Origin of the sequence: Pseudomonas sp. GD03944 (genome assembly GCF_029839275.1) — a bacterium.
Lineage (GTDB): Bacteria > Pseudomonadota > Gammaproteobacteria > Pseudomonadales > Pseudomonadaceae > Aquipseudomonas.
Map to the genome: position 1 here is coordinate 57,672 of NZ_JAOCAH010000013.1, position 93,348 is coordinate 151,019.

The 93,348-nt window shown below is 65.3% G+C and carries 69 protein-coding genes (1 of these 69 cut by a window edge); 35 read left to right on the forward strand and 34 right to left on the reverse strand.

The genetic code is table 11. The annotated features are described in order from the left end of the window. Window positions 1-309, reverse strand: the beginning of a protein-coding gene (locus N5C28_RS18760) for a PAS domain-containing protein (protein ID WP_279824663.1). It extends 2,367 nt beyond the left edge of the window; only the first 309 of its 2,676 coding nucleotides appear in the window; its start codon is at window positions 307-309; its stop codon lies beyond the left edge, outside the window. Between the two features lie 3 nt (window positions 310-312). After that, window positions 313-756, reverse strand: a complete 444-nt coding sequence (locus N5C28_RS18765) for a pilus assembly protein (RefSeq protein WP_279824664.1) — start codon at window positions 754-756, stop codon at window positions 313-315. A 96-nt stretch (window positions 757-852) separates the two neighbouring features. Here N5C28_RS18765 and N5C28_RS18770 point away from each other — a divergent pair, with 96 nt between their 5' ends. Both N5C28_RS18770 and N5C28_RS18775 read left to right on the forward strand, forming a co-directional pair. Next, complete coding sequence (locus N5C28_RS18770) at window positions 853-1,329, forward strand: prepilin peptidase (protein ID WP_279824665.1); 477 nt, start codon at window positions 853-855, stop codon at window positions 1,327-1,329. Window positions 1,330-1,473: 144 nt separating this feature from the next. Further along, window positions 1,474-2,250, forward strand: coding sequence for a response regulator transcription factor (locus N5C28_RS18775; RefSeq protein WP_279824667.1), 777 nt, complete (start codon window positions 1,474-1,476; stop codon window positions 2,248-2,250). A gap of 5 nt (window positions 2,251-2,255) precedes the next feature. Here N5C28_RS18775 and N5C28_RS18780 read toward each other — a convergent pair whose 3' ends face one another. The 9 genes from N5C28_RS18780 to cpaB are packed head-to-tail and all read right to left on the reverse strand — an operon-like array spanning window position 2,256 to window position 11,337. After that, entirely contained in the window at window positions 2,256-3,980 is a 1,725-nt protein-coding gene (locus N5C28_RS18780; protein WP_279824669.1) for a TadG family pilus assembly protein, read from the reverse strand. Window positions 3,981-4,003: 23 nt separating this feature from the next. Then, window positions 4,004-4,261 carry a DUF3613 domain-containing protein gene (locus N5C28_RS18785; protein ID WP_279824671.1) on the reverse strand — a complete coding sequence of 86 codons (258 nt, stop codon included), beginning with the start codon at window positions 4,259-4,261 and terminating at the stop codon, window positions 4,004-4,006. A 3-nt stretch (window positions 4,262-4,264) separates the two neighbouring features. Next, window positions 4,265-4,975 carry a tetratricopeptide repeat protein gene (locus N5C28_RS18790; protein ID WP_279824673.1) on the reverse strand — a complete coding sequence of 237 codons (711 nt, stop codon included), beginning with the start codon at window positions 4,973-4,975 and terminating at the stop codon, window positions 4,265-4,267. Beyond that, window positions 4,972-5,868 carry a type II secretion system F family protein gene (locus N5C28_RS18795; protein ID WP_279824674.1) on the reverse strand — a complete coding sequence of 299 codons (897 nt, stop codon included), beginning with the start codon at window positions 5,866-5,868 and terminating at the stop codon, window positions 4,972-4,974. The genes N5C28_RS18790 and N5C28_RS18795 overlap by 4 nt, the downstream gene beginning before the upstream one ends. Before the next feature lie 2 nt (window positions 5,869-5,870). Next, window positions 5,871-6,752 carry a type II secretion system F family protein gene (locus tag N5C28_RS18800; RefSeq protein ID WP_279824675.1) on the reverse strand — a complete coding sequence of 294 codons (882 nt, stop codon included), beginning with the start codon at window positions 6,750-6,752 and terminating at the stop codon, window positions 5,871-5,873. Then, window positions 6,749-8,020 carry a CpaF family protein gene (locus N5C28_RS18805; RefSeq protein ID WP_279824676.1) on the reverse strand — a complete coding sequence of 424 codons (1,272 nt, stop codon included), beginning with the start codon at window positions 8,018-8,020 and terminating at the stop codon, window positions 6,749-6,751. Before N5C28_RS18805 ends, N5C28_RS18800 begins: the two co-directional genes overlap by 4 nt. After that, window positions 8,010-9,200, reverse strand: coding sequence for a pilus assembly protein (locus N5C28_RS18810; RefSeq protein ID WP_279824677.1), 1,191 nt, complete (start codon window positions 9,198-9,200; stop codon window positions 8,010-8,012). The genes N5C28_RS18805 and N5C28_RS18810 overlap by 11 nt, the downstream gene beginning before the upstream one ends. Then, complete coding sequence (locus tag N5C28_RS18815) at window positions 9,197-10,411, reverse strand: type II and III secretion system protein family protein (protein ID WP_279824678.1); 1,215 nt, start codon at window positions 10,409-10,411, stop codon at window positions 9,197-9,199. Before N5C28_RS18815 ends, N5C28_RS18810 begins: the two co-directional genes overlap by 4 nt. Before the next feature lie 20 nt (window positions 10,412-10,431). Then, window positions 10,432-11,337, reverse strand: coding sequence for a Flp pilus assembly protein CpaB (cpaB, locus tag N5C28_RS18820; protein WP_279824679.1), 906 nt, complete (start codon window positions 11,335-11,337; stop codon window positions 10,432-10,434). 318 nt (window positions 11,338-11,655) lie between these two features. Here cpaB and N5C28_RS18825 point away from each other — a divergent pair, with 318 nt between their 5' ends. Both N5C28_RS18825 and N5C28_RS18830 read left to right on the forward strand, forming a co-directional pair. Then, window positions 11,656-11,856 (forward strand): Flp family type IVb pilin, encoded by a 201-nt coding sequence (locus tag N5C28_RS18825; RefSeq protein ID WP_279824681.1) that lies wholly within the window; start codon window positions 11,656-11,658, stop codon window positions 11,854-11,856. Between the two features lie 70 nt (window positions 11,857-11,926). Next, window positions 11,927-12,337 (forward strand): response regulator, encoded by a 411-nt coding sequence (locus N5C28_RS18830; protein WP_279824682.1) that lies wholly within the window; start codon window positions 11,927-11,929, stop codon window positions 12,335-12,337. Between the two features lie 115 nt (window positions 12,338-12,452). On the opposite strand, the gene N5C28_RS18835 is transcribed toward N5C28_RS18830, so the two are convergent. Next, on the reverse strand, window positions 12,453-14,132 hold the full coding sequence (locus N5C28_RS18835; protein WP_279824683.1) for a POTRA domain-containing protein: 1,680 nt from the start codon (window positions 14,130-14,132) through the stop codon (window positions 12,453-12,455). A 93-nt stretch (window positions 14,133-14,225) separates the two neighbouring features. After that, complete coding sequence (locus N5C28_RS18840; protein WP_279824685.1) at window positions 14,226-15,773, reverse strand: collagen-like triple helix repeat-containing protein; 1,548 nt, start codon at window positions 15,771-15,773, stop codon at window positions 14,226-14,228. Between the two features lie 330 nt (window positions 15,774-16,103). Between N5C28_RS18840 and N5C28_RS18845 the strand changes: the two genes are divergently transcribed. Continuing rightward, window positions 16,104-16,553 carry a DMT family transporter gene (locus tag N5C28_RS18845; RefSeq protein ID WP_279824687.1) on the forward strand — a complete coding sequence of 150 codons (450 nt, stop codon included), beginning with the start codon at window positions 16,104-16,106 and terminating at the stop codon, window positions 16,551-16,553. Window positions 16,554-16,604: 51 nt separating this feature from the next. On the opposite strand, the gene N5C28_RS18850 is transcribed toward N5C28_RS18845, so the two are convergent. After that, window positions 16,605-17,543 carry an SdiA-regulated domain-containing protein gene (locus tag N5C28_RS18850; RefSeq protein ID WP_279824689.1) on the reverse strand — a complete coding sequence of 313 codons (939 nt, stop codon included), beginning with the start codon at window positions 17,541-17,543 and terminating at the stop codon, window positions 16,605-16,607. 249 nt (window positions 17,544-17,792) lie between these two features. On the opposite strand from N5C28_RS18850, the gene N5C28_RS18855 reads away from it, so the two are divergent. Then, window positions 17,793-18,914: a GGDEF domain-containing protein gene (locus N5C28_RS18855; protein ID WP_279824691.1), complete on the forward strand. Its 1,122-nt coding sequence runs from the start codon at window positions 17,793-17,795 to the stop codon at window positions 18,912-18,914. Here N5C28_RS18855 and N5C28_RS18860 read toward each other — a convergent pair whose 3' ends face one another. Then, window positions 18,915-20,846 (reverse strand): methyl-accepting chemotaxis protein, encoded by a 1,932-nt coding sequence (locus N5C28_RS18860; RefSeq protein ID WP_279824693.1) that lies wholly within the window; start codon window positions 20,844-20,846, stop codon window positions 18,915-18,917. Window positions 20,847-21,144: 298 nt separating this feature from the next. Between N5C28_RS18860 and N5C28_RS18865 the strand changes: the two genes are divergently transcribed. Further along, window positions 21,145-21,798 (forward strand): response regulator transcription factor, encoded by a 654-nt coding sequence (locus tag N5C28_RS18865; RefSeq protein WP_279824695.1) that lies wholly within the window; start codon window positions 21,145-21,147, stop codon window positions 21,796-21,798. A gap of 3 nt (window positions 21,799-21,801) precedes the next feature. Here N5C28_RS18865 and N5C28_RS18870 read toward each other — a convergent pair whose 3' ends face one another. After that, entirely contained in the window at window positions 21,802-23,433 is a 1,632-nt protein-coding gene (locus N5C28_RS18870) for a hybrid sensor histidine kinase/response regulator (RefSeq protein ID WP_279824696.1), read from the reverse strand. 196 nt (window positions 23,434-23,629) lie between these two features. Here N5C28_RS18870 and N5C28_RS18875 point away from each other — a divergent pair, with 196 nt between their 5' ends. Next, window positions 23,630-24,001 (forward strand): hypothetical protein, encoded by a 372-nt coding sequence (locus tag N5C28_RS18875; RefSeq protein ID WP_279824697.1) that lies wholly within the window; start codon window positions 23,630-23,632, stop codon window positions 23,999-24,001. Between the two features lie 336 nt (window positions 24,002-24,337). On the opposite strand, the gene N5C28_RS18880 is transcribed toward N5C28_RS18875, so the two are convergent. Then, window positions 24,338-24,646, reverse strand: a complete 309-nt coding sequence (locus N5C28_RS18880) for a DUF3077 domain-containing protein (RefSeq protein WP_279824698.1) — start codon at window positions 24,644-24,646, stop codon at window positions 24,338-24,340. A 403-nt stretch (window positions 24,647-25,049) separates the two neighbouring features. On the opposite strand from N5C28_RS18880, the gene N5C28_RS18885 reads away from it, so the two are divergent. The 3 genes from N5C28_RS18885 (at window position 25,050) to N5C28_RS18895 (ending at window position 27,918) form a co-directional block, all read left to right on the forward strand. Continuing rightward, a complete protein-coding gene (locus tag N5C28_RS18885) occupies window positions 25,050-26,480 on the forward strand; it encodes a hypothetical protein (RefSeq protein ID WP_279824699.1) in 1,431 nt (476 codons plus the stop codon). A 78-nt stretch (window positions 26,481-26,558) separates the two neighbouring features. Next, window positions 26,559-27,386, forward strand: a complete 828-nt coding sequence (locus N5C28_RS18890; protein WP_279824700.1) for a hypothetical protein — start codon at window positions 26,559-26,561, stop codon at window positions 27,384-27,386. Window positions 27,387-27,453: 67 nt separating this feature from the next. Beyond that, window positions 27,454-27,918 (forward strand): hypothetical protein, encoded by a 465-nt coding sequence (locus N5C28_RS18895; RefSeq protein ID WP_279824701.1) that lies wholly within the window; start codon window positions 27,454-27,456, stop codon window positions 27,916-27,918. A 60-nt stretch (window positions 27,919-27,978) separates the two neighbouring features. Here N5C28_RS18895 and N5C28_RS18900 read toward each other — a convergent pair whose 3' ends face one another. The 9 genes from N5C28_RS18900 to pbpC form a co-directional block, all read right to left on the reverse strand. Beyond that, window positions 27,979-28,596, reverse strand: a complete 618-nt coding sequence (locus tag N5C28_RS18900; RefSeq protein WP_279824702.1) for a DUF6862 domain-containing protein — start codon at window positions 28,594-28,596, stop codon at window positions 27,979-27,981. 370 nt (window positions 28,597-28,966) lie between these two features. Next, window positions 28,967-29,221, reverse strand: coding sequence for a hypothetical protein (locus N5C28_RS18905; protein WP_279824703.1), 255 nt, complete (start codon window positions 29,219-29,221; stop codon window positions 28,967-28,969). A 366-nt stretch (window positions 29,222-29,587) separates the two neighbouring features. Next, window positions 29,588-30,253 carry a hypothetical protein gene (locus N5C28_RS18910; RefSeq protein WP_279824704.1) on the reverse strand — a complete coding sequence of 222 codons (666 nt, stop codon included), beginning with the start codon at window positions 30,251-30,253 and terminating at the stop codon, window positions 29,588-29,590. Window positions 30,254-30,632: 379 nt separating this feature from the next. Then, window positions 30,633-30,905: a hypothetical protein gene (locus N5C28_RS18915; RefSeq protein WP_279824706.1), complete on the reverse strand. Its 273-nt coding sequence runs from the start codon at window positions 30,903-30,905 to the stop codon at window positions 30,633-30,635. A 358-nt stretch (window positions 30,906-31,263) separates the two neighbouring features. Beyond that, entirely contained in the window at window positions 31,264-31,758 is a 495-nt protein-coding gene (locus N5C28_RS18920; RefSeq protein ID WP_279824708.1) for a transposase, read from the reverse strand. A 224-nt stretch (window positions 31,759-31,982) separates the two neighbouring features. Then, window positions 31,983-32,384 (reverse strand): hypothetical protein, encoded by a 402-nt coding sequence (locus N5C28_RS18925; protein WP_279824710.1) that lies wholly within the window; start codon window positions 32,382-32,384, stop codon window positions 31,983-31,985. 3 nt (window positions 32,385-32,387) lie between these two features. Next, window positions 32,388-42,038 carry a DUF637 domain-containing protein gene (locus tag N5C28_RS18930; RefSeq protein ID WP_279824712.1) on the reverse strand — a complete coding sequence of 3,217 codons (9,651 nt, stop codon included), beginning with the start codon at window positions 42,036-42,038 and terminating at the stop codon, window positions 32,388-32,390. Between the two features lie 25 nt (window positions 42,039-42,063). Then, window positions 42,064-43,761 carry a ShlB/FhaC/HecB family hemolysin secretion/activation protein gene (locus N5C28_RS18935; RefSeq protein ID WP_279824713.1) on the reverse strand — a complete coding sequence of 566 codons (1,698 nt, stop codon included), beginning with the start codon at window positions 43,759-43,761 and terminating at the stop codon, window positions 42,064-42,066. A 222-nt stretch (window positions 43,762-43,983) separates the two neighbouring features. Then, window positions 43,984-46,308, reverse strand: a complete 2,325-nt coding sequence (pbpC, locus tag N5C28_RS18940; protein WP_279824715.1) for a peptidoglycan glycosyltransferase PbpC — start codon at window positions 46,306-46,308, stop codon at window positions 43,984-43,986. Window positions 46,309-46,470: 162 nt separating this feature from the next. Here pbpC and N5C28_RS18945 point away from each other — a divergent pair, with 162 nt between their 5' ends. Then, on the forward strand, window positions 46,471-46,764 hold the full coding sequence (locus tag N5C28_RS18945) for a hypothetical protein (RefSeq protein ID WP_279824716.1): 294 nt from the start codon (window positions 46,471-46,473) through the stop codon (window positions 46,762-46,764). A gap of 16 nt (window positions 46,765-46,780) precedes the next feature. Here the strand turns inward: N5C28_RS18945 and N5C28_RS18950 are convergent, their stop codons facing one another. Then, window positions 46,781-51,691, reverse strand: coding sequence for an alpha-2-macroglobulin (locus N5C28_RS18950; protein WP_279824718.1), 4,911 nt, complete (start codon window positions 51,689-51,691; stop codon window positions 46,781-46,783). 193 nt (window positions 51,692-51,884) lie between these two features. Here N5C28_RS18950 and N5C28_RS18955 point away from each other — a divergent pair, with 193 nt between their 5' ends. Further along, window positions 51,885-53,246, forward strand: a complete 1,362-nt coding sequence (locus tag N5C28_RS18955) for an MATE family efflux transporter (RefSeq protein WP_279824719.1) — start codon at window positions 51,885-51,887, stop codon at window positions 53,244-53,246. A 62-nt stretch (window positions 53,247-53,308) separates the two neighbouring features. Beyond that, window positions 53,309-53,764 carry a DUF2214 family protein gene (locus N5C28_RS18960; protein ID WP_279824721.1) on the forward strand — a complete coding sequence of 152 codons (456 nt, stop codon included), beginning with the start codon at window positions 53,309-53,311 and terminating at the stop codon, window positions 53,762-53,764. Between the two features lie 551 nt (window positions 53,765-54,315). Here N5C28_RS18960 and speA read toward each other — a convergent pair. From speA to N5C28_RS18980, 4 genes are all read right to left on the reverse strand, one after another. After that, entirely contained in the window at window positions 54,316-56,229 is a 1,914-nt protein-coding gene (gene speA, locus N5C28_RS18965; protein ID WP_279824724.1) for an arginine decarboxylase, read from the reverse strand. Between the two features lie 216 nt (window positions 56,230-56,445). Continuing rightward, window positions 56,446-56,817 carry a translation initiation factor Sui1 gene (locus N5C28_RS18970; protein ID WP_279824725.1) on the reverse strand — a complete coding sequence of 124 codons (372 nt, stop codon included), beginning with the start codon at window positions 56,815-56,817 and terminating at the stop codon, window positions 56,446-56,448. Between the two features lie 324 nt (window positions 56,818-57,141). Beyond that, entirely contained in the window at window positions 57,142-57,684 is a 543-nt protein-coding gene (locus N5C28_RS18975) for an NUDIX hydrolase (RefSeq protein WP_279824762.1), read from the reverse strand. Next, complete coding sequence (locus N5C28_RS18980) at window positions 57,681-58,745, reverse strand: DUF2333 family protein (RefSeq protein WP_279824726.1); 1,065 nt, start codon at window positions 58,743-58,745, stop codon at window positions 57,681-57,683. Before N5C28_RS18980 ends, N5C28_RS18975 begins: the two co-directional genes overlap by 4 nt. A 261-nt stretch (window positions 58,746-59,006) precedes the next feature. Between N5C28_RS18980 and N5C28_RS18985 the strand changes: the two genes are divergently transcribed. The 12 genes from N5C28_RS18985 (at window position 59,007) to purD (ending at window position 74,216) form a co-directional block, all read left to right on the forward strand. After that, complete coding sequence (locus N5C28_RS18985) at window positions 59,007-60,623, forward strand: PleD family two-component system response regulator (protein ID WP_279824727.1); 1,617 nt, start codon at window positions 59,007-59,009, stop codon at window positions 60,621-60,623. A 129-nt stretch (window positions 60,624-60,752) separates the two neighbouring features. Beyond that, entirely contained in the window at window positions 60,753-62,717 is a 1,965-nt protein-coding gene (locus N5C28_RS18990) for a methyl-accepting chemotaxis protein (RefSeq protein ID WP_279824729.1), read from the forward strand. A gap of 191 nt (window positions 62,718-62,908) precedes the next feature. After that, the gene (locus tag N5C28_RS18995; RefSeq protein ID WP_279824730.1) at window positions 62,909-64,666 is read left to right on the forward strand and encodes a protein-disulfide reductase DsbD; all 1,758 of its coding nucleotides are present in this window, start codon (window positions 62,909-62,911) and stop codon (window positions 64,664-64,666) included. A 110-nt stretch (window positions 64,667-64,776) separates the two neighbouring features. Beyond that, entirely contained in the window at window positions 64,777-65,220 is a 444-nt protein-coding gene (gene aroQ, locus N5C28_RS19000; RefSeq protein WP_279824731.1) for a type II 3-dehydroquinate dehydratase, read from the forward strand. A gap of 22 nt (window positions 65,221-65,242) precedes the next feature. Beyond that, complete coding sequence (gene accB / locus N5C28_RS19005; RefSeq protein ID WP_279824733.1) at window positions 65,243-65,701, forward strand: acetyl-CoA carboxylase biotin carboxyl carrier protein; 459 nt, start codon at window positions 65,243-65,245, stop codon at window positions 65,699-65,701. Between the two features lie 17 nt (window positions 65,702-65,718). Then, window positions 65,719-67,074 carry an acetyl-CoA carboxylase biotin carboxylase subunit gene (accC, locus tag N5C28_RS19010; protein ID WP_279824735.1) on the forward strand — a complete coding sequence of 452 codons (1,356 nt, stop codon included), beginning with the start codon at window positions 65,719-65,721 and terminating at the stop codon, window positions 67,072-67,074. A gap of 174 nt (window positions 67,075-67,248) precedes the next feature. Then, window positions 67,249-68,127 (forward strand): 50S ribosomal protein L11 methyltransferase, encoded by an 879-nt coding sequence (prmA, locus tag N5C28_RS19015; RefSeq protein ID WP_279824737.1) that lies wholly within the window; start codon window positions 67,249-67,251, stop codon window positions 68,125-68,127. Between the two features lie 70 nt (window positions 68,128-68,197). Beyond that, complete coding sequence (locus tag N5C28_RS19020; protein WP_279824738.1) at window positions 68,198-69,565, forward strand: DUF3426 domain-containing protein; 1,368 nt, start codon at window positions 68,198-68,200, stop codon at window positions 69,563-69,565. A gap of 180 nt (window positions 69,566-69,745) precedes the next feature. Continuing rightward, window positions 69,746-70,744: a tRNA dihydrouridine synthase DusB gene (gene dusB, locus N5C28_RS19025; protein ID WP_279824740.1), complete on the forward strand. Its 999-nt coding sequence runs from the start codon at window positions 69,746-69,748 to the stop codon at window positions 70,742-70,744. After that, window positions 70,741-71,061 (forward strand): DNA-binding transcriptional regulator Fis, encoded by a 321-nt coding sequence (gene fis / locus N5C28_RS19030; RefSeq protein WP_279824742.1) that lies wholly within the window; start codon window positions 70,741-70,743, stop codon window positions 71,059-71,061. Before dusB ends, fis begins: the two co-directional genes overlap by 4 nt. Before the next feature lie 75 nt (window positions 71,062-71,136). After that, the gene (gene purH, locus N5C28_RS19035; RefSeq protein ID WP_279824743.1) at window positions 71,137-72,744 is read left to right on the forward strand and encodes a bifunctional phosphoribosylaminoimidazolecarboxamide formyltransferase/IMP cyclohydrolase; all 1,608 of its coding nucleotides are present in this window, start codon (window positions 71,137-71,139) and stop codon (window positions 72,742-72,744) included. Between the two features lie 179 nt (window positions 72,745-72,923). Beyond that, complete coding sequence (gene purD, locus N5C28_RS19040; RefSeq protein ID WP_279824744.1) at window positions 72,924-74,216, forward strand: phosphoribosylamine--glycine ligase; 1,293 nt, start codon at window positions 72,924-72,926, stop codon at window positions 74,214-74,216. A gap of 364 nt (window positions 74,217-74,580) precedes the next feature. Here the strand turns inward: purD and N5C28_RS19045 are convergent, their stop codons facing one another. Continuing rightward, window positions 74,581-76,212, reverse strand: coding sequence for an MFS transporter (locus N5C28_RS19045; protein ID WP_279824745.1), 1,632 nt, complete (start codon window positions 76,210-76,212; stop codon window positions 74,581-74,583). Window positions 76,213-76,780: 568 nt separating this feature from the next. On the opposite strand from N5C28_RS19045, the gene N5C28_RS19050 reads away from it, so the two are divergent. Further along, window positions 76,781-79,540: a hybrid sensor histidine kinase/response regulator gene (locus N5C28_RS19050; protein ID WP_279824746.1), complete on the forward strand. Its 2,760-nt coding sequence runs from the start codon at window positions 76,781-76,783 to the stop codon at window positions 79,538-79,540. Between the two features lie 6 nt (window positions 79,541-79,546). Here the strand turns inward: N5C28_RS19050 and N5C28_RS19055 are convergent, their stop codons facing one another. Further along, window positions 79,547-80,632 carry an exo-alpha-sialidase gene (locus N5C28_RS19055; RefSeq protein ID WP_279824747.1) on the reverse strand — a complete coding sequence of 362 codons (1,086 nt, stop codon included), beginning with the start codon at window positions 80,630-80,632 and terminating at the stop codon, window positions 79,547-79,549. 21 nt (window positions 80,633-80,653) lie between these two features. Next, window positions 80,654-80,923 (reverse strand): MoaD/ThiS family protein, encoded by a 270-nt coding sequence (locus tag N5C28_RS19060; RefSeq protein ID WP_279824748.1) that lies wholly within the window; start codon window positions 80,921-80,923, stop codon window positions 80,654-80,656. A gap of 211 nt (window positions 80,924-81,134) precedes the next feature. Between N5C28_RS19060 and N5C28_RS19065 the strand changes: the two genes are divergently transcribed. The 8 genes from N5C28_RS19065 (at window position 81,135) to urtD (ending at window position 93,313) form a co-directional block, all read left to right on the forward strand. Then, complete coding sequence (locus tag N5C28_RS19065) at window positions 81,135-81,731, forward strand: MarC family protein (protein ID WP_279824749.1); 597 nt, start codon at window positions 81,135-81,137, stop codon at window positions 81,729-81,731. A gap of 317 nt (window positions 81,732-82,048) precedes the next feature. Then, window positions 82,049-83,854, forward strand: coding sequence for an allophanate hydrolase (gene atzF / locus N5C28_RS19070; RefSeq protein WP_279824750.1), 1,806 nt, complete (start codon window positions 82,049-82,051; stop codon window positions 83,852-83,854). Window positions 83,855-83,951: 97 nt separating this feature from the next. Next, a complete protein-coding gene (gene uca, locus N5C28_RS19075; RefSeq protein ID WP_279824751.1) occupies window positions 83,952-87,581 on the forward strand; it encodes an urea carboxylase in 3,630 nt (1,209 codons plus the stop codon). A 10-nt stretch (window positions 87,582-87,591) separates the two neighbouring features. Beyond that, entirely contained in the window at window positions 87,592-88,326 is a 735-nt protein-coding gene (locus N5C28_RS19080) for a GntR family transcriptional regulator (protein ID WP_279824752.1), read from the forward strand. 78 nt (window positions 88,327-88,404) lie between these two features. Further along, window positions 88,405-89,670 carry an urea ABC transporter substrate-binding protein gene (gene urtA, locus N5C28_RS19085; RefSeq protein WP_279824753.1) on the forward strand — a complete coding sequence of 422 codons (1,266 nt, stop codon included), beginning with the start codon at window positions 88,405-88,407 and terminating at the stop codon, window positions 89,668-89,670. Between the two features lie 144 nt (window positions 89,671-89,814). Further along, window positions 89,815-91,386: an urea ABC transporter permease subunit UrtB gene (gene urtB / locus N5C28_RS19090; RefSeq protein ID WP_279824754.1), complete on the forward strand. Its 1,572-nt coding sequence runs from the start codon at window positions 89,815-89,817 to the stop codon at window positions 91,384-91,386. Then, on the forward strand, window positions 91,386-92,477 hold the full coding sequence (urtC, locus tag N5C28_RS19095) for an urea ABC transporter permease subunit UrtC (RefSeq protein ID WP_279824756.1): 1,092 nt from the start codon (window positions 91,386-91,388) through the stop codon (window positions 92,475-92,477). The genes urtB and urtC overlap by 1 nt, the downstream gene beginning before the upstream one ends. Next, window positions 92,474-93,313: an urea ABC transporter ATP-binding protein UrtD gene (gene urtD / locus N5C28_RS19100; RefSeq protein WP_279824757.1), complete on the forward strand. Its 840-nt coding sequence runs from the start codon at window positions 92,474-92,476 to the stop codon at window positions 93,311-93,313. The genes urtC and urtD overlap by 4 nt, the downstream gene beginning before the upstream one ends. Window positions 93,314-93,348: the final 35 nt, after the last annotated feature.

Consider the following 93,348-nt stretch of genomic DNA (forward strand, 5'->3'; position numbering starts at 1 on the left):
CAGCCAGCCCCGGGTCGCCAGCAGGTTGCGCTGGTCGCCGTAGAAATCCAGGTCGAGGCTGTGCCCCAGCCAGTCGTTCAGGTCGCGCGGTACCTGGGCCGCGCTGGATGGCGCCAGATAATCCCGCAACGGGCTGGCTTCGGCATGCCGCGCCAGGCGTGGCGCCAGGGGTCCTGCCAGGTGCAGCACCCGCCCACTGTCGTCCAGCAGGATGGCCAGGCCGCCAGGCGGTGCCTCGGGCAACGGTTGCGGCATTTCCGGGGTGACGGTTTCCTCGACGGGCTTTTCAGCAGAACGGAACCAGGTCATGGGTCAGTCACCCAACCGGATGCTGGCGGTGGCTTCCAGCACGTTCGGCAGGCGCGGGATCTCGCCAATGCCCGGGAACACCAGGAACGGCACCAGGGGAAACTGCCGGTAGGGGTAGCTGATGCGCACGGTGAAGATGCCATTGGCCGCCGGCGCCGGCGCGCTGATCACCACCCGGCTGCGCACGGCGGCGGGCATCCAGCTGATCTGCTGGGCCACCACGGCCTGCGCTTCCAGGCTGTAGTTGGCGGCCCCCGGCTGCAGGGCGATGGCGCGCCGCACGGCCTCGGACGAGGCATGGTTGAAGGTCTGCACCATCATCAGGGGCAAGCTGTAGCTGACCGCGCCGTAGAAAACGATGAAGAACAGCACGAAGACCATGGCGAATTCGATGGCCGCCGCCCCCTTCTGCTTTCTACCGGCATAGCCGTAGGCTCCCTTGTTCATGACCGGGTCCCTGTGTGATTCGCGCGTTCGCCGCAGGGTGTGTGCGTGGTAAAAGTACAGCCATACTCCAGCATAGAACCCTCCGAACGGACTCGCATGTACAGCCTTGCCCTTCTTGCCTGGCTCGGCCTCTGTGCCGTGCAGGACGCCCGCAATGCGCGTATTTCCAATCGCCTGACCCTGGGCGGCCTGGCCGTGGTCGCCCTGTACCTGCTGCTGGCCGGCCACACCCTGCTCGGCGCCGCCCCCACCGATGCGGCGCTGGCCACGGGCCTGGCGCTGCTGTTCGGCCTGCCAGGCTACGCCCTGGGGCGCTTCGGGGCCGGCGACGTCAAGCTGCTGCTGTTCATCGCCCTGGCCAGCACCCCCACGCACCTGCTGCTCGGCCTGATCGGTGCCGGCGTCGGCCTGGCGCTGTGGGCCGCGCTGGTACCGTTCGTCTGGCCGACACTGGCGCAACCGGTGCAAAACGCCATGCCGCGACTGGCCCCGAACCCCCGCAAAACCTACCCCTTCGCGCCCTTCCTGCTCATCGCGTTGACGCTGCCCCTACTTATGATTGGCGCGTCCTAGACCACACGAAAGTGCTATACCTTTCGTGAGACGCCAGTGCTATGTTGAATTGAGAACGCTGCTGTGGACCGGTTCAGGAAGAGCAGTATGGATACCCGGTTGGCAGTCTGAGCCCCGATAACGTTTTTCTTCGGAAGGCAGGACATGGATACCTATCAGCATCAGGTCAAGCTGCTTATCGTCGACGACGACCCGTTCATCGTCGAAGAACTGAGTGAATTCCTTTCCGCGAATGGCTACCCCTGCGTCGCCAGCCAGTCCACCGCTCATGCCCGCGAGCTGTTCGACAACGATCCGCAGATCGGCATCGTGCTGTGCGACCTGCACATGCCCGAGATGGACGGCATCAGCCTGGTCCACGAACTGGAGCGTATCGCCGGCGACGGTCGCCCCTTCGAGGCGATCATCTTCACCGGCCAGGCCGAGAGCCGCGACGTGATAGCTGCCATGCGCGCCGGGGTGGCGGACTTCTACCAGAAGCCGATCGACACCGACGAAGTGCTCATTGCCCTCAAGCGGCTCGAACAGAACCTGTCCAAGCGGCTGATGGATTACCAGCAGTTGGGGCAGCTCAACCAGAAGCTGCAGTTCCTCGCCGACTCGCTCAACGAGCTGCACCACGATGTGCACCGGATGCGCGGCAATTTCGACAAGGCCCCGGGCAACAAGGCGATGCCCCAGGAAGAGACCGTGGCGCCGCCGTTCGATCAACTGTCGCCCCGGCAACTGGAAGTGGCGCGCCTGATCGGCAAGGGCATGACCAACTACCAGATCTCCTGCGAGCTGGGCATCACCGAAAACACCGTGAAGCTCTACGTGTCCCAGGTGCTGCGCCTGACCCACATGCACAACCGCACCCAACTGGCCCTGGCCCTGTCGCCAACGGCCGGCCCCACCACCATGCGCCTCACCGCCCATTGAACCGGTCATAGCAGCAACCGTGGCGTGTCCGCCTGCACGTCGAGCAGGCGGATATCCACGAACCCCAGCTGCAGGCCGAGCAGTTGCAGCAGCGGGTCCAGGATCAGGGTGCCCAGTGAGCCCACCAGCCCGCCGATGATGCCCACCAGGGCGCTGAGGGTGGTGCAGATCGGCAGCAGCCCACACAACCCGCCGCCCAACAGGCGGATATCCAGTTTGATGCTCTGCCCCAGGCTGGTCAGCGCATTGCCCAGCCCCGCGCCAACGCCGGTGTTCTGGCGCACCGCCACGGTGGGCAGATCGGCATCGGAAATGTCGAGGAACGACGCCCTCTGCTGCTGGGCACTGACCACCTGGCTCTGCGCCGACACCGCCACGGTCACCACGCCTGCCAGCACCTTCACCGTGATGGGGTTGATGGTCGGGTTGCTGGCGCCCATGTTGCTGAAGGTCCCCAGCGACAACGAGGCGATGCCCGGCTGCGTGACAATGTGCACATCGCGCTCGGCCGACAGCAGCGAGCCGCAGTCGATACTTTCCAGCGCCGCCCAGCCCTGGGCCACGTCCAGCGCCAGGCCAAGGTCGATTTCCACCAGCCCCAGGGCATTCAGCTTGGTCAGGATCTGCACCCGCAGCTGGGCCGTGCGCACCTGAGTGCGCCAGTTGCCCTGAGGGTCTCGCCCGGGCAGGCCGATGGCGATCTGCGGCGCCTCGACGACGTACAGCCGCACACTCAGGCTGCCCAGGCCCAGCAGGCTGAGCAGGCCGGTGCCATCGAGCGAAACGTTCACCGCCTGCTGGCGGTTGGAGAGAAACGCCAGGGACGTGATCAGGTCCATCACGCTCAGGTCGGTGCGCAGCGCCTCGCGGTTCATCGCGGCCGGGCTCTGCACCTTGAGAATGTCGCCAAGCTTCACCGTGGCCGGACCAACACCCGTGCTCAGCAGCGGGTTCAGGCGACTGCGCACGGCGGCACTCAGGGTGCCGCGCCCATCCAGGGCGCCCACGGTGGCGGCGATCACCTGGCCGGCGGTGACGCTGGTCTGCAGCAGTTCATCCACCGTACCGGCCGCCAGGTTGACCCCGGCCAGGCGCAGGCGGTCGCTCACTTCCAGCAGGTTGACCATGGCCCCGGCCAGGGCCTTGTAGCTGGCCGCATCCAGGTTCAGGGTGGTGCCGAGCATGCGCCCGAGCAGGGCGTTGAGCACCACCGACTGGTTGCTGTCCAGCGCCAGCAAGCCGCTGCCCAGGGAAAAACTCGCCAGCGGCGAGCGCTGGGCCACCGCCTGGGCACGCAGGGTGACCTGCTCACCGAACAGGCCACCCAGCACCAGGCTGGCCGGTACGGTTCGCGCCACCTGCACCCGCACCGCCTGGGGCTGGGCCGGGTCGGCGTTGAACACCCGCCGCGTGCCATCAGCCGAGCGCTGCACCACCCCCAGCTGGACCTGGCTGCCACCGGAATCCAGCGGCCCGGTGAAGCCGTTGCGCTGTGCACCGGCACGGGCATGCTGCAGCGCCTGGGCGTGACTGCCGTTGCCGCACATGGCGCCGTAGCTGGACGCTTCCAGCGCCGACAGGTCCGCCACGCGCTGCAGGCGGCGCTGCTCCATGTGCAGGCGCCCGGCATCGGCCACCAGCACCAGGAACATCACCAGCAGGCCGAGCACCATGACGCTCATCACCCCGATGGCGCCGCGCTGCCTGCGGGGCAGGTAATAGCCGTCCATTCGCCAACTCCTTGCCGCCTTCCTCAGCGGCCGCCTATCTCACCGCCCTGGCTGCCGAAGAAATCCGGGATCGGGTGGTTGAAGCTTTCCAGCCAGCGCTTGTAGGCCAACTCCCGCTCGGCGGGCGTGGCCTCCTGGGATTCGGGGCTGGCCTGTTGTCCTTCGCGCTGCACCTGCAACCAGCGCTCGGTGGTGGCGCCCCGCTCGTCCACCGGCACCTCCTCGGTGGCGTGGGCGACCAGGGGCAGCAGCAGGGCCAGCACACAGCACAGGTATTTCATGGCTCAACTCCCCTGTTCGTCGGTGGGTGCCGGGGCGGCCGGCCGGGCCGCCGCCATGCCGCGCAGGTCCCGGGCGCGAGCCTCGGCGCGGCGCACCTGGTCGGCGCTGAAGCCCTGGCGCGACACCAGGTCGGCGGCCTGGTCCCACTGGTCGTTGTAGAACAGCAGGGTCAGCAGGTTGAGGGCCGACAGGCTGCTGTCCTGGTCCAGCTCCAGGGCTGTGAGAAATTCGAAGCGCGCGTCGTCGGCACGGCCCTGGCGCAGGTAGACCACGCCCAGGTCGTTGCGCATCCGGGCGTCGGTGGGCTCCATGCGTGCCGCCCGCTCCAGGCGCTCCAGGGCCTCGGCCTCGGCGCCACGGGCCAGGGCCAGTTGCCCCAGGCCATGCTCGCCGGCTGCCGCCAGGCAGGTGCCGATCAGACTCTGGTATTCGGCGCGGGCTTCCTCGCGACCCAGGCTGCGCAGCACCCGGGCCTTGCGCAGGCGCACCTGGGGCGAGTCGGAAGACAGTTTCTGCAAGTGCGCCAGGGCCGCGTGCAGGCGCCCGTCGCTGGCCATTTCCTGGGCCAGGCTCAGGGCCAGGTCCTGCTCCTGGCTCGCCTCGGCCTGACAGCTCACCGCCGACTGGTTGCGCGTGAACCAGTCCGGCGCCCCGGACTGCCCGGCACAACCGGCCAGCACGAAGCCTGCCACCACCACCGCCAGTGCTTTCATCCCATTCCCCCCAGGGCCCGGCCGATGGCGCCAAGCCCCGGTCCGGCCAGCACGATCAATAACGCGGGAAAGAGGAAGACCATCATCACCACGGCCATCTTTCCCGAGAGTTTCGAAATGTATTCCTGCAGCTGGGTCAGCCGCCGGTCGTCGAGCAGCTTCTTCAGGGCCAGCAGCGAGTTCATCGCACCGCCGCCCTGGCGAATCAGTTGCTGCAAAATGGCCAGGCAGTCGGTGAGTTCGTCCACGTCCAGCAGGATGCTCAGCTGGCGCAGCTCCTCGCCCAGCTCCAGGCCGGAATCGACGTGGCGCAGCACGGTGTCGAGTTCCTTGCTCAGCACCGGCATCAGCTCCCGGCCCTCGGCACTCAGGACGCGCAGGGCCTGCTCCACGGTCAGCCCCGCATCGAACAGGATGCGCAGCAGCGGAATGAAGGTGGACACCTCGGCCTTGAGGTTGCGCTGGCGCTGCGTCGCCACCCAGGCCAGCGCCCGCTTGGGCAACAGGTAACCGGTGCCGAACGCCAGCAGCGGCATGACCCAGGGATGCCGGGGCGGCTCGCTGAACATCGATTGCACGGTGAACGCCACCGCCACCAGCACCACCGGCAGCAGCACCTGGCTGGCGAGGAACCACGCCCGCTCGATGGGGCGCCGCCAGCCCATGCGGTTGAGCAGCGACAGCGTTTCGCTGTCCAGGTGCAGCAGGCGCCGGCTCCAGCCGCTCTCGGCGAAACGCTGCCAGTGCACCTCGCTCCAGTGTTCCTCGGCCGCCTGCTGGCCGAACAGCCGGCGGGTGACCTGGACCTTGCGCCGCTGCCCGCGCAGCAGCTCGAGCACCAGCAACGCCAGCGCGCCCAGGACCAGGGCGAAGGCAATCAGCAGCCAGCCCATGGCTACACGCTCCTCAGCATGCGCCACAGCGCGAGGCAGCCCACGGCCTGCATGGCGAAGGCGCCGATCAGCATCTTCTGTCCGCCGCTGTCCTGCCACATGCTCATCAGGTAGTCCGGGTTGGTGCCCAGGATGTAGCCCGCCATCAGCAACGGCAGCAGCGCCAGCACCACGGCGGTCAGGCGCGTCTCACCGGTCATGGCCCGCAGCTGCCGGGCGATCTGCTCGCGCTCGTGGATCACCTTGATCAGGTTGCCGAGCAGGTCGCTGGCACTGCCGCCGTAGCGGTAGTTGACCCGCACGCCGATGGCCAGGATGCGCAGTTCTTCCTGCTCGTAGAGGTCGGCGGTGTCCTGCAAGGCGTCCGGCAGGCTGACCCCCAGTTGCACGCTGCGCTGCACCCGCCCCAGGGCGCTGCACAGGGGTTCGGGCGAGGCGCCGATGGCGTTGACCACCGCATCGCCCAGGGTGCGTCCGGTCTGCAGGCTGCGCACCACCTGGTCGAGCATCTGCGGCAACTGCTGCACCATGCGCCCGACCCGCTTGCGGTAACGCCAGGCGAGAAACAGCCGCAGCGCCAGCGGCGGCAGCACCAGCATCAGCAGCAGGCCGGCCCAGCCCCCCAGCGCCAGCCCGAAAAAGATCCCCAGGCCCCAGACGCTGAGCAGCATGCCCATGCGTTCGCGCATCGCGCCCAGGCCAGCGCGCAGGAAGGTGCGCTCCACCGCCGCCATGCGTTTGGAACTGACTTCGTCCAGCTGCGGCCTGCCCAGGCGGTCCAGCACCTGCTCGGCCCGGGCCTGGCGCCAGCTGCGACGCATGATGACCATGGCCATGCCGAGCATGCCGATGCAGATCAGCCCCAGCAGCAGCGAGGCGCTCATCGCCGGGCATCCTGGCTGTGACGCAGCTTGTCGCCGGCCGGGTTGATCGCCTCGCGAACGAAATCGCCGCTCACCCGGTCCAGGCGGAACAGGGTGTTGGTGACATAGGCGTCGTCGCGCACGCCGACCAGCTCCACCACCTCGCTGACACAACGGCGGCCGCTGGGCAGGCGGGTCAGCTGGATCACCACGTCCAGCGAGGCGGCCACCATCTGCCGCAGGGTGCGCTCCGCCACCTGCCGGCCACTGAGGCCGACCAAGGTCTCCAGGCGCAGCAGCGCGTCCTGGGCACTGTTGGCGTGCACGGTGCTCATCGAGCCGTCGTGGCCGGTGTTCATCGCCTGCAGCACGTCGAGCACTTCGACGCCGCGAATCTCGCCGAGGATGATGCGGTCCGGGCGCATGCGCAGGGCGTTGCGGATCAGGTCGCTGGCGGCCACCTGGCCATGGCCCTCGGCATTCGGCGGCCGGGTTTCCAGGCGCACCACGTGGGGGTGGCCGAGCTGCAGCTCGGCGGTGTCTTCGATGGTGACGATGCGCTCCTGGCGGTCGATCAGCAGGCTCATCACGTTGAGAAAGGTGGTCTTGCCGGTGCCCGTCCCGCCGCTGACCAGGATGTTGCAGCTGCGCGACACCGCCAGCTGGATGAACTGCAGCATCGCCTCGTTGAGCGTCTGGTAGGCCAGCAGGTCGGCGCTCTGCAGCAGGTCCTTGCGGAACTTGCGCACCGAGATGCACGGCCCGTCCAGGGCGATCGGCGGGATGATGGCGTTGATCCGGCTGCCGTCGGGCATGCGCGCATCGACCATCGGCGAGGATTCGTCCAGGCGCCGGCCAAGGGGCGCCAGGATGCGCTGGATGACCCGCTGCACGTGCTGGTTGTCGATGAAACGCAGGTCGCTCTGGTGCAGCACGCCCTCGCGCTCGATGAACACGTGGTCCGGGCCGTTGACCAGGATCTCGGTCACCGACGAGTCGCGCAGGAGGATTTCCAGGGGGCCGAACCCGGTGAGTTCGTCCACCAGTTCTTCGGACAGCCGCTCCACTTCATAGCGCGACACCGCCAGGCGGTGGCGGTTGACGTACTCCACCACCCGGTCGGTGACGAACTGCGCCACCGCCGCCCGGCTGCCCTCCAAGACATTGACGCCTTCGTTGTCGATGGCATCGATGATGAACCGGTGCAGTTGCAGCTTGAGCGCCTGCCCGTCGCCGGCACCAAAGGCCTGGTAGCGGGCGGCCCCGCCAAACAGCGATTCACTTTTCATCGGCAGACCACCACAGTCGTTGCCAGCGCCGTGGCGCGGCACGTTCCTTGTCCAGCAGGCGCGAACCGAGGCTCTTGAGTTGCTGGCTCAGGCGCTCGCGGGGGGCGATTTCGAACAGGCTGCGGCCCAGGTTGCGCGCCGTCATGCGCTGCTCGGGGGCGAAGGGCAGCACCTCCAGGATCGGCAGGTCGAAGGAGCGACCCAGCGAGTCGCTGTCCGGTGCCACCTTGCGCATGTAGCGGTCCACCAGCAGCGCCGCGTGCTGCAGCTTGACCCCGCTGCTGCGCCAGCGCCCGAGCAGCTCCAGGTTGCGCTGGCAGCTCGGCACGCTCTGGTCGGTGTACCAGACCAGTTGTTCGACGTTGCTCACCAGCAGGCGCAGGGCGTCACTGTCCGGCTGGCCCGCCAGGTTGACCACGATGTGCTTGAAGTGATGGCGCATAGCGCCGAGCAACAGGTACAGCTCGGCGGCGCTGGACTGCTCCAGCGGGGCGTCCTTGTTCGACAGCGCCAGCACCCGCAGGCCGTTGGGCGCACGGCAGAACGCGCTGTCGATCAGGCTGGCGTCCAGGCGCCGCAGGTTGCGCAGGGCATCGCCGAAGTTGAACGGGGCATCCAGGCCCAGGCAGGCCAGGCCGTCGCCCTGGGGCAGGCCGAGGTCCAGCAGCAGCGTACGGTGGCCCACGTGCTCGCTGATCAGTGCCAGATGGCTGGCGATCAGGCCCACGTCACCGTCCTGCTGACGGCAGAACAGCGCAGTGAGCTTGCTCACCTGCAGCGACGGCGCGATGTGCGGCATGCGCTTGCTCAGGTGGCGCACCAGGCCGGTCACCTCGCTGGTGCGGGCGCCGTAGGCAATGAAGTCCCGGGCCCCGGCGCGCATCGCACTGAGCACCAGCTGGTTGTCGAGGCCATCGCCCAGGGCGACCACGGCCATCATCGGCTTGGCTTCGAGCACGCCCTCGATCAGCGAGCTCTGGGTCATCAGGTTGTCGCGATCGAGGCCGACGAACAGCAGGCCGGCGCCGGTCACGTCGGCCAGGGCGATCAGTTCGTCCAGCCCGCCGCGGCCGGCATTCAGTACCTGGCCCAGGGAGCTCAGCGAGGTCTGCAGCCACTCCAGGTCGGCGTTATTGCGGGTTAGCGCCAGGAAGGTCTGACTGGTCACGGGTACGGTCATTGGGACAACCCCTGCGGCTGCTCGAACGAGCCGTCCTCCATGAAGTACATGCGCGAGAAGCTCGGGTCGTAGCGGCGCAGCGACTCGCCCGGCAATTCCGGCAGGCGTGCATTGGCCGCCATCGGCTGGACCAGCCGCGGGGTGACGATCATCAGCAGTTCGCGGTCTTCGCGCTCGATCCGCGAGGAGCGGAAGAACGCGCCCAGTACCGGGATGTCACCCAGGCCGGGGAATTTATCCACCGCGGCCACGTTGCTGCTGCTGATCAGGCCGCTGATCACGAAGCTCTCGCCATCGGCCAGGGAAATGCTGGTATCGGTGCGTCGCACGTTCAGCGCCGGCACCCGGGTGCCGGCGACCTGGATACCGGCACTGAAGTCCAGCTCGCTCACTTCCGGGGCGACCTTCAGGCTGATGCGGTCGCGCCCGACGATGGTCGGGGTGAGGGTCAGGCGCACGCCGAACTCCTTGTATTCGATGCTGACGTTGTCGCTGCCGGAACTGGGCACCGGCACCGGGAATTCACCCCCGGCCAGGAAGGTCGCGCTCTGCCCGCTGAGGGCCACCAGGCTGGGGCGCGCCAGGGTGTAGGCGAAGCCGTTGTTCTCCAGCACGTTGAGAAAGCCCAGCACCTTGCTGCTGCCCCCGCCCCAGATGATGTTGAAGCCGGTGCCCGAGGTGCCGAACTCGCCTTCGACGCCACCGTCGGCGCCCACGCTGATGCCACCCAGGCTGCCCGGCGCGCCGAACACGAACAGGTTCGAACCCTGGCGCACCAGCGAGGTACTGGCCTGCTTGAGCTTGCCCCGGCTGACTTCGACGAATCGGATATCGGTCTGCACCTGGCTGGGCAGCAGCGGCTCCGTCGGCTCTGCCCCCACCAGGGCGCTGGTGGCCGGGCCCTGCACGTAGACCATGCTGCGCCGCGGTTCGGCGCTGCAGGCGGTCCAGACCATCAGGCTGGTGGCGCCGGCCTGGTTGCCCAGCAGCAGGAACGCTTCCTCGCCGTTGAGGCGCACGTCGGCGACGGCCGGATCACCCACGGCCAGACGCTGGATCGCCACCGGGTAGCGCAGCTCCTGCTGCTGGCCCTGGCCGATTTCCAGCACGCTCTGCGGCAGGGGAAGATCGGCACAGCCGGCCGGAGCCGCGTGCGCCGTTGCAACGACCAGATAACCTGCCAACAGCCCGACGGTGGTGGTGACCTTCATCCGTGGATTCCTGAGCCTGTTCAAGGGGTTTCAAGGGTGCTGGTGTTACCGCGCACGACTTCGACCTGGGGGCCACGCCGTGTGCCGGTGGAGGGGGCGACAGGGGCCGGCGCGGCGGCGGAGCGGCCTCCCAGTTGATCGAGCCGCAGCAGGTTGCGGGTGCGCTCATCGAGGCGCACCTGCTCATGCCCCGGGGCCAGGCGCTGGGCGTACTCCTCGCTGCTGCGCACCGCCAGGCGCAGGGAGCCGGCCTGGCTGGCCAGCATCAGCCGGGTGACCCAGTCTTCGGGCACCGCCAGCACCACGCTGCGCACCGAAGAGCGGCGCTCGCCCTCCGGCTCGGCGGCACTGGCCACGGCCTTGCCTTCGCGGTCCGGGCCGAGCTGCTCGCCAAAGCTCAACAGGCGCAGCGCCGGCGCCACCACCTGGGCGCTCTGGGACTGCCCGGCGCCGTCTTCGCGCATATAAAGCAGCACGTCGACGTAGTCACCGGGGGTCAGGTGGCCGCCGCTGCCGATGATCTCGTCCACGGCGATCGCCACCGCCCGCTCTGACGGCTCGATCATCTGCGCCAGGGGCCCGCCTGCGGCGAAGCTGCCTTCGCTCAGCCAGCTGCCGCCAGCCACCGGGTTCCAGGGGGTGCGCCCGACCACGTCCTCGACCTTGGCGAAGCTGCCAGCCGGCGCGGCGCGCAGGTGTTCGATCGCCAGGTCCTCGGCGGCGACCGGCTTGAAGGGCTCCAGCGTACGCACCGCCACCACCACCGGGACCCGGGGGTTCCCTGCGGTGTCGGCAGTGGCGGTCATGCCATCGGCAGGAAGGGATTCGGGGGGCGATTGGCGGCTCAACACGATGCCCCAATACCCGGCAAAGAGGGCGCCCAGTACCAGCAATCCTGCCAACGCCATGGTGATCCGGCTGTCCATCGCCTACTCCTCGTTGAAACTGACCAGGACGGTTCGGTGTATCCCCACCGCTATCAAATCGGTGCTCCCTGCCATGTCGGGAAAGTTGATATAGAGGCGTTGCACAAACTTTCGCAGTGATCGCCCGACACTTAAAACCTAGAGCACGGGTCAGGAAACTTCAAAAAACTTTATTAATTAAAACAGTTATGACCGCCTCGTTAATGTTCCTCTGATAACGGTTATAACTTTGTGATTAATCCCTTCTTACAGTTGCGCACCGGGTGGGGGTAAACAAGGATCAAGTTGTGCCTAAACCCACTACGCAAGGAGCGACTTATGTCCCTGAAGTCCTTATTCGAGCGCAGCAAACAATTCATTCAGGACGAAGCCGGCGCCTCCGGTATCGAATACGCCATCGTCGCGGCCATGGTCGCTGTCGTACTCGCCGCCTTCATGACCCCGTTGGGCGATGCCGTGGTCGGGGTGTTCTCCGATATCTGCGTGGCGCTCGGCGGTACCGGTTGCCCAACGCCCTGACCCAACCCACGCGAACCACAGGATCGACCATTCCCCATTCGGGTTAATGTTAGGGATGACAGGAGTCGCTATGAGCTCAGTTGCCCAGCGTCGTCCGACGCTGTTGCTGGTCGATGACGAGGAGGACATTCTTCTCGAGCTGGCAGAAATGCTGGAAAGCGAAGGATTCCCCTGCCACACCGCCACCTCGGTCAGCCTGGCGCTGGCCTGCCTGCAGCAGCACCCGAACGTCGCCTTGGTGATGACCGACCTGCGCATGCCGGAGGAAAGCGGGCTGCGCCTGGTGCAGCGCCTGCGTGAGCAGCCGCAGCACCGCGAACTGCCGATCATCGTTACCTCCGGCCATGCCGACATGGAAGACGTGATCGACGTGCTGCGCCTGCATGTCACCGACTTCTTCCGCAAACCCATCTACCACGAACGCCTGCTGGAAACCCTGGACAAGCTGTTCCCTCGCCCCACCGCGACATTCGCGCAGTAATCCTTCCCCCCAATGAATGCCCGGGCCATGGCCTGGGCACAGGTGTGCCTGCGGCATGGGCTGACTGAGCAAAAAAACGCCCCGGCGACCGACGCCGCCGGGGCGTGTGCAGGGCTCAGAGCTGGTAGCTGAAGCTCAGGGTCAGGCGCGGGGACCGGTTGCGGCTGTCCAGAGCCTCGTCGGACATCGGCTTGGCCGCCTCGACCGCGATGTTGTAGTAGCGGGCATCGCCGAAGCGCAGGCCCAGGGCCACAGACGACAGCTCCGCCCGGCTGACCGGCTGCTCGTTGAACCAGGTGCGGGCCGCGTCCACCACCGCGTAGGGCTGCACCAGGCGAATCCAGTTGCCCTCCACCCCGATGCTGTAGTTCAGCTCGTAGGCGGCGCCCCAGCCCTTGTCGCCGGTGGCCTGGTCGTTGGGGTAACCACGGGCGAAGTTCTGCCCGCCGAATACGGCTTGTTCCGCATCCGGCAGGTTGTCGTCGCTCCAGTACAGGGCCGCCGACATCACCCCACCCCAGCGCGGGCTGTACTGATCGCTCTGCAGGCCGGAGAGGCGCACCCGGAAGAAATCCAGGTCGTACAGGCCGTTGTCGGTGCGCGCGCCCATGCCATCGATGCCCTGGTACAGGCCACCGCTCACGATGCGCAGCCGCTCGCTGCTGCTCTGGCGCCAGTCGCTCTCCAGGCCGAACACGCGGATATCGGTCTCGTCCTCGAAGGACAGCGGGAAGCCCACCACGTCGTAACGGGTCTGATCATTGACCGCGTACAGCCGTGCGCCGGTGCTCAGCCAGTGATCGGGGGCGGCGATCCACGGGTGGCTGACGCCGATGGAGAACCGGTCGTTTTCACGCTGGCGGCGCAGCTCGATGCCGTCGCTCAGGCGCACCGGGGTGCTGGGTTCGCTGCGGTAATGGGAAGCGAACAGGCTGAGCTGGGTACCTTCGCTACCGAGGTACTGGTTGTAGTCCAGGCGGTAGTAACGCTCCTTCTCTTCGCCTGGCGGCACCAGCACGCTGACGCCGAGCTGCTCGGCCATGGCGGTGTGGGCGTTGCTGTTGAAGCTGAGCAGGGCCTGGATGTCGTCGCGGCTGCTTTCGGTCAGGCCCAGGTTGCTGGTCCAGGCCTTGCGCTGCGCCTGGGCGACCAGCCGGCTAGCACCATCGGTGGCCTCCGGCGGCGGCACCTGGGCACTCAAGGTGACCCCGGGTATGCGGCTGAGCAGGGTGGTGTAGCGGTCGAAGGTCTTGCGCGTCAGCGGCCGCTCGCCCTGGATCTTGTCCAGCAGTTGCCGCACATAGGCGGACACGCCGCCCAGCTCGCCACGCAATTCGTAATCCTTGACGTAGCCCTCCACCAGCACCACCCGCACGCGGCCGTTCTCGAAGCGCTGGGCCGGCAGGAAGGCGTAGGACAGCAGGTAACCGTCGGCCTGGTAGCGCTGGGTAATGCCGCGGGTCGCCTCGATCAGTTCGGCCAGGCTGGTGGGTCGCCCGACCATGCCCTCGTAGACCTTGGCCAGCTCCTCGAAGGGGTACACAGTGCCGCCCTCGATCTGCACGTTGCGCACCGTGACCGTGGAGCTCATCAGCAGCATCTGCTGCTGGCTCTGCTGCTGCGTGGCGGGCTGATCGGGAAGCTGGGTGGCGGGGGCCGGCGCGCGGTAGGCATCGACCGGCAGGTTCGGGGCGGGCAGGTTGCGTTCGGTTTCGTTGCTGTTGAGGTAGCTCGGCAGCTGCTGCGCCAGAGCGGACATCGGGACCAATAGACACAGCGCACAGAGTGTTCGCATGGGACGCTCCCTGGTCATACCGCAAGTGCGGCGTACGGCTTTCCAAAAGGTCGGCGCCGGATGTGATCCGGCGCCTTTTGAGACTAGCTCCCGTTACTTCTTCAAGCCACCCAGCAGGCCTCCGAGTCCGCCGCCCAGGCCACCGTTCTGGTTACCGCCGAGCAAGCCGCCGAGACCACCTTGTGCCGGGCCGGCCTGGCCGCCGTTGACCACCCCACCGAGCTGGCCCACGGTCTGGCCGACGCTGGCCACGGTGTTGCCCAGCTGGGCACCCACCGGGTTGTTGCCGGCGCTGACCTGTTGGCCGAGGCTGGTGACTGCGCCGCCCACCTGGCCCAGCAGGCCGCTGACCGGTGCGCCCAGGCCGGTGGCAGCGCCCAGTTGCTGGGTCACGCCCGACACCGCGCCAAGTACCGGGGTCACCGCCTGGCCAACCTTGCCGCCGACCGCAGCCAGCGGCGCGCCATGGCTGGTGTTGGCGATGCCGTCGCCACCGACCAGGGTGCCCAGCGATGCCACGGTATTACCTACCGCGCCGCCGTTCACGCCCAGGGCGCTGACCACGCCGTTGTTGCTGCCCTGGTCGAGGCCCTGGCCCACCGAAACCACCAGCCCGCCGGCGGTTTCCAACAAGCCGTTGACCGGTTTGCCCAGCCCGCTCTTCTCGCCGACCGGCGCGGTGGCCCCGGTGACGGCGTTGAGCACCTCGTCCAGGCCGTTGCCGTTGTTGCTGCCGTTACCGTCGCCGCCGGTGCCGACCTCGACACCCACCTGGGCCTCGACGGACACATAGCCGCCGGCACTGTCGAGAATGCCGCCCACGCCGGAAAGGGTTTTGCCGACCACCTGGCCGAGCGGGTTCTCACCGCCGCCGGTGACTTTTTCGCCCAACCCGCTGACCGCGGTGCTGGTCTTGTCCAGCAGGCCATTGACCGGATCACCCAGACCGGTGGCATGACCGATGGTGCGGGTGGTGCCTTCCACCAGGCTGACCACCGGCACCAGCACCTTGCCGCCGACCGCATCGGTCGCATTGCCCAGCGGCCCGCTGGTCGTGGCCACGCTCAGGGTGTCGCCCAGCATCGTTACCCGCTCACCCACGCCATCGACCACACCTCCGACCCGGGTAACCACCCCGCCCACCAGCGGGATCTGCTTGATCGGGTCGGTCTCGCCGAACGCTGCCACCCCTTTGCCGAGGGCGGATACACCACCGCCAAGGTCACCCGTGGCGGTGCCGACGGACGCCAGGGTGGTGCCCACGGCATTGCTGTCGGTACCCAGGGTACCCAGGCCATTGCTCACACCGGAACCCAGGCTGTTGGCCGCCCGGCCCACCGAGGACACCAGGCCGCCGGCACCGCCGGTCAGGGCCGTGCTGCCGCCCACGGGCACGTTGCTGATACCGTCACCGAGGTCGATCACGCCGTCACCGATCCCGCTGAGGGCGCCGCCGGCATCGTCCGCCACCTCGGCCGTGGCCAGGGTGCTGACACCGGCCGCACCGCCATCACCACCTGCCGAACCGGCGCTGTCGACAAAGCTCTTGGAACCGCCACCACCACTGCTGCACCCGGCAAGGGAAACGGCGGTCGCCAATGCCAATACGGTGCAGGTATGTGTCCAGGTAAATGCTTTCATGAGTGAATCCGTCCATTCTCGTGAATCAGTCGACGATGAAGTTTCAGGCCCGCTGACACCTCATCCGTGGCTTCATCAAAGAACAACCCACCCACTCGAACAACCCTGAACTTGGTATTAACCGTTTATATATCCCCCGATAAATGCGCGAATCGATTAATACTAAAGTTATAACCAGTACCCCACCTTGCAAGCGATAATTAAACAGTGAACTTTCAATCACTTTTTATATCAGCGAGTGGGTGATCGACTTATCGCCGATCCCGTTTTCCGGCAGCGCGACGCACCGTTACAGGGCATACTGTCGCGCCCCGAAAACAGGAGAACCGCATGCCCACACCGATCTGGTGGCTACTCGCCCTGCCCTTCGTCGCGGGCGCCTGCCTGCCGTTGCAGGCCGGCATCAATGGCCAGTTGTCCAAGCAGGTGTCCAGCGTGTTGTCCGCCGCGCTGATCTCATTCAGCGTGGGCACCCTTGCGCTGGTGCTCCTGGTGCTGGCGCGGGGTGAAATGCCCGGCCTGTCGGCACTCAAGGGCTTGAACTGGTGGCACTGGAGCGGCGGCCTGCTGGGGGTGATGTTCATCGCCACGGCGGCCTTCGCCGGGCCGCGGGTGGGCGCCCTGCTGTTCATGGTGCTGGTGATCGCCGGCCAGTTGAGCATGGCGCTGATGCTCGATCACTTCGGCTGGGCGGGCTTTCGCGAGGCGCCGATCAGCCTGGGCAAGATCGGTGGCCTGCTGCTGATCGTGGCGGGGATCTGGATGATTCGCCGCGGCTGATCCGGCGACGCGAGGGACGGGCCGACAGGCAGCGCCTGCCAGCCCGGGGCGTCAGTTGTGACGTTCGAAGCGGTAGAACAGGTTGGGCTCGCTGACCAGGTACAGGTTGCCCCGATCGTCGAAGGTCATGCCCTCCCCCTGCGGCACGCTGTCCTTGAGGCCGGCAAAGCCGCCGATCAGCGAGCGGAAGCTGACCATCTGGCCTTCGCGGTCCAGCTCGATCAGCAGCTTGGATTCATCGCTGAGCAGCGCCAGGTGGCCGGTGCGGTCGTCGTAGTGCACCGACGACAGGTCGGTGGCGAACACACTGTGGCGAATCCAGTCCTCGCGGTCGATGATCTCCAGGTCGAACGCGCCCTCCAGGCTGGATTTCAACCCGCGGATTTCATACAGCTTGCGCGGTGAATGCTCCTTGACCACGAACACCCGATCACCGGCCCGGTCATAGCCCACGCCTTCGAAACCCTGGTTGCCGCCCAGGTCGATACCCAAGGTCAGCGCCTGGTAGTCCTCGCGAAACAGCGCGCCGGGCTTGTCCGGCAACGGCACCACCACCAGGGCCTGCTTGCGCTCCTCGGCCAGCAACAGCATGTCGTCGCCCAGGTAGGTGACGCCCTCCACGTCGCCGAAGCCGCTGAGCGGGTAGCGCCCAAGCACCTCGCCATCCTTGCTCATGGCCAGCAGTTCTTCGGGGTTGTTGAGCACGGCCCAGAGCTGGTCGCGGCGCTCGTCGTAGGTCAGCCCGGAGAGGTTGTCGCTGACGCCCAGCACCGGTTTGGCGTCGACCGCCACGTGGTATTCCGGCAGCCACAGGCTGCGGTTTTCCCATTCGTTCTCGTGCATGGACGTGGTGACCCAGAAGTACAGGCGGTCATCCAGATGCTGGGTACGGACTTGATAGGCCAGGACCAGAAGAATCAACAACAGCGCCCATTTCCATGGGCTGATGACGGGTAGCTTTCCTAGCACCCCCTTGGCAGCGGACATCATCAACGTCTTCTCGCGTGCGTATGGGAAGGTGAGCAGTCTGACCGGCAAATGTTTCAATCCGGCGGTGCCACGCTCTCACACGCAACATCAGAAGCCCGCGCCATCAGGCGCGCGGTTTCGATCAAGCCAGGCCGGCAAAGTTCCCCAGCGGCACCGCCGTACCAACATGCGCCCAATGATGATGGCAATGTGGCACTTCTGCCGCGGCTCAAGCACTATGTAGCTGGACGCAGTTTTGTGATCACAGCCATGAGCCCAACCGAAGCCCCTCGCCAGCCCCATGCCTTCGCCCTCTGGCGCGAGGCCCAGGACACCCGGATTCGCACGCGCCTGGGTGGAATCTACTACCTGTTGGCCTGGCTGCTGACCTGGCTGTTCAGCGCGGCGCCCGGCGAACAATGGCTGCTGTGCCTGGTGGGCAGTGGCTTCTTCGCCCTGATGCTCGCCGCGCGCCTGCTGCACCGCCTGCCCGAGGACGATTCGCCCCAGGCGATGCAAGGCTGGATCGACCGCCACTGGATTCTGATATTCGTCACCGGCCTGGGCTGGGGCCTGGCCCACGCCTGGTTCCTGTCCGACTCGCTGTTCGCCGACTCCAAGCTGATCGCCACCCTCAGCACCATCGCCTTCACCACGGCCCTGGCGTTCAACTTCCCGATGCGCAAGGGCCGCGCGGTGATCGCCCTGCTCCTGCTGTACCTGCCGGGCCTGAGCGCCATGGCCCTGGACTGGGAACAGCAGCGGGTCACGCTGGTCACCCTGGCGTTCTACCTGACCTACCTGGTGCTCGCGCTCACCCGCAGCCACCGCGAGTACCGCGACACCCTCAACCTGGAAATGAAACTGCTGGAGCACCAGGAGCGGCTCGAAGTGCTGACCCGCACCGACAGCCTGACCCAACTGGGCAACCGCTACCAGTTCAACAGCCTGTTCCCGGTGATGGTCGCCAACGCCCAACGCCAGCAGCACTCGCTGTCGCTGGTGCTGCTGGACATCGACTTCTTCAAGCGGGTCAACGACGAACACGGCCACGCCTGTGGCGATGCCTGCCTGAGCGCCTTCGCCGAGCGCATGCGCCAGGTATTCCGCCGCGACAGCGACGCCCTGCTGCGCCTGGGCGGTGAGGAGTTCGGCGTGCTGATGCCCAACACCTCGCTGGAACAGGCCCACCAGTTGGCCGAGAGCTTTCGCCACGAACTGGCGCTGCAAGGCTTCGAGGTGAACGGGCTGAGCCTGCCGCTGACTGCCAGCCTGGGCGTCGGCTGCTTCGACCTGCAGCGCGACGCCTGTGCCGAGAGCTTCTTCAAGCGCGTCGACGACGCCCTTTACCTGGCCAAGAGCGCCGGCCGCAACCGCCTGGTCCAGGCTTAACTACAACCGAAAGCTGCCCATCTGCCGGGTCAGGTCATCGGCCAGGCCGCGCAGGGTCTGGCAGTCTTCCCGGCAGCCGCGCACCTCTCCGGCCGTGGCGTGAGCCAGGTCGGCGATGCCCTGGACGTTGCGGTTGATCTCCTCAGTAACCGAGGTCTGCTCCTCGGTGGCCGCCGCGACCTGGGTGTTCATGTCGTTGATCTTCTCCACCTGCCCGGTAATCGCGCCGAGCGACTGCCCGGTGCGCTGACTGGCCTCCACCCCGGTGCCGGTCGCGGCCTGGCCGGCGTGCATGGAGCTGACCGCCGTCTCCGCGCCCTGCTTGAGACGCTGGATCATCTGCTGGATTTCATCGGTGGAACTCTGGGTGCGGCTGGCCAGGGTGCGCACCTCGTCCGCCACCACCGCAAAACCACGCCCCATCTCGCCAGCCCGGGCTGCCTCGATGGCCGCGTTGAGCGCCAGCAGGTTGGTCTGCTCGGAGATGCCGCGGATCACCGCCAGCACCTGGTCGATGGACGCCACCTGCTGCGCCAGCTCGGTGACCGCCTCGGCCGCGCCGCCGATTTCCGACGACATCTTCTCGATATGGCCGATGGACTGCCCCACCACCTGACGCGCCTGCTGCGCCTCTTCCCGGGCGCTGTGCGAGGCCTGGGCGGCGCTGCTGGCGTTACGCGCGATCTCCTGCACGGTCAGCCCCATCTCGTGCACCGCGGTGGCCACCATGTCGGTCATTTCCTGCTGCTGGCCGGCGCGCCCGGCGGTGTTCTCCACCACCTGCGCCACCTGGCTGACAGCGCCGCGCAGGCGCTCGCTGGTGGCCAGCACGTCGCTGATCAGGCTGCGCTGCCCGCCAATGAACCGGTTGAAGCCCCGGGCCAGATCGCCCAGCTCGTCGGCGCGGGATTCGTCCAGGCGCCGGGTCAGGTCGCCGCCGCCCCCGCCGATTTCCACCAGCGCGGCGGTCACCTGGCGGATCGGCCGCACCAGCCCCCGCGCCAGCAACACCACCAGGCCCAGGAACAGCAACGCCACGCCAATGCCCACCAGGCTGGTCATCAGCAACGCCTGGCGCGCCTCGGCGTAGATCTCTGCCTCCGGCACCTCGCTGACCAGCAGCCAGTCGAGGCTATCCAGCTTCTGCGCCACCGCCAGGAAGGTCTCGCCCTCGCGCTCGAAGCGCACGGCCTTGCCGCCGCTGGCCAGCAGTTCGGCCGTGGGGTCGGCGCCAAACAGCTGGCTCAACTGGCCGCTGCCATTGAGGGTGGCTTGCGGGTGAATCTTCACCCCGCCCTGGCCGTCGACTAGGAACACCTGGCCGCGCTCGCCGAAGCGGAAGTCGCGGATCATCTCGGACATCGCCGCCAGGCTGAAGCCCAGGCCAGACACGCCCAGCGTCTTGCCGTCGCGCTTGATCCGCTGGTTGATGAACAGGGTCGGCAGGCGCGTGCCCTTGTCGATGTCGATCTCCAGCACGCTGTCGCGGGTGCCGTCGACCAGGGCGTAGAACCACTGGTTCTCCGGCTGGTTGCGGTTGATGGTGCGCGCCAGGCCCTCGCCCGTGGTGTAGTTGCCGCTTTCCAGCGCGGCAATGGAGGTGGTCAGCGCGCCCTGTTGCACGCGCACGCCCTCCAGGTAGCGGGCGAATTCGTCGCGCCGCGCCGGGTCTTCCCCGTCGGCCAGCCAATCCTGCACCAGGCTGTTGCCGGCGATCCCGGCGTTGGCGGTGATCGGCGCGGTCAGCACCCGCTCCAGCTCATTGCGAATGGCCAATACCTTGGCCGGAAGAGCCTCCTCCAACAGATAGCGTTCCGTCAGGCGGTTGACCACCGCCGAATAGATGCCCACCACGAGCAGGATGCTGGCCAGCAAGGCCGCCCCCATGCTCAGAATCAACTGCCACTGAATACTGCGTTGCCAGAGGCGCATGAAGGAGTCTCCCGTTTGTCGAGACAGGTCGTTTTTATTGGATACAGCATTGTGCACAATTAATGGCGATGTGACAGCCATGCCCCGTTATCGACCGATCGACGGCGTGGCTTGAGGAGCCAGACGCTCGCCCGGACGGATGGCGGCGAGGCAGAGGAACGAGGCGCCGGGCCAGCGGTCCGTAGATCAGAGCGGGTTCGATCCGCATGGCCTGCCGGGCTTCCTTGCCCCGGCGGCTGACCGACAGACTGAGAACCAGACGCTGGTATCACCCCAGAGATGACCGTAGGCTGGAGCCATGACGGAACACGCGCCCCTATCCAAACAATCGCCACACGATCGCATCATAGTGGCCGACGATCATCCGGTATTCCGCGACGGATTGAGCCGGATCGCGCAACGCGTCTTCCCCCACGCCAGCATTCTCGAAGCGGGCGACATGGACGAAGTGCTGCGCCTCGCCCAGGACGGCCCGGCGCCGAGCCTGTTCATGCTCGACCTGCTGTTTCCCGGCCAGTCGCCCCAGGCAGTGATGGCCTTGCGCCAGGCCTTCAAGCGCAGCTCGATCGTCATCGTGTCGATGGTCGACAACCGGGCGCTGATCGATGAGGTGATGGCTGCGGGTGCTGACGGTTTCATCGGCAAGGCCACCCCACCTGACGAGATCGTCGACGCTCTGCTGGCCGTGCAGGCCGGTGAATTCGTGCTGACCCTCGGCCCGGCGGGCCTGCCGGCCTTCGCCAGCGAAAGCGGCCCGCTGGACCAGCTGACACCGCGCCAGCACGAGGTGCTGCTGCAGGTGGCGCGCGGCCTGTCGAACAAGGAAATCGCCCGCGAGCTGGCCATTTCGCCCTTCACGGTGCGCATCCACGTGTCCTCGCTGCTGCGCACCCTGGATGTCAGCAGCCGCGCCGCGCTGGCGGCCCTGGCGGCCAAGGCGGGCCTGGGCTGAGCCTCAGAGCGCGGGCTGCTCCAGCCGCAGCGCCACCAGCAGCGAGCGCAACTCCGCCGGGTGCACCGGCTTAGACAGCACCGGGATCACCGCATCGTTCACCGCCGCCTGCACCCGCCCGACGTCGTGCCCGGTCAGCACCACGGCGGGAATGTCGCGCCCGCGCAGTTGCCGCACATAGGCGATGCAGTCGGCACCGGACGCCTCGGTGCCGAGGTCGAAGTCAGTGATCAGCAGGTCGAACGGGCGGGCGGCGTGCGGGATGGAGGCATAGGTTTCGACCTCGCAGCCCCATTTCTGCAACAGCGACGCCGTGGCCGTGCGCACGTTGTCATCGTCTTCGATCAAGCACACGCGCAGGCCGTCGAGCATGCGCGGCGCCAGCGGCTCGCGCTTCACCGCAGGGCTGGCAACGACGGGAGCCTGCACCGGCTGCAGGCCATCGATGGCCACCAGGGTGCCTCGCCCCTCCTCGGAGCGCATGCGGATCTCCAGGCCCATCAGGTCGCCCAGGCGCTTGACGATGGCCAGCCCCAGGCCCATGCCTTCCACATCGTTGTCGCGCACCTGGCGCACGCGGTAGAACTCCTCGAACACGCTGTCGAGGTGCCGCTTGGCAATGCCCCGGCCTTGGTCGTACAGCTCGATGCTCACGCCGCCTTCGCGCCGCCGGCAGCCGATCAACACCGGCCGCCCCGGTGCGTACTTCAGGGCATTGGAAAGCAGGTTCTGCAACATGGTGCTGAGCAGCGCCGGGTCGGCGCGCACCTGCAGCGGTGGGCAATGCAGCCGCACCTCGACCCCGGCCCAGCGCGCGGCCTCGGTGTTCTGCTGGACCAGTTGCTGCAGCAGCGTGTGCAGCGCCAGGGTTTCCAGCTGCGGCGCGACCCGGCCGCTCTCCAGCGAATACATGTCCAGGATCGAGCGGAACAGCCGCGACACGCTGTGCAGGGATTTATCGATGTTGTCGACCAGCCGCCCCTGCTCGGCGTCCAGCGTGCCGTCGCGCAGGCAGGCGGTGAACAGGCTGATGGAATGGATCGGCTGGCGCAGGTCGTGGCTGGCCTGCGCCAGGAACTGCGACTTGGCCAGGTTGGCCGCCCGCTCGGCCTCCGCGGACAGGCGCGAGCGCTTGAGCAGCGCATTCATGTAGGCCGGCACCACCACCGTGGTCAGCAGCAGCGTGACCACCAGCAACGGCTGCGCCTGCCAGTACGCGGAAATGCTCGTGGTCAGTGCCAGCGACCCCAGCGCCGCGATCGTCGCCAGCAGCAGGTAGCGCGAGCCATAGCGCAAGCCATAGCCCACCGTGACCCAGAGCAGGATGGCGTAGACCGGCAGCATCGCCTCGCCGCCAAACGCCAGGGTGACGGTGATGCAGCTGTAGTCGATGAGCACGGCGAACAGGCGCCTGCGGGGGCGATTGCCCGGGCGCCGGACGATGTCCAGCCAGAGCACCAGCGACGCCACGCAGAACAGGCTGCTGGCCGAGACGAGCAGCCAGGTGGCCTGCGCAGTGAGCATCGCCTCGTGGTAGGTCCACAGCATGTAGCCGGTGGCCAGGGGCGCGATGACCAGGCGCACCACGGCCTGGGCGCGTTCGGTGTCGTGGGGGCGAGGCGGGGTGGCGGGCATCGGGGTTCCTTGCGAATGCGCCCGGCGCCGCTGCACGGCCCCGGGCGGTTGTCGTCCGAACACACGAAACGCTATCAGCGCCGTGCACCGGGAACCCTAGTACACCCGTACTATTCCGACCCCGGGCAGCGCTCAATAGACTCCTGAGTATCGCTTCGGCACAGGGTCGAGGCCCCGTGACCGAAAGGAGTATCGAATGAACATCAAGGGAGCGCTAGGCACACTGTTCATCGCGCCACTGCTTTTGACGCTGACTGGCTGCCTGGCCCAGAACACTCAGACCCAGGGCCTGCAGAACGGCCAGACCGCCAACGACCCGTGCGCACCGAGCGCCACCAGCAGCCTGATCGCCACCGGCCGCAACCTGCTGCAGATCGGCAGCTCGCTGGTGGAAACCCAGCACAGCATCAACGGCAGCGGCGCCAGCTACGACCAACGCGTGCAGGTCGCAGAAAACGCCCAGCGTGTCGACCAGGGCAACAACGTGCTCAACAGCGTCGAACGCCTGGCCGGCAACGTCAACGGCCCCTGCCCGGCCCCGACGACCGCCGACGCCACCACGCCGTGATCGACAGCGGGGAATAAGCGCGCGAGCGGCCCTGCGGGTTCGCTGCGCGCCCCGGCGTCCGGCCAACCAATCCACCGACGCCACCTGATCGGCCGAGTCGGTATCGGCGGGTGACGCGGAGCGTCACGGGATGCATGCCCACGCAGAGCGTGGGAACGATCAGGCTGAAGAACCTTTTGAAGGCGACAGCTCCCGTGGGAGGCGCTTCAGCGGCGAGCGTTTGGCTGGCATACCCACCCTGTAGGAGCGGCCTTGGCCGCGAGCTCGGCGGCCTATGCCTCACGCCGCTCTAACCGCCGAAGAAAAGCTCGCGGACAAGTCCGCTCCTACGCGGGATCAGCGCCCCACGGGCGGGGCCTGCTGCGCCATGCCTTCGATGCAGCTGCGCAGCGTGGCCTTGGCCATTGCCACCAGGTAGGTGCAGGCGTGGCCGAGCTGTTCGTTATCCACAGGCCCCGGTTCGCTCAGGCGCAGTGTCAGGCCCTGCGCCACGTCCAGCAGGTTGTAGGCATTGTCGAGAGCATCGGCCAACGGCACTCCCGGCAGCACGGCGAACAGCGGCTGTCCGGCGGGGTTGCTGGTGTGGAACGGAATGAGGGTGGTTGCAGCGGCCGCATGGGCCGGGGGCGTGCATGAATCCTTCATGGGTGATGCTCCAAGTTCGTCCATGGAGCTGCCACAAATCGTCGCCAAACGAAATTGGGTGGCAGCCGTGCGCAGGTTGGCGAACCGGGAAACTTGGAACCCGGCAGACCCGAAGGTCTCCCACGCACGGCCACCATGACACAGCATCGCAGGCACAAAAAAAGCGCCTGCAATGGTCGTGGGGCGCCTGTGCGCCAAGTTTCCAAACGGGTCGCCAAACCCGGTCGCCGAATTGGCAGCGACCGGCGAACTATAGGCGGGCGTGGGCGCAACGGGCAAGCGCCATGGCGAAGACGCGGAGTGTGCGGCCGGCCACAGCTAGGGACACCGGAGGAAAAAACGGTCGAAGCCGCCCCTGCCGGGCCGATACAATTCGCGCCTTCGCTCAAAGGACTTTACGCGCATGGACGTTCGCACCCGCTACCCGCTTGCCCTGGGAATTTCATTGCTGGCCTTGGCACTGGCCGGCTGCAGTTCCACCCCAACGCCCAAGGAACCCACGGTCCATCCGGGTCTGGCGGTCTTCGACAACGCCATCGCCCTGCCGGCGAACCCGCACAGCATCGTGCGCGAAGGCGACCGGGTGACCTACCTGGTCACCAGCCCCGACGGTGAGCGCCTGCTCGCACGCTTCGATGCCTCCTGCACCGAGCCCGTCGGCAGCATGTACTACCCGACCGCCCGTGGCCTGGCCGCCTTCGCTGAGCGAGGGGCCGAGGAAAACAGCCTGCCGGACGCCCAGCTCCAGCAATTGCACCACAGCGCCCAATTGCAGCAGGCCTGCACCCAGCGAGCGGTGCCGGACTGGCGCGCCCTGGCGCAGGCCGACGGCGAGGACTGGCTGATGCTTGACCACAACAGCCTGCAACGGGAAAACGGCTTGCTGAGTGTCTGGGTCGGGCACAATCCGCTGCACTTCACCTTCACCCCGAACGGCGCCGCGCTCGTCGGCCATACCCGCGAGCGGCTGGTCATGGACTGCGCGCAGCAGACGCTGATGATGGCCAGCCAGTTCAACCTCATCACCAACGGCGCGGTCTACGGTGGCCGCCTGGAACCCAAGGCGACCCAGCAACCGCTGAGCGCCGCCACGCCTGACCAGCAGCGGGTGTTCAAGGCTGCCTGCCAGCCTGCCGTCGAGCTGGCCAAGCTACCAGCGGCCCAGGAGCGGCAACCACTGCCGCCCCTATTCGATACGCCCGAGGCCGAGCCAGAGGTGCTGGCGGCCATCGAGGCGCTGGCGCTGCCTGCGCCAACCCGTACGCTGCATCAGGTGAACCTTCGCTATACCGTACGGCTCTTCAACGGCATGGACGCCGAAGACCTGCCGCAGGACCACTTCCTCTCCACCGACCCCGCCTCCGGGCAATTGCTGGTGCAGACCCTGGACCCGATCACCAACCCGGCCTCCGTCCACCTCAGCTTCCAGGGCCTGTTCGACCTGGCGTCCCGCTCGCGCAACCGCAAAAGCGGCCAGGAAGAAGCGAACTCCCCGGCGTTGATCGGCCTGAGCTTCACCGGCGACTGGATAAACGTACCCGCGAGCAGCGAGATCAGTTACACCCGCACGTTCCGCAAGACGCCATCCGCCGATAGCGACGCGACCAGCAACGCCAACACCGTCACCTGCCAGGTCGGCCTCGAGCAGGCGGCCAGCCGTCTCCACCCGGCGCTCAAGGGCACGGCCAAGCCGCTCACCTGTATCCGCCTCAAGTCGCGGCTGATGACCTGGGTCGAAGAGCACTGGTACCTGAGCGACTACCGGCTGTTCATCAAGACCAGCGACAACGGCCCGATGGGGCGCTGGGACTGGCAGATCGAATCGATGGAATGACGCTCCCCGATCATGGGGCGCGTGAAGGTTTTTACAGTCAGACGACGGACCTGAACGCAGGTCGATAAGGAGATCGTGTTGAACAAATGGTTATTCGCGCCCCTGGCAGCCGTGCTGCTGAGCGCCTGCACAGGCACCGGCCAGAAGGACGCACGCACGCTGCCTGCCACGGGAAACGAGGCCGCGATCATCGGCATCTGGGCCATGATGCCCCTGCGCAATGGCGTCGCCAACGTGGTGGAGTACACCGCCGACGGCAAAAGCCGGCTGCATGCCTTCAACTGCGCCGAGCAGAAAGACCGGGACGTGGAAGTGGCCGATTACCGCTTCAGCGCAGACGGCCAGACCCTGCACCTCACCTCGCCCCAGCGCGACTTCGACCTGCAAGTGCTGACGCTCACGCCGGGGCTCATGAAACTGGCCATGAGCCTCGAAGGCCTGGACCTGCAATTCACCTACCTCAAAACCGACAAGATCGCCCCGCTGTGCGTCCTGTACGAAAAGTCGGTGGTCGATGCACGCAAGCAGTTGCCCTACCAGGCGGACGACTTCGTTCCCAACCCTGCCATCCCGGCGAACGCCAACCTGGACCGCTACGTGGGGAAATGGGCGGACGACGAGGGCGTCGTGCAGATCGAAGTCATCAAGGACGCCACCGGCAACGCCCGGCTGAACCACGACCCTTCGGAAAACTGGCGCCACCTCTACAACCAAGTGAGCTGGAGCGGGGCTGAACTGCACTACCAGAGCTTCGCCTACTCGGAAAAGCAAAGCCTGTTCACCCACCCCTACCACAAGAGCATGCACCCCTCGATCCTCACGCCCGTGGCCGACCCCGAGAAGATCCAGCACTCCTTCTTCATCGACCAAGAGCGCTTCGACTACATCCTGAATCGGGTGCGCTGAGCCGTGTACCGCCTGGGTAGACAGGTACTGCCCGGGCTGCCGAACTAGACCTTAAGGAGTGACAAGCATGCGAATCATCACCGCGGCACTGGCCGCCGCCCTGCTGACCCTGGGCGGCTGTGCGGACATGCCCACCTACAGCAACATCGGTACGGACCTGGCGACAGTCGATGAGTCCCGCTACACCGTCGTCGAAACCGACACCCACGCCGACCAGCAAGGCCGACGCTTCCTCAGCCTGGAGCCCGACCTGAACATCATCCGAATCAACGACAAGAAAGTCGGCAACATCCCGTTCTCGACCTATTACTACAAGAACGACTCGCCCCAACGCGCCGTCCTCATCCCCGGCCACTACACCATCCAGCTGGAGTACCGCCTGCCCCAGCACTTCCTGTTCGCCGACCTGGAATTCACCGGCAAACCCGGCCAGAAAATCATGGCCCGCTCGCGCTACATCGGCCTTAGCCGACTGGACATTTGGCTGGAAGACGCCGAGACGGGCGAGGTGGTGAGCAAGCGGGTGAAGTGATGGGCGCGGGTCGAAGTGCGAGTCGCCTTGGCTGAGGGGAGCGACACCCCTGAGCCCCCTTCACTGATGGCTCCCACGCTTCGCATGGGCAGAGCCCACCGTATTTTCTTTTGCACCAACCTCATCCGATTTGCTAACCAGCCCCCTCCCTGGACCGGACAAACTAGCAACTGCCAGCAAGGTTTCATCTACAAAGCCTGCCGGCGTCTGCGCCAGAATATCCCGTACGCTCTCAAACTCTCGGGATGGCGAATATTTGGTATAAGCCTCCAGATCATTTCGGATCAGCTCATCATGTAGCGCTCGCCATTCTGCACTGTCCTTGTACGGACCGTAGCTTTCCATCGCAGCAACTGCATTTGCTCGCAATGTTTTACACGTCGCACTGTCCAGTGCCCCTCGGCAGGCGAGCTTGAGCTCCGCATCTCGCTGCTTGTCGAGCAGATCGAGTTGATCACGTCGGTCGCAGGCCCGTTTAATCCCGGATTGGCATGCCTGATGGCTCTCCAAACGCTCTTCGGCTTCAGCGTGGTTCAAGTAGTTGTAACTGGTCGCACTCCCAGCCACCGCCGAAGCCACCTGCAGGCTCTGCTCATCCCCACCCTGCAGCCCAGCGGTAAAGACACCCACCAGCTGAGAGTTCATCACCAGCAGCTTCTGCCGTTGGTCATCGGCCATGTTCTGGTACTGAGCATCCAGCTCAGCGACCAGCAGTTCATGGCCGGTGCCAGATCAATTCAGATCAGTTGAAACTGGCTTACTGCACATCTTCCTTAGAGAGAACGTTTCTGACGAACTTTAGCGGCCGCTCCCTCACAATTAATCTAGACCCGAATATAGTAAGGCTTATGAATGTTTCTGACTTTAATTTTCCCGCCCATCAACTCAATCTCTGTGACTTCGATTTCCTGAGAGCCGCCAACCACCCGTGACTTATCAAGTTCTATAGCACCAAGCCTGACTAAAAAAATGTATAGAGCGTTACGCAACACCGCATCGCATTCATCACAAGTACTATTGATGAAAACTCATCAGCCATATTTAAAATCTAGGAGCTCAGCCCCGTCATTACTGTAGCAAATACTAACCACGCGACAAATGCACCAAAGCCTGAAAGCAGGTTCTGAATTACTTTCTTCCTTCTCGGCATCTCAGATTTGTAGATAGAAACATTCAACGTATACGCCGCAACGCCGAGAACCCCTCCAATTATTCCACCCACAGTAGCCAGCAAAATAGGCCAGCCGCAAAGAACGTGTGCTAGCACTGAGAGCTTCGCTTCTTTTTCACTTTCACTACTCATAAACCACCCCATCAAAAATTTACTCCACTCTAGAAATAACTAGCTAAGCCTAGACATTTAAGAATGAAACAAAAGCAATCTATTCTCGCTCTTCGGAATCATATAAATCCAGCCATACAAAATTTATTACGCCAACCACCAGCACAAAAGAAAATAGAGTACCAGCCCAGAACCGTCGATTGCGAACCATGCCTTCGGTCGCCAGGACATAATCGAACCCAAGTACAGAACTTAACCAAAGCCAGACATGATGCATATTCCATATAGCGAAACAGCATACAAATACAACAGCAATAGTTCGAAAAATGCCTGCCAAACTTCTAAAGTCAAAAAAATCATTACCTTTGTCTTTTCTCACACTCACCTTTAATCACTCTCATTTTTCAACTTATCAAAGACCAAAGGGACACCTTCCCCTACTAACGTATCGGAAAAACTTCCTATGCGTTCGGGATAAGGATTTCTCACCCCGATATTTTGCAAAAGAATTGCCTTATTCGGATCAATTATCGAAGCCCCAATTCGATATGGAAGAACTCCGGCTGCTAAATTTGACATCCCTAGACCAGCCGCGGTGCCAGCAAAACCAGCAAAAGCTCCGATAGCAGCTGCCTCGCCAATATTTTTACTTTCAGAATAAACATAATTATTAGTAGCTGCATTCGCCGCCCCCACCGAAGCGCCAAGCAATGCATTACCTAGCAATTTTCCTCCAGCTAAAGGATAAACCATCCCACCTGTTAGCCCGGCAATCACTGTCTGGCCTGGACGGTACTCGCCACCAACTATCAACTGGCCTAGCGCGTCAAAACCAGAGCTTATTCCACTCCCCATCAATACGGGGCGCACTCCGTAATTGACGAGTAGACCTGCACCGGAAATAGGCAACCCAGCCAACGATGCCACTCCTAAAGTGAAAGCCCGCTGATCAGCCGCTATTTGACTAGGGGTTCGCATATCGACCGTGTTCAAGGTGTACGAAAAACCCGCCGCGCAGGAAATGCATCTAGGGAACTCCAAAACATGCTGCATCTGCTGTGGCTCGGGCCGGATTCCTAGCGATCGGTCATCCCATGCATAGCCACTTGTGTTGTCAGCCACATAGCGGATCGCATCAACGTTCGCGTCTGGCAGTATCTGAACGAAACTCTTCCCGTCCCCACCAAAAATCCATTGCCGCCCTCGTCATAGATCCCATCTGCCGTAACCACCATGTCGGTATTAGCAAATATTCCCTCATCAGGCTTGCTGGAGCGCCTGGCTGGGTCGACGCCATCGTTAAAATAATTACGCCCGCCCTCAAAATTATTGTGACCTTGATATGCTTTCCTTGCTGCCCCATATGTATTTTGGTCGGAAGATCGTTGGGAACAGGGGAGCTTACTTACCTCCTTTGCACCAACTAGTTAAGCTAGAATAACTCTATAATTTTTTTCGCTAACCATGCCTCACTTTTGTCTAGAGATATGTAGCATCCTTCGAATGAGCCGCTTGTCAAAACAAGCCTATGCCTTGCATATTCAATAGCAACCAGAATAGAGTAAGGGCCTTGCTCACGCTTTATTTCTTCTGCATTTAGTTTTTTCAAAACAACACCAACAAACCCCTCAAAGCTTTCTTCTTCATACTCATTAAAATAGACAAAATGACCAAACTCGGAACTAGACTCAGAAAAACGATTCATGCTCACATCCCCAACCCATTATTCACGCTTGCTCTAGACGAATGGGATTTTTCGATAATTTTGCGCCACAAATCATCCCCAGAAAGACCTTGTGACGAGTATTTATTGGCGTTCTCCGAACTATGCCCTATTGGGATCGCTCTTATTCAAAAAATCTGCCATATCTCTGTTAGAGATTAACTCTCTAGCTGTAGACCTTAAATCATTCCTCATGGCAAACGCCTGTTTAGCCTGATCTTCCAGCGACAGTCCTGCATCAACTCGACTGGGAATTTCTGCCTCTTTAGACAAGTACAGGACAATAGGGAACAGACCACGTTTCTACTAGAGATCGGGCGTGACCTTGGGACGCCCAGGCTTACCTCTTGCGGCTCTCCGCCCCAACGCCGCTTCCACTTCGGCAGAAAACTTCTGGACTACCCAATGCGTAATTCCCATTTGTCGCAGCACGTATTTGATCAACCAACCCTGGGTCTAGCTGATAGCGGAACAACTCTCTATAAGCCTCAGCCCTAAGCCCTTCATCTCGACTCAATGCTTGGTAGAGAGGGTGTGCGCAGCACAGCACTGAGCGTTCACCCTGTGCATTGATCCGGTAGCTCGACCAGCGATATTCGGCCGGGTGTTCAACCATGCCTGCACGGATAGGATTCATCTCAATGTATCGATAGCAAGCCAAAACATATGCCTCTTCCTGCATGAGGCAAGAGCGGAAACGACCTTCCCACAGCGTCCCGCTACGGCGGTAAGTACGATTAACATACTGTACGTAGCGCTGCCCTAGCCCCTTCATCATGAGTCCTGCACTATCAGGCCTTTCAGGCGTGACCAACAAATGGACATGATTGGTCATCAGACACCAGGCATGGATCGCACATCCCTGCTTTTTCGCTTGTTCCGTCAATACATCCAGATAAAAATATAGTCCTCGTCAGCGTAAAAACAGGCTGAGCGATTATTCCCTCTCGGTATCAGATGAAGTGAAACACCTGGCAATGAAATGCGTGCTCGACGTGGCATATAGACCTTCCCTCCATGGAATCCCATAACCCTAGACAAATAAACGTGGTCTGTCCCCTATTGTCTTAAAAAATAGTTACCGTCACCTTGATCAAGCAAATAACCTTTCGAGCACATCTCTCCAAGTAAATATAAAACCTCATTCTTATCCACATATCCTCCGCATGACTCAAAGAACTGAAGCAGTCGCCAATCATCAATAATTCTTGGCTCATCAACATACCTATGGATATCTACAACCCAATGTGGCTCACAGGATTTTTTTTCAAAACGCAAACCTGCGCCGTGTTTAACAAACCACCATTGACGACCATCAACGAGTACTTCCCCACTAGCTGGGAAGTCAAGAAGCCATTTAAAGTCCTTAACACTGGGATATAAGGCGGAGAATTCAAGCATCAACCGGCATTGAAGCCTTACAAGGAGAAGCACAGCATTCATATCAACTGATGACTTCACTTTTTAATCCCTCGCTCGAACTTCAGCAGCTTCTCGCATAAGCTGATCAGCCTGTTCTCTGGTTACATTGTGCACATTGACTGGCACATTTTGAACCCCTGCTTTTGAAGCAGCCTGCACGCGATGATGCCCATCAAGAATGATCAGCTTTCCGTCCACATTAGCCGCATCGATAGGGTAGTTAGCATCATACCCATTAGCCTTCATATCCTTTGTCAATCGTTTTACATGTGCCCCAGATATTTCGTCTCGGCCCTGCCTTCCAATTAGGGACTTTGGATGCACTGCTTGTGCACCTCCGCTAACAACATCCGCCCCAACTGCTTTAGGCTCACTACCGGAGTATCGCTGCCAATCCGGATGGTAGGGATTGGCCCTCATCTCGTCCGTGACTTTGCTAAGGCTAGCCAGCTTGGGAACCTCCGCTGCCACTTTTGGACCTGCGTTTTTTAAGAGCGTGCCTGCCATCGCTTTCCCGCCCAGCACCGGAGAAACCGAAAGCCCAACGTCTATTCCCAGCGCGGTTGTTGATGACGCATTCAGCTGAACGACGCTAGCACCCTTGCCCTGCATAATATGCAGGTTATCCAAATAAGCCCTGTAACTTAGCTCCTCCGGAAGATCCGTGACCGCATCCCAAGCTCCTTGAATATCTGTCAGGGCACAAGAAGGGCAATTGGCGGCGCCCATCAACCAGATAGCAGCCTTCGATGGCCCTGAAATCGCGCCTTCAATCGCATTTCCAAACCCGTCCTGACTACCAAGTCCCTTGGCGTTCAAAGCTTCTTGGAAAAATTTAGGGTCAGTTTTGTAGGCTAACGGATCAACCAGAGCGACATCCCGCACCAGCGTATTCAGTGCGTCTCTATCACTGAATAGCTCTTTCAATCCCAATCTCTCGTTGTTGTATTCCGCTAAGGTGACCTGAAAGAGGCCAGACTGGCTCTGGGACAATTCCGCCCTTAAAAAACTAGTCGCCCGCGGGGTATTTCCATCGCTAATACTTAGAGCTTCGTTCCAACCCCTATCGACCATCGCCGCAGCAGAACGCAATAATTCTTCACGTGCAGCCTCTTCCGATATTCCGGCTTGAGCGGCATAACGTTTGACACGCTCATCATCGGAAGCGAACTTAATTTCATCCGGATGCAACTGCCGGTTATACGCCGTCGCGTTCTTCGCCAGTTCCACAGCCTTGGCCATATCGCCACCGGTCGCGCTCGCGGCTGCAACGCCGATCAGCTGGGATACAGCCAGTTCCAGGTTCTTGTTGCCCTTGATGGCGCCGGACAGTTGTTCGATCAGAAGTTCGTTGGCTCCTCCCACCAGGGCGCCCGTTTTGAAATCCCCGCCGGTCGCTTCACTGAGCAAACCACCCACCACTGCATGCAGCGCGACTTTTCCAGGGCTGCCGTCATCCAGCTGGATACCGTCTACCCACTTGCCGCCAGCGAAATCGCCCACGGCATTGAATGCACCGGCCTGCAGAAGATGCTGAACCTGGTTGGTCAAGGCGCTGCGCAGGTTGTCGCCCAGGCTACCGCCCTGCAGGGCGGTTTGTGCTGCGGCCTGAACGCCGCCTTGCACCCCCAGGTAGGAACCGAACTTGGCGAGGTCGGCAGGTTTGCTCAGGTCGAATCCTTTGGTGATTCTGTTGACGTTGTCGCCCGTTACACCGAAGGCACTGTCCAGCACTCCCGCAGTAAAACCTGCGGTTACCGCTGTGGTCGCGTATCCCTTCAAGGAATCGCTGGACGTCACATCCTTAAGTACCGCCCCCAGATCACCACGGTTGTTGATCGTGCTGATGGCAGCCCCACTGGCTGCGGATGTCAGTACGGCGGACGCCATGATGTTGCCGAGACCGGCACTGGTTGCTGCAGTGGTAGCCGTGGCCGCGCTGGCTGCAGCCATCGTAGAGCCAGCAGCGGCGTTGGTGGCGCCTGCCACGATCCCGCTCGCCACCCCCGCTGTCAGGTAGGTCACGATGATGGCGGTCACGATCATCGCCGCGCCGCCCAACCCTGAGTGGCTGTACTTGAAGCTGTCGTGCACTTCCTTGACGCGCATCCAGTCCACGTCGCCGCGCTGCTCCATTTCCTTCAGCCAGGCCAGGCCCGGATCGGCCTTGACCATGGCATCGATGGTCTGGCCGACGGTCTGTTGATCAACCTGCTTGATGTCGATGTTCAGACCGTCCACGGCCTTGATCACGAGGTCGCCCTGGGCGATCAATTGGCTCTGTAACACGGTCTCGTCGGTGGTGCCCTTACCCTTGGCAGAGGTCCACGCCAAGCTGCTTTTGCTCTTCTCGTGGCTCTCCTGATCCAGGTCCTTCACCGCCTCGAAGGTAATGGCACCACCGCTGTTCAGCGTCAGGTCGTTGCCACTGTCCAGACGGGCGCGCTGGTAGCGTTGATCGCCTTCGCTGACCAGCGTCAGGTCACCGCCGCTGGTAATGGAGGTGCCGACATTGCGAATGGTGGTGACTTCGTCGCGCTGGGTTTTCCTGCTGCCCCAACGCCCCTTCTTCTTCATGTCGTAGAGGTAGTAGTCGCTGTTTTGCGCACTGAGCAGGGCGAGTTGTTCGCCGGCATACAGGAAGGCGTCGTCACCGCTACGGAGATCGCTGGCCACCAGCTCCATATCGGCGCCCGCCACCGCAATCAGGCTGCCACCGGCCCCCACTTCGGCTTGCTGCTGGCTGACGCTGGTTTCAATGCGCTGGGTCTTTTTGCCCGCGTGCTTGCGGTACGACTCGTCATGGCTTTCGTTGGCCGCAGCGGCTACCACCAGATCGCCCGCTGCCTGGAAGTTGATATCGCTGGTCGCCTGTACGCGGCTGGCAACGATGCCCAGGTCACGCCCGGCGCTGATGGCCAGGTCGCCGCCTGCCTGCAATTCGCTGGCGTGCTGCACTACCTGGTACTGGTTGCCGGTTTCTCGGCGCCGTTGGTAGCTGTAGCTGTCTTCCTCCCGCTGGCTGGTGATCTGCACGTCGCGCCCGGCCGCCAGGCGTCCATCACCACCGGCCTGAATCACGCTGCCCTGACTGCGAATGTCACGCCCGGCGCCAAGCGCCAGATCGTTCGCTGCTTCGATCCGCGAGGCCGCCGTCACCACGTCGGCACGGTACTGGTAGCCACGGTCTCCACCACTGACCGTGGTAATGCTGCGCTCGTTGATGATGTCGCCAGCGCGGGCACTCAGGCTGACATCACGCCCCGCAATGATCCCGCCTGCCGCGTTGCGGATGCTGCCTTCTGCCAGCAGTTCCAGGCGATTGCCGGCCTCGATCAGGCCACGGTTATCGACATTGGCTGCTTTGGCAGTCAGGTTATTGCTCGCCCGCAGCGTGCCGCTGTTGTTCAGGTCGTTGCCACTGATCAGGGTCATGTCGCGCCCCTGAATCAGCGCGCCGTTGGCCATCAGACGGCCTTCGGCCTGGGCCAGATAGAGCACGGGCACCAGAACTTTTTCGCCCAGTACTTCCTGCTCTTCCATCCACACGATGTCGTGCGTCAGCGCCGCAACCTGGGCGGGACTCAGGCTCACCCCCAGCGACAGGTCCAGCGCATCCTTGCTGGCGATGGCGTTGTCCATCAGGTGACGGAACATGGCTTCGTCGCTGTTTCGCCCGGCAACAAAGCGCTGGCCAGTCCGAGCGATGATGGCTTCGCGGATCAGGCGTTGCTCGTAGAGGCCATCGCCCAGACGTTTCTGCACCTGGTCAGGGTCGTAGCCCAGTTGCCCAAGCATGTAATCGGAGTTGAGGAAACGACCCAGCTCGGTCAAGGCCGGGTTGGTTTCGATCAGGTACCTGTGGTGCCTGCCAGGAATAGCCGGGCGTTCGACACCCTGCAGACCGTTGATCGCCAGAGGCACTGTGGCCCTGGTGGGGCGGCTGGACTGATCACTACCAACACCGCCTGGCAGTGTCATCTCCTGGCCAGGATTGACCACAGCCGGTAAACGCAGATCGGTGTAGTCGCCTGCTGTACTGGCGACGGCTGCCTGGCCCGCCAGTTGGTTGATACGAAACAGGCCGTTCTGCCCGGTGGGCAGGCTGAAGCCTGGCAAGGTCAAGGGGTTGACCTGTTTATGCGCCAGATCGGGAGGCAATTGCGTGGTGATCGCCAGTAGCGGGGCGGCGCTGGCAACCACCGAGGTGTCGACATGTCTGGAGATGTCACCAACATAGGCGGTGGCGGAGCGCAGCACGCTGTTGTTGAGCTGCTCCCTGGCCGTGATATTGACCGCGCCCGCCGCCTGGACGATGGCCGACGCAACGGCACTGCCACTGACCGGTACGACATAAGAAGACTGTTCGAAGTACCCACCGGGGGCGGAACGGATCACCTGGTCACGCGAGAGCGTGGTTGGTGCGTAGTTGGGCGACGCCGGGTTGTTGTACTGGTTGAACAGGTTCGCCTGATGAATGAAGGTGTGGTAGATACCGCGGTCCCGGGTGTACACCCCGGAGCGCAGGTGCCGCTCCTCGCCACCGCCTGCACCGATGTTGTTGAACACGTCGGTATCGATACCAATGTCACCGCCGGCCGACACCGTGCTGTAGCGGTTGTCGAACATGCTGCCGCTGACGTTCAGGTCGCCGCCGGCGCCGATATGCGCGGCAGCAGAGGTGCTGCCGTCGAGGGCTACATCCTCAAAGCGCTCTACCGAGGTGAAATACCACTCGCATCCCCTGCCGTCGCAGAAATCGTCCCAGTAGACATTGATATTGCCCGACACCCGCTGCTGCTCGGTGGCGAAATGGTCGCGCTGGTTGCGCAGGGTCGCCGCCTGGATGCGCAGGTCGCCAGTGCTCTCCAGTGTCCCGGAGTTGTTGTCGACCAGGTTGGCAGGACTGCCAGGAACCTGGCCCAGAATGTCCAGATTGCCCAGGCTGTAGACATCTGCCTGGTAGTTGACGAAATCGCCCACCTGCAGCGTCATGTCTGCACCACTGAAGAGCAGACCACTCTCGTTGCTCAGGTGTGGCGTGGTGATGCGCAGGCCGGCACTGCCGCCAACGGTGCCACGGTTATCCAGTTGCGTCGCGGCTAGGCTCAGGTCGCCTACCGAGGTGAGGATGCCCTGGTTACCCAGCCGACCACTGCTGCTTATGTCAGCCAGACCACCTGCGCTGATGCGGGCGTTCTGCGACATGGCGACATCGGCTGCGCGCAGACTCAGGTCGCCGAGACTGGTCAGGCGGCCTTCGCCGCTGTATCCGCCACTGAGCGTCACGCGCAAGTCGCCATCACTGGCCAGCACGCCGTGGTTGACCCAGGTGTCGCCGCTACCGCTGAAAGCGTCGCTGGCCAACAGCTGGCCGGTGGCGGTCTGGGTGAAATGGCCCACGTTCAGCACCAGACGAGCGGCTTGTAACAGACTGCTGTTGACCCAGGTGGCGGCGCTGACGTCGAGCGCTCCGCCGGTGACCAGACTGCCGCCGGCCGCCAGTACCTGGGCAGTGGTGAGGCCGAAGGTGCCAGAGCCCAGGTGCCGGATACGGCCATCGAGGTTATCCAGCGTGCCGACCTGAAGCAGCAGGTTCGCGTTGGCGGTCTCGATCAGACCATCACGGTTGTTCAATACTTCGATGTCGAAGCGTGTGGCACCGGCGTTGCCCAACGAACGCAGCCTGCCGCCCTGGTTATCAAGGCTGGTGGCGCGCAGCAGCATCTGGCTCGTGCTCTCGATCAGGCCGCCCTGATTATTAAGCGCACCGCCGAGGCTGACGTCGATATCGCGGGCCGATACCTGGCCATTGGTGTTGACCATGCTGTCGGCGCGCAGCTCAAGCGCACCTTCAGCATAGAGGCCGCCGTTTCGATTATTGAATGCCTGAACCTGAATACGACTATCGCCGACGAGCGCCGAAAAATGCCCATCGGCGTTATCGAAATCGGCGCTGGTCACGCCCAGGCTACGCCCCTGCACCGTACCGTCACGGTTGTCGACCAACCCGACGATGTCCAATTGCAGGTTGCCAGCCGCGCTGTCGAGTATTCCGCGCTGATTGTCCAGATTCGCCGCGCGAAGGTGCATATCGCCACCGACGCTGACCATACGACCTTGTTGGCTACTCAGATCGGTATCAGCCCGTACGCTCAGATCACCTTCACTCTGCAGGGCACCACCGTCGTTGAGGACGCTCCGCGCTTCGACGTCCAGGCCATCTGTCTGGCTGTAGATCAACCCATCGCGACGGTTGTCCAGGCCAGCAGCAAGGCGGATCGCCAGTGCCTGACGCGCCAACAGGCTGCCTCCGTCGGCATTGTCGAGGCTGGTGGCAAACAGTGTGAGCAAGCCCTGGCTGGCCAGTTTCCCCCCACGGTTATCGATGTGACTAGCGTCGATACGTAGCGGGCCGACGCTAGCCAGTTGCCCTTGACCGGCATTGAGCAGGTTGCCCTGCAAGGCCAGATTCAGGGCCGCACCGCTGCTGAGCACACCGGCCGTGTTGTCCAGGCTGGTGCCGCGAACGTGCAACGCCTGGCCGGCGACGACCTGTCCTGCCTGATTGTTCGTGTCGCGGGCCTGCAGCCGCAGTTCGCCCTGGGCGCTGATCAGTGCGGCATCGCGGTTGTCCAGCTGCCCCGTGAGGGCGAGGTCGAGCGCGCCCTGGCTGGAGACGATACCGCCGTCACGATTGTTCAGATCAGCAGCCACAAGATGCTGATCACCCCGGCTCACGAGCGCGCCTTCGCCGTGGTTGTCCAATTGGCCACTCAGCGTCACGTTCAACGTGCCATCCTTGCTCGACAGGGTGCCCTTGGCACTGTTGTCGAGTTGACCGCCCTCAATGTCCAGACCCTGCCAGCCAGAGATCAGACCACCCTCGCTGTTGCGCAGGACCTCGGCTTCAAGGCCCAGGGTGTCGGCGCTGATGAGCCGTCCCTGGTCACGGTTGTCCAGGGTGGAGGCAGTCAAGCGGTAGGACTGCGAGGAGAACACTTCACCACCTTGGCGATTGTCCAAAGCCCGCAGGTTGTCGATGTTCAACGGGCCGACGGCTGAGACAAGGCCGCCGCGGTTGTCCAGCAGGCCGTCGCGCATATCCAGAGCAACACCGGCTTCGCCAATCAGAGCACCCTGGCGTTGTATGAGCTCAGCCAAACGCAGGTACAGATCGCCCTTGGCCGAGACTTCGCCTTTATTGCTGGAATCAAGGGTATTGGCGGTCAGGTCGAGGGTGGCGCCGCTGGTAATCAGCCCTCCCTGATTGTCGACCGACATGGCCTCGAGCCGCAGGCCATCCCGCGTTCTTAGCACACCGTTCTGATTGCCCAGAACGCCGAGCTGCGCCTTCAGGTGTGCTTCAGCGAGGATTTGTCCACCCCCGTTGTGCAGCGCCTCGCTGGTCAGTTCCATCCCTGCGCCGCTGGCGAGCAGTCCAGCCTGTGTGTTGTTCAGCGTCGTGCTGTCCAGCCGCAACGTGGTACCTGCCGACAGTGTGCCGCTAGCCCGGTTGTCCAGCTCGTGGACCTGTACATCGAGCTCACGCCCACTGGTGATGATGCCGCCCTCGCTGTTGTCCAGCGTGGCGCTGACGATGCCGACCCGGTTCGTGCTGGAGATTTCCCCGCCACGGTTGTCGACGCTGTCGACCGAAAGATCGATGGCCTCACCCGCCGCAACCCGCCCACCACGGCCGTTGTCGAGCCTGTCGCCCTGCACGCTGAGTACACCCAGGCTGGCCAGTTCACCTCCCTGCTGGTAAAGCTCGCCGACACGCAATGACAGGTCGCCCTTGCCGACGATCCGCCCTTGAGTGGCGTTGTCTACGCGCTCCGCGCTCAGGCTGAGTCGCGTGCCAGCGGACAGCAGGCCGGCGTCACGGTTGTCGAGATAGGTGACGTCCACATGCGCCGCGCCACTGCTGTCGATCACACCACGCCCGCTATTGTCGACGCGCCCCGCGCCCAGGCTCAGGTCATCCGTTGCGAGTAGACGCCCGCCACGGTTGTCCACCTGGGCGGCTTGCATGGAAAGGCGACTGTTGCCGATCAAGGTGCCATCGGCGCTATTGTCCAGCAGCCCATCGACCTGGACCGCCAGCACACCCTGGCTGGTCAACGTGCCCTGGGCGCTGTTGTCCAGACTTCCAGCACGCACCTCCAGCCTTGCAGACGAGGCGACAAGACCCTGGGTATTGCGCAGCCTGCTGGCGTCAACGCTCGCACCCTGCTCGCCGACCAGCCGCCCCTTGCGGTTGTCCACTTCATCGCCAACGATCCGCAGTTTGCCCTGGCTGGAGACTTCACCCTCCCGATTAGCCAGCGTCTCGGTATGCAGCGTTACAGCCCGGCCGGCGGATACCAGGCCGCTATCTGCATTGTCCAGATGGCGGGTATGGACCTGTATTTCGTCACGGGCCAGGATGCGGCCGCCGCGGTTATCCAACGTATCCGCCTGAACACGGGTCGCTGCCTGACCACCGAGTGCCCCGCCCTGATTGTCCAGCGAGTGCCTTGCCTGCACCTGCAAGTCGCGACTGGCAAGCACGCGACCGGTATTACGCAACGTGCCGCCTTTCAGGCTGACATCCCCAAGGGTGTTGCGACTGTTGTCCGTCGCTACGCCGGCCTCGACGATGCCGCTGTTGTCGATGCTTCCAGCCTCTGCCGTGATAGAGCCGGCGGCTGCGAGACTCTTCTGGTTGCTGAGCCTGTCGACGCTCTCAATGACCACATTACCGGCGGCATAGGCCGGCCCGCTTAGCTCGACACTACGCCCTGCCACCGACAGGTTTTCGCTGGCTGCCGTACGCGCCAGGCTCAGGTGTCCATTGGCATCAATCCGAATATCCCCGGCACTGGCCGCCATGTCTCCGGCGAGCTTCACACCGACACCGGCTTCGGTGCCGACCAGGCGGATGGCACCGGCATACATGCCGCCCAGGGCGCTGCTGTCGATCGCCAGCAGTGGCTTGTCGCCGCCCTTGTCGGCCTTGGTCGTGGCGGCCAGGGTGACGGCATCCACGTCGTTGCGACCGGCGACGATGTTCAGGTGGTTGGCATGGATGCCGGCATTGATCCTGGCGCTACGGGTGATCAGGTCGAACTGATCGATGTTATCGGCGTTGAGTCCAGCGCCTTCGATGGCGATATCGCCACCCTCGACAGCGAAACGATCAAGGCGGCCGTTTTCAATCACCGGAATGCCGGTGCTCAGGGTCGCGCGCGGGGTGTTGATGAAGCCACAGCCATCGCAAGTGATGCCATGGGGATTGGCGACGATAACGTGGGCGGCCTGCCCGGCCACCTCGGTGTACCCTTTGAGCTGGCTGCGGTTGCTGCCAGTGACCTCGTTGAGGATGACGCCCGCTGCACGCCCCTGCAGATTCGGGTTGCCGATGATCAGCCCGCCCTGCTGGGTACTTTGCAACCGCTCGGTGGCATTGTTGAGGATCAGGCCCTGCTGGCCGACGTTGTAGTCGGTGAATTTGTTGTGCGAAAGCCCACCTCCACTGGGCGTGGCAATGTTCACGATCGGCACGCCGTTAGCGGCCTGATCCAGACGCGTGTTACCGCCCGCCTGGGCATCGACGGTCAGTTGTGCGGCCGTGGCAACGATAGGATTGAGGAACATCACCCCGGCAAGAATCAGCGCGATGTTCTGGAAAAGCGGGCTGCGAACGTCCATGTGAAGAGCTCCGTTACGCGTCGAATTAGAAGAAGGCATCCAGGCGGACATACACAGGCCGCTCACGCTCGGTGACGGCATCAGGGCGGTCCAGGGAATGAGCGAAGTTGATAGCGGCGGCGAGGTGCTTACCCCGGGCGCTCAGCTCGACGGCATTGCCGGAGAGGCGGCCCCGCAGGTCAGGGTTATAGCGTCCGCCCTCGATCACGCCGAGGTCGTAGGCGAAGGCCACGCCGTACTCCTGCACGAAGGGTTGCAAGGGCTGCCAGGTCACCGCGCGGCGCCAGCGCAACTGGTTACGCCAGTAGCCGCCGCTGTCGCCGGAGAGTGACTGGTCCTTGAAGCCGCGCACCGAACTCAGGCCGCCGATGCTGATGCGCTGCGCGCTGAACAGCACGTCTTCGCTCTTCTGCCCGTTGAGCAGGCTGTCGAAGCTGAAGGACTCGCCCCACAGCTGAAACGGCTGCAGGTAACTGAGGGTCAGGCTGTACTTGTTGTAGCGGGCGACGGGTTGGCCGCCTTGGGGATTGCCCGCGCCCTGGGCGTCGAAATTGCCGATGCCCTGCTGCCAGCCAATGTCGGCGTTGACGAAGGCGGTGCCGATACGCCGCCCGTGGTTGAAGCCCAGTTGCGCCTCCGACAGGCGCTGGCTCGACACGTCGATGCGGTTACCGAGGATGAAGTTGTTGGTGCGCAGGTGGCTGACGCCGGTATTGATCGCGGTCTTGCTCAGGCTGTCGCGGTGCAGCACCCGCTCGGCACGCAGCGCGTGGGTCTTGCTGTCACCATCGAGTTCGAAGGCGAAGCCGTTGGCCTGGTTGAGGGTGCGGTAGTAGCTCTGGCTGTAGCTGTAGTTGAAGCTCCACCAGCCATAGGGAACGCTGTAGCTGAGGCTCTGGTTGTGGGAGTGACGGCGGCTGTCGCTGAGCGCATCACGCCCGGCCCGCAGGCTCAACTGATCGGCCAGCCCCAGCGGGCTGTCCCAGTCCAGGCCAAGGCCCCACTGCTGCTCGCCGGTGCTGCGCTGGCCATCGTTGTGCCGATTGAGGCTGGCGCGCCAGGGCTTGCTGCGCTGACCCTGGAGTTGCACGCGGCTGCCGCCCACCTCCGCGCCGGGCACCAGCTCCAGTTGTGCCTGGCGCGACGGCAGGCGATTGAGCTGCTCGACCAGTTGCTCCAGCTCACGCAGGTTGAGCACTTCGCCGGTCTGCCCGGGAAAGCCCATGCCCAGCTCCCGCTCACTGGCCAGCTCGGACGCGTCCAGCCCTTCCAGCCGGCCGTCGACCACGATCACGCTCAGGGTGCCGCTGGAGAGGTCCTGCTGGGGCAAGTAGGCCCGGGTGGTGACATAGCCCCGCCCGACATAGTGATTGGTGATGGCCTTGAGCACCTGGTTCAGTTGCCCGACGCCCAGGCATTCGCCCGCGAAGGGCTGCAGGATCGAGGCTTTGTCCGCCTCGCTGAGCAGCGAGGCGCCCTGAAGGCTGATCTGCTGGATATCGAAGCAGCGCTCATCGGTCGGCGCCGGCGTTTCCGTGAGGACGGGCGCATCACCGGGCAGTTGGCGCAGTTCTTCGAGGCGGCGCTCCTGCTCGTGCAGCAGGCGCTCCTGGCGCTCGCGGACAAGGTCACGGTCAGCCGGCGTCTGACCGTTCACAGCAGCGGGCAGAAGGTGAAGCGCGAGCAGCAGGGGGAGAGATTGGAAAATGCAGCGAAGAGACATGCCTTCAATCCTTGAGAGCGCCGGATAAACGGCGCAGATTGGAGCGCACCTCTCACAACCAGATAAATCAGAGCTGTCTTAGATTTGTCGGCACTGCGCTGAATCCTGAAAAATGGCGTGCCCATGCCGGTACGAGCCACCGCAAAGGGTCGCAATTCGCACAAGCAGTGCATTGGATATCAGCGATCCGTCGAATGGCTTGGGTATCACAGAGCCATTGGCTCACTGCCCCACACTGAACTCCAGGCGCGCCGTCTGCCCGCCTTCATCCAGCACGCTCAGTTGATAGCGCCCCGTACGCGGGAAGGGCTGGCTGAAGAGTTCGTCCGCGGCGGTTTCGGCCACGGGCTGGCCGTCGACGAACCACCAGCGGCGCCCGCTGCCGCCCAGGGCGGAGAGGCGCAGGCGCAACGGCTCGGCGCTGCCCGCCGGGCGTTGCAACTGGTCGCCCTGGCGCACGCCGACGATCGACAGCGGCGCGGCGGCGGGCTCGCGTTGCGGGGGGCAGGAGGGGTCGGCCGCCGGAAGGCGCGCGCCCCGTCGCTCACGTCGCGGCAGCCAGGGCTCGAGCGGTGCTGGCCACAGGGCCACGGTCTGGGGTTGAGCGCCAGGACAGCCTGGGGCGACACGCAGCCCCTGCTCGTTGAGCCAGATGTTGGCTTGCAGACCCTGCCCCAGGGGCTGGTCCAGAGCCTGCAGGGTCGGCGGCGTGGTGCCGTCCAGGGTCCAGGCGAAACGCTGACGGCGGCAATTGGGATCGCGGCTATCCAGCGGTTGGCCCAGCGGCCAGCAGATCGCGGCCACGCCAACCTCCGCCGGCTGCGGGTCTGCCGGCAGCCCGACGCCGCGCTGGCTATCACGGTTGGCCAGCAGGTCGTGCACTTGCAGGAGCAGCGGCGCCGCCGAGGCCAGACCGAACTGGTCGGGCACCGGCGTGCCGTCCGGCCTGCCGATCCACACGCCGATGACGTAGCGCGGTGCCACGCCGATGGCCCAGGCATCGCGAAAGCCATAACTGGTGCCGGTCTTCCAGGCCAGGCTCGGGCGTTGCACCAGTTGCGCCCGCGGGTCGCGGTCCGGGCGCGCCTGGCCGCTGAGGATGCGTCGCACGATCCAGGCCGATCCTGGCGACAGCAGGCGCCGTTCCTGCAATTGGTCCTGGGGCCGAAAACGCAGGCGCGCGGCCTTGCCACCGCGGGCGAACGCGCTGTAACCGCTCACCAGTTCTTCCAGGCGGCTGCCGGCCCCACCGAGGATCAACGCCAGGTTCGGTTCGGCCAGCGGCGGCAATGCCAGCGGCACCCCGGCACTGCGCAACTCGCCGGCGAAGCGTTTCGGCCCGTAGGCTTCCAGCAATTGCACCGCCGGCAGGTTGAGCGAGCGGGCCAGGGCTTCGCTGGCCGATACGGCGCCGCTGAACCCGGCGGCGAAGTTGCCCGGCCGGTAGTCGCCGTAACGGCGGGGCACGTCCTGCAGCAGGGATTCGGAATGGATCAGGCCGCTGTCCAGGGCCATGCCGTAGAGGAAGGGTTTCAGGGTCGAGCCCGGCGAACGCTGGGCACGCACCATGTCGACATGGCCGAAGCGTCGCACGTCACTGATGTCCACCGACCCGAGGTAGGCACGTACGGCCATGCTCGGCTGCTCCACCACCAGGATCGCCGCCGAGGTGCGCTCGGGCAGGCGGGCGCGCCAGCCCATCAGCAAGTCTTCCAGGCGCCGCTGCAACGCAGCATCCAGGGTGGTGCGGATCAGCGGTGGGCTGCCGGGGGTGTTCAGCCGCCGTGCCAGCAACGGCGCCAGGCGTGGCTCCTGACGGGGCGCCAGCAGCACCGGTTCTTCCAAGGCATCGTCGATGGCCGCTTGTGGCCAGACGCCAAAGCTGCCCAGGCGCTGCAACACCTTGTCCCGGGCCAGCTGCGCACGCTCCGGGTGACGGTCCGGGCGCAGGCGACTCGGTGCCTGGGGCAGTACGGCGAGCAAGGCCGCTTCGGCCCGGGTCAGTTGGCTCGGCGGCTTGCCGAGGTAGGCCCAGCTGGCTGCCGCGACGCCTTGCAAGGTACCGCCAAAGGGCGCGCGGTTGAGGTAGAGGGCGAGGATCTCGTCCTTGGACAGGTGCCACTCCAACTGCAGGGTGCGCCACAACTGCTTGAGCTTGCCGGGGTAGCTGCGCGCATGGGGGTCGAGCAACCGCGCCACCTGCATCGACAGGGTGCTGCCACCGGACACCACGCGCCCACCGCCGAGGTTCTGCCAGGCCGCCCGGCCCAGCGCCAGCGGGTTGACCCCGGGGTGCTGGTAGAACCAGCGGTCTTCGTAGGTCAGCAGGGCGTCCAGGTAATAGGGCGACACCTCGTCCGGGCTGATCGGGTAGCGCCACACGCCGTCGCGGTCGGCGAAGCGCCACAGCGGCGTGCCGTCTTCGGCGAGCACCACCCGGGCCAGGTCATCCTCGGGCAATGGCAGCGGAAACAGCCAGTCCGCCAGCCACAGCGTCAGAAGCAGAGCCAGCGGTGCAGAGAGCCAGCGCCAGACGCGTCGACGCATCCACTTACACATGGCAAGGCCCTGTCACTGACGGGCGCCGTGACATCGTGAGGCCATCAGGGAACTCAACGGCCTGCGCCATAGCCCAATACAACAGCCATTCCGGCAATCCGCTGGCACGTCGCCCTGCCAATCGTGGCCGGGCTCACAGGATCATTGAACATGTATGTAGAAGGTTTCTTCGAGTCGCTTGGCCAGGCATTTGGCGCGTTCATCCGGTTTATCGTCGAGAGCTTGAGCGGCTTTTTCAGCGTGTTGGGGAATGCGGTCAGCAGCTTCATCGATGGCATGGCCAGCACCCTGGGCGTCACCCCGTCGCTGCTGAGCATTGCCGTGCTGGTGATCGGCCTGTTGTTGCTGTATGCCGCCCTGCGGGCGTTTCTGCGGGGCGGCATCATCAGCGGGATCATCTGGCTGCTGCTCGGGCTGTGGCTGCTCAGCGGGTTGATTCACTGAGCAGCCGTTCGCTCGATCAGCGCGGCTTGACCACCAGGCGCCCGGGCGTCGAGCCCAGGGCCTGCCAGTTCGGCCGGTACATGGATTCCACCTGGGGTGGCGGCACGCGGTAGCTGCCCGGGGTCACCGCCCTGGCCAGGTACAGCAGGTGGGTGGTGTCGTAGCCGTTCACGTCCACCGCTGCCACGTAGCGATCACCGCGGAATTCCTGGTGCTTGATCGTGGCATTCTGCATCGAACGGCGCCATTCCTTCACGCTGCTGCTGGCGTCGTCCAGGCTTGCCGCGCTCTGGGCAAGGTTCTGGTTTTCCAGCTCCAGGCCGGCGGGCAGGAGGTCGACCACCAGGGCATCCGGCACCCGCTGACGAGCGGAGATGGCCAGGTGCACCAGCACCAGCTCACCGCTTTCCAGCGCTTCCAGGTTCAGCGGCTCGCCATCCATGCCCAGGTACTGGCGATAGATTTCCAGGTTCTCGCCCCCAGCCGCCGGCGCCCTGGACGGGTAGCCCGACAGGGTCAGTTGCTGGTACAGCGTCGCCTCGCCGGCATTGCTCAGGGTCAGCGGATTGGCCAGGTCGTTGCCGTCCAGCTTGATGCCGGACTGCGCGTTGCTCAGTTCGAAGGCGAACGCGCCGCTTTGCAGCGCGGCCTTCCAGTCAGGCTCGGGCTTGGTCAGCAGGTTGCGACCGGCCAGGTACAGCGAGTTGCGCTCCTGGGTCGACAGCCATTGCTGGCCGGCCACTTCGTCCGCTAGGTTGAACAGGCGTTCTTCACGACGACCGGCCGCCAGGTCGTGCTCTTCCAGCAGCGCCAGGATCAGCGCCTGGTCGCGCAGCGGGCTGCCGTAGTCGGCCAGCCAGCGCTCGCTGTCGCGGCCACGGGCCAGGCCCGCCGCCAGGGCTTCGTCGGCCCGAGGCTGGTCGCCCATCTTCTGCAGCGCCACCGCCAGGTGCACCAGCGGCAGGCCGGACAGTGCATCGGCACGGCGCTCATGCAGGCTGCGCAGCGCACCGAGCGGCGCCTGCTGGCTGCGCGCCAACACGTAGCCGGCGTAGGCCTGCACGGCAAAGCGACTGTGGTTGGCGTTATCGCTGTAGCTGACCTCGATGAGGTTGCGCTCCTGCAGGTAGCGCATCAGGCGTTCGTTGGCCTTTTTCAGCGCCTCTTCCGGTACGCCGAAACCACGCTCGCGGGCCCGCAGGAGGAAGTCGGTGACGTAGGCAGTCAGCCAGTACTCTTCCTCGCTGTCGGCGCCCCACAGGCCGAAGCCGCCGTTGTAGCGCTGCATGCTCAGCAGGCGCTCGATGCCCAGCTCGATGGCGCGCTTGCGCTGCTCGTCCGGCTCGCCTTCCAGGCCGAGCTTCTTCAGCGCTGCGGCATCGGCGTAGAGCGACGGGTACAGGCCGCTGGTGGTCTGCTCCAGGCAGCCATAGGGATAGGCCTTGAGCGCACGAATCTGCTCGCCCAGGTTGAGCGGCGGACGGCTGGAGAGCGACAGCCGCGCCTCCAGGCCGGCCGGCTCGAAGGCGGGCAAGGCATCGGCCGGCAGGGTCCAGGGTTCGCCCTTGAGCACCGCGCGGAAATGCTTGAGCTGCGCCGGGTAGGCCGGGCGCACGCCCACTGTCCATTCGCGACTGAAGGCCGGCAGGTTCTCGCCGGGCAGCGACAGGCCGTTGACCGTGACGCTGAAACGGCCCTGGCCATAACCGCCCAGCGCCCGCACCGGAATCCGCAGGGTGGTGCGTTCGCCGTCGCCCAGGCTGATCGATTTTGCCGCCGCATCGCCCGGCTGCAGCAGACTCATCTGCCCCTCGGCCTGCAGCTGCACGTCCAGTTTCTGCGCGGCGCCCGACAGGTTGCTGAGGTCCAGTGCCAGGGTGGTTTCATCGCCACCGGCGAGGAAGCGCGGCGTCGACAGCTCGGCGATCAGCGGCGCGGCCACCACCGTCTTGGCCTCGGCCATGCCGTAGCGCTCATCGGTCCAGGCCTGAGCCATCAGGCGCAGCTCGCCGTTGAAGTCGGGAATGTCCAGGCTGACTTCGCCTTCGCCCTGGGCATTCAGGCGCACGGGCTGGCTTTGCAGGGCGACGATCAGCACGCTGGTGTCGGGGCGCTTGCCACCGGCCGCCAGTTCCGCGTCACCACCGAACGCCAGTTTCGCCGTACGGCCCTGGCCGGCTTCGATCAGTTGTCCGTAGACGTCCAGGTGGTCCGCGCCGTAGGCCTTGCGCCCGAACAGGCTGGCGAACGGGTCCGGGGTGGCGTAGCTGGTGATGTTGAGGATGCCGACATCCACCGCCGCCAGCAGCACGTTGACGTGCTCCGGCACGCTGCCATCGGCGTTGCGCGCCTGCACCTTGATGCTCAGCGGCTGCTTGGGCCGCATCTTCTCCGGCGCTTGCAGGGTCAGGGCCAGCTTGCGCGGGGCACGGTCCAGCGGCAGGTGCAGCAGGCCGACCGCGCGCTTCGGCGTGGCGTTGTTCTTGCGCTCGCCCGGGCGAACCACCAGGGCGCTGACGTACAGGTCGTGGCGCGCCCAGTCCTTGGCGATCGGGATGTCGAATGCCTTGCCTTCGGCTGGCACCTCGATCTCTTGCCACCACAACGGCCCCTCGCTGGACTCCACCAGCAGGTAGCCCTTGCCCGCCGCCGGCGGGGTCACGGTGACCTTGGCGGTGTCGCCGTCGGCATAGGCCGGCTTGTCCAGCGCCAGCTTGACCTGGTCCGGGCGCACGGCGCCGCCTTCAGCGTTGTCCTGCCAGCGGTAGCCGGCCCAGAAGCGCAGGCTGCTGAGCATGCCGGTCTCGGCGTCGATCACTTCGATGCGATAGGGGCCCCACTCCACCGGGAAGCTGACCTTGGTGGTGCCGCCGGCGGCGACGCTGAGGGTTTCTTCGTTGAGGGTCAGGTATTTCTCGTTGTAGTGGTGGCTCCAGCCATCGCTTTCGGAGAAGTTCCAGTAGTAGTCGCGGCGCTCGCGGATCAGGCGCACGGTGAGCTGATCGGCAGCCAGCTTGTTGCCCTTGGCATCGGCCACCAGCACGTCGAATTCGGCCAGGCTGTCGGCGTCGACCTCCTCGCCGTCGAACAGGCCACGCACACCGGGCAGACGGTCGGCCGGCCAGACCGGCTGGACGATGCGTCGGGTGATCGGGCGACCACCGGACTCCCGCAGGCTGGCCTGCAGGATCAGTTTCAGCGGCGACTTGGCGTCGCTCCAGCGGCTGTCGAGGGCCACCGTGGTCTTGCCCTGGTCGTCGAGCTGGACTTCATCCAGTTCGATGTCCTGGCTCAGCTCGTCCTCGGTGACCGAGCCGAACTGGTAGCCCGGCAGGCTGGCCACCGCGTCACGCAGCGGGCGCACGTAGACCTGGCCACTGAGGCGGTTGCCGGCGGCCGGCGCGCCGTAGAGGTAACGGCCGGTCACGGCGAAGCGGGGGTCGTCGGAGGGGTGGAACGGCGTGTCGCTGCCCTTGAGTTCCAGCGCCAGGCGCTCGGGCAGGAAATCCTCCACGGAGAATTCATAGAGTTGCGGCGAGCCATCGCCCAAGTCGAACAGCAGCTGCCAGCGACCCGTGGGCGCTTCCTCCGCCAGTTGCAGGGCGTACTGATAGAGGCCGGAATCATCGGCCTGCCAGACGAACTTGCGGCTGACCTGCTCGTCCGGGCGGCGCACCTCGACGCTCACTGGCTGCGGCTTGACCAGGCGCCCGTCGCTGTCCCGCAGCAGTGCGTTGATCAGTACGGTTTCGCCGGGGCGGTACAGGTCACGCGGGCCGAACACGAAGAATTGCAGGGGATGGGCCTGGGGCCCGCCGATATCGAACTCGGCCAGGTCCAGCGCCGGCGAGCCGAGACGCAGCAGGCTGGTCTGTTCGCCCTGGCGCGCCAGCAGCACGTCAGCCTTGTCGGGAAGCGGCAGCTCGGCGTGGCCGGCACCGTCGGTCTTGCCGGTGGCCAGCACCTGGCCCTTGTCGTCCAGCAGTTCCAGCTCGACGCCGGACAGCGCCTTGCCGCCTTCCAGGGCCTGGGTGAAGGCATCCAGGCGCCCGCGATAACGGTGGACGGACAAGCCGATGTCGCTCAGGGTGAACAGCGTGGCCGGCTGGGAATAGCTGTAGCTGCCGGCGGCGCGCATGACCGCCAGGTACACGCCCGGCTCCTTGAACGGCTCCAGGCCGGCGATCGGCAATTGCACGGTTTCCCGGGTGTTGCGGGCGGGGTCGAGGTCGAAACGGCCGCCGTAGACCAGGTCGGCCATCGGCAGCAGCGACTGCGCTTCCCAGGTGTCCAGGTTGCTGCTGCGGCCCCACTGGCTGAGGAAGCGCGGCACGGCATCGGGCTTGATGCGGAAGAACTCGACGTTGACCTTGTCGACGTTGAGGGTGATCACCGGCAGCCCGTCGGTGAGCCGCGTCGGCAGCAGCGAGCCGCGGCTGGCAAAGCCGACGCTGGCCTGCAGGTCACGGGTTTCCAGGCGGGTCACATGCTCGCTGGCCAGGGTCGCGCCATTCACCGCACGCAGGCCGGCGTCCACGGTCACCACCAGCTTGCGCTGGGGCTCCAGGTGGCGCAGGCGCAATTCCATCAGGTTGTCGGCCAGCTCCCAGGCGCCGTCGACCTTGCCGCTCTTGCTGTCGACCAGGTGCAGCCGCTCGGCGAAGTTCTGCTCCGGGTCGAGGGGCACCGACAGGCTCACCGACAGCGCGCTGGCGCCGTCCAATTGCACCTCGGAGACATCGACCACCGTCAGCTCGCGACCGGCATAACGCTGGGCCAGGGCATCGCGGTCGACCGCGGGCCGTGGCTGCGCCGGGCTGGCTGCCGGTGCCTCCGGCGTACTGGTGACCTCGGCGGGCTCGGTGGATGAATCACAGGCGCTGAGCAAGCTCAGGACAAGTGCCAGAAGCAGTCCTTTGTTCGGCATCGATGGCTCCGGAAAATGGCGGGTGCACAGGCCACACACTATAGTCGAGGCCCCTGTGGGCAACGAGTGCGGCCACGCAAAATAGTGAGGCCGAGCACGGCTTTTCGGGGGGCGTCAACGCGCTGCGGGCGAGGCACCGTTGGCGGCTTGACAGCGGTCGTATACTGCCCCGCTCGACCGGAGTGAAGAACCGATGTTACGCGACGCCTGGCAGCACGCCCCTACCCACCGAAAAGTCTGGGCGCTGGCCGTGCCGATGATCCTGTCCAACCTGTCGGTGCCGCTGGTGGCGTTGGTGGACAGCGCCGTGGTCGGCCACCTGCCGCACGCCCACCAGCTGGCCGCCGTGGCCGTGGGTGGCAGCCTCTACACCCTGCTGACCTGGGCCATGGGTTTTCTGCGCATGGGCACCACCGGCTTCGCCGCCCAGGCAGCCGGCCGCGAGGACGGCTGCGCCCTGCGCCAGATCCTGGTGCAAGGCCTGCTGCTCGGCGTCCTGCTGGCGGCCTTTCTGCTGATCCTGGCGATCCCGTTCAGCAGTGCGGCCCTGGCGCTGATGCAGCCCTCGGCGGAACTGGACACCCTGGCGCGCAGCTACTTCGAGATCCGCCTGTTCGGCCTGCCTGCCGCCCTCACCTGCTACGCCCTGATCGGCTGGCTGTTGGGCACGCAGAACGCCCGCGGGCCGCTGGCCATCCTGCTGACCACCAACCTGCTGAATGTGGCCCTCGACCTGCTGTTCGTGCTGGGGCTGGGCTGGGGCGTGGCGGGCGCCGCCTGGTCGTCGGTGATTGCCGAATGGAGCGGCGCCCTGCTCGGCCTGTGGCTGGCGCGCCATGCCCTGGCTCGCTACAGCGGCCAGGTCGACTGGTCCGCCCTGCGCCACTGGCTGAACTGGCGGCCGCTGCTGGCGGTGAACCGCGACATTTTCATCCGCACCCTGGCGCTGCAATCGGTGTTCTTCCTGATCACCGTGCAGGGCACCCGCCTGGGCGACGAAACGGTGGCGGCCAATGCCCTGTTGCTCAACGGCCTGCTGCTCACCGCCCATGCCCTGGATGGCCTGGCCCATGCGGTGGAGGCGCTGTGCGGGCATGCGCTGGGGGCGCGGGATCGTCTGGCGCTGCGCCGCAGCCTGGTGGTGGCCGGCGGCTGGTCGCTGCTGGCGAGCCTGGGGTTCGCGCTGTTCTTCCTGGTGGCGGGCGATTACTTCATCGGCTTCCAGACCAACATCGCCGAAGTCCGCCAGACCGCCATCGCCTACCTGCCCTACCTCGCCGTGCTGCCGCTGTTGGCCGTCTGGAGCTACCTGCTCGACGGCCTGTTCATCGGCGCCACCCGGGCCCGGGAAATGCGCGACGCCATGCTCATCGCCCTGGCCCTGAGCCTGCCCCTGGGCTGGCTGCTGCAGGGGTTCGGCAACCACGGCCTGTGGGCGGCGTTCCTGTGTTTCATGCTGATCCGTGGTCTCAGCCTGGCCGGCTATGCTTACCGCCTGAACCGCCGTGGCCTGTGGTTTGCGCCCGCCCATCAGAGGGGCAGAGCCCAGGCCTGACGCGCTGGCCGGGGTGAACACGCGCCAGCCAGCGCACACCCGCCCTGACGAAGGACACCCCCATGGCCGATGCGATTGTCGCGTACCTGCATTACCTGTCGATCTTCCTGCTGTTCGCCCTGCTGACCCTGGAACACCAGTTGTTCAAACCGCCCCTGGACCTCGCCCGGGCACGCAGCCTGATGCGCATCGACATGGCCTACGGCCTCTGTGCCGGCCTGGTGCTGGCCACCGGCGCCGCGCGGGTGATGGGCTTCGGCAAGGGCGTTGGCTATTACATGGGCAACGGCGTGTTCCACGCCAAGGTCGGACTGTTCATCCTGGTGGGCCTGCTGTCGATCATCCCGACCGTGGTATTCCTGAAATGGCGCGCGGGCCTCAAGGCCGGCCAGGCCCCACAGATCAGCCCAGCCCAGGGCAAGCTGGTGACCATGACCATTCGCCTGGAGCTGCTGTTGCTGCTGATCATCCCGCTGCTGGCCACGCTGATGGCACGCGGGTTTGGCGTGACGGGCTGACGTCGGGTGCCCTCCGTAGGAGCGGACTTGTCCGCGAGCTCTTCGGCCAAACGCCAGATCAGCGCCGAACACCACGCCGCCGAGCTCGGGGCTAAAGCCCCTCCTACGGGTGTGTTGCCACTTGAGGTAGCAACCACCTCCCTAGGAGCGGACTTGTCCGCGAGCTCTTCGGCCAAACGCCAGATCAGCGCCGAACACAACGCCGCCGAGCTCGCGGCTGAAGCCCCTCCTACAGGTGTGCTGCCACCTTGAGGTAGCAACCGCCTCCGTAGGAGCGGACTTGTCCGCGAGCTCTTCGGCCAAACGCCAGATCAGCGCCGAACACCACGCCGCCGAGCTCGCGGCTGAAGCCCCTCCTACAGGTGCGCTGCCACCTTGAGTAGCAACCACCTCCGTAGGAGCGGACTTGTCCGCGAGCTTTTGTTCCAGACACCAGATCAGCGCCGGCCACGACATATGCGGGACGGATAAAGCAAGACGCCTGCATGGCGCAGGCGTCAGGTGTTGCGGGGTGACGGCCCGCGGGTATGTCTCCCCGCGGGCCGTTCCGGTCAGGACGACAGGTAGGACGAGCGGGTCAGGCCCAGGCGCAGGGCGTCGAGGAACTGGGTGCGTTCGCGGGCCGTGATCTTGGCGCTGGCGACCTTGTCGCGGTAGTGGGTCATCAACTCCTCCGGCGACAGGTGCACGTAGCGCAGCATGTCTTCGATGGTGTCGTGGGTCTCGATACCGGCGTGGTACACGCTGCCGTCGTTGTTCTGGTAGATGTTCACCGAGTCGGTGTCACCGAACAGGTTGTGCATGTCGCCGAGGATTTCCTGGTAAGCGCCGACCAGGAAGATGCCCAGCAGGTAGTCCTCGCCCTCGCGCACTTCGTGCACCGGCAGGCTGGTTTCGATGCTCTGCTCGTCGACGTACTGGCGAATCTTGCCGTCGGAGTCGCAGGTCAGGTCCTGCAGCACGGCGCGGCGCATCGGTTCTTCGTCCAGGCGGTTGAGCGGCAGGATCGGCAGCACCTGGCCGATGGCCCAGGTGTCCGGCAGGCTCTGGAACACCGAGAAGTTGCAGATGTACTTGTCGGCCAGCTTGTCATTCAGCTCGTCCAGCACCTGGCGGTGCGAACGCTGACGCGCCTTGAGCGAGTTGTGCAGGCGGCGGCAGACGGCGAAGTAGCACTGCTCGGCCAGGGCCTTCTCGGTCAGGCTGATCTTGCCATCGGCGTACTGGGTCGCCACGTCGCTCATGTAGTGGGTGGCGCGCCAGTAGGTCTCGGTGACCATCTCGATATCGGTAGGCCCGAGCAGGTCGACCAGCCACTGCACGGTTTCCGGCAGCGGGGTCTTGTCGTCGATGCTCGGCACTTCGTCGTTGTGCTTCTCGACGTCGGTCACCTGCACCACCAGCACGGCGTGGTGGGCGGTCAGCGAGCGGCCGCTCTCGGAGAAGATGTGCGGGTGCGGCAGTTCCTGCGCGTCGCAGAATTCCTTGAGCATGCCGACCACGACACCGGCGTAGTCGTCCATGTCGTAGTTGATCGAGCTGGCGTTGCGCGAGTGGGTGCCGTCGTAGTCCACGCCCAGGCCGCCGCCGACGTCGATGTGGTCCACCGGCAGGCCCAGGCCGCGCAGCTCGCCGTAGTAGCGGATAGCTTCCTTGAAACCGTGCTGGTAGTCGCCCAGGTTGGCGATCTGCGAGCCCATGTGGAAGTGCAGCAGGCGGATGCCCTGGTCCAGCTTGGCCGCGCGGAAACGCTCGACCACCGACAGCAACTGCGCCGCGGACAGGCCGAACTTGGATTTCTCGCCACCGGTGTCGGCCCACTTGCTCGACGCCAGGGACGACAGGCGCACGCGCAGGCCGATCTGCGGGGCGACCTTGAGTTCGGCCGCCTCCTCGATCACCAGCTGCACCTCGGATTCCTTCTCGATGACGATGAACACGTTGTGGCCGAGCTTCTGCCCCATCAGCGCCAGCTTGATGAACTCGCGGTCCTTGTAGCCGTTGCAGACGATGGTGCCGCCCTTCGGCGCCAGCGCCAGCACGGCCAGCAGCTCCGGCTTGGAGCCGGCTTCCAGGCCGATGGAAACGTTCTGGGTGGCGATGATGTTCTCCACCACCGCCTCCTGCTGGTTGACCTTGATCGGGTACAGCGCGGTGTATTTGCTCTGGTATTCCAGGCGCGCGATGTTGGCGTCGAACGCCCCGGTCAGCTGGCGCACGCGGTCTTGCAGGATGTCTGGGAAGCGCACCAGCAACGGCAGGCTGAGGCCGCTGGAGCGCAGCTCGTCGACCTGTTCGAACAGGTCGATCGGCGTGCTCTGCGGACCGTTCGGACGCACTTCGACGCGGCCTTTGTCATTGATCGCGAAATAGCCCGCGCCCCAATGGCGAATGCCATAGACGCTGCGGCTGTCCGCCACGGTCCATTGGCTGCCGTCATCTTTACGTGTGCGTCGTGCAGACATCGAAGTCTCCCTTGCTGGCGGTAGTGGCCCTGACGTCGTCAGGGCGTGTACAGATTAAAGTCCGGAAATGACGATTGCTCGGCAGTGGACTGTCCATCTGCCGAGGAAGTTTAGAAGACCGCGAAAACAGCAGGCCTTTGAAAACGCCACGTGCGACAGCCGGGCCCGCGTCGAAGGCAACGCGGCAGGCAGGTTGCAGGGGTTTTCAGAGGCCGACTAGCCGCCGGACTTCTTGGCCTTGAAGCCGCGCTTGATGAGTTCTTCGAGCAACAGCTCGACGTGATCGCCCTGGATCTCGATGACCCCGTCCTTGAGCGAACCGCCACAGCCACAGCGCTTCTTCAGGGCGCTGGCCAGGTCCTTCAGGGGGTCTTCGGCCAGGGGCACACCGGTGATGGTGGTCACCGTCTTGCCACCGCGACCCTTGGTCTCGCGGCGCACACGGGCCACACCGTCGCCGGCGGGAATCTGGGTCTTGCTGCAGATGCAGGCGTCCACCGGCTGACTGCAATCCGGGCAATGCCGGCCACTGTCAGTGGAGTACACCAGGCCGCCCAGGGCGGCGAATGACGAAGCTTTCTTGACCACCGGCTTTTCCTCGTAGGGGTCAGGATAGCGACTGGCCGATGCTCATCGACCGCGAAGCCCCACTCTGGCAGGGGCAGCGCAACCGGGCTGGCGCCCGATCCGGCGGGCCGCGGAAGGCGACCCGGGTATAGCTGGTACAGCGGCTGGAGCCGCGACTTCGTATGGCGCCACACGGGCCGCCTCGTCGAAGGCCGCGCAGTGTAACGGCAAAGGTCGCCGCTGCTAAGTACCAAAATGCGCCATTGATCAATGGAATGGCGACCCTGTGCACGATGCCGAACGCGACGCGTGCATATCCCGCACAAGACCCGGGTTCGCGGTGTGTCAGCCCTGGTTCGCCAGGTAATGGCGCAGGGCCTGGAGCGAGTCCGGGCAATAGGGTTTCTCTTCGGCCTGGGCAATGGCCTGGTACGGGTCGAGGAAACAGGCTTCCGACACCTCTTCGGGCTGCAGGATCAGCGGCGCATCGGAAACGGCGGAGAACACCGCGCACCACAGGCGATTGTCCGGCTGGTCGAAGAAGAACCGGCCGTGGTCCTGCAGCGCGACACCGGAAATGCCCAGCTCTTCCTCCAGCTCCCGGGCGGCCGACTCGGCGTAGCCTTCCTCGACCTGCACCATGCCGCCGGCGGCCACGTCCCAGTAACCGGGGTACAGCGCCTTGCTCAGGGTGCGGCGGTGCACGCACAGCTGGCCAGCGGAATTGAACAGGAGAATGAAGGTGCCACGGCCGATCAGGTGGCGTTCGCGCAGCTCGGCCCGGGGCAGACCGCCGAGCAGGCGGTCATCGGCATCGACCCAGGCGATCAGCTCGGCATCCGAGGCGGCGCGGTGGGCCGCCTCGGCTTCGGAGATCGCCACGATCAGCCCTGGCTCAGCAGGGTACGCAGGTCGATGACGGCCGCGTTGGCGCGGGAAATGTAGTTGGCCATGACCAGCGAGTGGTTGGCCAGGATGCCGTAACCACTGCCGTTGAGGATCATCGGGCTCCACAGGGTGGCTTGGGCGGCCTCCAGCTCGCGGATGATCTGGCGCACACTGACGGTGGCGTTCTTCTTCGCCAGCACGTCGGCGAAGTCCACCTCGATGGCGCGCAGCAGGTGGGACAGCGCCCAGGCCTGGCCTCGGGCCTCGTAGAACACGTTGTCGATCTGCAACCACGGGGTCTCGTAGTTGCGCTCGGTGACTTCCGGCACTTCGCCCTCGGCCAGGGTCGACGGGTCTTTCACGTCGGTGTTCAGGCGCACCTGGCCGACGCTGGCGGACAGGCGCTGGGACAGCGAGCCGAGACGGGTGGCGACGTCACCCAGCCAGTTGTTGAGGTTGTCGGCACGGGTGTAGAACTGCGCGTTGCGCTGGCCCGGGTCAGCCAGCTGGGCCAGGTAGCGATCCAGCGAGGCGATGCCTTCGCGGTACTCGGCCTCGGACGCCGGCAGGGCCCAACTCTTGTTGTCGAAATTGAAACGCGGCTCGGCGCGCGCCAGGTTGACGTCCTCGGTGGACTGCGACTGCGAGCGGGCGAAGTCTTTGCGCAGGGCGCGGGACAGGTCGCGCACCTGGACCAGCACGCCGTATTCCCAGCTCGGCATGTTGTCCAGCCACAGGCCGGGGGGCGCGAGGTCGTTCGAGAGGTAGCCGCCGGGCTTGTTCATCAGGGTGCCGGCGACCTGCTTGAGGGTTTCCACCGTGGTGTAGCCGCTGACCATCTGCCGCTGTGCGCTCTCGGCGGCGGCCTGGGCGCGTTGCTGCACCGGGAACAGATCCGGCTCCTGGCTCCAGTACCAGCCGACCAGCATGGCCAGCAACAGGTACACCACCAGCAGCCCGCCAATGAGACGGGCTATCCAGCCGCGTCCGGAATGGCCGCGCGAGGCGACCGAGTCGCCACCGTCGCGCGCGTTGGCAGAGCGGTTCTTCCAATCCAGCATGGGTCAGGTCCTTTTCATCTACGGCGTTCGGTTGTTCGACCACAACCCTTCGACAGGGTTGCGCGACATTTCAGCACTATAAGGGATGCACCGGACAATGCGCAGCGCCGGCGGCGCAAACTAAGGAACGGGCCCGACCTTGACGGGTTTCTCGTTATGGACAAGAGGCTGGCGTCATTGGATCGGCGGTAGTGGCACGGCGGAACCTCGGTGGTAGCATAGAGCCATTACCGAGCCGCGCCCTCGACACGACTACGGACCATGAACGAACACGAAGACCCCAGCAGCGACCGCCTCAAGAAACACTTTGCCCAGCGCGTCATCCATCAGGCGCGACAAGTGCTTGAAGTCTGGCAGCGCCTGCAGCGTGACGAGTGGAACGACGCCGGCATGCTCGAGTTGAGCGAGGCCGCCCTCCTGCTGCAGCGGTACGCGGAGCGTTTCGACCAGGCCGAGCACAGTCAGCTGGCCCAGGGGATCGGCAACTGCCTGGAGTCCGTGGCGAACAACCGCGGCCGCCTCAACAGCGACATGATCAGCGAGCTCAACCTGCTGATGCAGCGCCTGTCGCGCACCGGCCTGCGCCATGGCGACCGCTTCGAACAGACCGTGCTGCCACCCCTGCGCAAGCCGGTGTACCTGGCCCTGCAGCACATCGAACGCGCCGAACGCCTGGCCCAGCAGCTGGAATTCTTCGGCATGGCCGCACAGCCGCTGGACACCGCCAACGCCTTCCGCGCCGCGATGCTCGAACGCCACCCGGCGGCCATTGTCATGGAAGTGGATTTCTCCGGCCCGGGCTGCGGCCTGCAACTGGCCGAGGCGATCCAGCACAATCTGGAACAGAAGATCCCGCTGCTCTTCTACAGCCAGGAAGAAACCGACACCCCGACGCGCCTGGCCGCGGTGCGCGCCGGCGGCCAGGAATACTTCACCGGCTCGCTGGATGCCTCCAGCCTGCTCGAGCGCATCGAAGTGCTCACCCACGTGGCGCAGTACGACCCGTACAAGGTGCTGATCGTCGATGATTCGCGGGCCCAGGCCACCCACACCGAGCGCGTGCTGAACAGCGCCGGCATCGTCACCCGCACCCTCACCGAGCCGATCCTGGCGATGGGCGAGCTGGCCGAGTTCCAGCCCGACCTGATCATCCTCGACATGTACATGCCCGAGTGCAACGGCACCGAACTGGCCAAGGTGATCCGCCACAACGACCGCTACGTGAGCGTGCCGATCATCTACCTGTCCGCCGAAGACGACCTGGACAAGCAGCTCGACGCCATGAGCGAAGGCGGCGACGACTTCCTGACCAAGCCGATCAAGCCACGGCACCTGATCGCCACAGTGCGCAACCGCGCGGCGCGAGCACGCAACCTCAAGGCACGCATGGTGCGCGACAGCCTCACCGGCCTGTACAACCACACCCACACCCTGCAGCTGCTGGAAGACACCTGCTACCGCACCCAGCGGGACGGCCAGCCGCTCAGCTTCGCCATGCTCGATATCGACTTCTTCAAGAAGGTCAACGACAACTACGGCCACCCCATGGGCGACCGGGTGATCAAGAGCCTGGCGCTGTTCCTCAAGCAGCGGCTGCGCAAGAGCGACCATATCGGCCGCTACGGTGGCGAAGAATTCGCCGTGGTGATGCCCAACACCGATGCCAGGACCGCCGCCCGGGTGCTGGACGAAATCCGCCAGCGCTTCGCGGAAATCCACTACCCGGCGCAGCCCCAGGACCTGTCCTGCACCTTCAGTTGCGGCATCGCCGAACTGCGTGCCGACACCGACGCCAAGAGCCTGTCCCAGCAGGCCGACGAAGCGCTGTACGTGGCCAAGCATGGCGGCCGCAACCGCGTGGAAATCTTCCGCGACTGAGCCGATGAAACGTGATGGCCATCACGGTGTCATCATGGCGTCATGAAAACGCAATAACTTCGACGACAACAGAGCGGCACGTCCCTCCGGCGCGCCGCCCAGCCACCGTTATGTTGTCGGTCGAGCCCCATGCGCCTGAAGTACCTCACCAACCTCAATACCCTCCTGCTGGTCACCGTGTGCATCGCCCTCGGGGCCATGCTGTGGTGGTCGCAGCGGGCGCTGGAGCGCCCGTACGTGCTGATGGACCGCTACCTCAACCTGTCGCAGCAATTCCAGAGCGACGTGGCGCGCAACATCCTCGGCTACCTGGACAGTGGCGATGCCCTGCGCCATAGCACCGCGCTGCAGGCCCTGGACAGCCTCGCCCCGGCCCTGGACGAACTGCCGCCGCAACTGGCCGACGACCTGCGCCCGAGCCTCGACGAGCTGCGCGCCTTCAGCGCCAACCAGTTGCTGGCGGCGGGCAAGCTGGCCGGTGATCCCCAGGGCCTGCTGCTGCAGGCCGAGCGGGAAATCGCCGCGGCCCTGGAACAGCTCGCCGCCTACGCCGACAGCAGCGCCAGCGGCGCGGCCAACGACTACCGTCGCCCCCTGTTCAATGCCGCCCAGCACCTGGCGCGCCTGGCCCACGCCCGCGACAAGCTGGTGAGCAGCGGGCGCAGCGAACTGGCGGCAGACGTCGAACGCGAATTGAAGACCTTGCAGGAGCAGGCCCAGGCCCTCAGCGCCCTGCCGCTGCTCGGCGTGGAAGAAGACAGCGCCTCCGGCGGCGACGCCTTCGCCGCCCTGCTCGGGCTGGCCAGCGACAGCCAGGACACCCAGGCCGAAGACAAGGGCATCGCCCTCAAACGCGAACTGGGCAGCCTGCTCGGTCGCTACCCGGCGGAGCTGGCGCGCACCCGCGGCCTGATCGAAGAGCGCAGCCAACTGGCCAGCGCCACCCGCAGCCAGGTGGACAAGGTGCACCAGGCCCTGGCGGCACTGGAACCCGTGGTGCGTGCCGAGCACGGCCGCATCCAGGGTGAGGTGCGCCTGCTGCAGGGCCTGATGATCGGCCTGATCCTGCTGATCGCCCTGACCATCGACACCCTGCAACGGCGCCTGACCCGGGTGCTCACCCGCCTGGTACCGGCCCTGTCGGCCTGGGCCGCCGGCGACTTCAGCGCCCCGGTCCAGCTCGGCACCCGCACCCGGGAACTGCACGACATCGAGGAATCGCTGAACCGGCTGCGGGCCTACCTCGTCGATCTGGTCGGCACCATTCGCCAGCAGGCCGAACAGGTTGCCGACTCCAGCCGCCACCTGGCCGACCTGAGCAGTGGCCTGCATGCCGGCGCCGAGCGCCAGGCCGGCGACACCGCGCAGATTCGCGACGCCCTGGGCGAACTGGAAGCCACCATCCAGCAGGTCGCTGGCGACGCTAGCCAGACCGCCGATGCCAGCCGCGACGCCGACCGCGCCCTGGGCCACAGCCAGCAGGTGATCGGCCAGAGCCTCGGCGGCCTGCACGCCCTGGTCAGCGAGGTGCAGGACAACGCCCAGGCCATCGAGCGCCTGGCCGAGGAAACCACCACCATCGGCGACGTGCTGACCGTGATCCGCAGTATTGCCGAACAGACCAACCTGCTGGCCCTCAACGCCGCCATCGAGGCTGCCCGTGCTGGCGAGGCCGGACGCGGCTTCGCCGTGGTGGCCGACGAGGTGCGCTCGCTGTCGCAACGCACCGGCAACGCCACTGCGGAAATCCAGGAACTGATCGGCCGCCTGCAGAACGCCGCCCGCCAGTCGGTGGAGGCCATGCGCGCCCAGGTCGCCCACGCCGAGGCCACTGCCGCCCAAGCCGAGGCCGCGGATGGCGCCCTCGACGAAATCGTCACGGCCATCCGTACCACCGCCAGCATGGCCGAGCGCATCGCCGAAACCACGGCCCAGCAGAGCGGCGCAGTGAGCGAGATTCGCGACCACAGCGAGCGCATCCATCAGCTCGGCGGCGACAACCTGGAACGCATCGCCCAGGGCCGCCAGCAGGGCGACCAGCTGCTCGACCTCGGTGGCCGCCTGCACACCGCCGTGCAAGCCTTCCGCCTCTAGGCTTCGTTAGCCCCAGCTGAGGGGCTGAAGAGGCCTCAGAACGGCGCTCACAGGCCTGCGCGTCCTTATGTCGCACCCGCGCGAGGGCGCAGGCGCATCGCCTTTCAGGCACCGGACAAAGCCGCTTACAGCCTTGCCCATGCCCTGAACGGCGGGCGTCCGTTATGATGCCGGGGTTCCCGCATTCCGAGATGTCCATGCGCCGCGTCCTCACCCTGCTGCTCCTGCTCATTGCCCTGCCCGTCAGCGCCGGCCTGCTCGACAGCCGTCCGGCCCCCAGTCCGCTGGGCGCCCCGCTGAACAACAGCGCCGATTTCCTGCCCGTGCGCGAAGCGTTCAAGCTGAACCTGGTCGACAGCAGCGCCGACGCCATCAAGCTGAACTTCGTCGCCGCCGAGGGCTACTACCTCTACAAACACCGCTTCAAGTTCAGCGTCGAGCCCACCGACCTGACCCCGGGCGAAGCGGTGCTGCCGGCCGGCGAGCCGAAGACCGACGAGTTCTTCGGCGACGTCGAGGTGTACTACGGTGTGCTCGACGTCGAGATTCCGCTGAGCAACCCGGACAATCGCCCGCTGACCCTGTCGGTGACCTACCAGGGCTGCGCCGACAAGGGCCTGTGCTACCCGCCGGAAACCGAACAGCTGGAGATCAACGGTGGGTTTTCCGCTGCGAGCGCCAGCTGGACCTGGACCGACCTGGCGCTGTTCTACCTTGCCGGCCTGGGCCTGACCTTCACCCCCTGCGTACTGCCGATGCTGCCGATTCTCTCCGGCGTGGTGCTGCGCGGCCGGCCGAGCAACCGCCGCGGCCTGGTGCTGTCGCTGGCGTACGTGCTGCCGATGGCCGCCTGCTACGCCGCCCTCGGTGCACTGATGGGCCTGTTCGGCGCCGGCCTCAATCTGCAGGCGATGCTGCAGTCGCCCTGGGTCCTGGTGCCCTTCGCACTGTTCTTCAGCCTGTTCGCCCTGGCGATGTTCGGTGTGTTCGAGCTGCGCCTCCCGGCGTTCATCCGCGAGCGCCTGGACCGCAAGGCCGACAGCACCCAGGGCGGCTCGATCGCCGGGGCTGCGACCCTGGGCGTGCTCTCCAGCCTGATCGTCTCGCCGTGCGTGACCGCGCCGCTGACCGCCCTGCTGCTCTATATCAGCAGCACCGGCGACGCCGTGGGCGGTGGCCTGCAGCTGTTCGCCCTGGGCCTGGGCATGGGCACGCCACTGGTGGTCTTCGCCGCGGGCGGTGGTGCACTGCTGCCGAAATCCGGCACCTGGATGGTCACGGTGCGCAATGCCTTCGGCGTCATGCTGCTGGCCGTTTCCGTCTGGCTGCTCGAACGGGTTCTGCCCGGCGCGCTGTCCCTGGCGCTGTGGGGCTTGCTGGCGGCGGGCGTGGCGCTGTTCCTCGGCGCCCTGGAATTCGGCACCAAGTCGCCGCGCGAGAAATTGGCACAGCTGGCCGGCCTGGCCCTGCTGGTCTACGCCCTGGCGGCCTGGACCGGTGCCCTGCAAGGTCAGGATGACCCGCTGCGCCCCCTGGGCCGGCTGGACAGCGTCGCCTCGGCTGGCGCACCGGCCAGCCACGCCGGCTGGCAGACCATCGAAACTGCGGCTGAACTGGACGCAGCCTTCGCCGCGGCCCAGCGCGACGGCCGCCCGCTGCTGCTCGACTGGTACGCTGACTGGTGCATCAGCTGCAAGGTCATCGAACGCGAAGTGCTCAACGCCCCCCAGATTGGCCCGCAGCTGGCCGATTACCAGCTGGTGCGCTTCGACATGACCGACAGCACCGCCGCCCAACGGGCCCTGCTCGACCGCTACCAGCTGTTCGGTCCTCCCGCGATCCTGCTGTTCGATGGCAAGGGCAGCGAATGGCGCGATCTACGCGTGGTCGGCGAGATCAACGCCACCGACTTTTCCGCCCGACTGGGTCAGGCAAAAGAACGCTTCTAGGTTTTCAGTCACATATCTGGCGCAAACTGCTGGCATCGTGTTGGCTATTGCTGAGAACGCCGCAACTCCGGCATAGTCCTGCGCACTATAAAAACGATGGAATCCCGACCATGGCCACCCTACTGGTACTGCATGGCCCCAACCTCAATCTGTTGGGAACCCGTGAACCGGGCGTCTACGGCGCCGTCACCCTGGAGCAGATCAACCTCGATCTGGAGCGCCGCGCCCGCGAAGCCGGCCATCATCTGCTCTACCTGCAGAGCAATGCCGAGTACGAATTGATCGAGCGCATTCACGCCGCAAAGGGCGAAGGTGTCGACTTTATCCTGATCAATCCCGCCGCTTTCACACATACAAGCGTCGCATTACGTGACGCATTGCTGGGAGTGAGCATCCCATTCATCGAAGTGCACCTGTCCAACGTGCACAAGCGTGAACCCTTTCGCCATCACTCCTACTTCTCCGATGTAGCGGTAGGGGTGATCTGCGGCCTTGGCGCCAGCGGTTATCGGCTGGCCCTGGAGGCGGCGCTGGAACAACTTGAACGACCCTGACCTCACCGGGAGTTAGACCACTATGGATATTCGTAAAGTCAAGAAACTGATCGAGCTGCTGGAAGAGTCCGGCATCGACGAGCTGGAAATCAAAGAAGGCGAAGAGTCTGTGCGCATCAGCCGCCACAGCAAGCAGCAAGCCTTCATGCAACAGCCGATCTACGCGCCGGCTCCTGCTGCCGCACCGGTAGCCGCTGCACCTGCTGCCGCCGCTGAAGCCGCCGCCCCGGCCGCTGCCAAGCTGAACGGCACCGTGGTCCGCTCGCCGATGGTCGGCACCTTCTACCGCGCCGCTTCGCCAACCTCGGCCAACTTCGTCGAAGTCGGCTCCGTCGTTAAGAAAGGCGACATCCTCTGCATCGTCGAAGCGATGAAGATGATGAACCACATCGAGGCCGAAGCCAGCGGCACGATCGAATCCATCCTGGGCGAGAACGGCCAGCCGGTGGAATACGATCAACCGCTGTTCACCATCGTCTGATGCACGGGGAACCCGTAATGCAGAAGCTGGAAAAAGTCCTGATCGCCAACCGCGGCGAGATTGCCCTGCGCATCCTGCGTGCGTGCAAGGAACTGGGCATCAAGACCGTGGCCGTGCACTCCACCGCCGACCGTGAATTGATGCACCTGGCCCTGGCCGACGAATCAGTATGCATCGGCCCGGCCCCGGGCAACCTGTCCTACCTGAACATCCCGGCGATCATCAGTGCCGCGGAAGTCACCGGCGCCACCGCCATTCACCCGGGCTACGGCTTCCTTGCGGAAAACGCCGACTTCGCCGAGCAGGTGGAAAAATCCGGCTTCGCCTTCATCGGCCCGAAAGCCGACACCATTCGCCTGATGGGCGACAAGGTGTCTGCCAAGGACGCCATGATCAAGGCCGGCGTACCGGTGGTTCCAGGCTCCGACGGCCCGCTGCCGGAAGACGAGGCCGACGCCCTGCGCATCGCCCGTGAAGTCGGCTACCCGGTGATCATCAAGGCCGCTGGCGGCGGCGGTGGTCGCGGCATGCGCGTGGTGTGGAAGGAAGAAGACCTGATCAAGTCGGCCAAGCTGACCCGCACCGAAGCCGGTGCCGCGTTCGGCAACCCGATGGTCTACCTGGAGAAGTTCCTCGGCAACCCGCGCCACGTGGAAGTCCAGGTCCTGTCCGACGGCCAGGGCAATGCTATTCACCTGTATGACCGCGACTGCTCGCTGCAGCGCCGTCACCAGAAGGTCCTGGAAGAAGCCCCGGCTCCGCTGATCGACGAGAAGGCCCGCGCCGAAGTGCTGCAACGCTGCGTCGATGCCTGCATCGAGATCGGCTACCGTGGCGCCGGCACCTTCGAGTTCCTCTATGAAGACGGTCGCTTCTACTTCATCGAGATGAACACCCGCGTCCAGGTCGAGCACCCGGTCACCGAAATGGTCACCGGCATCGACATCGTCAAGGAGATGCTGAGCATCGCCGCGGGCAACAAGCTGTCGTACAAGCAGGAAGACGTGAAGCTCCTGGGCCACGCCCTGGAGTGCCGCATCAACGCCGAAGACCCGGACAACTTCATGCCCTGCCCCGGCAAGGTGAAGCATTTCCACGCCCCGGGCGGCTTCGGTGTTCGCGTCGACTCGCACCTGTACAGCGGCTACTCGGTACCACCGAACTACGACTCGCTGATCGGCAAGCTGATCACCTACGGCACCACCCGTGACGAGGCCATGGCCCGCATGCGAAATGCCCTGGAAGAAATCGTGGTCGACGGCATCAAGACCAACGTCCCGCTGCACCGCGACCTGGTTCGCGACAAGGGCTTCTGCCAGGGTGGCGTGAACATCCATTACCTGGAAAAGAAACTGGGTATGGACAAGCACTGACCCCATGCCTGGCTCCGGCCAGGTCATGCGCAATGTCCGGACAAGGGCTGCCCCATGGGCGGCCCTTGTCATTTGTGCCCACCGGTCGTCCTGCCCGCTCTGGCAGCACGCCCCTCCGTTCAAGTAAGCTGCGCGGCCAATCACCCTAGCGCCGCCACGTTCACGAGGTTTTCCATGCCCTGGTTACAAGTCCGTCTCGCCATCACCCCGGAGCAGGCGGAAACCTACGAAGACGCCCTGCTGGACGTCGGCGCCGTGTCGGTGACCTTCATGGACGCCGAAGACCAGCCGATCTTCGAGCCGGACCTGGGCACCACGCCGCTGTGGTCGCACACCCACCTGCTGGCCTTGTTCGAGGCGGACACCGACCCGGACGCCCTGGTGGCGCACCTGCAACTGCTGACCGGTGGCGAGCTGCCCGAGCACCACATCGAGCGCATCGAAGACCAGGACTGGGAACGCAGCTGGATGGACGGCTTCCAGCCAATGCGCTTTGGCCAGCGCCTGTGGATCGTGCCGAGCTGGCACGCGGCGCCCGAGCCGGACGCGGTCAACCTGCTGCTCGACCCCGGCCTGGCCTTCGGCACCGGTACCCACCCGACCACCGCCCTGTGCCTGGAATGGCTGGACGGCCAGGCGCTGGACGGCTGCAGCGTGATCGACTTCGGCTGCGGCTCGGGCATCCTGGCGATCGCCGCGCTGCTGCTGGGCGCACCCCAGGCAGTCGGCACCGACATCGACCCGCAGGCGCTTGAAGCCTCCCGCGACAATGCCGGGCGTAACGGCATCGACCCGGCGCGCTTCCCGGTCTACCTGCCGGCCGACATGCCGCAGGCCCAGGCTGACGTGGTGGTGGCCAATATTCTCGCCGGCCCGCTGGTGGCCCTGGCGCCGCAGATCACCGCACTGGTCAAGCCGGGCGGTCGACTGGCCCTTTCCGGGATCCTGGCCGAGCAGGCCGAGGAAGTGCGCACCGCCTACCAGGACGCCTTCGACCTCGACCCCACGGCCACCAAGGACGACTGGGTGCGCATCAGTGGTGTGCGCCGCTGACGCCGCGCGCCAGCAGTTGCGTTAGACTAGCCCCCTTGTTTCCGCCGATCGCAGGCCGCCGGATTGCCGCATGAGTGAAAGTTTCGTCACCCAGTGCCCCAATTGCCGTACCAGTTTCCGCGTGAACCACGCGCAACTCGGTGCTGCCCGTGGCGCCGTGCGCTGCGGAGCCTGCCTGCACGTGTTCAATGCTGCCCAGCAGTTGCTCGAGCAGGGCCAGATGGCCGCGGCGCCGCGCCCGGCACCGATCGCGCCCAAGGTCGAGCCGGCCAAACCGGTGATCAGCCAGGCCGCCACCGAACCGGCGCGGATCACCCCCGCCAAGTCGGTGCAGACCACGCCCCCCGGCAAGAACCCGAGCGACACCCTGTGGATCCATGACGACCTGGACCTGGACAGCCTCGACCTGGACGAGGAACTGGCCAAGCTGGAGGAGCAGGAGCTGCAGCTCTCCCGGCAGTTCATGGCGCTGGAAAAACCGGCGAAGTACACCGAATCCTTCCTGCCGCTGAACGACAACGAGCCGGAAGCCCATGACGAGGGCTGGGCCGAAGCCCTGCTGCGCGAAGAACCGCCGAAGCCTGCGGCGCCTGTTCCCGAGGCCCCGCTGCCCAGCGCCCTGCCCAAGGTCAGCATCAGCGAACCGGCGCCCACGCCGGCACTGGCACCGCGCAACGAACCGAGCGTCAGCCTGGACGCCCTCGACCATGAGCCGGACGAAACCCATATCGAACTGACGCTGCCCCACGGCACGCCGCTCAGCGCCAGCCGCGACACCTCGGACGACCTCGACGAAACCGACAAGCCAGACGCCGACGAACCGTTGGCCACGCCAGCACCTGCGGCGCGCACGCCCGCCGCCAAGGCCTCGCGCAGCGAGCCCGGCCTGCGCGACGAGCACCTGTTCGACCTGGACGAAGAGCCGCTGCAACTGGACTGGCAGCCGCCGCGCAGCCCCTGGGGCCGCTGGATCGGCTGGGGCCTGCTGAACCTGCTCGGCGCCGCCGCGCTGGCCGGCCAGTACATCCACTACCACTTCGACGAACTGGCCCGTCAGGACCAGTACCGCCCCTGGTTCGAACAGGCCTGCCCGGCGATCGGCTGCAACCTGCCGTCCAAGGTCGACATCAGCCAGGTCAAGAGCAGCAACTTGGTGGTGCGCAGCCACCCGGAATTCAGCGGTGCCCTGGTGGTGGACGCCATCCTCTATAACCGTGCGCCGTTCGCCCAGCCGTTCCCGCTGCTGGAAATGCGCTTCGCCGACATCAATGGCCAATTGCTCGCCAGCCGCCGCTTCAAGCCCAGCGAATACCTGGCCGGCGAACTGGCCGGCCAGGCGGAAATGCCGCCGCAGACGCCGATCCACGTGTCCCTGGACATCCTCGACCCGGGCACCCAGGCCGTGAACTACAGCCTCAGCTTCCACTCCCCGGAATAGAAATAGGCCGGCGCCCGCGCCGGCCTGTTACGCCAACCTAACACTTGGCGATAAGGCCATAGCTGTTCAGAATTTGTTCAAAACATCCTTTATCCGGTCATCCAGAGCGGGTATGATTCCCACCCTTTTTCGCACTCTCCTATTGGTCTCAACAGTTCGTCTCTTGAGCAGGGAAGCCCTATGTCGGCGCTAAGCATCGGCCCCTACACATTGCCCAATCGATTGATTCTCGCGCCCATGGCCGGGGTCACCGATCGGCCCTTTCGGCAACTGTGCCAGCGCCTGGGCGCAGGCATGGTGGTATCCGAAATGGTCACCAGTGATGTGCGCTTGTGGAACACCCGCAAGTCGAGCCTGCGCCTGATCCACCAGGGCGATCCCGAGCCGCGCTCGGTGCAGATCGCCGGCGGGGACGCGCAGATGATGGCCGAGGCCGCGCAGCGCAACGTCGAGCTGGGCGCCCAGATCATCGACATCAACATGGGCTGCCCGGCCAAGAAGGTCTGCAACAAGGCCGCCGGTTCGGCCCTGATGAAGGACGAAGCACTGGTACGCGACATCCTGCAGGCGGTGATCGCCGCGGTGGACGTACCGGTCACGCTGAAGATTCGCACCGGCTGGGACCGGCAGAACAAGAATGGCGTCGATGTCGCCAGGATCGCCGAAGATTGCGGCATCACCGCCCTGGCGGTCCATGGCCGCACCCGCGCCGACCTGTACACCGGCGAGGCCGAGTACGACACCATCGCCGCGATCAAGCAGGCGGTGTCGATCCCGGTCATGGCCAATGGCGACATCGACTCGCCGGAAAAGGCCAAGGCGGTACTGGACGCCACGGGCGTCGATGGTTTGCTGATCGGCCGGGCTGCACAAGGCCGACCCTGGATATTCCGGGAAATCGAGCACTACCTGCAGACCGGCGAGCACCTGCCGGCCCCCAGCCTGTTCGAGGTGGAACGTATTCTGCTGGAGCACCTGACCGAGCTGCACGCCTTCTACGGCGATGTCATGGGCGTACGCATCGCCCGCAAGCATGTCGGCTGGTATCTCGCAACCCTGCCGGGCGCCAGGGAGTTTCGCGCCCAATTCAATCGTCTGGACAGTAAGGACGCGCAGTGCGCCAACGTTCGCGAGTTCTTCGGCGAACGGAATAATGATGGAGAAGGGGTGGCCGCATGACGATGTTGACCGAGACCTTAGGAAGTGGAATTGCACCCGTGAGTGACAGCACCAGTTTGAAACAGCACCTCAATACGCCGAGCGAAGAAGGGCAAACCCTGCGCGGCAGTGTCGAGAAAGCGCTGCATAACTATTTCGCCCACCTTGAGGGCGCGGACGTCACCGACGTATACAACCTGGTTCTCACCGAAGTGGAAGCCCCGCTTCTGGAAACCGTGATGAACTACGTCAAGGGCAACCAGACCAAGGCCTCCGAGCTGCTCGGCCTGAACCGCGGTACCCTGCGCAAGAAGCTCAAGCAGTACGACCTGCTCTGATCCCGCATTCCCGAAAAGGGCGGCTCTGACGAAGCCGCCCTTTTTTGCTACTACTCCGCTCTGATGGATTCTGAAATGACCGACCAGACCACCCGCCTCCCCGTTCGCCGCGCGCTGATCAGCGTCTCCGACAAGACCGGTATCCTCGAGTTCGCTCGCGAGCTGTCCGCACTCGGCGTGGAAATCCTCTCCACCGGCGGCACCTACAAGCTGCTCAAGGACAATGGCGTAGCCGCGGTGGAAGTGGCCGACTACACCGGTTTCCCGGAAATGATGGACGGCCGGGTCAAGACCCTGCACCCGAAGATCCACGGCGGCATCCTGGGCCGTCGCGCCCTGGACGGTGCGGTGATGGACGAGCACGGCATCAAGCCGATCGACCTGGTTGCGGTCAACCTGTACCCCTTCGAAGCCACCGTCGCCAAGCCTGACTGCGACCTGGCCGACGCCATCGAGAACATCGACATCGGCGGCCCGACCATGGTCCGCAGCGCCGCGAAGAACCACAAAGACGTGGCCATCGTGGTCAACGCCAGCGATTACGCCGGCATCGTCGAATCCCTGAAAGCCGGTGGCCTGAGCTACGCCCAGCGCTTCGATCTGGCCCTCAAGGCCTTCGAACACACCGCAGCCTACGACGGCATGATCGCCAACTACCTCGGCACCATCGAGCAGAGCCGCGACACCCTCTCCACCGAAGACCGCGGCCAGTTCCCGCGCACCTTCAACAGCCAGTTCATCAAGGCGCAGGAAATGCGCTACGGCGAGAACCCGCACCAGAGCGCGGCGTTCTATGTCGAAGCGAAGAAGGGCGAAGCCAGCGTGTCCACCGCCGTGCAGCTGCAGGGCAAGGAACTGTCGTTCAACAACGTGGCCGACACCGATGCCGCGCTGGAGTGCGTGAAGAGCTTCGTCAAGCCGGCCTGCGTGATCGTCAAGCACGCCAACCCGTGCGGCGTGGCCGTGGTTCCGGAAAACGAAGGTGGCATCCGCAAGGCCTACGACCTGGCCTACGCCACCGACACCGAATCCGCCTTCGGCGGCATCATCGCCTTCAACCGCGAGCTGGATGCCGACACCGCCAAGGCCATCGTCGAGCGCCAGTTCGTCGAAGTGATCATCGCCCCGAAAATCTCCCAGGCGGCCCGCGACGTGGTCGCCGCCAAGCAGAACGTGCGTCTGCTGGAGTGCGGCGAATGGCCGGCCGAGCGTGCTGCCGGTTGGGACTTCAAGCGTGTCAACGGCGGCCTGCTGGTACAGAGCCGTGACATTGGCATGATCACCGCCGATGACCTGAAGATCGTCACCCAGCGCGCCCCGAGCGAGCAGGAAATTCATGACCTGATCTTCGCCTGGAAAGTGGCCAAGTTCGTCAAATCCAATGCCATCGTCTACGCCAAGAACCGCCAGACCGTCGGTGTCGGCGCCGGCCAGATGAGCCGCGTCAACTCCGCCCGCATTGCCGCCATCAAGGCCGAACACGCTGGCTTGCCGGTACCGGGCGCGGTCATGGCCTCCGACGCGTTCTTCCCGTTCCGCGACGGCATCGACAATGCCGCCAAGGCCGGCATCACCGCGGTGATCCAGCCAGGCGGCTCGATGCGCGACAACGAAGTGATCGCAGCGGCAGACGAAGCCGGTATTGCCATGGTGTTCACTGGCATGCGCCACTTCCGCCACTGAGGGTGATCGTGCCCATGCTCCGCGTGGGCACGCAGCCCGGGACGCTCCGCGTCCCTCGGACGCAGAGCGTCCGTTGAGGCGTTCCCACGCAGAGCGTGGGAACGATCGATTTGTAGGGTGGATAACGCTTCGCTTATCCACCAAACGGGCCACCGGCCCGCCTCCACAGGGAGAGCAACATGAACGTATTGATCATCGGCAGCGGCGGTCGTGAACACGCCCTGGCCTGGAAAGTGGCGCAGGACAAACGCGTCGAGAAAGTATTCGTGGCCCCGGGCAACGCCGGCACCGCCACCGAAGCCAAGTGCGAGAACGTCGCCATCGACGTGCTGGCCATCGAGCAACTGGCGGACTTCGCCGAGAAGAACGTGCAGTTGACCATCGTCGGCCCGGAAGCGCCGCTGGTCAAAGGCGTGGTCGATCTGTTCCGCACCCGTGGCCTGGACATCTTCGGCCCCACCGCCGCCGCGGCCCAGCTGGAAGGCTCCAAGGCCTTCACCAAGGACTTCCTGGCCCGCCAGAAGATCCCGACTGCCGATTATCAGAACTTCACCGAGGTGGAGCCGGCCCTGGCCTACCTGCGTGAGAAAGGCGCTCCGATCGTGATCAAGGCCGACGGCCTGGCCGCGGGCAAGGGCGTGATCGTCGCCATGACCCTGCAGGAAGCCGAAGACGCCGTGCGCGACATGCTCGCCGGCAATGCCTTCGGTGACGCCGGTTCGCGCGTGGTGATCGAGGAATTCCTCGACGGCGAGGAAGCCAGCTTCATCGTCATGGTCGACGGCGAGAACGTGCTGCCGATGGCCACCAGCCAGGACCACAAGCGTGTCGGCGACGCCGATACCGGCCCGAACACCGGCGGCATGGGCGCCTACTCCCCGGCCCCGGTGGTCACCGCCGACGTGCACCAGCGTGTCATGGACGAGGTGATCTACCCCACCGTTCGCGGCATGGCCAGCGAAGGCAACGTCTACACCGGTTTCCTGTATGCCGGTCTGATGATCGACAAGGCCGGCAAGCCGAAGGTCATCGAGTTCAACTGCCGCTTCGGCGACCCGGAAACCCAGCCGATCATGGTCCGCCTGGAATCGTCCCTGGTGCTGCTGGTCGAGGCCGCCCTGGCCAAGGCGCTGGACAAGGTCGAAGCCACCTGGGACCCGCGCCCGACGGTCGGCGTGGTGCTGGCTGCCGGCGGCTACCCGAGCGACTACGCCAAGGGTGACGTGATCGAGGGCCTGGACGATGCCGCCCAGCTCGACGGCAAGGTATTCCACGCTGGTACCGCCCTCAACCAGGACGGCCAGGTGGTCACCGCTGGCGGCCGCGTCCTGTGCGCCACCGCCATCGGCAAGAGCGTGTCCGACGCCCAGCAGCAGGCTTACCGCCTGGCCGAGAAGATTCGCTGGAACGGCATGTTCCACCGCAATGACATCGGGTACCGGGCTATCGCCCGCGAGCGCGGCGAAGGCTGAAAACCTGTACACGGCTCGCTGCGCGTCGGCACTGCTGCGTTAAAAACAGGCTCGGAGTGCTCATGTACAAAAGTACACTCCGCCTCCTCGCCTGTTTTTGCCTTGCATTGCTCTAGCTCGCTGAGCCGTGAACAGGTTTCACACCCAATAAAAAGGGCCCCGCACATGCGGGGCCTTTTTTGTTTCTGCTGAAAAGAACCACCGGCTCCGGACAACCGCCGCGAACGCCCCCTCCGTGGGAGCGGATTCATCCGCGAGCTTTCACCGCTCGCAGCCCTCGCGCCGATATGCAGCCAGGCGCCCAGCCGCCATTCACCCATGAAAAAGCCCCGCATCGGCAGGGCTTTTTCGTTTCAGGTTGGCATCAGTGCCAGTTGCGCAGGTCGCGGTCCTTGGTTTCCGGCATCAGGAACAGACCAATCACGAAGGTCGCCACGGCCACGATGATCGGGTACCACAGGCCGTAGTAGATGTTCCCCGTCGCGGCCACCATGGCGAACGCGGTGGTCGGTAGGAAGCCCCCGAACCAGCCGTTACCGATGTGGTACGGCAGCGACATCGCCGTGTAGCGGATGCGGGTCGGGAACAGCTCGACCAGCAACGCCGCGATCGGCCCGTAGACCATGGTCACGAACAGCACCAGCACCGTCAGCAGCACCACCAGCATCGGCTTGTTGATCTGCTCCGGGTCGGCCTTGGCCGGATAACCGGCACTGCGAATGGCGTCGGTCATGCTGGCGTTGAAGGCATCGGACTGCGCCTTGAACTGATCGGCCGGCATGCCAGCCCCTTCGAACGAGGTGATGGTCTGGTCGCCGATGCGGATGCTGGCGACGGTGCCCGCCGGAGCGGCTTCGTTCGAGTAGTTCACCGAGTTGCGCGCCAGGAAGCCCTTGGCGATGTCGCAAGACGCCACGAACTTCGCGGTACCGACCGGGTTGAACTGGAACGAACAGGCGTTCGGGTCAGCCACCACCACCACGGGCGAGTTGGCCTGGGCCTGTTCCAGCGCCGGGTTGGCGTAGTGGGTGATCAGGGCGAACAGCGGGAAGTAGGTCAGTGCCGCCACCAGGCAGCCGCCGAGGATGATCGGCTTGCGCCCGATCTTGTCCGACAGCCAGCCGAAGATGATGAAGAACGGGGTACCGATCAACAGCGACAGGGCGATCAGGATGTTCGCCGTCGCCCCGTCCACCTTCAGCGTCTGGGTCAGGAAGAACAGTGCGTAGAACTGGCCGGTGTACCACACCACCGCCTGGCCGGCGGTACCGCCGAACAGGGCGATCAGCGCCACCTTGGCGTTTTCCCAGCGACCGAAGGCTTCGGTCAGCGGCGCCTTGGAGGTCTTGCCCTCTTCCTTCATTTTCTTGAAGGCCGGGCTCTCGCTGAGGGTCAGGCGAATCCACACCGACACCCCGAGCAGCACGATCGACAGCAGGAACGGAATCCGCCAGCCCCAGGCGGCGAAGGCTTCTTCACCGAGCCAGGTGCGGGTGCCGAGGATCACCAGCAGCGACAGGAACAGCCCCAGGGTCGCGGTGGTCTGGATCCACGAGGTGTAGAAGCCGCGGCGGCCGTGCGGGGCGTGCTCGGCCACGTAGGTCGCCGCACCGCCGTACTCGCCACCCAGCGCCAGGCCCTGGAACAGCCGCAGGATGATGAGGATGATCGGCGCCGCGATCCCCCACTGCGCGTAGGTGGGCAAGATACCGACGATGAAGGTCGACAGGCCCATGATCAGGATGGTGATGAGGAAGGTGTACTTGCGGCCGACCAGGTCGCCCAGGCGACCGAAGAAAATCGCACCGAACGGGCGCACCGCGAAACCGGCGGCGAACGCCATGAGCGCGAAGATGAAGGCGGCGGTCGGGTTGACGCCGGAGAAGAACTGCACCGCGATGATGGCGGAGAGTGAACCATACAGATAAAAGTCGTACCACTCGAAGACCGTACCGAGGGAGGACGCGAGAATGACCTTGCGCTCCTCCCTGGTCATGGGCCTCGCGGGCTCATGCACTCCATCTACTGGCGTATCGGTTGAATCTACACTCATGGCTGCCTCCAGATGTCCTGTCGGCGAGAGCGCGAATCGCCCTACCCGGACGTCTTTCTTGTGATTGTTCTGACGAGAAGGCTAGACGGGTCGATCGCAGCGCATCAGAGGTCAGTCCGATGCAACCAACAGCAAACCGACGATGGCCCGGCAGCCGTGCTCTACCCGGTAAGACTCGAGAAATAAACGGGACCAAAGACACAGCGCTTCATGACACATGTCTCAGCATAGGGCGATTTCGCCACGTTGCACAGCAGCGCCAGCAAATACTGGCCTATGGCCCATCCACCGGTGAATCGCCAGCGTGTCGAACAGGCGTTTCGACCGCCGGACCTGTGATACCGGGTCGATTGCCTGCGAACATTCCTCAGGTTGATGGAAAATGCGCGGTAAAACGCACAAAAAGGAGGCCTTTTGGCCGTTGTTGTCATATTCCGCTCAGCGATGCCTTGGCTATAATCCGGGCATCACCGTTCAAAGGGATTTCACTGTGCACCGGCTCAGGATCGCCATGGGTTCGATTATCGGCATCATGCTGATGGCGCTTGCCGTATTACCGGTGCAGGCAGCGCAGACCTCTGGCTGGTCGCAACTGAGTGATCCCGCCTCCACCCTGCAACTGTCGGACGTGCGCTCTGCACGCTACCGCCCGCAATTCCAGGCCACCGCCCTCGATGGGCTCTACACCACCGGCGGCGAAAGCGCGCTCTGGCTTCACCACCGCTTGCCGGCGAATTCGCAGCCGCAGATGCTGCGGGTGTTCGCGCCCTACCTGGCCTATCTGGACCTGTACGTGCTGCAGGGCGACGAGCTGCTGGCCCACTCGCGCACCGGCAGCAAGCTGCCGCTGTCCGAGCGTCCCCTGAACAGCCGCGACTTCCTGCTGCCGCTACCCCTGGCGGATGCACCGCTGGACATCTACCTGCGCCTGTCGTCGGAACATGCCCTGCGCCCGGCCATCACCCTGCAGAGCGCCTACGAAATGGCTGCCGATGACAGCCAGCCGCTGCTGTTCGGCCTGCTGCTCGGCGGCCTCGGCATGCTGGTGCTCTACAACCTCGTGCGCTTCGCCTACAACCGTGCCGTCAGCGGCCTGTGGCTGGCCGCCACGCAGGCCGGTTTGTGGGTCACGGCCATCAGCCTGCTGGGCGTTAGCACGCCCTGGCTCGGCCAATGGCAGACCCTGCAGCCGCAGATCGCCAACCTGTCGATGCTGGCGACCATGCTGTTCGCCCTGGCCTTCACCGCGAGCTTTTTCCGCCAGGTCTGCCCGACCACCTCACTGGGCCGCCTGATCCTCGCCGAGATCGCCCTGATCGGCCTGGTGTCCCTGGTGCTGCTGGTGGCCACCGACCTGCTGCTCAATCAGTTGATCTACATCCTCAGCGCCATCGTCGGCATGAGTATCCTGCTGGTCGCGCTGTACCACTGGCGGCACGGCTACCTGCCGGCGCGCCTGTTCAGCCTGGCGTTCCTGCTGTTCACCGCGACCTTCCTGGCGTCGCTGCCGGTGCTGTTCGGCTACTGGGCGGTACCGACCAACTGGCTGATCTACGGTCTGTTCAGCAGCACCGTGGCCGCGGGTTTCCTGCTGAGCATGGCGCTGACCGAGCGACAGCGACGCATCCTGCAGGACGAATTCAGCACCAGCCGGGCCCTGGCCGCCAGTTCCGCCGAACTCAAGGCCAAGGCCGATTTCCTCGCCAAGATCAGCCACGAAATCCGTACCCCCATGAACGGGGTACTGGGCATGACCGAGCTGCTCCTCGGCACGCCGCTCTCCGCCAAGCAGCGCGACTACGTGCAGACCATCCACAGTTCGGGCAACGAGCTGCTCACCCTGATCAACGAAATCCTCGACATCTCCAAGCTGGAGTCCGGGCAGATCGAGCTGGACGACGTGCAGTTCGACCTCGCCGCGCTGATCGAGGACTGCCTGGACATCTTCCGCGCCAAGGCCGAGCAGCAGAAGGTCGAGCTGATCAGCTTCATGCAGCCCCAGGTTCCCCGGGTGGTCAGTGGCGACCCCACGCGCCTGCGCCAGACCCTGCTCAGCCTGCTGGACAACGCCTTCAAGCAGACCGACGAAGGCGAGATCCTGCTGGTGGTGGCCATCGACACCGGCGCCGCCAAGCCGCGCCTGCGCATCGCCGTGCAGGACAGCGGTCGCCCCCTGGAGGCCAGCGAGCGCGATGCGCTGCTCAACGCCGAGCTGCACAGCAAGGACTTCCTCGCCGCCACCAAGCTCGGCGGTCGTCTGGGCCTGATCATCGCCCGTCAGCTGGTGCGCCTGATGGAAGGCGAATTCGGCATCCAGAGCGGCGGCAACCAGGGCTCGACCCTGTGGGTCACCCTGCCGCTGGACAGCGAACGCCTGCAGCACCCCACCGCCGACCTCGACGGCCCGCTGCAGGACGCCCGCCTGCTGGTGGTGGACGACAACGACACCTGCCGCAAGGTCCTGGTGCAGCAGTGCAGCGCCTGGGGCCTGAACGTCAGCGCCGTGCCGTCCGGCAAGGAGGCCCTGGCCCTGCTACGGACCAAGGCGCACCTGGGCGAATACTTCGATGCAGTGCTGCTCGACCAGGACATGCCCGGCATGACCGGCATGCAGCTGGCGGCCAAGATCAAGGAAGACCCGAGCCTCAACCACGACATCCTGCTGGTCATGCTCACCGGGATCAGCAATGCGCCGAGCAAGATCATCGCGCGCAACGCCGGGGTCAAACGCATCCTCGCCAAGCCGGTGGCCGGCTACACCCTCAAGGCCACCCTGGCGGACGAGCTCGGCCAGCGCGGCAACACGCCGTCGCCGCTGTTCACCCCGACCGATGTCACCCCGCCGCTGGATGTGCCGGGCGACTTCCGCATCCTGGTGGCCGAGGACAACAGCATCTCGACCAAGGTCATCCGCGGCATGCTTGGCAAGCTCAACCTGCGCCCAGACACCGCCAGCAATGGCGAGGAAGCGCTCAACGCCATGAAAGCCCAGCACTACGACCTGGTGCTGATGGACTGCGAAATGCCGGTACTCGACGGCTTCTCGGCCACCGAGCAGCTGCGCGCCTGGGAGGCGACCGAGCAGCGTGACCGCACGCCGGTGGTGGCGCTGACCGCGCACATCCTCAGCGAGCACAAGGAGCGTGCCAAGCAGGTCGGCATGGACGGCCACATGGCCAAGCCGGTGGAGCTGTCGCAACTGCGCGAGCTGATCGAATACTGGATCGCCGAACGCGAATCCCGTCGCCGGCACAGCGTCATCCCCTCCTGAGCCCCGTCAGGGGTTGAAGAACACCAGGGCATGGATCGGCGGCAAGGTGCCGCTCAACCGATCCCAGGTCGTGCCCTGATCCCGCGACAGCCACAGGTTGCCGGTGGTCGACCCCAGCGCCAGGCACTCGCCGGCGGCATCGATCGCCAGGCCATGGCGGTACACCAGATCGAAGCAATTCTCCTGTGGCAGCCCCGCCTCCAGCACCGTGAAGCTGCGCCCCGCATCCCGGGTGCGGGTGACCACCAGGCGCTGGGCGACGGGTACCCGGCACTCGTCCTTGACCGCCGGCACGAACCAGGCGGTCTGCGGGTCGCGCGGATGCACCGCCACGGTAAAGCCGAAGGTCGACGGGCCGGCCTCGGTGATTTCCTGCCACTGGGCTGCGCCGTCGCGGCTGAGGAAGATGCCATTGTGGTGCTGCACCCACAGGGTGTCCGGCTCGGCGGGGCAGGCGACCATGCGGTGCGGGTCCTGCACCTCTGGTGTGCCTTCCAGCTCCGGCGGCATGTAGGCCGCGCGCATGCCCCGGGTCTGGCAGGACCAGGTCGCGCCTGCGTCGTCGCTGCACCACACGCCACCACAGGACACCGCCACACTGAGCCGGGCGCTGTCGCGCGGGTCCACGCAGATCGAATGAATGCCCGGGTGGTCGTAGCCGCCGCCGAACCATTGGGCCCGCTCCGGCCGCTGCCACAGTGCTTCGTTCAACTGCCAGGAGTCGCCGTGGTCATCGGAGCGGAACAGCGCCCCGGGCAGGGTGCCCGCCCAGAGCGTGCCGGGCTGGTCGGCACCGCCGGCCTCCAGGGACCAGATCATCTCCACCGACGGGCCATCCGTCACCGCCGGGTCGCGGGTGAACGCCGGGGCGGCGATCTCCTGCCAACTGGCACCGCCGTCGGTCGAGCGCCATAGCTTCGGTCCGAAGTGCCCCAGGTGCAGTGCCGCGTACAGGTAGCCGTCACGGCGGTCGGCCAGCACCATGCTCACTGGCTCGCCGAGAAAATCGGTGCGCCGCAGGCGCCAGCCTGAGGCCTGGGATTCGAAGGTCAGCAGGCCTTTGCGTGTGGCCACATACAGCAATGACGCCATGAACGCCCTCCTGATGCCCGATCAGCCGCCAGACAGCGCCTGCACCACATAGACCTCGGCATCGGCGGTCAGTGGGTCGCTCAGGTGCTGGCGATCGGCAATCGATTCGGCATCGATGAAAATCGTCACGTGGCGGCGCACGCGTCCCTGGTCGTCGAGCAGGTAGCTGCGCAGCCGTGGGTTCAGCGCGAACACCTGGTCCATGGCCGCGCCAACCGTGTCTGCCCGCACCGCGCAGTCCGGCACGTCGAGGTGTCGCTGCAGGTTGGGCGTGAAGCGCACCGTGGCCATGCCGGGCTCCGCTGAAGGGTACGGGTGGAAGGTATAGACGATCCGCGGCCACCACCGCGTGCCACATGCCGGACGGTCACGCCGCCGGGATTTTCACGCCCGGCGCTGGTGATCCGCCCGCCAATCCCCGATCATGCAGCCCGGCCTGCCGACTCCCGCGCGACGGGCTTCTACACTGTGCCCAACCCTTGCCCCGAGACGAGTACCTTTCATGACGTCCGAGCTGTTCAGTCTGTATTTGAAGTTGCTGGTGCTCTACAGCCCGTTCTTCGTCCTGTCCTGCTTCATCGGCCTGAGCCGCGGCTACACGGTGAAGGAGCGCAAGAAGCTGGCCTGGAAGGTGGCCACCGGCGTGCTGATCGCCAGCGTGCTGCTGTACCTGTTCGGCAAGCACATCTTCACCCTGTTCGGCATCACCATCGACGCCTTCCGCATCGGCGCCGGCAGCGTGCTGTTCATCTCGGCGCTGGGCATGGCCCAGGGCAAGTCGGCGGTGCAGAGCGACAACGTGCAGCAGGACGTGACCATCGTGCCGCTGACCATCCCCCTGACCGTGGGTCCCGGCACCATCGGTGCACTGCTGCTGATGGGCGCCAGTCAGCCGCACTGGGACGACAAGCTGCTGGCCATCGTCGCCATCGCCCTGGCCAGCCTCACCGTGGGCGTGGTGCTTTACCTGTCCAACCAGTTCGAGCGCCTGCTGGGCGACCAGGGCCTGCAGATCGTCAGCCGCCTGATGGGCCTGTTCGTCTGCGCCCTGGCCGCGCAGATCATCTTCACCGGGGTGAAGAACTACCTCGCCTTGTAACCCCCGTACGATGCCGCTCCCGTAGGGTGGACGACGCTTCACCCGTCCACCACCCGCAACCGCCATGGTGGACGAAAAAATCGTCGTCCACCCTACATGCGACCTGGCGCTGAAGCCGCTCCTGCATATCGTCGGCCGCACGAAGCTGCACCATAAGTTTGCAAGCCGGCCCCGGCACGGTGCACCGCGCACGGCGATCACCCCCTGAAAATGTCGCGAAAAATCCTCAACCCCTTGAAAACAGAGGGCCGTACAGAACTGGCACCCCCCTTGCTCTAGCGATTCCATCACTTGGATACAAGATGGGATTCCACAGCATGTCCAACACCCTCACCACCGCCTTCACCCTGACCGACTGGCAACAGGCCTACCGCGACCAGTTGCAGCCTGCAGACCTGCTGCACGCCCTGCGCGAGCAACTCGGCAGCGACGACAACGCCTGGATCAGTTTGGTCAGCCCCGCCCAGCTCGACGCCCAGCTCGGCGAACTGGCCAGCCTGCTGGAGCAGGCCGGTGCGCTCGACAAGCTGCCGCTGTACGGCGTGCCCTTCGCCATCAAGGACAACATCGACGCCGCCGGCTGGACCACCAGCGCTGCGTGCCCGGCCTTCGCCTACGAGGCTGAAGCCGACGCCACCGTGGTCGCCCGCCTGCGTGCCGCCGGTGCGATCCTGATCGGCAAGACCAACCTCGACCAGTTCGCCACCGGTCTGGTCGGCACCCGCTCCCCCCATGGCGCGGTGAGCAACACCTTCAACCCGGCCTACGTCAGCGGCGGCTCCAGCTCCGGCTCGGCCAGCGTGGTCGCCCGTGGCCTGGTGCCGTTCGCCCTGGGCACCGACACCGCCGGTTCCGGCCGCGTGCCGGCCGGGTTCAACAACATCGTCGGCCTCAAACCGAGCAAAGGCTGGCTGTCCAACACCGGCCTGGTGCCGGCCTGCCGCACCGTGGACTGCATCTCGGTGTTCGCCCTCAGCGTGGCCGACGCCCAGGCCGTGGCCGACATCGCCGGCGGCTACGATGCCAGCGACGCCTATTCGCGCAAGAATCCGAACAGCGCCCCGGTGGACATGCCCGCCGCGCCGACCTTCGCCGTGCCGGACACCCTGGAGTTCTTCGGTGACACGCAGAACCAGGCCGCGTTCGAGCAGGCCCTGGATGCCCTGCGCGCCCAGGGCGTGACCCTGGTGCCGATCGACTTCAGCCCCTTCAAGGAACTGGCCGAGCAGCTGTACTACGGCTCCTGGGTCGCCGAACGCACCGTGGCCACCGAAGCCACCCGCACCAGCCAGCCCGAGGCGATGGACCCGGTGGTCCGCGGCATCGTCGAAGGCGGCCTGAAGTACAGCGCCTGCGACGCCTACAAGGCCGAATACCTGCGGGCCGAGCTGAGCCGCCGCATCAACGATGCCCTGGCCCCGTTCGATGCCCTGGTGGTGCCGACCTCGCCGACCATCCGTACCCTCGAGGAGATGAAGCAGGAGCCGGTGCTGTTCAACAGTCAGTTCGGCACCTACACCAACTTCACCAACCTCGCCGACCTGTCCGCCCTGGCCGTGCCCGCCGGGATGCGCCAGGACGGCTTGCCTGCCGGCATCACCCTGCTCGCCCCGGCCTGGCACGACCATGCCCTGGCGGCGTTCGGCAAGCGCTGGCAAGCCGCCCTCGGCCTGCCGATGGGCGCCACCGGCCGTGCCCTGCCGGCCCAGCCGAAAGCCATCGGACCGCGCCCGGGCAGCGTACGCGTGGCCGTGGTCGGTGCGCACCTGACCGGCATGCCGCTGAACTTCCAGCTGACCACCCGCGACGCGGTGCTGGTGGAACAGACCCTGACCGCCCCCGACTACCGCCTCTACGCCCTGGCCGGCACCGTGCCGCCGAAACCCGGTCTGGCCAAGGCCGCCGACGGCACCTCGATCATCGTCGAGCTGTGGGACATCCCCCTGGCGCGCTTCGGCGAGTTCGTCGCCGAGATCCCCGCACCGCTGGGCATCGGCAACCTGACCCTGGTCGATGGCCGCAGCGTGAAAGGCTTCATTTGCGAGCCCTGGGCCCTGAGCGATGCGCGGGACATCACCAGCTTCGGCGGGTGGCGCGCGTTCATCGCCAGCACCAAGGCCTGACGCCTTTCCTTTCCCTGCCAGCCCATGAACAAGCCGGTGGAAACCGCCTCGCGGTTTTCCACGGGGTGACCATCCACCCTACGATGAGGGATCGACCGTGTTCCATACCGTACTGATTGCAAATCGGGGGGAGATCGCCGTTCGCGCGATCCGCACCCTCAAGCGCCTCGGCGTGAAGAGCGTCGCCGTCTACTCCGACGCGGACCGTAACGCCGCCCATGTGCGCGATGCCGACGTGGCCATCGCCCTGGGCGGCGACAAGGCCGCCGACAGCTACCTGCGCATCGACAAGATCCTCGCCGCCGCCAAGGAAACCGGCGCCCAGGCGATCTATCCCGGCTACGGCTTCCTCTCGGAAAGCGCCGAGTTCGCCGACGCCTGCGAAGCCGCCGGCATCGCCTTCGTCGGCCCCACTGGCGAGCAGATCCGCGAGTTCGGTCTCAAGCACCGTGCCCGGGAACTGGCCGGCGCCGCCAACGTGCCGATGGCACCGGGCAGCGGCCTGCTGGACAGCCTCGACGACGCCCTGACCACCGCCGAGCGCATCGGCTACCCGGTGATGCTCAAGACCACCGCCGGTGGCGGCGGCATCGGCCTGACCCGCTGCGACGACGCCGCCGCGCTGAGCGCCGCGTACGAAAGCGTGAAGCGCATGGGCGAGCAGTTCTTCAGCGACGCTGGGGTATTCCTGGAGTGCTTCGTCGACCAGGCGCGCCACGTCGAGGTGCAGATCTTCGGTGACGGCCAGGGCAAGGTCGCCGCCCTCGGCGAGCGTGATTGCTCGCTGCAGCGCCGCAACCAGAAAGTGGTCGAGGAAACCCCGGCGCCGAACCTGCCACAAGCCACCCGCGAGCGCCTGCACGCCGCCGCCGTGCAGCTCGGCGAATCGGTGAGCTACCGCAGCGCCGGCACCGTCGAATTCATCTACGACGCCGCCCGCGACGATTTCTACTTCCTCGAAGTGAACACCCGCCTGCAGGTCGAGCACCCGGTCACCGAGATGGTCACCGGCCTCGACCTGATCGAATGCATGCTGCGCGTGGCCGCCGGCGATGCGCTGGACTGGACCGCCCTGAACCGCAAGCCCGAAGGCGCCGCCATCGAAGTGCGGATCTACGCCGAAGACCCGCTGAAGAACTTCCAGCCCAGCCCCGGTGTACTCACCGACGTGTACTTCCCCGATGACGTGCGCGTCGACGGCTGGGTCAGCACCGGCAGCGAAGTATCGGCCTTCTACGACCCGATGATCGCCAAGCTGATCGTGCACGCCGCCACCCGCGACGAAGCCATCGCCAAGCTGCAGAAAGCCCTGGGCGAAACCCGCCTGCACGGCATCGCCAGCAACCTCGACTACCTGCGCCAGGTCGTGGCCGAACCGCGCTTCCACAGCGCCCAGGTCTGGACCCGCCTGCTCGACACCTTCGCCCTCCGCGCCCAGGTGGTCGAAGTGCTGGAGCCCGGCACCTACAGCAGCGTGCAGGATTACCCCGGCCGCCTCGGCTACTGGGACATCGGCGTGCCGCCGTCCGGTCCGATGGACGACCAGGCCTTCCGCCTGGCCAACCGCATCGTCGGCAACCACGCCAGCGCCGCCGGCCTGGAGTTCACCCTGCAAGGCCCGACGCTGCGTTTCCACAGCGACTGCCTGATTGCCCTCACCGGCGCCGACTGCCCGGCCGAACTGGACGGCGAAGCCATGCCGTACTGGGCGCCGATCAGCGTCAAAGCCGGCCAGGTGCTCAAGCTCGGTCGTGCCCAGAGCGGCTGCCGCACTTACCTGGCGGTACGCGGCGGTTTCGATGTGCCGGTGTACCTGGGCAGCCGTTCCACCTTCGCCCTCGGCCAGTTCGGTGGCCACGCCGGCCGCACCCTGCGCCCGGCCGACATGCTGGCGATTTCCCAGCCCGACCTGCCGGCCTGCACCACCCCGGCGCCGGTCAGCGCGCCCCAGGCGCTGGACGCCAGCCTGATCCCGGAATACGGCACCACCTGGAATATCGGTGTGCTGTACGGCCCGCACGGCGCGCCGGACTTCTTCACCGCCGAGGCCATCGAAGAATTCTTCGCCGCCGAATGGCAGGTGCACTACAACTCCAATCGCCTCGGCGTACGCCTGTCCGGCCCGAAACCGAGCTGGGCCCGGGCCAACGGCGGCGAAGCCGGCCTGCACCCGTCCAACGTGCACGACTGCGAATACGCCATCGGCGCGATCAACTTCACCGGCGACTTCCCGGTGATCCTGACCAAGGACGGCCCGAGCCTGGGCGGCTTCGTCTGCCCGGTGACCATCGCCAAGGCCGAGCTGTGGAAGGTTGGCCAGGTCAAGCCGGGGGACACCCTGCGCTTCCACCCCATCAGTTTCGAACAGGCCCAGGCCCTGGAGCAGGCGCAGCTGGACAGCGTCGAGTCGCTGTCCACCGTTGCCGCCGCGCAGCTGCCAGCACCGAGCCTGCTGCCTGGCGACACCGTGTCGGCCACCGTGCTGGCCGAGCTGCCCGCCGATGGCCAGCGCCCGCGCGTGGCCTATCGCCAGGCCGGTGATGCCTACATCCTCATGGAATATGGCGACAACGTGCTCGACCTGGCCCTGCGCCTGCGCGTGCACCTGCTAATGGAAGCCCTCAAGGCCCAGCCGCTGAAGGGCCTGGAGGAACTCGCCCCCGGCGTGCGTTCGCTGCAACTGCGCTACGACAGCCGCGTGCTGCACCAGCGCGACCTGCTCAAGCACCTGCTGACGCTGGAAGCCAGCCTGCCGGCCGTGGACCAGGTCAAGGTGCCGACGCGCATCGTGCACCTGCCGATGGCCTTCGAAGACAGCGCCACCCTGGCCGCCGTGCAGCGCTACAGCGAGACCGTGCGCAGCCAGGCGCCGTGGCTGCCGAACAACGTCGACTTCATCCAGCGCGCCAACGGCCTGGCCACCCGCGAAGAAGTGCGCGACATCCTGTTCGACGCCAGCTACCTGATCCTCGGCCTGGGCGACGTCTACCTCGACGCCCCCTGCGCCGTGCCGCTGGACCCGCGCCACCGCCTGCTGAGCTCCAAGTACAACCCGGCGCGGACCTTCACCGCCGAAGGCACCGTGGGCATCGGCGGCATGTACATGTGCATCTACGGCATGGACTCGCCCGGCGGCTACCAGTTGGTCGGGCGCACCCTGCCGATCTGGAACAAGTACTCGAAGAACCCGCAGTTCGAGAACGGCCAGCCGTGGCTGCTGCACTTCTTCGACCAGGTGAAGTTCTACCCGGTCAGCGAAGCGGAACTGGACGAGATGCGCGAAGCCTTCCGCGAAGGCCGCGGGGAAATCCACATTGAGCACAGCACCTTCGATTTCGCCGAGTACCAGGCCTTCCTGGCTGACAACGCCGACAGCATCGAAGCCTTCCAGCAGCGCCAGCAGACCGCCTTCGACGCCGAAGTGCTGCTGTGGCGCGACGACGATGCCGAGAGCCATGCGCCGCTGGCGGCCGGTGGCGCCGAGGACGAGATCCTCGACGGCCACGTGGTCAGCGCCGACATGTGCGGCAGCGTGTGGAAGGTGCTGGTCGAGCCTGGCCAGCACGTCGACGCCGGCACCCCGCTGCTGGTGGTCGAGGCGATGAAGATGGAACTGTCGGTGGCCGCACCGGTGAGCGGCACGGTGAAGTCCGTGCGCTGCCAGCCGGGCAAGGCCGTCACCCCGGGCGATGCGCTGGTGGTGCTCGACCTGGCCGAGTCGGCCTGAGGAGCGCGCCATGCAACTGCTCGGAACCGTCGCCAAACGCAGCAAGGAACGCCCGGACAACCTGTCCGAGCGCGTCTACCAGCAGTTGAAGGACGACATCTTCGAGTTCCGCCTGTTGCCTGGCGACCGCTTTTCCGAGGGCGAGATCGCCACGCGCACCGCGACCAGCCGCACCCCGGTGCGCCAGGCGCTGTATCGCCTGGAGCGCGAGGGCTACCTGGAGGTGTATTTCCGCAGTGGCTGGCAGGTCAAGCCGTTCGATTTCCTGCACTTCGAGGAGCTGTACGACGTGCGCATCATGTTCGAGCTGGAGGCCGTTCGTCGCCTGTGCGAACGCGCCCCCGGCGAGCACGTGGACGCCCTCGAACAGCTCAAGCGCACCTGGCTGGTGCAGCCCCAGGATCGCCTGCAGGACGGCCGTGAAGTCTCGCGCCTGGACGAGCGCTTCCACTGCCTGCTGGTCGAGGCGGCGGGCAATGCCGAGATGGCCCGCCTGCATGCCGATGTCAGCGAGAAAATCCGCATCATCCGCCGCCTGGATTTCACCCAGGGGCCCCGTGTGGCGGCGACCTACGCCGAGCACGGACAGATTCTCGGCGCGGTTCTGTCGCGCCGTTGCGAAGAGGCACAGCTATTGCTCAAGACCCACATAGAGGTCAGCAAGGCGGAAGTGCGCAAGATCACCCTGCACATGCTGCACAGCGCGCGGCAACGCACGCTGCCCGCACCAGAGGTGATCACTTAGGGCCTGCCCTATTTCCACTGCCAGACCGACAACTACAAGCCAGCAGTTCAAACACTTTTCGTGAATGGAGACCGCATCATGCAACGTCGCAATCTGATCAAGGCCCTCACCCTGTCCGCGTCCATCGCCGCCATGGGCATGACCTGGACCGTCCAGGCCGCCGAAACCATCAAGGTCGGCATCCTGCACTCGCTGTCCGGCACCATGGCCATCTCCGAGACCTCGCTCAAGGACATGGCGCTGATGACCATCGACGAGATCAACGCCAAGGGCGGTGTACTCGGCAAGCAACTGGAGCCCGTGGTGGTCGACCCGGCGTCCAACTGGCCGCTGTTCGCCGAGCGCGGTCGCCAGCTGCTGACCCAGGACAAGGTCGACGTGACCTTCGGCTGCTGGACCTCGGTATCGCGCAAATCCGTGCTGCCGGTCTACGAAGAACTCAACGGCCTGCTGTTCTACCCGGTGCAGTACGAAGGCGAGGAAATGTCGCCGAACGTGTTCTACACCGGCGCGGCGCCAAACCAGCAGGCCATCCCGGCCGTCGAGTACCTGATGAGCGAAGACGGCGGCGCCGCCAAGCGCTTCTTCCTGCTGGGCACCGACTACGTCTACCCGCGCACCACCAACAAGATCCTGCGCGCGTTCCTGGTTTCCAAGGGCGTGGCCGAGAAGGACATCGAAGAGGTCTACACCCCGTTCGGCCACAGCGATTACCAGACCATCGTCGCCAACATCAAGAAGTTCTCCGCCGGCGGCAAGACCGCGGTGATCTCCACCGTCAACGGCGACTCCAACGTGCCGTTCTACAAGGAACTGGCCAACCAGGGCCTGGAAGCCACCGACGTGCCGGTGGTGGCCTTCTCGGTGGGTGAGGAAGAACTGCGCGGCATCGACACCAAGCCGCTGGTCGGCCACCTGGCCGCCTGGAACTACTTCCAGTCGGTGGAAAACCCGGTCAACACCGAGTTCGTCAACAAGTGGAAAGCCTACGCCAAGGCCAAGAGCCTGCCGGGCGCCGACAAGGCCGTGACCAACGACCCGATGGAAGCCACCTACGTGGGCATCCACATGTGGGCCCAGGCGGTCGAGAAAGCCGGCACCACCGACGTCGACAAGGTGCGTGAAGCCCTGGCTGGCCAGACCTTCGCCGCGCCGAGCGGCTACACCCTGACCATGGACAAGACCAACCACCACCTGCACAAGCCGGTGATGATCGGTGAAATCCAGGAAGACGGTCAGTTCTCCGTGGTCTGGGAAACCGACAGCCCGATCCGCGCCCAGCCCTGGAGCCCCTTCATCGAAGGCAACGACAAGAAGCCGGACTACGCGGTGAAGTCAAACTGATCCACAGCGATTCGCCCCGGCTCGCCGGGGCAGCCATCACCCCTCTCCCCCGGGAGAGGGGCCGGGGGTGAGCGCCGCACCGCGACGCTTGCCCTGCCCCTGCGCCTCACCGGCGCCGGGGATTCCCGGTCGAAGGAATAACCCATGCTGACTGCCTTGTACCGTTTCATCCTGTTTCTCGGCCTGTGCCTGCCCGTGCTTGCGCACGCCAGTGACGCCGCGGACTTCGTCGCCGCCAACCCGGCCAAGCAGGCACGCCTGCTGGAGAGCTGGGCCGCTGCGCCGAACGCCGAGCGTCTGGCGCTGCTCGATGCCCTGCAGCAAGCGCGCATTGCCGCCGACAGCGAGAAAACCCCTTTCATCGAAACCGACGCGGGCTACCAGGCCCTCGACGGTAGCGCCACGCCCGCCCAGGCCCCGCGCAAGCTGCGCCTGAACAACCGCCTGCGCGGCCTGGTGGCCACGGCGCTGGCCAGCCACCGCTTGCTCGCCGACGACGCCCAGGTGCGCCTGGCTGCCGCGCAGCAACTGCAGAAGAACGCCAAGCCAGCCCAGCTGGACCTGCTCAATGCCCGTCTCGCCAGCGAAGAGGACGACAACGTGCGCGACGCCCTGAGCCTGGCCCTGGCCAACCTGCAACTGGTCGACCCGGACCCGGCCGTGCGCCTGGCTGCCGTGCGCCTGCTGGGCGAAACCGGCGACCCGCTGGCCCGCACCCGCCTCGAAGCCCTGCTGGCACCGGACGTGGAAAGCGATGCCTCGGTGCGCACCGCCGCCGAAACCAGCCTGGCCCAGGTCAAGCGCAAGCTGTTGATCGGCGAGCTGCTGGGCCAGGCCTTCAGCGGCATGAGCCTCGGCTCGATCCTGCTGCTTGCCGCCCTCGGCCTGGCCATCACCTTCGGCCTGCTCGGCGTGATCAACATGGCCCACGGCGAAATGCTGATGCTCGGCGCCTATTCCACCTACATGGTGCAGATCGCCTTCCAGCGCCTTGCGCCGGAGTACCTGGCGCTCTACCCGCTGGCGGCACTGCCGGTGGCGTTCTTCGTCACCGCCGCCATCGGCATGGCCCTGGAGCGCACGGTGATCCGTCACCTCTACGGCCGCCCGCTGGAAACCCTGCTCGCCACCTGGGGCATCAGCCTGATCCTGATCCAGCTGGTGCGCGTGGTGTTCGGCGCGCAGAACGTCGAAGTGGCCAACCCCTACTGGCTGTCCGGCGGCATCCAGGTGCTGCCCAACCTGGTGCTGCCTTACAACCGCATCGTGATCATCGGCTTCGCGCTGTTCGTGGTCGCCCTGACCTGGCTGCTGCTGAACCGCACGCGCCTGGGCCTCAACGTGCGCGCCGTCACCCAGAACCGCAACATGGCCGCCTGCTGCGGCGTGCCCACCGGCCGCGTGGACATGATGGCCTTCGGCCTCGGCTCGGGCATCGCCGGCCTCGGCGGCGTGGCCCTCAGCCAGATCGGCAACGTCGGCCCGGACCTCGGCCAGAGCTACATCATCGATTCGTTCCTGGTGGTGGTGCTCGGCGGCGTCGGCCAACTGGCCGGTAGCGTGATGGCCGCCTTCGGCCTGGGCATCGCCAACAAGATCCTCGAGCCGCAGATCGGCGCCGTGCTGGGCAAGATCCTCATCCTCGCGCTGATCATTCTGTTCATCCAGAAGCGTCCGCAAGGCCTCTTCGCATTGAAAGGACGGGTGATCGACTGATGACTCAAGCACTCAATCAAACCCTGCTGGCCCGCGCCACCGCCAAGCTCGGCCCGCAGGTGTCCATGGCCATCGGCCTGCTGGTGCTCGCCGTGCTGGTGGCCCTGCCGCTGCTGCACCTGCTGCCGGCGGACAACGCCCTGCATGTGTCGGCCTACACCCTGACCCTGGTCGGCAAGATTCTCTGCTACTGCATCGTCGCCCTGGCGCTCGATCTGGTCTGGGGCTACGCCGGCCTGCTGTCGCTGGGCCACGGCTTGTTCTTTGCCCTGGGCGGCTATGCCATGGGCATGTACCTGATGCGCGAAGCGGCCGGCGACGGCCTGCCAGCGTTCATGAGCTTCCTGGCCTGGACCGAGCTGCCCTGGTACTGGTACGGCACCTCGAGCTTCCTCTGGGCGATGTGCCTGGTGGTGCTCGCGCCGGGATTGCTGGCCTTGGTGTTCGGCTTCTTCGCCTTCCGTTCGCGGATCAAGGGCGTGTACTTCTCGATCATGACCCAGGCCCTGACCTTCGCCGGCATGCTGCTGTTCTTCCGCAACGAGACCGGCTTCGGCGGCAACAACGGCTTCACCAACTTCCGCAGCATCCTCGGCTTCGACATCACCGCGTCGCACACCCGTGCAGTGCTGTTCCTGGCCACCGTGGCGCTGCTGGTGGGCAGCCTGTTCATCGGCTGGCGCCTGGCGCGCAGCAAGTTCGGCCGGGTGCTGACCGCCCTGCGCGACGCCGAGAACCGCCTGATGTTCTGCGGCTACGACCCACGCGGCTACAAGCTGTTCATCTGGGTATTGAGTGCGGTGCTGTGCGGCCTGGCCGGCGCGCTGTACGTGCCCCAGGTGGGCATCATCAACCCCAGCGAGATGTCGCCGACCAACTCCATCGAAGCGGCGGTGTGGGTCGCCCTCGGCGGTCGCGGCACGCTGATCGGCCCGCTGCTTGGGGCCGGCCTGGTGAACGGCATGAAAAGCTGGTTCACCGTGGCCTTCCCGGAATACTGGCTGTTCGCCCTGGGCTTCCTGTTCATCGTGGTGACGCTGTACCTGCCCAAGGGTGTCATCGGCCTCATCAAGCGAGGGGAGAAATCATGAGAAGCGCACCCATCCCCGAAGCCCTGATCGACCCGGCCGGCAGCGGCCGCGATGCCATCGGCCTCGGCCAGGTGGCCGGCAAGGGCCTGAACACCCGGCACGGCACCATCCTGACCCTGGAAGACATCAACGTCAGCTTTGACGGTTTCAAGGCGCTGACCAACCTGACGCTGTACATCGGCGTCGGCGAGCTGCGCTGCATCATCGGCCCAAACGGTGCCGGCAAGACCACCATGATGGACGTGATCACCGGCAAGACCCGCCCGGACAACGGCGTGGCCTACTTCGGCGACACCCTGGACCTGACGCAGATGAGCGAGGTGCAGATCGCCCAGTCCGGCATCGGCCGCAAGTTCCAGAAGCCCACGGTGTTCGAGGCGCTGAGCGTGTTCGAGAACCTGGAGCTGGCGCAGAAGACCGACAAGTCGGTGTGGGCCAGCCTGCGCGCGCGCCTGAACGGCGAGCAGAAAGACCGCATCGACGAGGTGCTCGAGACCATCCGTCTGGACGGCTCGCGGCATCGCCAGGCCGGGCTGCTGTCCCACGGCCAGAAGCAGTTCCTGGAGATCGGCATGCTGCTGGTGCAGGACCCGCAATTGCTGCTGCTCGACGAGCCGGTGGCGGGCATGACCGACGCCGAAACCGAGTTCACCGCCGAGCTGTTCAAATCCCTGGCGCGCAAGCACTCGCTGATGGTGGTCGAGCACGACATGGGCTTCGTTGGCTCCATCGCCGACCACGTGACGGTGTTGCACCAGGGCAGCGTGCTCGCCGAGGGCTCGCTGGAAGAGGTGCAGGCCAACGATCGGGTGATCGAGGTCTACCTCGGCCGGTAACGCATACCTGTGAGAGGGGCTTCGGTCAGTAGGGT

Bases quoted from the DNA above. Each gene is read 5' to 3' on its own strand.
- N5C28_RS18765 (WP_279824664.1), bottom strand. From the start codon at position 756: ATGAACAAGGGAGCCTACGGCTATGCCGGTAGAAAGCAGAAGGGGGCG.
- N5C28_RS18770 (WP_279824665.1), top strand. From the start codon at position 853: ATGTACAGCCTTGCCCTTCTTGCCTGGCTCGGCCTCTGTGCCGTGCAG.
- N5C28_RS18775 (WP_279824667.1), top strand. From the start codon at position 1,474: ATGGATACCTATCAGCATCAGGTCAAGCTGCTTATCGTCGACGACGAC.
- N5C28_RS18780 (WP_279824669.1), bottom strand. From the start codon at position 3,980: ATGGACGGCTATTACCTGCCCCGCAGGCAGCGCGGCGCCATCGGGGTG.
- N5C28_RS18785 (WP_279824671.1), bottom strand. From the start codon at position 4,261: ATGAAATACCTGTGCTGTGTGCTGGCCCTGCTGCTGCCCCTGGTCGCC.
- N5C28_RS18790 (WP_279824673.1), bottom strand. From the start codon at position 4,975: ATGAAAGCACTGGCGGTGGTGGTGGCAGGCTTCGTGCTGGCCGGTTGT.
- N5C28_RS18795 (WP_279824674.1), bottom strand. From the start codon at position 5,868: ATGGGCTGGCTGCTGATTGCCTTCGCCCTGGTCCTGGGCGCGCTGGCG.
- N5C28_RS18800 (WP_279824675.1), bottom strand. From the start codon at position 6,752: ATGAGCGCCTCGCTGCTGCTGGGGCTGATCTGCATCGGCATGCTCGGC.
- N5C28_RS18805 (WP_279824676.1), bottom strand. From the start codon at position 8,020: ATGAAAAGTGAATCGCTGTTTGGCGGGGCCGCCCGCTACCAGGCCTTT.
- N5C28_RS18810 (WP_279824677.1), bottom strand. From the start codon at position 9,200: ATGACCGTACCCGTGACCAGTCAGACCTTCCTGGCGCTAACCCGCAAT.
- N5C28_RS18815 (WP_279824678.1), bottom strand. From the start codon at position 10,411: ATGAAGGTCACCACCACCGTCGGGCTGTTGGCAGGTTATCTGGTCGTT.
- cpaB (WP_279824679.1), bottom strand. From the start codon at position 11,337: ATGGACAGCCGGATCACCATGGCGTTGGCAGGATTGCTGGTACTGGGC.
- N5C28_RS18825 (WP_279824681.1), top strand. From the start codon at position 11,656: ATGTCCCTGAAGTCCTTATTCGAGCGCAGCAAACAATTCATTCAGGAC.
- N5C28_RS18830 (WP_279824682.1), top strand. From the start codon at position 11,927: ATGAGCTCAGTTGCCCAGCGTCGTCCGACGCTGTTGCTGGTCGATGAC.
- N5C28_RS18835 (WP_279824683.1), bottom strand. From the start codon at position 14,132: ATGCGAACACTCTGTGCGCTGTGTCTATTGGTCCCGATGTCCGCTCTG.
- N5C28_RS18840 (WP_279824685.1), bottom strand. From the start codon at position 15,773: ATGAAAGCATTTACCTGGACACATACCTGCACCGTATTGGCATTGGCG.
- N5C28_RS18845 (WP_279824687.1), top strand. From the start codon at position 16,104: ATGCCCACACCGATCTGGTGGCTACTCGCCCTGCCCTTCGTCGCGGGC.
- N5C28_RS18850 (WP_279824689.1), bottom strand. From the start codon at position 17,543: ATGATGTCCGCTGCCAAGGGGGTGCTAGGAAAGCTACCCGTCATCAGC.
- N5C28_RS18855 (WP_279824691.1), top strand. From the start codon at position 17,793: ATGAGCCCAACCGAAGCCCCTCGCCAGCCCCATGCCTTCGCCCTCTGG.
- N5C28_RS18860 (WP_279824693.1), bottom strand. From the start codon at position 20,846: ATGCGCCTCTGGCAACGCAGTATTCAGTGGCAGTTGATTCTGAGCATG.
- N5C28_RS18865 (WP_279824695.1), top strand. From the start codon at position 21,145: ATGACGGAACACGCGCCCCTATCCAAACAATCGCCACACGATCGCATC.
- N5C28_RS18870 (WP_279824696.1), bottom strand. From the start codon at position 23,433: ATGCCCGCCACCCCGCCTCGCCCCCACGACACCGAACGCGCCCAGGCC.
- N5C28_RS18875 (WP_279824697.1), top strand. From the start codon at position 23,630: ATGAACATCAAGGGAGCGCTAGGCACACTGTTCATCGCGCCACTGCTT.
- N5C28_RS18880 (WP_279824698.1), bottom strand. From the start codon at position 24,646: ATGAAGGATTCATGCACGCCCCCGGCCCATGCGGCCGCTGCAACCACC.
- N5C28_RS18885 (WP_279824699.1), top strand. From the start codon at position 25,050: ATGGACGTTCGCACCCGCTACCCGCTTGCCCTGGGAATTTCATTGCTG.
- N5C28_RS18895 (WP_279824701.1), top strand. From the start codon at position 27,454: ATGCGAATCATCACCGCGGCACTGGCCGCCGCCCTGCTGACCCTGGGC.
- N5C28_RS18900 (WP_279824702.1), bottom strand. From the start codon at position 28,596: ATGGCCGATGACCAACGGCAGAAGCTGCTGGTGATGAACTCTCAGCTG.
- N5C28_RS18905 (WP_279824703.1), bottom strand. From the start codon at position 29,221: ATGAGTAGTGAAAGTGAAAAAGAAGCGAAGCTCTCAGTGCTAGCACAC.
- N5C28_RS18910 (WP_279824704.1), bottom strand. From the start codon at position 30,253: ATGCAGCATGTTTTGGAGTTCCCTAGATGCATTTCCTGCGCGGCGGGT.
- N5C28_RS18915 (WP_279824706.1), bottom strand. From the start codon at position 30,905: ATGAATCGTTTTTCTGAGTCTAGTTCCGAGTTTGGTCATTTTGTCTAT.
- N5C28_RS18920 (WP_279824708.1), bottom strand. From the start codon at position 31,758: ATGACCAATCATGTCCATTTGTTGGTCACGCCTGAAAGGCCTGATAGT.
- N5C28_RS18930 (WP_279824712.1), bottom strand. From the start codon at position 42,038: ATGGACGTTCGCAGCCCGCTTTTCCAGAACATCGCGCTGATTCTTGCC.
- N5C28_RS18935 (WP_279824713.1), bottom strand. From the start codon at position 43,761: ATGTCTCTTCGCTGCATTTTCCAATCTCTCCCCCTGCTGCTCGCGCTT.
- pbpC (WP_279824715.1), bottom strand. From the start codon at position 46,308: ATGCGTCGACGCGTCTGGCGCTGGCTCTCTGCACCGCTGGCTCTGCTT.
- N5C28_RS18945 (WP_279824716.1), top strand. From the start codon at position 46,471: ATGTATGTAGAAGGTTTCTTCGAGTCGCTTGGCCAGGCATTTGGCGCG.
- N5C28_RS18950 (WP_279824718.1), bottom strand. From the start codon at position 51,691: ATGCCGAACAAAGGACTGCTTCTGGCACTTGTCCTGAGCTTGCTCAGC.
- N5C28_RS18955 (WP_279824719.1), top strand. From the start codon at position 51,885: ATGTTACGCGACGCCTGGCAGCACGCCCCTACCCACCGAAAAGTCTGG.
- N5C28_RS18960 (WP_279824721.1), top strand. From the start codon at position 53,309: ATGGCCGATGCGATTGTCGCGTACCTGCATTACCTGTCGATCTTCCTG.
- speA (WP_279824724.1), bottom strand. From the start codon at position 56,229: ATGTCTGCACGACGCACACGTAAAGATGACGGCAGCCAATGGACCGTG.
- N5C28_RS18980 (WP_279824726.1), bottom strand. From the start codon at position 58,745: ATGCTGGATTGGAAGAACCGCTCTGCCAACGCGCGCGACGGTGGCGAC.
- N5C28_RS18985 (WP_279824727.1), top strand. From the start codon at position 59,007: ATGAACGAACACGAAGACCCCAGCAGCGACCGCCTCAAGAAACACTTT.
- N5C28_RS18990 (WP_279824729.1), top strand. From the start codon at position 60,753: ATGCGCCTGAAGTACCTCACCAACCTCAATACCCTCCTGCTGGTCACC.
- N5C28_RS18995 (WP_279824730.1), top strand. From the start codon at position 62,909: ATGTCCATGCGCCGCGTCCTCACCCTGCTGCTCCTGCTCATTGCCCTG.
- aroQ (WP_279824731.1), top strand. From the start codon at position 64,777: ATGGCCACCCTACTGGTACTGCATGGCCCCAACCTCAATCTGTTGGGA.
- accB (WP_279824733.1), top strand. From the start codon at position 65,243: ATGGATATTCGTAAAGTCAAGAAACTGATCGAGCTGCTGGAAGAGTCC.
- accC (WP_279824735.1), top strand. From the start codon at position 65,719: ATGCAGAAGCTGGAAAAAGTCCTGATCGCCAACCGCGGCGAGATTGCC.
- prmA (WP_279824737.1), top strand. From the start codon at position 67,249: ATGCCCTGGTTACAAGTCCGTCTCGCCATCACCCCGGAGCAGGCGGAA.
- N5C28_RS19020 (WP_279824738.1), top strand. From the start codon at position 68,198: ATGAGTGAAAGTTTCGTCACCCAGTGCCCCAATTGCCGTACCAGTTTC.
- dusB (WP_279824740.1), top strand. From the start codon at position 69,746: ATGTCGGCGCTAAGCATCGGCCCCTACACATTGCCCAATCGATTGATT.
- fis (WP_279824742.1), top strand. From the start codon at position 70,741: ATGACGATGTTGACCGAGACCTTAGGAAGTGGAATTGCACCCGTGAGT.
- purH (WP_279824743.1), top strand. From the start codon at position 71,137: ATGACCGACCAGACCACCCGCCTCCCCGTTCGCCGCGCGCTGATCAGC.
- purD (WP_279824744.1), top strand. From the start codon at position 72,924: ATGAACGTATTGATCATCGGCAGCGGCGGTCGTGAACACGCCCTGGCC.
- N5C28_RS19045 (WP_279824745.1), bottom strand. From the start codon at position 76,212: ATGACCAGGGAGGAGCGCAAGGTCATTCTCGCGTCCTCCCTCGGTACG.
- N5C28_RS19050 (WP_279824746.1), top strand. From the start codon at position 76,781: ATGGGTTCGATTATCGGCATCATGCTGATGGCGCTTGCCGTATTACCG.
- N5C28_RS19055 (WP_279824747.1), bottom strand. From the start codon at position 80,632: ATGGCGTCATTGCTGTATGTGGCCACACGCAAAGGCCTGCTGACCTTC.
- N5C28_RS19060 (WP_279824748.1), bottom strand. From the start codon at position 80,923: ATGGCCACGGTGCGCTTCACGCCCAACCTGCAGCGACACCTCGACGTG.
- N5C28_RS19065 (WP_279824749.1), top strand. From the start codon at position 81,135: ATGACGTCCGAGCTGTTCAGTCTGTATTTGAAGTTGCTGGTGCTCTAC.
- atzF (WP_279824750.1), top strand. From the start codon at position 82,049: ATGTCCAACACCCTCACCACCGCCTTCACCCTGACCGACTGGCAACAG.
- N5C28_RS19080 (WP_279824752.1), top strand. From the start codon at position 87,592: ATGCAACTGCTCGGAACCGTCGCCAAACGCAGCAAGGAACGCCCGGAC.
- urtA (WP_279824753.1), top strand. From the start codon at position 88,405: ATGCAACGTCGCAATCTGATCAAGGCCCTCACCCTGTCCGCGTCCATC.
- urtB (WP_279824754.1), top strand. From the start codon at position 89,815: ATGCTGACTGCCTTGTACCGTTTCATCCTGTTTCTCGGCCTGTGCCTG.
- urtC (WP_279824756.1), top strand. From the start codon at position 91,386: ATGACTCAAGCACTCAATCAAACCCTGCTGGCCCGCGCCACCGCCAAG.
- urtD (WP_279824757.1), top strand. From the start codon at position 92,474: ATGAGAAGCGCACCCATCCCCGAAGCCCTGATCGACCCGGCCGGCAGC.